Source organism: Candidatus Flexifilum breve, from assembly GCF_016713355.1.
Genome location: NZ_JADJPI010000016.1, coordinates 1 through 115,343, shown reverse-complemented (window position 1 = coordinate 115,343; position 115,343 = coordinate 1). Strand labels below are relative to the sequence as shown.

Annotated in this window: 99 protein-coding genes, 2 tRNA genes, 1 other RNA gene and 3 pseudogenes (1 of these 105 running past the window's edge); 68 read left to right on the top strand and 37 right to left on the bottom strand. The window is 58.9% G+C overall.

Annotated elements, in window-relative coordinates:
• Positions 1–940 carry the 5' portion of a glycosyltransferase family 4 protein gene (locus IPK17_RS15935; protein ID WP_343418676.1) on the bottom strand. 251 nt of this gene lie to the left of the window's left edge, so 940 of the gene's 1,191 nt are visible here — the first part of the coding sequence; its start codon is at positions 938–940; the stop codon falls past the left edge of the window.
• Positions 941–1,037: 97 nt separating this feature from the next.
• Between IPK17_RS15935 and IPK17_RS15930 the strand changes: the two genes are divergently transcribed.
• From IPK17_RS15930 to IPK17_RS15895, 6 genes and pseudogenes are all read left to right on the top strand, one after another.
• Positions 1,038–1,110, top strand: a tRNA-Ala gene (locus IPK17_RS15930).
• Positions 1,111–1,348: 238 nt separating this feature from the next.
• Complete coding sequence (locus IPK17_RS15925) at positions 1,349–1,789, top strand: hypothetical protein (RefSeq protein WP_343418675.1); 441 nt, start codon at positions 1,349–1,351, stop codon at positions 1,787–1,789.
• A 205-nt stretch (positions 1,790–1,994) separates the two neighbouring features.
• Positions 1,995–2,768, top strand: a complete 774-nt coding sequence (locus IPK17_RS15920) for a hypothetical protein (protein ID WP_343418674.1) — start codon at positions 1,995–1,997, stop codon at positions 2,766–2,768.
• Between the two features lie 115 nt (positions 2,769–2,883).
• A pseudogene (locus IPK17_RS15915) lies at positions 2,884–3,048 on the top strand (Tex-like N-terminal domain-containing protein); the annotation flags it as partial.
• A 139-nt stretch (positions 3,049–3,187) separates the two neighbouring features.
• Positions 3,188–5,896: a helix-hairpin-helix domain-containing protein gene (locus IPK17_RS41065; RefSeq protein ID WP_502748831.1), complete on the top strand. Its 2,709-nt coding sequence runs from the start codon at positions 3,188–3,190 to the stop codon at positions 5,894–5,896.
• A gap of 213 nt (positions 5,897–6,109) precedes the next feature.
• Complete coding sequence (locus IPK17_RS15895) at positions 6,110–7,915, top strand: polysaccharide biosynthesis protein (protein ID WP_343418673.1); 1,806 nt, start codon at positions 6,110–6,112, stop codon at positions 7,913–7,915.
• Between the two features lie 503 nt (positions 7,916–8,418).
• Here IPK17_RS15895 and IPK17_RS15890 read toward each other — a convergent pair.
• On the bottom strand, positions 8,419–9,372 hold the full coding sequence (locus IPK17_RS15890; RefSeq protein ID WP_343418672.1) for an NAD-dependent epimerase/dehydratase family protein: 954 nt from the start codon (positions 9,370–9,372) through the stop codon (positions 8,419–8,421).
• A 282-nt stretch (positions 9,373–9,654) separates the two neighbouring features.
• Between IPK17_RS15890 and IPK17_RS15885 the strand changes: the two genes are divergently transcribed.
• From IPK17_RS15885 to IPK17_RS15865, 5 genes are all read left to right on the top strand, one after another.
• Positions 9,655–10,497 (top strand): NAD-dependent epimerase/dehydratase family protein, encoded by an 843-nt coding sequence (locus IPK17_RS15885; RefSeq protein WP_502748828.1) that lies wholly within the window; start codon positions 9,655–9,657, stop codon positions 10,495–10,497.
• Positions 10,472–11,581, top strand: coding sequence for a competence protein CoiA (locus tag IPK17_RS15880; protein ID WP_343418671.1), 1,110 nt, complete (start codon positions 10,472–10,474; stop codon positions 11,579–11,581). Before IPK17_RS15885 ends, IPK17_RS15880 begins: the two co-directional genes overlap by 26 nt.
• 78 nt (positions 11,582–11,659) lie before the next feature.
• Positions 11,660–13,318, top strand: a complete 1,659-nt coding sequence (locus IPK17_RS15875) for a sensor histidine kinase (RefSeq protein WP_343418670.1) — start codon at positions 11,660–11,662, stop codon at positions 13,316–13,318.
• Positions 13,319–13,440: 122 nt separating this feature from the next.
• Positions 13,441–15,093, top strand: coding sequence for a sensor histidine kinase (locus IPK17_RS15870; protein ID WP_343418669.1), 1,653 nt, complete (start codon positions 13,441–13,443; stop codon positions 15,091–15,093).
• Between the two features lie 80 nt (positions 15,094–15,173).
• Complete coding sequence (locus tag IPK17_RS15865) at positions 15,174–16,649, top strand: sensor histidine kinase (protein WP_343418668.1); 1,476 nt, start codon at positions 15,174–15,176, stop codon at positions 16,647–16,649.
• Positions 16,650–16,692: 43 nt separating this feature from the next.
• On the opposite strand, the gene IPK17_RS15860 is transcribed toward IPK17_RS15865, so the two are convergent.
• Positions 16,693–17,787, bottom strand: a complete 1,095-nt coding sequence (locus IPK17_RS15860) for a hypothetical protein (protein ID WP_343418667.1) — start codon at positions 17,785–17,787, stop codon at positions 16,693–16,695.
• 139 nt (positions 17,788–17,926) lie between these two features.
• On the opposite strand from IPK17_RS15860, the gene IPK17_RS15855 reads away from it, so the two are divergent.
• From IPK17_RS15855 to IPK17_RS15845, 3 genes are all read left to right on the top strand, one after another.
• Positions 17,927–18,898: an aldo/keto reductase gene (locus IPK17_RS15855; protein WP_343418666.1), complete on the top strand. Its 972-nt coding sequence runs from the start codon at positions 17,927–17,929 to the stop codon at positions 18,896–18,898.
• Positions 18,899–19,431: 533 nt separating this feature from the next.
• Positions 19,432–21,582 (top strand): cytochrome c3 family protein, encoded by a 2,151-nt coding sequence (locus IPK17_RS15850; protein ID WP_343418665.1) that lies wholly within the window; start codon positions 19,432–19,434, stop codon positions 21,580–21,582.
• Positions 21,583–21,742: 160 nt separating this feature from the next.
• The gene (locus tag IPK17_RS15845) at positions 21,743–22,255 is read left to right on the top strand and encodes a ClbS/DfsB family four-helix bundle protein (protein WP_343418664.1); all 513 of its coding nucleotides are present in this window, start codon (positions 21,743–21,745) and stop codon (positions 22,253–22,255) included.
• 152 nt (positions 22,256–22,407) lie between these two features.
• On the opposite strand, the gene IPK17_RS15840 is transcribed toward IPK17_RS15845, so the two are convergent.
• From IPK17_RS15840 to IPK17_RS15830, 3 genes are read right to left on the bottom strand one after another with little or no spacing between them, the layout of a single operon-like run.
• Positions 22,408–23,406: a c-type cytochrome gene (locus IPK17_RS15840; protein ID WP_343418663.1), complete on the bottom strand. Its 999-nt coding sequence runs from the start codon at positions 23,404–23,406 to the stop codon at positions 22,408–22,410.
• 3 nt (positions 23,407–23,409) lie between these two features.
• Positions 23,410–24,600 (bottom strand): cytochrome c3 family protein, encoded by a 1,191-nt coding sequence (locus IPK17_RS15835; protein WP_343418662.1) that lies wholly within the window; start codon positions 24,598–24,600, stop codon positions 23,410–23,412.
• Positions 24,597–26,426: a cytochrome c3 family protein gene (locus IPK17_RS15830; protein ID WP_343418661.1), complete on the bottom strand. Its 1,830-nt coding sequence runs from the start codon at positions 26,424–26,426 to the stop codon at positions 24,597–24,599. Before IPK17_RS15830 ends, IPK17_RS15835 begins: the two co-directional genes overlap by 4 nt.
• Before the next feature lie 196 nt (positions 26,427–26,622).
• On the opposite strand from IPK17_RS15830, the gene IPK17_RS15825 reads away from it, so the two are divergent.
• Together IPK17_RS15825 and IPK17_RS15820 are read left to right on the top strand one after the other, a co-directional pair.
• On the top strand, positions 26,623–28,287 hold the full coding sequence (locus tag IPK17_RS15825) for a NapC/NirT family cytochrome c (RefSeq protein ID WP_343418660.1): 1,665 nt from the start codon (positions 26,623–26,625) through the stop codon (positions 28,285–28,287).
• Positions 28,288–28,518: 231 nt separating this feature from the next.
• Positions 28,519–31,722, top strand: a complete 3,204-nt coding sequence (locus IPK17_RS15820) for a GAF domain-containing protein (RefSeq protein WP_343418659.1) — start codon at positions 28,519–28,521, stop codon at positions 31,720–31,722.
• A gap of 56 nt (positions 31,723–31,778) precedes the next feature.
• Here the strand turns inward: IPK17_RS15820 and IPK17_RS15815 are convergent, their stop codons facing one another.
• The 3 genes from IPK17_RS15815 to IPK17_RS15805 all read right to left on the bottom strand — a co-directional run bounded on the left by IPK17_RS15815 (position 31,779) and on the right by IPK17_RS15805 (position 37,428).
• Positions 31,779–32,918, bottom strand: coding sequence for a hybrid sensor histidine kinase/response regulator (locus IPK17_RS15815; protein WP_343418658.1), 1,140 nt, complete (start codon positions 32,916–32,918; stop codon positions 31,779–31,781).
• A complete protein-coding gene (locus tag IPK17_RS15810) occupies positions 32,896–36,339 on the bottom strand; it encodes a PAS domain S-box protein (RefSeq protein WP_343418657.1) in 3,444 nt (1,147 codons plus the stop codon). The genes IPK17_RS15815 and IPK17_RS15810 overlap by 23 nt, the downstream gene beginning before the upstream one ends.
• Positions 36,340–36,462: 123 nt before the next feature.
• Complete coding sequence (locus tag IPK17_RS15805; RefSeq protein WP_343418656.1) at positions 36,463–37,428, bottom strand: helix-turn-helix transcriptional regulator; 966 nt, start codon at positions 37,426–37,428, stop codon at positions 36,463–36,465.
• An 88-nt stretch (positions 37,429–37,516) separates the two neighbouring features.
• Between IPK17_RS15805 and IPK17_RS15800 the strand changes: the two genes are divergently transcribed.
• Entirely contained in the window at positions 37,517–38,347 is an 831-nt protein-coding gene (locus IPK17_RS15800) for an alpha/beta fold hydrolase (protein ID WP_343418655.1), read from the top strand.
• A gap of 61 nt (positions 38,348–38,408) precedes the next feature.
• On the opposite strand, the gene ald is transcribed toward IPK17_RS15800, so the two are convergent.
• On the bottom strand, positions 38,409–39,533 hold the full coding sequence (gene ald / locus IPK17_RS15795) for an alanine dehydrogenase (RefSeq protein WP_343418654.1): 1,125 nt from the start codon (positions 39,531–39,533) through the stop codon (positions 38,409–38,411).
• Between the two features lie 244 nt (positions 39,534–39,777).
• On the opposite strand from ald, the gene IPK17_RS15790 reads away from it, so the two are divergent.
• The 5 genes from IPK17_RS15790 (at position 39,778) to IPK17_RS15770 (ending at position 43,813) form a co-directional block, all read left to right on the top strand.
• Positions 39,778–40,434 carry a TMEM175 family protein gene (locus tag IPK17_RS15790; RefSeq protein ID WP_343418653.1) on the top strand — a complete coding sequence of 219 codons (657 nt, stop codon included), beginning with the start codon at positions 39,778–39,780 and terminating at the stop codon, positions 40,432–40,434.
• A gap of 54 nt (positions 40,435–40,488) precedes the next feature.
• On the top strand, positions 40,489–41,094 hold the full coding sequence (locus IPK17_RS15785; RefSeq protein WP_343418652.1) for a GNAT family N-acetyltransferase: 606 nt from the start codon (positions 40,489–40,491) through the stop codon (positions 41,092–41,094).
• Positions 41,095–41,562: 468 nt separating this feature from the next.
• Positions 41,563–42,321, top strand: a complete 759-nt coding sequence (locus IPK17_RS15780) for a DUF8738 domain-containing protein (protein WP_343418651.1) — start codon at positions 41,563–41,565, stop codon at positions 42,319–42,321.
• Positions 42,219–42,908 carry a WD40 repeat domain-containing protein gene (locus IPK17_RS15775; RefSeq protein WP_343418650.1) on the top strand — a complete coding sequence of 230 codons (690 nt, stop codon included), beginning with the start codon at positions 42,219–42,221 and terminating at the stop codon, positions 42,906–42,908. The genes IPK17_RS15780 and IPK17_RS15775 overlap by 103 nt, the downstream gene beginning before the upstream one ends.
• Positions 42,909–43,009: 101 nt before the next feature.
• Positions 43,010–43,813: a hypothetical protein gene (locus tag IPK17_RS15770; protein WP_343418649.1), complete on the top strand. Its 804-nt coding sequence runs from the start codon at positions 43,010–43,012 to the stop codon at positions 43,811–43,813.
• A 363-nt stretch (positions 43,814–44,176) separates the two neighbouring features.
• Here IPK17_RS15770 and IPK17_RS15765 read toward each other — a convergent pair whose 3' ends face one another.
• Positions 44,177–44,863 (bottom strand): response regulator transcription factor, encoded by a 687-nt coding sequence (locus IPK17_RS15765; protein ID WP_343418648.1) that lies wholly within the window; start codon positions 44,861–44,863, stop codon positions 44,177–44,179.
• Between the two features lie 128 nt (positions 44,864–44,991).
• Between IPK17_RS15765 and IPK17_RS15760 the strand changes: the two genes are divergently transcribed.
• The 12 genes and pseudogenes from IPK17_RS15760 (at position 44,992) to IPK17_RS15705 (ending at position 57,701) form a co-directional block, all read left to right on the top strand.
• Positions 44,992–45,231: an acyl carrier protein gene (locus tag IPK17_RS15760; protein WP_343418647.1), complete on the top strand. Its 240-nt coding sequence runs from the start codon at positions 44,992–44,994 to the stop codon at positions 45,229–45,231.
• Positions 45,228–46,910, top strand: a complete 1,683-nt coding sequence (locus IPK17_RS15755; protein ID WP_343418646.1) for an AMP-binding protein — start codon at positions 45,228–45,230, stop codon at positions 46,908–46,910. Before IPK17_RS15760 ends, IPK17_RS15755 begins: the two co-directional genes overlap by 4 nt.
• A gap of 457 nt (positions 46,911–47,367) precedes the next feature.
• An RNA gene (gene ffs / locus IPK17_RS15750) (signal recognition particle sRNA small type) lies at positions 47,368–47,466 on the top strand.
• Positions 47,467–47,507: 41 nt separating this feature from the next.
• Entirely contained in the window at positions 47,508–48,971 is a 1,464-nt protein-coding gene (locus IPK17_RS15745) for a ubiquitin-like domain-containing protein (RefSeq protein ID WP_343418645.1), read from the top strand.
• Positions 48,972–49,147: 176 nt separating this feature from the next.
• Positions 49,148–49,981, top strand: coding sequence for a 16S rRNA (adenine(1518)-N(6)/adenine(1519)-N(6))-dimethyltransferase RsmA (gene rsmA, locus IPK17_RS15740; RefSeq protein WP_343418644.1), 834 nt, complete (start codon positions 49,148–49,150; stop codon positions 49,979–49,981).
• A gap of 277 nt (positions 49,982–50,258) precedes the next feature.
• Complete coding sequence (locus tag IPK17_RS15735) at positions 50,259–51,029, top strand: hypothetical protein (protein ID WP_343418643.1); 771 nt, start codon at positions 50,259–50,261, stop codon at positions 51,027–51,029.
• Positions 51,030–51,039: 10 nt separating this feature from the next.
• Positions 51,040–51,876, top strand: a complete 837-nt coding sequence (locus tag IPK17_RS15730) for a hypothetical protein (protein WP_343418642.1) — start codon at positions 51,040–51,042, stop codon at positions 51,874–51,876.
• Positions 51,877–51,947: 71 nt separating this feature from the next.
• On the top strand, positions 51,948–52,280 hold the full coding sequence (locus tag IPK17_RS15725) for a GNAT family N-acetyltransferase (RefSeq protein ID WP_343418641.1): 333 nt from the start codon (positions 51,948–51,950) through the stop codon (positions 52,278–52,280).
• A 263-nt stretch (positions 52,281–52,543) separates the two neighbouring features.
• Positions 52,544–52,888 (top strand): annotated as a pseudogene (locus tag IPK17_RS15720) (GNAT family N-acetyltransferase); the annotation flags it as partial.
• A 33-nt stretch (positions 52,889–52,921) separates the two neighbouring features.
• On the top strand, positions 52,922–54,001 hold the full coding sequence (locus IPK17_RS15715) for a pectin acetylesterase-family hydrolase (RefSeq protein ID WP_343418640.1): 1,080 nt from the start codon (positions 52,922–52,924) through the stop codon (positions 53,999–54,001).
• 202 nt (positions 54,002–54,203) lie between these two features.
• Positions 54,204–55,187, top strand: a complete 984-nt coding sequence (locus IPK17_RS15710; RefSeq protein WP_343418639.1) for a Leg1-related protein — start codon at positions 54,204–54,206, stop codon at positions 55,185–55,187.
• A 573-nt stretch (positions 55,188–55,760) separates the two neighbouring features.
• Positions 55,761–57,701, top strand: coding sequence for a S9 family peptidase (locus IPK17_RS15705; protein WP_343418638.1), 1,941 nt, complete (start codon positions 55,761–55,763; stop codon positions 57,699–57,701).
• Positions 57,702–57,819: 118 nt separating this feature from the next.
• On the opposite strand, the gene IPK17_RS15700 is transcribed toward IPK17_RS15705, so the two are convergent.
• Together IPK17_RS15700 and IPK17_RS15695 are read right to left on the bottom strand one after the other, a co-directional pair.
• Entirely contained in the window at positions 57,820–58,287 is a 468-nt protein-coding gene (locus tag IPK17_RS15700) for a pyridoxamine 5'-phosphate oxidase family protein (RefSeq protein ID WP_343418637.1), read from the bottom strand.
• A gap of 3 nt (positions 58,288–58,290) precedes the next feature.
• On the bottom strand, positions 58,291–58,914 hold the full coding sequence (locus IPK17_RS15695) for a metalloregulator ArsR/SmtB family transcription factor (RefSeq protein ID WP_343418636.1): 624 nt from the start codon (positions 58,912–58,914) through the stop codon (positions 58,291–58,293).
• A gap of 173 nt (positions 58,915–59,087) precedes the next feature.
• Between IPK17_RS15695 and IPK17_RS15690 the strand changes: the two genes are divergently transcribed.
• A complete protein-coding gene (locus IPK17_RS15690; protein ID WP_343418635.1) occupies positions 59,088–59,555 on the top strand; it encodes a hypothetical protein in 468 nt (155 codons plus the stop codon).
• Between the two features lie 83 nt (positions 59,556–59,638).
• Here the strand turns inward: IPK17_RS15690 and IPK17_RS15685 are convergent, their stop codons facing one another.
• The 6 genes from IPK17_RS15685 to IPK17_RS15660 form a co-directional block, all read right to left on the bottom strand.
• Positions 59,639–60,133, bottom strand: coding sequence for an SWIM zinc finger family protein (locus IPK17_RS15685; RefSeq protein WP_343418634.1), 495 nt, complete (start codon positions 60,131–60,133; stop codon positions 59,639–59,641).
• 324 nt (positions 60,134–60,457) lie between these two features.
• On the bottom strand, positions 60,458–61,381 hold the full coding sequence (locus IPK17_RS15680; protein WP_343418633.1) for a DMT family transporter: 924 nt from the start codon (positions 61,379–61,381) through the stop codon (positions 60,458–60,460).
• A 3-nt stretch (positions 61,382–61,384) separates the two neighbouring features.
• Positions 61,385–62,263, bottom strand: coding sequence for a response regulator (locus IPK17_RS15675; protein ID WP_343418632.1), 879 nt, complete (start codon positions 62,261–62,263; stop codon positions 61,385–61,387).
• 11 nt (positions 62,264–62,274) lie between these two features.
• Positions 62,275–62,829, bottom strand: coding sequence for a V4R domain-containing protein (locus IPK17_RS15670; RefSeq protein ID WP_343418631.1), 555 nt, complete (start codon positions 62,827–62,829; stop codon positions 62,275–62,277).
• Between the two features lie 88 nt (positions 62,830–62,917).
• Positions 62,918–63,289, bottom strand: a complete 372-nt coding sequence (locus IPK17_RS15665) for a roadblock/LC7 domain-containing protein (RefSeq protein WP_343418630.1) — start codon at positions 63,287–63,289, stop codon at positions 62,918–62,920.
• Between the two features lie 382 nt (positions 63,290–63,671).
• Positions 63,672–64,049, bottom strand: a complete 378-nt coding sequence (locus IPK17_RS15660; protein ID WP_343418629.1) for a DUF4342 domain-containing protein — start codon at positions 64,047–64,049, stop codon at positions 63,672–63,674.
• Between the two features lie 184 nt (positions 64,050–64,233).
• Between IPK17_RS15660 and IPK17_RS15655 the strand changes: the two genes are divergently transcribed.
• The 5 genes from IPK17_RS15655 to IPK17_RS15635 are packed head-to-tail and all read left to right on the top strand — an operon-like array spanning position 64,234 to position 68,425.
• Positions 64,234–65,274 carry an SH3 domain-containing protein gene (locus IPK17_RS15655; RefSeq protein ID WP_343418628.1) on the top strand — a complete coding sequence of 347 codons (1,041 nt, stop codon included), beginning with the start codon at positions 64,234–64,236 and terminating at the stop codon, positions 65,272–65,274.
• Positions 65,274–65,894 carry a LysE family translocator gene (locus tag IPK17_RS15650; RefSeq protein WP_343418627.1) on the top strand — a complete coding sequence of 207 codons (621 nt, stop codon included), beginning with the start codon at positions 65,274–65,276 and terminating at the stop codon, positions 65,892–65,894. Before IPK17_RS15655 ends, IPK17_RS15650 begins: the two co-directional genes overlap by 1 nt.
• The gene (locus IPK17_RS15645) at positions 65,891–66,754 is read left to right on the top strand and encodes a hypothetical protein (RefSeq protein ID WP_343418626.1); all 864 of its coding nucleotides are present in this window, start codon (positions 65,891–65,893) and stop codon (positions 66,752–66,754) included. The genes IPK17_RS15650 and IPK17_RS15645 overlap by 4 nt, the downstream gene beginning before the upstream one ends.
• Before the next feature lie 5 nt (positions 66,755–66,759).
• A complete protein-coding gene (locus tag IPK17_RS15640) occupies positions 66,760–67,371 on the top strand; it encodes a Uma2 family endonuclease (RefSeq protein WP_343418625.1) in 612 nt (203 codons plus the stop codon).
• A gap of 19 nt (positions 67,372–67,390) precedes the next feature.
• On the top strand, positions 67,391–68,425 hold the full coding sequence (locus tag IPK17_RS15635) for a hypothetical protein (RefSeq protein WP_343418624.1): 1,035 nt from the start codon (positions 67,391–67,393) through the stop codon (positions 68,423–68,425).
• A gap of 82 nt (positions 68,426–68,507) precedes the next feature.
• On the opposite strand, the gene IPK17_RS15630 is transcribed toward IPK17_RS15635, so the two are convergent.
• Positions 68,508–68,840, bottom strand: coding sequence for a hypothetical protein (locus IPK17_RS15630; RefSeq protein WP_343418623.1), 333 nt, complete (start codon positions 68,838–68,840; stop codon positions 68,508–68,510).
• 156 nt (positions 68,841–68,996) lie between these two features.
• Between IPK17_RS15630 and IPK17_RS15625 the strand changes: the two genes are divergently transcribed.
• Positions 68,997–69,200 carry a LexA family protein gene (locus tag IPK17_RS15625; RefSeq protein WP_343418622.1) on the top strand — a complete coding sequence of 68 codons (204 nt, stop codon included), beginning with the start codon at positions 68,997–68,999 and terminating at the stop codon, positions 69,198–69,200.
• A 325-nt stretch (positions 69,201–69,525) separates the two neighbouring features.
• Here the strand turns inward: IPK17_RS15625 and IPK17_RS15620 are convergent, their stop codons facing one another.
• From IPK17_RS15620 to IPK17_RS15605, 4 genes are all read right to left on the bottom strand, one after another.
• On the bottom strand, positions 69,526–69,765 hold the full coding sequence (locus tag IPK17_RS15620; protein ID WP_343418621.1) for a hypothetical protein: 240 nt from the start codon (positions 69,763–69,765) through the stop codon (positions 69,526–69,528).
• Positions 69,766–69,913: 148 nt separating this feature from the next.
• Positions 69,914–70,294: a thioredoxin gene (trxA, locus tag IPK17_RS15615; RefSeq protein WP_343418700.1), complete on the bottom strand. Its 381-nt coding sequence runs from the start codon at positions 70,292–70,294 to the stop codon at positions 69,914–69,916.
• 955 nt (positions 70,295–71,249) lie between these two features.
• Positions 71,250–71,714, bottom strand: coding sequence for a hypothetical protein (locus IPK17_RS15610; protein ID WP_343418620.1), 465 nt, complete (start codon positions 71,712–71,714; stop codon positions 71,250–71,252).
• Positions 71,711–73,228 (bottom strand): alpha-amylase family glycosyl hydrolase, encoded by a 1,518-nt coding sequence (locus IPK17_RS15605; RefSeq protein WP_343418619.1) that lies wholly within the window; start codon positions 73,226–73,228, stop codon positions 71,711–71,713. The genes IPK17_RS15610 and IPK17_RS15605 overlap by 4 nt, the downstream gene beginning before the upstream one ends.
• 168 nt (positions 73,229–73,396) lie before the next feature.
• Here IPK17_RS15605 and IPK17_RS15600 point away from each other — a divergent pair, with 168 nt between their 5' ends.
• From IPK17_RS15600 to IPK17_RS15590, 3 genes are all read left to right on the top strand, one after another.
• A complete protein-coding gene (locus tag IPK17_RS15600) occupies positions 73,397–73,741 on the top strand; it encodes a cupin domain-containing protein (protein ID WP_343418618.1) in 345 nt (114 codons plus the stop codon).
• Between the two features lie 104 nt (positions 73,742–73,845).
• Positions 73,846–75,588 carry a L,D-transpeptidase family protein gene (locus tag IPK17_RS15595; RefSeq protein WP_343418617.1) on the top strand — a complete coding sequence of 581 codons (1,743 nt, stop codon included), beginning with the start codon at positions 73,846–73,848 and terminating at the stop codon, positions 75,586–75,588.
• 93 nt (positions 75,589–75,681) lie between these two features.
• A complete protein-coding gene (locus IPK17_RS15590) occupies positions 75,682–76,536 on the top strand; it encodes an alpha/beta hydrolase (protein ID WP_343418616.1) in 855 nt (284 codons plus the stop codon).
• A gap of 410 nt (positions 76,537–76,946) precedes the next feature.
• On the opposite strand, the gene IPK17_RS15585 is transcribed toward IPK17_RS15590, so the two are convergent.
• Entirely contained in the window at positions 76,947–77,696 is a 750-nt protein-coding gene (locus IPK17_RS15585; protein ID WP_343418615.1) for an FHA domain-containing protein, read from the bottom strand.
• A 269-nt stretch (positions 77,697–77,965) separates the two neighbouring features.
• On the opposite strand from IPK17_RS15585, the gene IPK17_RS15580 reads away from it, so the two are divergent.
• The 7 genes from IPK17_RS15580 (at position 77,966) to IPK17_RS15550 (ending at position 84,839) form a co-directional block, all read left to right on the top strand.
• Positions 77,966–78,415: a hypothetical protein gene (locus tag IPK17_RS15580; RefSeq protein WP_343418614.1), complete on the top strand. Its 450-nt coding sequence runs from the start codon at positions 77,966–77,968 to the stop codon at positions 78,413–78,415.
• Between the two features lie 219 nt (positions 78,416–78,634).
• On the top strand, positions 78,635–80,443 hold the full coding sequence (gene thrS, locus IPK17_RS15575; protein WP_343418613.1) for a threonine--tRNA ligase: 1,809 nt from the start codon (positions 78,635–78,637) through the stop codon (positions 80,441–80,443).
• A 139-nt stretch (positions 80,444–80,582) separates the two neighbouring features.
• Complete coding sequence (locus tag IPK17_RS15570) at positions 80,583–81,308, top strand: hypothetical protein (protein ID WP_343418612.1); 726 nt, start codon at positions 80,583–80,585, stop codon at positions 81,306–81,308.
• Positions 81,309–81,617: 309 nt separating this feature from the next.
• Positions 81,618–83,312, top strand: a complete 1,695-nt coding sequence (gene ilvD, locus IPK17_RS15565; RefSeq protein WP_343418699.1) for a dihydroxy-acid dehydratase — start codon at positions 81,618–81,620, stop codon at positions 83,310–83,312.
• 94 nt (positions 83,313–83,406) lie between these two features.
• Positions 83,407–83,823 carry a hypothetical protein gene (locus IPK17_RS15560; protein WP_343418611.1) on the top strand — a complete coding sequence of 139 codons (417 nt, stop codon included), beginning with the start codon at positions 83,407–83,409 and terminating at the stop codon, positions 83,821–83,823.
• A 118-nt stretch (positions 83,824–83,941) separates the two neighbouring features.
• The gene (locus IPK17_RS15555) at positions 83,942–84,733 is read left to right on the top strand and encodes a group I intron-associated PD-(D/E)XK endonuclease (RefSeq protein ID WP_343418610.1); all 792 of its coding nucleotides are present in this window, start codon (positions 83,942–83,944) and stop codon (positions 84,731–84,733) included.
• Positions 84,734–84,767: 34 nt separating this feature from the next.
• Positions 84,768–84,839, top strand: a tRNA-Lys gene (locus IPK17_RS15550).
• Positions 84,840–84,913: 74 nt separating this feature from the next.
• On the opposite strand, the gene IPK17_RS15545 is transcribed toward IPK17_RS15550, so the two are convergent.
• The 10 genes from IPK17_RS15545 to IPK17_RS15500 all read right to left on the bottom strand — a co-directional run bounded on the left by IPK17_RS15545 (position 84,914) and on the right by IPK17_RS15500 (position 97,004).
• Complete coding sequence (locus tag IPK17_RS15545) at positions 84,914–85,360, bottom strand: lasso peptide biosynthesis B2 protein (RefSeq protein ID WP_343418609.1); 447 nt, start codon at positions 85,358–85,360, stop codon at positions 84,914–84,916.
• A 4-nt stretch (positions 85,361–85,364) separates the two neighbouring features.
• On the bottom strand, positions 85,365–87,182 hold the full coding sequence (locus IPK17_RS15540; RefSeq protein ID WP_343418608.1) for an ABC transporter ATP-binding protein: 1,818 nt from the start codon (positions 87,180–87,182) through the stop codon (positions 85,365–85,367).
• Between the two features lie 11 nt (positions 87,183–87,193).
• Positions 87,194–88,369: a nucleotidyltransferase domain-containing protein gene (locus IPK17_RS15535; RefSeq protein WP_343418607.1), complete on the bottom strand. Its 1,176-nt coding sequence runs from the start codon at positions 88,367–88,369 to the stop codon at positions 87,194–87,196.
• Positions 88,317–89,312, bottom strand: coding sequence for a hypothetical protein (locus tag IPK17_RS15530; RefSeq protein WP_343418606.1), 996 nt, complete (start codon positions 89,310–89,312; stop codon positions 88,317–88,319). Before IPK17_RS15530 ends, IPK17_RS15535 begins: the two co-directional genes overlap by 53 nt.
• Positions 89,313–89,345: 33 nt before the next feature.
• Positions 89,346–89,507, bottom strand: coding sequence for a hypothetical protein (locus IPK17_RS15525; RefSeq protein ID WP_343418605.1), 162 nt, complete (start codon positions 89,505–89,507; stop codon positions 89,346–89,348).
• Positions 89,508–89,892: 385 nt separating this feature from the next.
• Complete coding sequence (locus IPK17_RS15520; RefSeq protein WP_343418604.1) at positions 89,893–91,791, bottom strand: asparagine synthase-related protein; 1,899 nt, start codon at positions 91,789–91,791, stop codon at positions 89,893–89,895.
• Positions 91,792–91,798: 7 nt separating this feature from the next.
• A complete protein-coding gene (locus tag IPK17_RS15515; RefSeq protein WP_343418603.1) occupies positions 91,799–92,089 on the bottom strand; it encodes a PqqD family protein in 291 nt (96 codons plus the stop codon).
• Entirely contained in the window at positions 92,079–93,257 is a 1,179-nt protein-coding gene (locus IPK17_RS15510) for a 50S ribosomal protein L11 methyltransferase (protein ID WP_343418602.1), read from the bottom strand. The genes IPK17_RS15515 and IPK17_RS15510 overlap by 11 nt, the downstream gene beginning before the upstream one ends.
• Before the next feature lie 15 nt (positions 93,258–93,272).
• Complete coding sequence (locus IPK17_RS15505; RefSeq protein ID WP_343418601.1) at positions 93,273–95,294, bottom strand: DUF4012 domain-containing protein; 2,022 nt, start codon at positions 95,292–95,294, stop codon at positions 93,273–93,275.
• Between the two features lie 9 nt (positions 95,295–95,303).
• Positions 95,304–97,004, bottom strand: a complete 1,701-nt coding sequence (locus IPK17_RS15500; protein WP_343418600.1) for a polysaccharide biosynthesis tyrosine autokinase — start codon at positions 97,002–97,004, stop codon at positions 95,304–95,306.
• A 239-nt stretch (positions 97,005–97,243) separates the two neighbouring features.
• Between IPK17_RS15500 and asnB the strand changes: the two are divergent.
• The 17 genes and pseudogenes from asnB (at position 97,244) to IPK17_RS15410 (ending at position 112,915) form a co-directional block, all read left to right on the top strand.
• Positions 97,244–99,123: pseudogene (gene asnB / locus IPK17_RS15495) on the top strand (asparagine synthase (glutamine-hydrolyzing)).
• Positions 99,124–99,133: 10 nt separating this feature from the next.
• Positions 99,134–100,264 (top strand): glycosyltransferase family 4 protein, encoded by a 1,131-nt coding sequence (locus IPK17_RS15485; RefSeq protein WP_343418597.1) that lies wholly within the window; start codon positions 99,134–99,136, stop codon positions 100,262–100,264.
• Positions 100,265–100,269: 5 nt separating this feature from the next.
• Positions 100,270–101,124, top strand: coding sequence for an ABC transporter permease (locus tag IPK17_RS15480; protein ID WP_343418596.1), 855 nt, complete (start codon positions 100,270–100,272; stop codon positions 101,122–101,124).
• On the top strand, positions 101,124–101,384 hold the full coding sequence (locus IPK17_RS15475; RefSeq protein WP_343418595.1) for an ATP-binding cassette domain-containing protein: 261 nt from the start codon (positions 101,124–101,126) through the stop codon (positions 101,382–101,384). The genes IPK17_RS15480 and IPK17_RS15475 overlap by 1 nt, the downstream gene beginning before the upstream one ends.
• Before the next feature lie 2 nt (positions 101,385–101,386).
• Complete coding sequence (locus tag IPK17_RS15470; RefSeq protein WP_343418594.1) at positions 101,387–102,283, top strand: ABC transporter ATP-binding protein; 897 nt, start codon at positions 101,387–101,389, stop codon at positions 102,281–102,283.
• An 82-nt stretch (positions 102,284–102,365) separates the two neighbouring features.
• On the top strand, positions 102,366–103,046 hold the full coding sequence (locus IPK17_RS15465; protein ID WP_343418593.1) for an acetyltransferase: 681 nt from the start codon (positions 102,366–102,368) through the stop codon (positions 103,044–103,046).
• The gene (locus IPK17_RS15460; RefSeq protein ID WP_343418592.1) at positions 103,030–104,235 is read left to right on the top strand and encodes a DegT/DnrJ/EryC1/StrS family aminotransferase; all 1,206 of its coding nucleotides are present in this window, start codon (positions 103,030–103,032) and stop codon (positions 104,233–104,235) included. Before IPK17_RS15465 ends, IPK17_RS15460 begins: the two co-directional genes overlap by 17 nt.
• A complete protein-coding gene (locus IPK17_RS15455) occupies positions 104,225–104,698 on the top strand; it encodes a glycosyltransferase family 2 protein (RefSeq protein WP_343418591.1) in 474 nt (157 codons plus the stop codon). The genes IPK17_RS15460 and IPK17_RS15455 overlap by 11 nt, the downstream gene beginning before the upstream one ends.
• On the top strand, positions 104,692–105,090 hold the full coding sequence (locus IPK17_RS15450; RefSeq protein WP_343418590.1) for a hypothetical protein: 399 nt from the start codon (positions 104,692–104,694) through the stop codon (positions 105,088–105,090). The genes IPK17_RS15455 and IPK17_RS15450 overlap by 7 nt, the downstream gene beginning before the upstream one ends.
• 109 nt (positions 105,091–105,199) lie before the next feature.
• Entirely contained in the window at positions 105,200–106,189 is a 990-nt protein-coding gene (locus tag IPK17_RS15445) for a glycosyltransferase family 2 protein (protein WP_343418589.1), read from the top strand.
• A gap of 33 nt (positions 106,190–106,222) precedes the next feature.
• Positions 106,223–107,188 carry a glycosyltransferase family 2 protein gene (locus tag IPK17_RS15440; protein ID WP_343418588.1) on the top strand — a complete coding sequence of 322 codons (966 nt, stop codon included), beginning with the start codon at positions 106,223–106,225 and terminating at the stop codon, positions 107,186–107,188.
• Between the two features lie 129 nt (positions 107,189–107,317).
• Positions 107,318–107,704 (top strand): hypothetical protein, encoded by a 387-nt coding sequence (locus tag IPK17_RS15435; RefSeq protein WP_343418587.1) that lies wholly within the window; start codon positions 107,318–107,320, stop codon positions 107,702–107,704.
• Entirely contained in the window at positions 107,686–108,345 is a 660-nt protein-coding gene (locus IPK17_RS15430) for a CgeB family protein (protein WP_343418586.1), read from the top strand. Before IPK17_RS15435 ends, IPK17_RS15430 begins: the two co-directional genes overlap by 19 nt.
• Complete coding sequence (locus IPK17_RS15425) at positions 108,332–109,468, top strand: glycosyltransferase family 2 protein (protein WP_343418585.1); 1,137 nt, start codon at positions 108,332–108,334, stop codon at positions 109,466–109,468. The genes IPK17_RS15430 and IPK17_RS15425 overlap by 14 nt, the downstream gene beginning before the upstream one ends.
• 59 nt (positions 109,469–109,527) lie before the next feature.
• Entirely contained in the window at positions 109,528–110,400 is an 873-nt protein-coding gene (locus IPK17_RS15420) for an FkbM family methyltransferase (protein WP_343418584.1), read from the top strand.
• Positions 110,401–110,438: 38 nt separating this feature from the next.
• A complete protein-coding gene (locus tag IPK17_RS15415; RefSeq protein ID WP_343418583.1) occupies positions 110,439–111,758 on the top strand; it encodes a DUF8712 domain-containing protein in 1,320 nt (439 codons plus the stop codon).
• 14 nt (positions 111,759–111,772) lie between these two features.
• Positions 111,773–112,915 (top strand): glycosyltransferase, encoded by a 1,143-nt coding sequence (locus IPK17_RS15410; RefSeq protein WP_343418582.1) that lies wholly within the window; start codon positions 111,773–111,775, stop codon positions 112,913–112,915.
• A gap of 14 nt (positions 112,916–112,929) precedes the next feature.
• Here IPK17_RS15410 and IPK17_RS15405 read toward each other — a convergent pair whose 3' ends face one another.
• Together IPK17_RS15405 and IPK17_RS15400 are read right to left on the bottom strand one after the other, a co-directional pair.
• Entirely contained in the window at positions 112,930–114,096 is a 1,167-nt protein-coding gene (locus IPK17_RS15405; RefSeq protein ID WP_343418581.1) for a glycosyltransferase, read from the bottom strand.
• Positions 114,097–114,099: 3 nt separating this feature from the next.
• On the bottom strand, positions 114,100–115,242 hold the full coding sequence (locus IPK17_RS15400; RefSeq protein WP_343418580.1) for a glycosyltransferase family 4 protein: 1,143 nt from the start codon (positions 115,240–115,242) through the stop codon (positions 114,100–114,102).
• Positions 115,243–115,343: the final 101 nt, after the last annotated feature.

The window sequence follows — 115,343 nt, the reverse complement described above, 5'->3', positions numbered from 1 at the left end:
CCAACGCCACGAGCGGCAGCCCCGCCGCCGACGCTTCGAACAGCACGCGCGGCACCCCTTCATATGAGGAAGTGTGCGCGTACACGCTGCCGAGCGCGTAATACAGCGGCAGTTGATCGTGCTGCACCGGTCCATCGAAAATCACGCTGTCCGCCAGCCCTTCGCTCTGCGCCAACGTAACAAGTTCAACCGGGGAGCGCTTCATATCGCCGATGAGCACGAGCTTGGCGTCGGGCACGCGGCTGAGCACTTTCTTGAACACTTTGAACAGGATCGGCACGCGCTTGAACCCAACCGGATAGCCAACCCACAGCACGACGGGCGTCGCCGCCGTCAAACCGAGTCGTGCACGCAGTGCCGCCAGTTGATCAGGATCGGGCGCGGCGGCAAAGGCTCCAGCCGCCGTCCCCAGTGGCAGCGCGACCACCCGGCGCGGTGATCCCCCTGCCGCGAGATAGTTCTGCTTCTCTTTATCATTGACCGTGCGATAGAAATCGGCGCGCACGACCACCACCCGCCCAATCGCCGTGAGCAGACGATTGCGCAGCGGGCGCTCATCCAGCCACGCCTGATTGCCGAAGAAGTAGCTGTGATTTTGCACGAGGAGCGGCACACGATAGCGCAAGCGCAGCCACAAGCCGACCAGCCCGGTCGCAAACGGCTCCTGCGTCGTGATCAGGTTCACGCCGCCGCCGCGCAGCACACCGCGCGCCAACCGGATCGCATCGAGCGGGAACAGCACCGGGTGGCGGCTGTTGGTCGGGATGATGGTCAGATGGTCGGAAGGTTGAAACGCCGTGCCGACGTGCGGCGGCGTATAGACGATGATCGTCAAGCGCCCCGTCCGCGCCGCGTAGGTGAGGTGCCGCGCTCGGGAGTCACCTTGCGGTTGGGTGGCGAGCGCGGTATCCAGACTGAGCATCAAGACATGGTTCATCATAGGGCGTCATTGTAGCGAATTTTCCGCATTAGCGTGAGACTCCGCCTTGACACCCATGCCCGCCGCCATTACAATTCCTCTCGTTCGTGCAACTCACGGGCCTGTAGCTCATTTGGGAGAGCGCTACAATCGCACTGTAGAGGTAAGGGGTTCGAATCCCCTCAGGTCCACACCCAAACGCTGATCAGCTTGATCAGCGTTTTTTGTTACCTAAGGAAGTAGATTGAACAGTAAACATTACTGTAACGTAGAGATGTTTGTCTCATGCAGCCCACAACCGCTTAGTTCTGATGTATGTCAGGGCGAAAATGTCTCTTCGGTTCACGTCACTCGATTCCCACCTAGTTCGACACTATAGACTTATGATTGAGTGACAGATTTGATCAATAGGCCGCAAGTGAGTATTAAATGATATTTCGACTCGAAACTCAGAAGCAATTCGGTGAATGGCTAAATGATAAAGACTTAAGGCTAACGCGCTTTTTTGCCTCGATACCACCAGAACTTCTCATCTACTTAGACTTTTCTCTTGACTCGTTGAAGCATCTAGAAACATGGTTACTTCAGAAGTACCCAGAGGTGCAGGCGGATCTCTCCGGTAAGGAGTTAGCCGTCATTGATGCTATCGGAACTTATGTAGGGGAGGTTTTTCGAAAACATCTGGGAGGCCAGTGGGTAATCGATCTAGAGAATGAAGAAAATGCCTATTTTGGTATACCCGGTATTGCGGATTTCGATAGAAACCTCCCTATAAAGCTGGTATATCCATCTACATGGGTTACAACGTCAATCCATCGTCGCACTGGGACGTTTATTTACGATCTTGCAGAGAAATTTTCACGTCGATGAAGAAAACTATACCTGAAGAACTGAATTCGAACCTATGATGACAATTGATACACCATAGTTGCTGATCAGAGTCTCAGACTTGTGTTAGCTCACCCCCTAAATCAAACGCCAGTCACTGCGACTGGCGTTTTTGTTTACTTAACAGCTCTGAGCATAATTACGCTGAAGGCAATATAGAGTTTCAAGTGCATTGGGTGAATGTGCAATGGAAGTGTCGACACCTTCAGACGACGAGATAATCGCTTTCTGGTTTCCCTTCTTTAAGGCGCTGAGTATTGACGAATATGATCGCTTTTCTTGGCGCTGGGGATTGGATCTTGAAAGCACTCCCGAGTTACGAAGCGTCGCGAAACACTTTGCTTTGCCTGCCTCTGCGCTCCTCGGATATTCAGTCCCCGAACCAGTTCCCGAGCTTGAGATTGCGGCGGAAGTGAACACAAAGGAGAAGCTGCGCCGGTTATGGCGAATTGCTTTTACGGAGCTTGAAATCCTTGGTCAAAGCGCAGCCATTCTGGATTGGTATCAGTACTATGATGATCTTTATAAACGTCTTGAACCTTTTGTCAGAGTCTCAGGATGGGATGGTTTGTTACTCGACTGGGCCAAGGGGTCAAAACTAGTCAAGTCTCAACCACCACTAGCGCAAGCGGTACGAGTTCAACTTCAGCTCATTATTCTCCGCCGTTGGCTCGAATATTATAGATCAATTGACCAGATCCATGACTTAGAACGACAAGCCAGATCAAGCACGCCGCTCGATCAATGGACGCAGTTTGTTCTTCTCTATGGTATTGGTACGTGGATTATCAATCTTGGAATATTTTTCGCGCAGATTGCTTATTGGAAAGAGATATTTGGACTTTTGACCCCTCGGCAAGTGGTCAAACTTGATACTTGGGGGAGGTCAGAATTTAGCTATGGCGCACCCAGTTCGCTGGTGAAACTTTCCGAACTTTTGGCAGAAGTTAAGCTGCGCTAGTTGCCTCGCTTTGGACTAGTCAGTGAACGTCAGGGATAGATGCCCTTATGGTCTCAGCTTGCGTTTTGGCAGCGGGTTAGCGACACTAGCGCAAAACTTCAGGAACAGTGACCCCATGAACTACACCACGACCATTGCTCAAGCGCTTAATGTCAGCCCCGCGCAGGTCAAAACCACGATTGAACTGTTAGATGCGGGTAACACGCTCCCGTTCATTGCGCGCTATCGCAAAGAGATGACGGGCGGCCTCGACGAAGACCAGATTCGCCGCCTGCAAGAACTGCTCGCCCATCTGCGCGCGCTCGATGATCGGCGGCAAACGATTCTCGCGTCGATTGAGGAGCAAGGGAAACTCACGCCGGAACTCAGCGCGCAGTTGACCGCCGCGCAGTCGTCGAACGAACTCCGAAGATTTGTATTTGCCCTACCGCCCCAAGCGGCGCACCCGCGCGGAGATCGCCCGCGAAAAAGGACTGGCGGGTCTCGCCGATCTGATCCTCCAGCAGGCGCGCCTGCGCCAGACAGAAACGCAGATCGCCGCGCCGTACATCACCGCCGACGTGCCGACCGTCGACGCGGCGTTCGCCGGAGCGCGCGATATTGTCGCGGAAGCGATCAGCGACCATGCGCGCATTCGCGGCGGTGTGCGCGAAAAAGCCCTGAAGTGGGGCTTGCTGCGCAGCGAAAAGATCGCCGAGGCTGCGGACGAAAAGAACGTGTACGCGACCTACTACACCTATGAGGCGCGCATTGATCGGGTGCAGCCCTACCAAGTGCTGGCGATCAATCGCGGCGAAAGCGAAAAAATCCTGCGCGTGAAAGTCGAAGTTGCCGAGCGCGATTGGCTCATGCCCATTCACGCCGTCTACCGTCCAGATTCGCGTTCACCGCTGGCGGGACAGCTCGAATTGGCGATCACCGATGCGGCGAAACGCCTGCTGCTCCCGGCCATCGAACGCGATGTGCGCGCCACCCTCACCGAACAGGCGGAGACGCACGCGATTCAGGTATTTGCGCTCAATCTGCGCGGCCTGCTCAACCAACCGCCGCTGACGGGACACGTCGTCATGGGCCTCGACCCGGCCTACCGCACCGGCTGCAAAGTCGCCGTGATCGACGCCACGGGCAAAGTCCTCGCCACCGACACGGTCTACCCGCATGAACCGCAGCGCCGCTGGGGGGAAGCCAAGCAGAGTTTACAGCGGCTGATCAGCACGCACCACGTCACGCTGATCGCGATTGGCAACGGCACGGCCTCGCGCGAAACCGAGCAGTTAGCCGCCGAACTCACCGACGCCGACCGCCACTACCTGATGGTCAATGAAGCGGGCGCGAGCGTTTACAGCGCCAGCCCGCTGGCCCGTGCCGAACTCCCCGATCTCGATGTCACACTGCGCGGCGCGGTCTCGATTGCGCGGCGGGCGCTCGATCCATTGGCGGAACTGGTCAAAATCGAGCCGAAAGCCATCGGCGTTGGACTGTATCAACATGATGTCAACCAGAAGCAGTTGGCCGATAAGCTCGACGCGGTCGTCGAAGCGACCGTCAACCGGGTCGGCGTCGATGTGAATACCGCCTCGGTCGCGCTGCTCACGCACGTCGCTGGCATCGGGCCGAAACTGGCCGAACGCATCATCGAGTACCGTGACCGCGAAGGCGTCTTTAACAGCCGCGTCGAGTTGAAGCAGATCGCCGGGTTGGGGCCGAAAGCCTTTGAGCAGGCGGCGGGCTTTCTGCGCGTGCGGGCGGGCAAAAATCCGCTGGATGCCAGCGCCATTCACCCAGAAAGCTACGCGATTGCGACCGCCGTCCTCGAACGCGCGGGACTCGACCTCAAGACGCCGCCCGCCGAGCGCGCCGAACCGCTCAACGCCCTGCTTCAGCGCTACACTGTCGCGCAGTTAGCCGCCGAGTTGGGCACGGGTATGCCGACGCTCACCGACATCCTCGAACAGCTCGTCCGCCCCGGTCGCGATCCGCGCGAAGACTTGCCCGCGCCGATCCTGCGCAGTGACGTGCTCTCGGTAGAGGCGCTGCAAACTGGCATGCGGCTTAACGGCACGGTGCGCAATGTGGTCGATTTTGGCGTGTTCATCGACATCGGCGTGAAGCAGGACGGGGCTGCTGCATCGCAGCCAAATTCCGCGCGGCCACTCCTTGAGTGTCAGGGACGTGCTCGAAGTGGAAATTCTCAACGTCGAACGGGAACGCGGGCGCATCAGTTTGGGTTGGGTGAAGTAAGTCAGCGCGCCCGCGTGACGCACGTCACCGTGGCGGGCGTTTTTGTTTTCCAGCGATGCGGGTATGATCGCCGCAGTTACACAGGTGCGCAGCGGACAAGCGTCCGCAGTGGGCGCGATTTTGGGAGAACCATCAAAATGAAGCGGATTTTATTGATCGGGCTGGGGCTGCTGCTGCTCGCCTCAGTCGTGGTGGCGCAGGATGAACCAGAAGCAACCGCCACTCCCGCCACCGATATTGTCATGCCTGCCGATGTCGACGATGTCCCCGAGGGTTGGACGCTCGTGTGGAACGACGAGTTCACCGATCCGGCGATCAACCGCCGCCACTGGGGTTTCGCGACGGGGGGGAATGGCTTTGGCAATAACGAACGCCAGCATTACACCGACCGCCCGGAAAACGCCTATATCGAAGACGGCAGCCTCGTCATCGAAGCCCGGGCAGAACGCTATCGGGGCAACGATTACACCTCCGCCAAGCTGCAAACGCTCGTGCTGGCGGATTGGCTGTACGGGCGCATCGATATCCGCGCGCGCCTGCCCTATGGTCAGGGCATCTGGCCCGCCTTCTGGATGCTGCCCGCGCAAGGCACGTATGGCAGTTGGCCGAACAGCGGCGAAATCGACATCATGGAGCAGCTCGGGCACGAACCGGAAACGGTCTACGGGACGATTCACTATGCCGGGGAGTCCGGTCATCAGCAGTCCGGCACGCATTTCACACTGACCGAGGGCACTTTCGCCGATGATTTCCACACCTTCACCCTGATTTGGGAAGCGGAGCGCCCTGCGTTTGGTACGTCGACGGCGTGCTGTATCAGGAACTCACCGAGTGGTCGACGCCAATTGGGGAGTATCCCGCGCCGTTCAACCATGCGTTCTATCTGATTCTGAACTTGGCGGTCGGGGGCAACTGGCCGGGTTATCCGATGCAACCAGCGAATTCCCGCAGCGCATGTGGATCGACTACGTGCGCGTGTATCAGGCCAATCAATAGTGCAACGTAGCTGTTAATGCCGATTCCGAACCAATGCTATACTGAAGCGTGTGGTGGTTACCCCTGTAAACCATACGTCGTTAGGGATCTTTAGGGAGTGCTGTGTGAGTTACAGGACCCGTTCTATTCTTTTCAATGCACCGCTCGACTTTATCGTTGCTTCAGGTGCCTATCTCCTTGCCTTCTCCATCCGCCTCATCGGTGTGCCCAGCACCAACTTCCAAATCCAGTTTATCCTGCTCTCCGCGTTCATTCTCACGGTGAGTCTCTGGTTTTTTGGTGTGTATAAACAGTTGTGGGAGCATACGAGTGGCAACAGCACCACCGTTATTGTGCGGGCGGTTTTTTTGGTCGCCACAGCGCTTGGTATTGTCATCCTGGGTCTCGCGCCAGTTGCTCGCCCACTGCCCTTTAGTGTGATCGTAGTTGGAAATTTGCTGTCCTTGGGCGGGTTTATCGCCTTGCGCTATCGGGCGCGAATCGTCAACTTTACGAGTTTCGCCGCTCTCCTCCGCGGCAAACCGACGGCCGCGCCGACCAAAATACTAATCGTTGGCGCGGGAAAACTGGGTCAAAATACCGCCTACCAGTTATGCCAGAAGTCGGTGTTAAACACGTACACCATTGTCGGCTTTATTGACGATGATCGCGCCAAGCTCGGCATGTACGTTGAAGGCGCGCCTGTGCTGGGTGACCGCACCAAAATCACCACCATCGCCAAAACGCGGCAGATTGATCTGATCATCGTCGCTTTGGAAAATGTTCCGCAGAGTGAATTCCGCAGTATCCTGCGCGATTGTGAAAGCACTTCCGCCCGGTTGAAAATCATGCCTGATGTTGAGTCGGTGATCGACTCGAATGTGACCAAACCACTGCTGCGGGATGTAACGATTGAGGATCTCCTAGGACGGAGCCTTGCCACCCAGTCAGATGTCGTCGACCTCACCGCCATCCGTGAGAAAGTTGTACTGGTGACGGGCGCTGCCGGTTCCATTGGCTCGGAACTCTCACTGCAGATGGCCAGCTATCGGCCTACGCACCTGATTTTGCTGGATTCCAACGAGAGTGACCTCCACGATGTGCAGCTCGACCTGCGGTTACAGTATCGTGACATGCAAATCACACCCATTCTCGGGGACATCACCCAACCTGCCGAACTCAAGGCAGTTTTTGAGCAGTATCACCCCGAGATCGTCTTCCACTGTGCCGCGTACAAGCATGTGCCAATGCTCGAACGGTATCCGCACAAGGCTATTCAAGCGAACGTGTTCGGCACGAAAAACCTCGCCGAACTGGCCCATCAATTTCAAGTTGAACGCTTTGTGCTGATCTCGACCGACAAAGCGATCGACCCCTCCAGTGTGATGGGGGCAAGCAAGCGCGTGTGCGAACTCATCATTCACCATCTGCAAAGTGCATCCGGCACGCGCTTTGGTGCCGTGCGCTTCGGAAATGTGTTGGGCAGCCGCGGCAGCGTCGTGCCGATCTTTGAGCGGCAGATCGAGGCTGGTGGCCCCGTCACTATCACCCACCCCGAAATGACGCGCTACTTTCTCACCATACCGGAAGCGGTCAATCTGGTACTCCACGCTGCCTGTATGACGCAGGGCGGCGAACTGTTCGTCTTGGATATGGGAGAGGAAGTGCGGATTCTCAAGCTCGCCGAGCGGATGATCCGACTACGCGGACTGCGCCCCTATATTGATATTCCGATCGAATTCGTCGGCATACGACCGGGAGAAAAACTGCACGAGACCCTGTATATGGAGCACGAAGAAGCCACTCCAACGATCCACCCTCAGATTCTGCGTGTCGACTACTGGAAAGGTGAAGTCAAAAGCGATTTCTGGGAGCAGGTGCAGAACCTAATTGACCCGACCGGAAGTGATTCGCAAACGGCCGGGATCTAGTTCAATTACAAACCCCGGTCGCCTAAATCTCGTTCTACGCCACGGCCAATTTGGATGAGCTGGGATGTCAACTCATCCAAGTTGGCTTAGGTATATTTTTAATCATGGACCACGGTGTTCTGGCTTCATCCCCGACCCTATAACAGAGTAGATTTTTTTCAATTTCGCAGTTGACCGTGGATTTCTTTTGTAGAGAGCCTGTAGGGAAGAGTCAGAAGTTATTTTAGAATCAGCGTTTTGCTGACCTCACCCCGTTTCGCTCCGCTCAACTGCCCCTCTCCACAAGGAGCGGGGCAAGGTCACGGTGGGTTATGTCCCTCTGCCAACGGAGAGGGCCGGCTTACCCAGCAAACAGTGTGTGGTTGAGCATTTCAACAATTCTGAAATAGCCTCATGCCTCGTCCCTACAATTAAATATCTCCACTGATAGATCTTCCCTCCCGGAATTCAGGACAGAGCGCGCCAATGAGGCTCATCCCTCACTGGCGTTAGGTCTATCGTCTTCAGATCGTAATCACGCCGCGGTCGATCAGGTCAAAGACCGATTCATAGATGGCTTGCAGCGATGTATACCGCGGACGGTAGCCGATCAAACGCTGCGCTTTCGCGATGCTCGCATTTGGGCTGTGCGCGATATGATCCCAGGTAGCAAGGGCTTCCTCTTCGGGGACGGTCGTGCGCCACTGTTCCCACCCGAGATACGTCAGCCGCGCGGGCTGACCGAACCAGGACGCCACCGCTTCGGCATAACCACGCAGGCTGATCGCCGCCGGGGAGACGACGTGGAAATTCTCACCGCATGCAGTGCTCCAATTCGCCATCGCCTGCATGAACGACTGCGCGACATCATCGGCGTGCACGTGATGGACAGTCTCCAAACCGAGATTCGGCAGGCACAACGCTTCGCCGCGCGCCAGCACCCCAAAGACTTCCGGGTTGAAGTGCCCCGCCGGATTCAGCGGCGCCCACCCCGGCCCGACGATGTGCCCCGGCATGAGCACCGCCGCCGGAAACCCATTGCGCCGCGCTTCGTTGAGCAGATACGCTTCGATGGCCGCTTTCTGGATGCCATACTCGCCGAAGGGTTGGCGCGGCTGTTCCTCGACGGCGGGAACGACCGTGCTGTGACCATGCGCCCAGATCGTGCCGCAGTGCAGGAACTGCTGCACCTGCCCACGCAGCGCTTCGACCAGATGCTGCGCGCTCGCCAGTGTGAAGCAGATCATGTCGATCACCACATCCGCCTGCAAATCGCGGATGCGCGCCCCGAACGTGCCCGCCGCTTCTTCCGCCTCGCGATCAATGCTGATCTGCTGGACGCGCTGCCACGCGGCGTGCGGTTGATACGGTGCGCGCTGCCCGCGGCTCAAGGCGATCACTTCATGGCCAGCCTCGACCAGCCGGGGAATCAAATAAGTGCCTACATGCCCGGTGGCTCCAATGACGACGACGCGCATGCTTTCCCTCCGTGATAAATGTCAGCTCTCATTACTACCCATGATACCTTAGCCGCGCGGAATACGGATAGCGGACATTTTGTCAGCGCACGGCGCCGACCTGCGAACGGCCAGCAGTCCGGTGACCGGCTCAGGCGATTTGAAGGAGGCTGGAGAGCAAGGGTGGCGTGGAGGGCAGTGTGGGAATCGTAATTTCGACCAAAGCGGCATACCATAGTAGGCCAAAGACGAGCTTTTTACCGACCTACCGACCTTCTTCGAACGTTCACACAGGGCAGAATTATGAGCGCTTCTTCGACTATTCGCAAAATCGTGGTGACGGGTGGCAGTGGCAAAGCCGGGCGCGCCGTCGTCGCGGATTTACTGGATCACGGCTACGACGTCGTGAACGTGGATATCAATCCGCCCGCAACGCGGATCGTGCCGTTCCTGCGCGTTGACCTGACCGATTATGGGCAGGCCGTCGAGGCGCTGCGCGGCGCGGATGCCGTTGTGCATCTGGCGGCGATCCCCGCGCCCGACCTCATCAGCGACCAGCAGACCTTCTCCATCAACACCTTGAGCACCTACAACGTCTTTTCGGCGGCGGCGCTGCATCAGCATCAGCGCATTGTGTGGGCGTCCAGTGAGACCACGCTCGGCCTCCCGTTTGATGATCCTGTGCCGCACTATGCGCCAATCGACGAAGAGCACCCGCTCTACCCGCAGTCGTCCTACTCGCTCTCCAAAGTTGTCGGAGAAGAGATGGCGCGGCACTTCAACCGCTGGAGCAGCATTCCGATCATTGGCCTGCGCTTCTCCAACATCATGGAACCGCACGACTACGACCGCTTCCAGACGTGGCAGCATGACGCGCGTGTGCGCAAATGGAATCTGTGGAGCTATGTTGATGCCCGCGACGTGGCGCAGAGCAGCCGCCTCGGTCTCGAAAGCGATCTATCGGGGAGTCACGCGTTCATCATCGCCTCGGCGGATACGTGTATGCTGCGCACCAATGCCGACCTCATGGCGGAAGTCTTCCCCGGCGTACCGCTCAAACCGGGCACGGGCGACCACGATACGCTGCTCGGTGTGGACAAAGCACGGCAGATGCTCGGCTATGCGCCGGGACGCTGGTGGCGCTAACGTCATGCCGCTGACCGCGCGCCGCGCCACCACACAGGCGCTTGTGCTGGCGCCGTTTCTCGCCGATGCTGACTGGGCAGCGCTGCAAGCCGCCGTTCAGTCGGGTGCGGAGCAGCTCACGCTGCCCTGCTGCGAGGGCGGCGCGTATCTCCGCACGAGTCCGCGCGGGCTGCGGCATTTCGCGCACCTGCCCAACGCGACCGTGTGCGAAACGGCCAAGCGCGAAACCATCGAACATTTACGGGCGAAAGCCGAGATCGCGTGGGCGTGTCAGGCGCGCGGCTACGCGGTCACGCTGGAATATCCTTATGGCGACTGGCGCGCCGATGTCTACGCGGAGAAAGAGGGCGACCGCCGCGCCTTCGAGGTGCAGTGGAGCGCGCAAACACTCGCCGAGACGGAACGGCGCCACGCCCGCTATCAGCGCGACGGCGTGCGTGACTGCTGGTTTTTCCGCACGCTGCCGCCCGACTACCAACCAAACGGGGCGCTCCCGGCCTTAGCGCTCAGCGTGGACGCCGACGAGAGCACGGGAATACAGTTCCGCCGCCAGCTTGGGGCTGATCTGCGCGCGACTGAGATTTACGCGCTCGGCGCGTTCGTCGGCGACCTGCTCACTGGACAGGTGCGCTGGTGCGACCATGCACACGCTCACACCGTGCCGGACTGCGAGATCGTCGTCTTCTACACCCACTGCTACCGCTGCAGGAAAGCGGTCTACGTCTACAGCGTCGGCAATCCGCTCTCCGCGTGTGGTCTGGAAATCCGCCTCTCCGCCGACCAGCGCTTCAAACTCGGCTTAGACTCCGCGGTGCGCGCCGTCGTCCACGACTTTCTGGCCACGCCTGCCGGGCAGCGCCTGTCGATCAGCGTGGATGGGCGGCACTTTCAGTGTGGGCACTGCGGCGCCGACCAAAAAGACGCGCGCATCATCGAACTGAGCGAGCACGTACGGCAGGGGCTCGGCGACGTCGTCGCCCGCACGCGCCAGCCCGTCACCTTCACCCGCCAGTTGACAGTTGCATTGCCCCACTGGTGTTATCCCCGCGAAAATAACTTTTGCTGTAATCCATATAATTCGTGAAAATGCCAGCAGGCGAAGAATTTCCGTGATACTATTGCAGCGTTAGAATGAACTTGCTGATAGGCCAAACGCCGCACCATGACTCAGGCATCCGAGCCCCTGTCCCCTTCCAGTTCGTTGGCGGCCGAATACAAGCGGCTGGAACAACTCATCGACTATGCTGCCCAGGGACACGATATTTCCCGCTTCGGCGGACATGCCGTCCTGTATGTTAATCCTGACACCCACCGGATCATCGACAGCAACCTGTATGCGCTCAGCATGACCGGGTACACCCGCGATCAACTGGTGGGACTGCCCCTGGAAGATCTGGAAGTGCCAATCGGCACGGACGATACGCCGCGCACCTATGTCGAAAACTCTGTTGTCGAACACGTCTATATGTGCAACTACCGGCAGCGCAGCGGTCACTTGATTCCAGTCGAAGTGCACCGCCGTCTGCTCTACAAGAACGAAGACCGCGTACTGTACTACCGCATTGAGGATCGCTCGATGGTCAGCCGCCTGTGGCGGGAACTCCAGCGGCGCGAAGACGCGGGGTTTCAGTTTCAGCAGCGGCTTAAGGCACTCAACGAACTGACCATGGAACTCAGCCGCATCGACGCGCAGGACGCGCTGTGCTATCAAACCATCAAGCTGGGCGTCGAACGGCTGGGGTTTGACCGCATGGGCATGTGGTTCTGTAATGTCGAAAACGGGGAGATGGTCGGCTCCTACGGGATTGACGAAACTGGCACAATTCGCCCGGAGCATAATCAGCGCTGGCCGTTTACTGACACTTTCGTCACTGACTTTCTGGCGGGTCGCACCGAAGTGGTCGCGCGCTATGAGGAAGTCCCGCTCTTCAATGACCGCTCGGAAGTTGTGGAGTACGGCTGGCATCTGGCCGCACCCATGCAGCACGGGGCAGAACTCATCGGCATTCTGACCGTCGACAACCTGCTGCGCAAACAACCCATGAAGAATTACGAGCCGGAACTACTGCGCATGTACGGCATCACCGTCGGGCATCTGATGCAGCTCCGCCGCGTGCGCGATCAAGCGTTTGCCGTGCGTCTGGAACAGGCGCGTACGGGCATGCTGCGCGAATTCATTGCCAAAGTCGGGCATGACTTCAAAACGCCGCTCGCCGTCATCAACACCAGCAGTTTCCTGCTCCAGCGGCTCGACGATGGCGAGAAACGGGCGGCTCAATCCAGCCGCATTCAGCAGCAGGTGCGCCTCATCAGCCAGATGCTGGACGACATCCTCGAATTTGTCGCGCTGGAACGCGAACTGGTGCTGAACTACAGCCTGGTCGACCTGCGCCCGCTGATTCAGGATGTGATCGACGAACACGCGAGCGCCGCCGCTGACAAGACGCTCCAGCTCGAGGTGCAGCTCGACCAGACAACCATCATCCGCGTGGACAGCCAGCAGATCCGCCGCGCACTCAGCGAGCTGCTCAAGAACGCGATTCAGTACACACCGCCGGGTGGGCGCATCTGCGTGAGCGCGATCCGCTATCCGGAAGAAATCGGCATCCGCGTGCAGGACAGCGGCATGGGCATCAGCAGTCTGGCTATCGATAAAGTGTTCAAACCGCTCTACCGGGCGGATGAGGCGCGCACGGATCGCCGCACAGGTCTGGGGCTGCCGATCGCCAAAACCATCGTCGAAGCGCATCATGGACGCATCATTCTGGAAAGCATGCAGGGACAGGGCAGCACGTTCGAGATCATCCTGCCGCAAATATAGCACCGCCCTTGATCTGAGGAACCTATCGCTGTGCCCATGCCGACCCGCTCGCTCACCTACTCCCTCTCCGGTGCCGCGTCCACCGGGTGGGCAGCGCGGCCAATCGACCGCGAGGAGGCTCCATGACGCCCCAACTCACCCAACGACAAGCCTCCCTCGCGATGATGGTCGCCAGCAGCGCCCTCCTCGCGTTGATGCTGGCCTACACGCTGTTTCGCAGTGATTTCCCCCTCCCTGCCGACCTGCTCAAGCTGTCGACGGTCTCTGTCACCGGGCTGACGGTGCTCTACTGGCGGCGGCTGGAGTTCATCCGCCCGGTGTTCATTGTGGCTTCCACCCTGTTCATCGGCGTCGCCCTCCCCCCCGAGATGGTCGTGCGCCCGATTGCGCAGGCGGTCTTGTTTCCGCCGATCATCGCCCTGGTGCTGGGCGGCATCCGCTCGATCATCGGTTCGACCATCATGGTCTGGGTCATCCTGTTACTGCGCGTAGATGTGCAAGGCATGCTCGCGCCCTGTGGCATCTTGGTGAATGCCTTATGCGTGACCGGACTCGTGGTCGGACGCCTCATCATGGATACGGCGCGACGCAGCGCTGAACAGCAGCTCGCCGAAATCCGCCTCAGTGAGGAGCGCTACCGGGCTATCTCGCAGCTCATCTCCGACTACGCTTTTGGCTACACCGTCGACAAACAGGGGAAGATTCAGCGAGAATGGGCGACCGGGGCGTCACTGCAAACGCTGACGGGCTATGATCGCGATGATTTGGCGCAGATTACTAATCCGTATTCGCTCTACCAGCCCGCCGATCAAGTGCGCGCCCAAAGTGAAATTCAGGCGGTGCTGCGCGGGCAAACCATCTCCAGCGAATATGAGATCATCTCGAAAAACGGCGAAAAACGCTGGCTGTACATTCGTCGACTGCCGATCTGGAATCAAGACCGGACGCGTGTCGTCCGGTTCTACGGGGCGGCGCAGGATATCACCGAGCGCAAACGCGCGGCCACCGAATTGCAGCAGTTGAACGAAGATCTCGAAACTCGGGTGAGCCAGCGCACCGCCCAGTTGGAAACGCTCAACGCCGATCTCGAAGCCTTCACCTATTCGGTGTCGCACGATCTGCGCGCGCCGCTGCGGGCGGTTGAAACGTTCACGCGCGCGATTGAGGACCAGCACGCCGCTGACCTCCCCGACAAAGCCCGGCACTACTTTGAGCGTATTCAAGCCAACGTGCAGCGGATGAATGTGCTCGTCGAAGACCTGCTGCAGCTTTCACGCACGAGCCGCCAGCCTATGCGGCGCACCACCATCGACATGAACGTGCTGGTTGAGTTCGTGCTCAATGATCTGCGGGCGCACAGCGACGTGACACACGTACAGTTCACGGTGCAGCCCCTGCCGCTCGGCTGTGCCGATGAGTCACTGCTGCAGCAGGTGTGGATCAACCTGATCACCAATGCGATCAAATATTCTTCCAAAGTGACAAACCCAACTCTGGAAATCGGCTATATAATCAAAGGCGACCAGACGGCCTACTATGTCAAAGATAACGGCGCGGGGTTTGACCCGGACTACGCGCATAAACTCTTTGTGATCTTTCAACGCCTGCACAGTGACGCGGAGTTTGACGGTACAGGCATTGGCCTTGCCATCGTTAAACGCATCATCACGCGGCATGGCGGGCAGGTATGGGCGGAGGGTCAAATCGGTGCAGGCGCGACCTTTTATTTCACCATCGGGTCGGCGGCCACGCTGAACGGCTGTGCGGAACCCTAAAGCGGCGGCACCCCGCCTCAGGCTTTGGCTGGCAAAGACTCACCATCGTACTCGATTATGGCGCTCATTGAGGTTGATTCATGCCAGAACCCATACACGTGCTCATCCTTGAAGATCGGCGGGACGATGCCGAAATCATGGTCCTTGAGCTAGAAGCGGACGGTTACGAGGTCCGCTGGGTGCGCGTCGAAACCCCGGAAGCGTTTCTCGACCAGCTTGAATTCAACCCAGACATCATTCTCGCGGACTACACCCTCCCGCGTTTCACCGCGCCGGATGCGCTCGCCCTGCTGCAAAAGACCGGGCGCGATATTCCTTTCATCGTCGTGACGGGCAGCATCAGCGAAGAAGCAGCGGTCTTCTGCATGAAGCAGGGTGCCGCCGATTATCTGCTCAAAGATCGCCTCAGTCGCCTGGGCGAAGCCGTGCGCCATGCGCTGCGCACGCAAAATCTCCGCTTGGCGCAGCGCGCCGCCGAACGGCAGTTGATCGTGCTGGGGCACGCCGTCGACACGTCAATCAACGCGGTGGTGATGACCGATATCGGCGGCGTGATCACCTTCATCAATCGGGCAGTGCTGGATCTCTGGTCGCTTGACCCGGATCTGAGTGTCATTGGTACGCGCCTGCGCGACTTGCTGCGCGCGCCGGCTGAAACCGAGCGTTTGCTCGCGCATCTCACCCTGCAGCGCAGCATTAAAGGTGAGCTCCATTCCACGGCGCGCGCGGGACGGAAAATGGTGCTGCAGTATGCCGCAAATCAGGTGATCGACCCGACGGGCAAGCTGCTCAACCTGATGTTCACGTTCATCGACGTGACCGAGCAGAAGAAGGCTGAGGAGCTGCGCGCCGAATTGCAGCATGAGCGCGAACTACGCGAACTCAAATCGCGCTTTGTGTCGATGCTCGTGCACGATTTCCGCAATCCGCTCACCTCACTGCAAATGAGCCTCTCGCTCATCGAGAAGTACACGGAGACCTTCAGCCTAGACCAAATTCGCGAAAAACTGAGCGCAGCACAGCGCCAATCGGCGAACATCAACCAACTGGTCGATGATGTGCTGATGATTGGCAAAATCGAACACCTGTCGAGCATTTTCAGCCCGGAACAGGTCGAACTCGTCGGCTTCTGCCGCACGCTGTTCGAAGACGTTGCAGCGTCGGTCAGCGAACAGCACAACCTGCGCTTTGAGACACGCATTGAGGAGTTTCGCTACCCGGTCGACCCGGCGCTGCTGCGGCGCGCGCTGACCAATCTGCTGGCCAACGCAGTCAAGTATTCTCCGGCGGGCGGCAGCATCACCATGACGCTCAGCACTGAGAAGAACGCCTTTGTACTGCGCGTGAGCGACAGCGGCATTGGCATCCCCGAGGCAGATCAGAAACGCATCTTCGACGGCTTCCACCGCGCCAGCAACGTTGGCAGCATCGGCGGTACGGGTCTGGGCTTGGCCATCGTCAAGCAGGTGATCGTGACGCACGGCGGCTACATCACGTGTGAAAGTAAGCTCAACCGTGGGACGACCTTCACGATCACGCTGCCACTGGATAGCTAGCACCGGGCAAGGGGTCAGCCTGCCCGGCGCAGTGCTCCGAGAGTTAACCAGCCGCGGGCAGCGGCGCGCCACCCATATCATAATTCGGACCTAAAGCTTCCGCGGGAACCCAGAGCGCATTTGCATTACAGGCAATCCACAGGCGATAGTAACCATCCTGAGCGCCGATCACCCACCACGCTTTACCGACTTCCAGCACAATGTTCGTCGTTGTGGCGGGATCGGGACTGTACAGCGCGGTCGTGGTCGTTAAGACGCGCCCCTGCACTGCATTGGCCGGGAGGGTAATCAAACAGGTGGGCGCGGATGCCGAGCTGGACCCCGGCCCACCGGGCGGCCCGCTGACCGGTGTGATGGGCGTACTCGCCGTATCGCCCGTACAACTGATGGTCAAGCTGCTCGTATAAACCACCACACCGCTGATCAACGTATCGATCCGGAACTCAAACGTGAAGGGATAGCTGGGGAAAGGCTGTGCAAATGCCCCATAGACTTTTGTCCCGTTGGCCTGCTCCACGGGAAACGGTCCATTGGTCGTGACCACACCATTATCGATGTAGTTGAGCGTGAATTCGGCTCCAACCGGCAGGTTATTGAACTCCACATCCTGATTACTGAGATTTGCGTAGACGACGCCCGCCCCGGTCGTACAACTGTATGTCTTGTTGTTCAACCAGCGGCGGTACGCAAAACCGGTATCCACGTTGACGGGCGTCACGGGCGTACTCGCCGTATCGCCAGAACAGCTAATCGTTATGCTGCTTGAATAGACCACTAGCCCATCTATGATGGTATCGAGACGGAACTCGAACGTGAACGGGTAGGCCGGGAAAGATTCGGCAAACGCCCCGTAGGCTTTTGTCCCGCTGGTCTGCTCGACCGGATACGGGCCATCGGGCGTATTCACCCCATTGTCGATGTAGTTGATCGTAAACTGCGCACCGGCTGGCAGGTTGTTGAATTCGACGTTCTGATTATTCAGGTTCGCATAAACCACACCCGCGCCCGTCGTGCAGCTATAGGTTTTGTCATCAACCCAGCGCCGATATTGATTCCCCTCGGCGCTGACCATTATAAATGATTGCATGAGCACAAGAGTCAATGCCAGCACGGCGAACCGTGTCCAGAAACGACGCATAGCAGCTTCTCCTAATTTATATCTAGCAAGAATCATTGTAGTCCAAATCGTGTTCCGCGATATCCCACCAGTGAAGCATCGCTTTGTTCCCCTGTCCGCGCTATAGTCGAAGTGCATCAACCGCACAGGAGTTATCAGCATGAACTATCGTCTGTTAGGGCGCACCGGCGTGCGCGTGTCGCCGCTGTGTATGGGCACCATGACCTTCGGCGACAGCGCGGACGAGGCCGAATCCGCCAAGATGTTCGCCCGCTGCCGTGAAGTCGGCATCAACTTCTTTGACTGCGCGAACGGCTACGCGGGCGGGCGCTCCGAGATTATTCTCGGGAAACTGATCGCCGACTGCCGCGACGAAGTGGTAATCACCTCCAAGTCTGGCTTCCCGCAGAGCGACGGCGTCAACGACAAAGGCTCATCGCGGCGGCATCTCCAACTGCAGGTCGAAAAGAGCCTCAAACGGTTGAACACCGACCGCATCGACGTGTACTTCATCCACCGCTTCGACCCCGACACGCCCATTGAAGCCGTCGTCCGCACACTCGACGATCTCGTGCAGCAGGGCAAAATTCTGTATCCGGCGATCAGTAACTGGGCGGCGTGGCAGATCATGAAGGCACTCGGCGTCGCGGCGTATCAGGGGCTGGCGCGCGCCGAGGTCTTGCAGCCGATGTACAGCCTCGTCAAACGACAGGCGGAAGTCGAGATTCTCCCACTGGCTCAGGCCGAAGGCTTGGGCGTCATCCCCTACAGCCCACTCGGCGGAGGCCTGCTCACGGGCAAGTACACGACCACACAGAAGGCCGAAGACGGTCGCCTTGTGCAGAACAAGATGTACTCCATCCGCTATGGCGATGCCTATAACTATCAAGTTGCCGAGGCGTTCACGCAGTACGCGGCGGACAAGGGGTATACCCCGGCGACGCTGGCCGTCGCGTGGGTGATGTCGAACCCGGCGGTGACCGCAGCCATCGTCGGCGCGCGCAGCGTCGCCCAGTTGGAATCGTCGCTGGCGGCGCTCGATGTGCCGATGACGCCGGAGTGGCGCGCGGAAATCTCGGCGCTCTCCGCCACGCCGCCGCCCGCCACCGACCGTTCGGAAGAAGCGAAGTAAGCCAGTCAATGCATAGAACAGCGTGAAGTCGGTCTACAGGTCGGTGTTTGAGTTTTCCGGATGCGATAAATCGCGTCCCTACGTGAAGCGGTGTTTGTGTAGGGACGCAATGATGCAGTTTAAGAAAACGATACGGATTACCCCTCACCCCCAACCCCTCTCCCACGCAAGCGGGGGAGAGGGGAGAAAAGACGCTTTTGCTGGCTCCCCTCCCCGAATTCGGGGAGGGGCCGGGGGTGGGGTCGGTACTCCGCCTTCATAAGTTAAACTGCATCATTGCGTCCGCTGCTTCTAAAACGACTTCACGCTCTTCTAGATAGCTGCCGCCCTATTCAGTCCCCAAAATCTCCATCAATTTCCCCTCAAACTGACCGAACCTTGAGGCGCTTCGCAAAGTTCATCCCAGAGGATGAGTCAAATTCATATCGTGGGATGAATACGGGAAAACGCTTGTCTGTTACTCTCAAAAGCAGAGCTCGTCTGCTTATTTGCGATGCATGAACACCGCAGCAGCTTTAAAGAGGGAGTTTTTTATGAAGGCGTCACGTTTTCTCGCCGTGATCGGCACACTGCTTCTGGCAGTAGGCTTTATGGTTCTCAACCAGTCACGTGCACTCGCCCAAGATGCGCCGGAAGATCCGCCGTTCCTCGCGGAATTCTACGACGCGTGGGCATCGTCCGCACATGCGGACGCGACGGCCGAAGCGTTTGTTCACTGGGATAGTGAAGGGGCCATTCCGGAGAGCTGCGCTAAGTGCCATTCGACTCCAGGCTATCAGGATTTCCTCGGCGCGGATGGGTCGGAATTCGGCGTGGTCAACGCGCCGGCCGCCCTCGGCACGACGGTCACCTGCGATGCCTGCCATAACAGTGTCACCATGACGCTCGACTCGGTTGTTTTCCCGTCGGGCGCGGAAGTGACTGGCGCGGGCGATGCCGCTCGCTGCATGCAGTGCCATCAGGGCCGCGCGTCGACCGTTTCGGTCAACGCCAAGCTGACGGAACTCGGTCTCGTGGAAGACATGAACGCGGTCAACCCGGAACTGGGCTTCATCAACATTCACTACTACGCGGCTGCCGCCACGCTGTACGGCTCGGTCGCGCAGGGCGGCTATCAGTACGAGGGTCAGGTCTACATGATGCAGAATCATCATGTCGAAGAAGCCGACACTTGCATTGAATGCCACAACCCGCACACGCTTGAAGTCAATGTCTCGCTGTGCCAGGATTGCCACGAAGACGTCAAAAGTGTTGAAGACCTGCAGTTCATTCGTATGAACGGCTCGCTCAACGACTATGACGGCGACGGCGACATCAACGAAGGTATCGCGGAAGAAATTCAGGGCTTGCAGGAACTGCTGTACGAAGCCATTCAGGCGTACGCGACTGAAATCGCGGGCGCGGGCATCGTCTATGAACCCCACAGCCACCCGTACTTCTTCACCGACACCAACGGTAACGGCGAAGCCGACGAAGACGAAGTCAATGGCGACAACAAGTATGTCTCGTACACGGGCAACCTGCTGACGGCCGCCTACAACTATCAGGTTTCGATGAAGGACCCGGGCGCATTTGCGCACAACCCGCTGTACACGATCCAGATCCTGTTCGACTCGATCACGACGCTCAACGCGCAGATCAGCGAACCGGTCGATATGGAATTCGCGCACCGCTCTGACCCCGGCCACTTCGACGTGACGGCGATGGCGTTCCGCGATTGGGATGCTGACGGTGAAGTCCCGGCCACCTGCGCGCGCTGCCACAGCGCCACCGGCCTGCCGGAATGGATCCACAATAATGGTATCGTCGTCGCTCAGCCGATCTCCAATTCGCTGACCTGCACGACCTGCCACGACTCGCTCAGCGAATTCACGCTCCTCTCGCTCGATGCAGTCACCTTCCCGAGCGGCGCGAGCCTGACCTTCGGCGAAGGCGAAGAAGCCAACCTGTGCCTGGCCTGCCATCAGGGACGTGAGTCCACGGTGAGCGTCAACCGCGCCATTGGCAACCTCGGCGACGACGAAGTCTCCGAAAACCTGCGCTTCCGTAACGTCCACTACTTCGCGGCTGGTGCCTCGCTGTTTGGCGGCGAAGCGATGGGCGCGTACCAGTACGACGGCAAGGAATACAATGGTCGCAACCTGCACGGTGGCGACGAAGATGCCCCGCAGGTCTGCACCGACTGCCATGACCCGCACGAATTCTCGATCCAGACGAACGTGTGCGAAGACTGCCACGACGTTGAAGAACAAGAAGATGTGCTCCTGATCCGTATGGACGAAGATGTCGAACTGGTTGACTGGGATGGCGACGGCGCGGCAGATGAACCCATCCGTGACGAAATCGGGACGATGGAAGAAGCCTTGTACGCGGCCATCGTGAGCTATGCGACTGAAACCGCTGGCGCAGCGCTCGCTTATGACGCGCACTCGTATCCGTACTTCTTCAACGACCTGAACGGCAACGGCGTGGTCGATCCTGAAGAAGCGAATCGCGACAATGGTTTTGCCTCGTGGACGCCAAGCCTGCTGCGCGCTGCGTACAACTACCAGTACACGCAGAAGGATCCGGGCGACTTTGCGCACAATCCTCACTATATCCTCCAGGTTCTGTACGATAGCATCGAAGCGGTCGGCGGCGACGTGTCCACTTACACCCGTCCGCCCGTCGAAGCTGGCGAATAGGTCGTAGAGGACTAGCAACACCCTCGTTTAGAGAGAGGCTGGGCAGCACTGCCCGGCCTCTTCTCCTTTGTCCCGCCAAGCTAGGTTTTCACACTCCACCCCCTGATCGCACATTTGTACTAAACTTAAGAGCTGGACTTAGGCTCGGAAGGAGCGTGTGATGACTGATTCCGCCAATTCCCTGACTCGTGACGGATTTCTGCGTCAGCTAGAACTTAGCTGGAACGAACTTGACAGCTACCTTGGATCGCTAACTGAGCAGCAGCTCACCCAACCGACGGATGCGGTCGGCTGGACGGCAAAAGACCATGTTAGTCACATTGCCGAATGGGAAAAAGCTGCCCTCGCGCTCGTTCAGGCCAAATCAAAGCGTGAGGCGATGAGCATTCCCCCGGAGGTTTGGGAACAGGATGATGATCCGATCAATGCGGTAATTCAACAGCGCTACCACGACACGGAACTCGCTGAGGTCATCCGTATGCTGCGCAGCAATCACGAGCGACTGGTCAAGCAGCTTGAGACCATGACCGAAGCCGATCTCCTGTTACCGTACCGTCATTACCAACCCGCGGCAACCGACGAACGTCCCCTGCTGCAGTGGCTTCCGTGGGAAACCTTCCGCCATTACCACGACCACCTGACCTGGATTAAGGCGATTGTCGAGCCGGCGTAAAAACCGCTTGCACATTTGGAGCATTTGGGTAGGGGCGCACGGCCGTGCGCCCCTACCGAAGGGCTTCTCCGAACCGCTTCTATTGCTACCCCAATGGAATCAAAAAGGGACGAGGCCAAGCCTCGTCCCGTCAATAGCTGTGTAAATTTCGGCTATTCGCCGGGCTGCGTTAGCCACGTATAGAGATGCAGCACATAGGCGTCCGGCAGGTCTTCCGCGCTGAAGGCGGGCATTTCGCCGCGACCGCTGCGCACCTGCTCGTAGAAATCGATCAGCGTGATGTCCGTGCCGCGCAGCATCGGCTGACCGTCCGCCCCACCCTGCGCTTCGGCACCGTGACAGAACGCGCAGCGCAGCGTGCTCCACAGCGCCGCTCCAACATCAGGATCGCCGCTTTCGGGCATGGCCTGGGGCGCGTAGATCACCGCTTCACGTGGGATCGTCGTGCTGATCGCCGTCTGCGCCGAGGTGAGGAAACTGTACAGCGCCACGACTAGCACGCCGATCAGCATCAGCGCGACCGGGAGAAACACCCGGCGGCGGCTGGCAATCTGGTCAGCGCTGGCAGTCGGTGTCGGCGCGGGGATACGACCGGGACGCCACAGCAGCACAATGCCGATGCGCCACAACACCAGAAACACGACCAGCAGCAGCGCGTGATCGCTGTGCAGGCTGCGAAACAGCGGAATGGTCTCAGCAGGCAGCACGCCCGTCACGGCGACCGGCTTCCACAACACCAAACCGGTCACAATCATCAGCGCGGCACTGATGAGGAGCACCCAGTATTCGAGGCGCAGAGCGAAGCGATAATCCGCCGCGCCGCCGCCAAAGTTGCGCCCCATTTGCCGGACTGCCGCACTCAGCGCATTGCCGCCGACATCGGCGCGCTGGGCGCTCAACACGAAGCGGCGGTACAGAAACGCGGCGATGTGATAGAGCGCCGCGGCGATGAGCAGCAGCGCGAAGAAGCGGTGCAGAATGCGCGTACTTTCAATGCCACCCATCAGGACGAACGCATAGTGTGACCACAGTTCGCCCGCGAATTTCTGCGGCAAGCCAGTCACGATCAGCCCAATCAGCCCAACGACGAACACCAGCGTTTCCAGCCGGGGCAGTACCGGGGATGATGACAGTTTAGTCTCGACGGACATCGTCTACTTCCCCCTTGAGCGCAGGCGGCGGAAAACTTCGGTGACGAGCAGCAGCAGCGGGATGATCGCGGCGATGGGCAGTGCGACATCGTAGGCGATGCCCGCCGTATACAGCGCGGGCTGATGCTCCGGCGTCGCCGGATAGTGGCCGAGCCACGCATTCGAGAAGTCGGCGCTGGCATCCGGGTGACAGGTGCGGCAGGTCGTGACCAGCGTTTCGCGGATCGCCGTGCCATCGCCGATCGGCTGGATGCTGTGGACACCGTGGCAGTCGTAGCACACCGCTTTGTTGGTGACCGCCCCTTCGGTCTCCTGCTCGAACAGCGCGACCGTCGAGCCGTGGAAATCGGTCAGGTAGCTGTCGAAGACTTCCGTGCTGATGTCATACTGATCCATGATCGACGCGTCGGCGTGACACTGCGCGCACAGTTCCGGCGAGCGCGTGCGGAACAACGCCGTCGTCGGGTTGGCGATATCGTGCACGCCGTGACAGTCGATGCAGGTGGGCACATCCGGGTTATCTTCGCCCAGCAGCGCCTGACCATGCACGCTCTGGCTGTACTCTTCAAAGATCACACCGTGGCAGCGCCCACAGGTCAGCGAAATGCGCTGGCGCGGCTCGTTGGGCGGCTGCACATCGTGACCGCCGTGGCAGTCGACGCACACCGCCGCTTCGACGCGGTTCGCGCGGATATATTCGCCGTGCACGCTGTCCTGCGCGCGGGTGTACTGGTCTTCGTGACAGTTGCGGCACACTGCGTAGCGCTCTAACTGGAAATCACGCACCGTGCGGATGGTACTCGGCTCGTGCGGATAGCGGAAACTCGGGTGACAGTCATTGCAACCTAACGCCCCTTCCGCACTGGAGGCGCCGTGCACCGACGCATGCAGCACCGCCGGGTCGATGGTCACCGAGAGCGTTTCGCCGCTCGGCAGCGTCCACACCTGATCCGGTTTGCTGTGGCACAACAGACAGTAAGCATCCGACGCTTCGTCGACGGGCGCTTCCGCCGTCGCTTCCGCGCTGATTTCCGTCGCGGCTTCGGCAGTTGCCTCAATCAGGACGGGCACTTCGGTCACTTCGGGCGTCGCCTCTTGTGCGACCGCGATCTGCGCGCCGAAGCGCAGCAGTCCCAGCCCACCGGCGATCAACCAGAAGCCGAGGATGAGCAAAACTTTGATCTTGATCGTCATCGCAGCGTCTCCTGTGATTGACGCCGGGCTTGACGGACGAAAACGAACGTTCCGGCGAGTAAGATGAAAGCGACCAAGCCGATGAGAATGACCGTCATCGGGCGGAAACCGCTCGTTACACTGCGTTCGACGGCCACCGCGGCGGCGCGGTCAATGGAGGGCGTCGCGGTGGGCGCGGGCGCTTCGGTCGGTTCGAGGGTGGCGCCGGGGACGCTCAGTTCCGTCAGCATGACCGACACCTGATCGAGCAGCGCATCGGCGTAGGCGTAGTTATGCACGCCCATACTGCCATCGCCCTGCACGAAGGTCAGCGCGGCGACCGCCCGCTGATACAATGCTTCGGCGTCGCTGCCCGCGGCGGGCGCGGCGATGCTGGCCACGCGCGCAAACGCAATCGACAGACGACTGCGCACATCGGCCTGCGTATCGTCAACCAGCGACTGCAAGTCGGCGCTGTTGAGATCGGTATGGCAGCCGGAGCAGCTATCCGGCGGCGCGTCGTCCTCACCGGGAATGATCGGCTTCCACGTGTGGTTCGCCAGCGCAAAGCCGCCTGCCTCGACCGAGGTCATGTGGCAGGTGACGCAGCGCGGGCCGTCTTCCTCGCTGAAGTGCGCGGAGGGGACACCTACCACGCCATCAATGATCGCCTGCCCTTCGAACATCTCAACCACCGGATGATGCAGCGGGTTCACCAATTCCGTATTGCGGTGACAGCTCGTGCACATCTCGTAGGGCGCGCTCGTCAGGTTGAATTCTTCGTCTTCGGCGGTATGCGGGCTGTGACACACCGTGCAGGTGATGCCCATGCTCGCCGTCTCCAGCGTGAGCGAGTCGGGCACGGGACCGGAGAGGTCGCCGTCGTCGTAAATGCCGCGAATGCGCTCGGTAAACAGGTAGTCGCCGCTGTGACAGGTCAGGCACTCGGCCTGCGCGTTCGGGCTGGCGCTCATCGTCTCGAAAGCGGTCGCGTGACCAGAAGCGATCCACTCGTTGTACTGCATGTTGCTCAGGCGAGCATGCCCCGTCCCATAGAACGCGGAGGTATCCTCTTCGCTGACCAGCGCGTAACCGTCCTCATGCACGAGCACGCCGCCGGGGCGATAATCGACTGGAAACGGCTGATTGCCGAGAGCGTGACACTGTCCGCACACCTGCGCATCGGGGCTGACGACAATCGCGTTATGAATTTCCACGAGTTCTTCATCGTTGGGACGGCCGCCCGCGTCGTCGGCGACTTCGGCATGCACGCTGCCGGGGCCGTGACACGCTTCGCACATGACGCCGTCATCTTCCCAACGTCCGCGCTCGACATCTAAGCCCGTGACGTGACAGCCCGCGCAGTTCGTCGTGAAGTCGTAAGCCGGGTCGGGCCACGTTTCCGCCAGCAGATACGGCCGCCACACGCCCGCGGCCACATCCCATTCGGCGGGCAGCACGGCATACACGCGGCGATCCACTTCGTAGAGGTAGCGCTGCACATACTTGCCCGCGCCGATGACGTACACAATGTCGTCTTCGTCAAAGGGGCGCGGCGCATCTTCACCGGGGAACTGAACCATGCGCAGGTCTGCGCCTTGATCGAAGTCCGCGAGGATCAAATCTTTATCGCGTTCAGAGTCTTGTAAAGCGAGCCCGTGCGGCTGCTCGGAGAGCGAGCGCACGAGATTGCGGTGACAATCGCTGCAGGTGTCCGAACTGACGTATTCAGCGTCGTCCAGTTCGCCTTCCTGTGCGGCAACCGGCGTGGCCGTCGTCAGCCACAGCCCGAGGCCAATACAGCTAGTCCCTAGGATGATCAGTACCAGAATAATCGCACGACGCATGGTGTGCTGCCTTTGGAGTCACGTGTCCACCTTCACTCTAAAATAAGCACCGCCGAGCGCAATCATCCCCAAGATGGATTATTAATCATTCGTGGGGATGATCTTTCGCGCGCGTGAATCGGTTAATGTAGTGGATAGAGTCTACAGTCGGCTACGCAATCTGATTTTCGCGCACCAAATCGAAGGGGATTCGTCCATGTCATGGTTCAAGCGAATACTGTATCGGGACGGCAGTCGAATCTCCATGCATGTCTTCCTGCCCATTCTCCTGATCCTCGGGGGGGTGGTGGGCTTGCTGGCCGCGCCGCCCGCGTGGGAATACAGTAATTCGACCGAATTCTGCGGGACCGTCTGTCACACGATGCCGCCCGAATATCAAACCTACCTGGAATCGCCACACTCGCGTATTCTATGCGTCGACTGTCATATCGGGCGCGACCTCATCCTCATTCAGCTCACGCGCAAGGTCGGCCACATGCGGCTGATCGTCGACACGGTGCTCGAAAACTACGAATACCCGATCCGCTCGGCAGAAATGCGCCCGGCCAACGAAACCTGCGAAGTCTGCCATACGCCCGAAAAGTTCTCGGATGACAGCCTGCGCGTGATCCACAACTACGAAGAGAACCGCACGAACGATTCCTATGACACCTACCTGCTGATGCACACGGGCGGCGGCAGTGAACGTCAGGGTTTGGGGCGCGGCATTCACTGGCACGTCGAAAACCCGATCAGCTACATCGCGCTCGACCCGGAACAGCAGGAAATCCCCTACGTGCGCGTCGAAACGGCGGACGGCGAGGTCATCGAATATCAGGACATCAACTCGCCCGTGGATACCAGCAACCTCGACCAGTACGAAATGCACGAGATCGAGTGCACGACCTGCCATAACCGCGTCGCGCATCTGCTGCAAACGCCCTCCCGCGCGATCAATGCGGCGCTGCAAGCCGGGGACATCTCGACCGACATCCCGTTCATTCGCACGCTGGCCGAAGACCTGCTCTCCGATGAATACTTCTCGACGGAAGACGCGCAGTTCGCCTTCTCCACGCTCGACCAGTACTACCGCGACAACTACCCGGAGTTCTATGAGACGGGCGCGCCCCTCGTGCAGGATGCGATTGCTGCACTTAACGTGATGTACAGCGAGAGCAACTACCCGGAACAGGAACTCTCGTACGACACGCACCCGAACAATGTCGGCCACCTCGACTCGGCAGGCTGCTTCCGCTGCCACGACGGTCAGCACATCAGCGAACAGGGCGAAGTCATTCGGCTCGAATGCAACCTGTGCCACTCGATCCCCGAAGTTGTGCGCCCCGGCGACATCGAACCGATGATCCCGCTCACGACCGGAATCGAACCGGAATCGCACCTCACGTCGACGTGGCTGGCCCAGCACCGCACCGAATTCGACGCGACCTGCGCCAACTGCCATACGACCTCGAACCCCGGCGGCGTGGACGACTCCAGCTTCTGCTCGAACAGCGCGTGCCACGGCGGGCAGTGGGAATACGCAGGCTTGAACGCGCCCGGCCTCTCGATGATCCTCGGCATTTATCAGGTCGAAGCGCCGCCGCTCCTCGAAGACTTCACAGGTGAGCCGACTTACGCCGTACTGCAGCCGCTGTTCACGCAGTTGTGCAGCGCGTGTCACGGGGCCGTGCCCACCAAAGAACTACGCCTGACCGACTATGAGAGCGCCCTCGCCGGCAGCAGCAGCGGCCCGGTGATCATCCCCGGCGCGCCAGACGACAGCCTGATCCTGCAGGTGCTGGCGGATGGGCACTTCGCGCAGGTCACCGACCACCAATTGGAACTGCTCACGCAGTGGATCGCCAACGGCGCGCCACAGTAACCCGCCCGACCCCGAGTCTCAAACGGACGAGGTAACCCCTCGTCCGTTTTGTTTTTGACACAATGTCTACGGCAAGGAACAGCTGAATGACAAGGCATTTCTGCCTCTGACACACCCCGCCTATTAATAACAACCGAGCTTAATGATTTTGCCAGCATTATCATGTAAGATATAAACACATTGAACCTCGCAGGCACTTAAAATTCCTGCATTTAGTAAAGTTTAATCCCGATGGTAGACGATATTCCCCAGCTCCAAGCCCAGCTTGACGCTGCCCGTCATGAACTTCAGGCCGCCCTAGACCGTGTAACCCAGCTCGAAACACAGTTTGCAGCTGCCCAACCTTCTGCTCTCTCGACCGCTGGGGTCGCACACGCCTACCGGGCCTTTGATCACCTGCTCGAAAGCTGCATGATCATCGGGTTCGACTGGCGCTGTCTCTACATCAACGAGATCGGCCTGCGCTACAGTCGGCTCACGCGCGAGCAAATGGTCGGGCGCTCCCTATTAGAATCGTTTCCCGGTTTCGAGCAGACCGAAGCCTATTCGTATTTACGCCAGGGCTTGGTTGAACGCAAAGCAAACGACTACGAAACCGAATTTTCCTACCCGGATGGCCCGTCGACGTGGTATGCCTTTCGCGTCCAACCGGTTCCCGAAGGCGTGTTCATCCTCTCGCAGGACATCACCGAACGCAAAAATGCTGAAGCGCAGAGGCGCAAGCTGTACCGCACGTTGTCAGTCTTGAGCGACACCAATCAGGCGATTGTCCGCCTGCGCCATGATTTACCGACCCTGCTGCGCACGATATGCAAAATAGCCGTGGAGGCAGGCGGATTTTATACCGCGTGGATCGCCGAAATTTCGGCAGATCAAACGCGCATGCTCCCCATCGCGTGGGCTGGTTTGTCCGATACGGAATTTGATAAATTCGACATGAGCATCAGCGCTGAAGAACCCCAGCGCCGCCGCCCAGCGCTGCAGGCGTTGTTCACGGGCCAGCGGGTGATCATCAACAACACACGCACAAGCGAGGATCTGGCAGTGGCTGCCAGCGCCCAAAATGTCCTGCTGGCGCATAACATCGGCTCACTGGTGTTCTATCCGCTCAAAGTGAATGGCACGGTGCGCGCGCTTTTCAGTCTGTCAGCGTCTGAAACGAACTTCTTTGACACGGAGGAACTCCGCCTCCTCGACGAGATGGCGGGCGATCTCGAATATGCAATGGAGTTTGCGGAACAGGAGTCCAAGCGTGAGCAGGCCGAAAGTTCGCTCCGGCGCTATGCGCAGCGGCTCGAAGTGCTGCACACGATTGATCATGCGTTGCTTCGTGCTCAGGATATTTATGATGTGATCGCCAACGGCATAGAGAATCTAAACCGCCTCGTTCCATGCGAACGCATTGGCGTAGTTTTGTATGATGAGCAGACCGGCGACGCGCGCGTATACCAAACTAGCAACTCAACCGCCTCAGAAGTGTATGAAGGAGTTCGCACCGCACAACCCTCACCAGCATGGTTGGCGCAATTCGATGATCGCGGCGTCAAGAATGTTGGCGATATGCGCTTGGTTCCCGCTCCTTATCCGTTATATGAAATCGGCATCAAAGAGGGTCTCCGCTCGATTTTGCACATCTTGCTCAAGGTGCAGGGACAAACCATCGGGCTTCTCAACCTAATCGCTTCCACGCCCGACTTCTTTACACTCGAACACGAGCAGATCGCCGCCGAAGTTGGTGGGCAGATTGCCATCGCCATCCGGCAGATGCGGCTTGACCAAGCCCTCAAGCGCCATACACAACGCCTCGAAGTGCTGCACGCTATCGACCGGGCGCTGCTCCGGGCTGATTCGCTCCCGTCGATTGTCAACGGCACGCTCAGCGAAATGCGACGGTTGATTCCCTGCGAACGCGCTGGCGTGGTTCTCTTTGACAAACAGACCAACGAAGCCGTACTCTATATGCTCAATACCGCGACCGAATCCGAACTGCAATCGGGCCAACGCACCCCCATGCCCGCCCCTGACTGGATCGCCAGTTTCAGCCCGACCGGCGTCAAGAACGTTGGTGATCTCCGGCAAATCGCCGCGCCCTATGGCTTCTATGCACACGCCGTTAAAGAAGGCATGGTTTCAATTCTGCATGTGTTGTTGGTCGCGCAGGGGGAACCGCTCGGACTGCTCAATCTGCTGGCCAGTTCCGCAAACTTCTTCACGCCCGAATATACGGAGATCGCAGGAGAAGTCGGCAGCCAACTCGCCATCGCCCTCCAGCAGATGCAGTTGGCCGAGGTGATTGCCCAGCACACCGCCGATCTGGAAAACAAAGTCGCAGAACGTACCGCACAGCTGCGCGCGGAAAACGAGCGCATCCAGGCCATCCTCCACTATAGTCTGGAAGGGATCGCCTTCCTCGACGCGGATTTCCGGCTGGTAGAGACGAATGCGGCCTTCCGCAAGCTGGTCAATCTTGCCGCTTATGAGACCAAACCGATCTCCATGTTCGATATCCTGCACGTGGACGACCACCGCCGCTTCAGCGAGTTCGTCAAGCACGCGATCGCCGAAAGCAGCGGCCACCGCTTCGAAATTCGGTTGATTAAAGCGGAACACAGCGTGGTCAATGCCGAAATCGGCCTGCAAAACATCACCGACGACGGCTTCGTATGCAGCTTCCACGACATCAGCGACCGGCAGCGCGCCGAACAAGCTTTGCGTCTCGCGCTGGAAGCCGAGAAGCAGGCGAACATTCTGAAATCACGCTTTGTCGCAATGGCCTCCCACGAGTTCCGCACGCCCCTCGCCGCCATCCTCGCGTCGACGGAAACGCTCACACTTTACCGTGACCGCATGAAGGATGACGATATTTCTAACCGTCTGGACAACATTCGGCGGCAAGTCAGTCACATGGCGGGGATCATGGAGAAGGGGCTTCAGCTCGGGCACATGCAGTCGGGCCGGCTGGCCTTCCAGCCGACCCAAGCCAACTTACCAGCGCTGTGTGCCGAACTCGTCGAGGAATTTAACAACCGGCCAGCGACGAACAATCGGGTGATCTATGCTGCGCCGGACGCGCCTATCCTGCTGCGTCTGGATGTCAGTCTCATGCGCCAATCGATCACCAATCTGATCGGGAACGCGCTCAAATACTCAGAGAATCCGCTGCCGGTCCATGTGCAATTATCCAAGGACGGCACAGGGGTCACGCTGCTCATCCGCGACCAAGGGATCGGCATTCCGGCGAAAGACTTCCCCTACCTGTTTGAGCCCTTTCACCGCGCGTCGAATGTCGGCAGCATTTCGGGGACAGGGCTGGGGTTGAGCATCACCAAACAGGCCATCGAACTCCACGGGGGGTCGATCACCGTCGACTCGCAGGAAGGGCACGGCACGACGTTCACCATCACGCTGCCCGTGACGACCCTGAATTTGACATAAAAAACGGATGCCGGGTCAGGGCATCCGTTGGGCGTCATTCCGGATTAGGGAGGGCGCTAGAAGCCGATTTCCAGCGTAGAACCATGCTGTTTGGGCAGCAGCACGACGAAGCGCGTCCCATAGCCAACCTGACTCTCGACGGAGACCGTGCCGCCGTGCAAATCCACCGACTGCTTGACAATCGTCAGCCCCAAGCCCATCCCCTTGAAACCCTTGGCGTTATCCGCCCGGTGGAATGGCTCAAACAGATTGGGCAGGTCTTCCGGCGGAATGCCAATGCCCTGATCTTCGACCAGCAGCTCAATGTACGTCGGTTGCTCGGCGAGGCAAATGCGAATCGTCGTGTCGGTCGGCGCATACTTAATCGCGTTGGAGATCAGATTGACGATGAGCTGGCGCAGCAGTTTGCTATCGGCCTCAATCGTCACGTCAACCTGCTCTTCGAAGACGATCTCATGCCCACCCTGATCGATCAACCGGAATTCGTCGACGATCCCGTCGATAAAGCGTAAAACGTCGACCTGCTCCGGGTTGAATTCCAGATGCCCGCTTTCCATGCCGGCGACCATCATCAGGTCGTCCAGCATTTGCAGCAGCAGATGCACCGAGCCGTTGATGCGGTCCAGATACTGATGCCGCCGCGCGGGCGTCATACGATCTTCATAGTTCTTGATGAGGTCGGCGGAGGAGAGAATCGCCGCCAGTGGATTGCGGAAATCGTGCGAGATCATGGCGATCAGCCGGGACTTGAGCAACCGTCGTTCGCGCTCCTCGCTGAGAGCGTTGCTCAACATGGTGAGCTGCTCCATCTGCTGTTCCTGCTGCACGCCGCGCTTGATCAATTGCGTGCGCACCGAATTGAGCAGTTCGAGATTGGTGAATGGCTTGGTGATGTAATCATCCGCGCCGAGGTTCATCCCTTTGCGGACGGCTTCGCGGTCGACCGCCGCCGTCAGGAAGATGAACGGCGTCTGCGCCAGCGACGTTTCGAGCCGCACCGTGAGCAGCAGGTCATAGCCATTCATTTCGGGCATGGCGATGTCAGAGACGATCAAATCCGGCGGGTCACGACGAATCGCTTCCAGCGCCAACCGCCCATTGGGCGCGCTGTGCACGTCGTATCCTTCAAAGCCCAGCCAATCCGTAACCTCGTCGCGGATCGCGTCCTCATCTTCAACAACCAGTATCTTTGCCATCTGCGCTGTCCTCAAATGGGTCGATGGGCATGGTGACGATGAAGGTTGTGCCAGCGTCAACCTCTGATGCAACATTGATGGTTCCACCATGCAGCTCGACAAATTGCTTCGTGATGCTCAAGCCCAAACCAGTTCCCGGAATCGTCCCGACATTGCGCCCCCGATGGAAGGGTTCAAACAAGTACTTCTGATCGTCGGGGGGAATGCCGATGCCCTCATCGATCACCTGTAAGTAAATATTAACATTGTCCTGAGACAGTTTAAGCTTAACGATTTTATCCGCCGGAGAGTATTTGAGCGCGTTGGCGAGCAGATTGTGAATCACCTGCCGCATCAGGCGCACATCGAAACTCAGCGCCGGCGCCAGCTCAGGCGCGGTGTAGACGATGCGCCCGCGATTCGACGATTGGATATCCAGTTCTTCAATCACGTCGCGGCACAGCGCATCCAGATCACCCGGCGCCGGTACGAACTCCATGCGCCCAGTCTGCAGCCGCGCCAATTGGAGCACATCATCCATGATGGCGATCATGTGGTCGACCTGCTGGCGAATCTTCTCCAACCGCCGTTCGATCTGCGCGTCGTCCATCTTGTGGCGATAGATCGACAGCGATTCGGCCAGCGCCATGATCGCAGCCAGCGGCGTGCGGAATTCGTGTGACGCCATCGACACAAAGCGTGATTTCAGTTCGCCCAGTTCCTGCTCCGCGGCCAGTGCCTGCCGCAGCGCCTCTTCACTGTGTTTGTGCTCGGTGATGTCCCACGCCGCGCCGATGATTTTGGTCGGCAGGCCATTGTCGCCAAACAGCGTAACGCTGTGCAGATTCAAATGCCGAATTTCGCCGTCGGGACGCACAATGCGGAATGCATCACTATGGGGGTTTTCCTGCCAGGCGCGTTTCGCCCGTTCTTCGGCACCTGCGCGGTCATCCGGGTGAATGAAGTTATTGATCCACTCTTCAGGAAAGGGTTCGTCAGCTTTGGGGATGCCGTGAATGATACACATCCGCTCGTCCCACATGGTTACGCGCTTCTGCAAATCCCATTCCATAATGCCAATCTCACCCGCCTGTGTCGCCATGTCCAAGCGCTGCGACAGGGAGATCGCTTTCTCTTCAGCTATTTTGCGTGCCAGCAGCGAACCAATGGTCATGGCGTACAGCGAGAGCGCTTCCAACTGCGCCTTGCTGAACGGTCGGTGCTGAATCGCGTTATCAACCGATACCCAACCCAGCAAGTCGTCATCCCACAGGGCCGCGACTGCCTGACTGCCGACCGCGACAAACTTCGGTCGGTCGTAGAGCGGAGCGCTCTCATTCACGGCGAAGCGTACGCCGCGTTCCATCGTCGTTTGATAGATTTCAGGCAATGAATCGAAGGGCAGTCGCACATCATACTCATTGATGAGTTTGCCATCCATATCACAGCCATAGGTACCGACGATCTGCTGATGTTCAGGATCGGACAAGACCATCCCCATCCGATCGAAACCAAATGAGTCACGCCCAAGCTGGACTGCCGTCTGGTAGAACGCATCCAGCGACTCGGTGCGCGCCAGCACGATACTCGCCTCATGGAGCGCGCGCAGATAGGTCTGCATCACACGCGCTTCTTCGTACTGCTGCTCAATTTGATTCTTGGCGCTTTCCAGTTCGGCCGTGCGTTCGCCAACCCGCAGTTCGAGCAGGTCATACGAGCCTTGCAGGGCGGCCTGCACCCGCTGCTTTTCCGCTTCGATCTGCACGCGGCGCATGGCGATGCCCGCGATATGCGCCGCCAAATCGATGAGTTCGAGTTCGGCCTCTCCCGGTAAACGCGGCTGCCCATAGTAGAGCGCAAACGTGCCGAGGACGGTGTGTTCATCCGCCATGATCGGCTGTGACCAGCAGGCGCGCAGCCCGTGCGCCAAGGCAAGCACTTTGTAGTCTGTCCACAGCGGATCGGTCTCGATATCTTCGACCAGCACGAGGCGTTTCTCGTACGCCGCTGTCCCGCACGACCCCACCTGCGGACCGATACGAATACCTTGAATCGCCGTATTGTAGGCCTCGGGGAGGCTCGGAGCCGCGCCGAGCAAGAGGCGCTCGCCCGTTGGGTCGAGCAGCAGCACCGACGCGCGCACCTCCGGCTCATATTCTTCAATGGCGCGCGCCAATTGGTCGAGCGTATCGGACAGCGGCAGTGAGATGGCGACTCTTTCGAGAATCTGCGTCATGCGTTTCTGCAAAATCTCACGCCGTTTGCGCTCGGTGATATCGCGGTTCACGATCACGGCGCCCGCCGATTGATCTCCATCATAGAGGTTCGTGACCGAGGAGAGAATCCAGCGAATCTGACCGTCTTTGGTACGTTCGACGATTTCCCCGCGCCAGATCGCGCCGGATTGAATGAGCGCCCACACTTCGGGCAGGGTTTGCTTTTGGAAGTCCGCCTGCAGCAGTTCGGGCAGAATCTGACCGAGCGCTTCGGCTTCGCTCCAGCCGTATACATAGGCCGCGGCTTTGTTCCATGACGTGACCCGCTTATCCGCATCGACCGTGATGATCGCATCGGAGACGCGCTGCAGCAGGCTGGCCTGATACTTCAGTGTCGCTTCGGCCTGCTGGCGGCTGGTCACATCGACCACAAAACACATGATGACCAGTTCATCAGCGTATTGGGAATACCCCAAGCCGATTTCCACGGGAAAATACGTCCCATCCCGGCGGCGCGCTTTCGTTTGAAAACCCGAGTTCAGGTGCCGATTCCGGGGTTGACGCACATAATCAGCCACGAGTTCGACGTGGACAGGACGGGATTCTTCGGGCACGAGCAGATCAATATTCTGCCCCATCAGTTCCGCCGCGCTGTAGCCGAAGATCGCCTGCGCCTTGGCATTGCTCAAGCGAATATTGCCGCTGATATCACAGATAATCACTGCTTCCGGCGCGGTTTCCAGCAGGCCGCGGAACTGCGCTTCGCTGGCGCGCAGCGCGTGTTCGGTGAGTTTCGACTGGGTGATGTCGAGCGCGTTGATCAACGCCCCGGTGACGGCGTTCTGCGCATCGCGCACGGGCTGCACACTCGTGCGATACCAGCGGGTTTCACTGCCGACTGTGGTCGGGCCTTCGAAGACCTGCCCCTGTCCGGTCTGCATCACCTGCTGGAGGGCGGCCAACTGCCACTCGGCGGTTTCCGGCGAAAACAATTCGGTCATATGGCGACCGACCATCGTCTCGGGCGTGCGCCGCAGGGCGTGCGCTGCGTAGTCGTTGGCGAACAGCGCATAACCGCGCGCATCGAACAGCGCGACGGCGGAGTCGAGACTGTTGACGAGGCTTCGATAGCGTTCTTCACTGGCGCGGAGGGCACCTTCAACCGACTGCTGATCGATCGCAGGCGAATTGAGCGGATCGGCGCCAGAATTGGACGGTTGCATCATAGTCGTTTTCTTTACAGGGGCAAGCGCCTATGCCAGCAGACAACATAAAGATGTGACGGGCAGCTTGCGCCTATCTTCATTATATATTCCAATTCTGTAACCTAAGCCATAACGAATCCCGGCCTACTCGCGTGGCGGCGTCCAGCGCGCGATCAGCGCGTGCGCCTGCTGCACGACTGCATCCCGCAGTTCGGCTGGCTCCAGCACGCGCACGTCCGCGCCCAGCCCGAAGACCAGCATCTGCGCCAGCAGCGGCGACTCCATCGAGAGCTGGAGCGTGATCCAATCCTCTGCGTCCGGCTCACCAGCGCTCTCCCAGCGTCCCGCCAGCAGCCATTTGACGAACGGCGCGCGTTCCGGCGCGACGCGGAGCATGCAGCGGTAGGAGCTGAAGCTCTCCACAAACGACTGTAGTTTATCGCGCCAGTACGTCGGCAAATCGAAGTCGGGCAGCCGCTCAAAGTGCTCGGGCAACCGCCGCACCGTGTGAAACCGGGCGACGCGATACGTGCGCAGTTCGCCTTCCCGCCGCGCGACCAGATACCATAGGCTCGACTTGTTCACGAGGCTGTAGGGTTCGAGCGTCCGCTCGGAGATCGTTCCGTCATAGTGCTCGTACACGGTCGCCACCCGTTGATCGTCGTAGACCGCCTGCTGCAAGTCATCCCAGAACGGCGGCGTCTGCGCATCCTGCCACCACCAGCCCGGATCAATCAGGATGCGCTGGCGTATGTGATCGACGGTGGGGCGCTGCGCCGCGGGCAGCGCCGCCAGCAGCTTAAGCAGCAGTCGATCCCCGGCCTCGCCCAAGCCGATGTCGCGCAAAATCGACGTGCTCCCGGCGATAATCAGCGAGCGGATCTCCGGCTCATGCAGCCCAGTCAGCGTGGTGCGATACGCTTCATCCAGCGCAATTCCGCCGCCATGCCCGCCCCCGGCGTAAATGGGCACGCCCGCCAGCGAGAGCGCCTCCACGTCGCGCAAAATCGTGCGCCGCGACACGCCGAGTTCACTCGCCAGCGCTTGCGCGGTCAACTGGCCGCGCGTTTGCAGCAGCAGGAGCAGTGATAACAAGCGATCTGCCCGCACTCGAAATCTCCTTCAACTTGGATGACATGAGCTGTCACCCAAGCAGTTTACCATAAAGCTATCAGGTGGAGACACGAGGAGTGACGTGATGCTGCAGACGATGAGTGGTCAATTGGATCTCGGCGATGGCGTGTTGGCCTATGAAGTGGCGGGCGCGGGTGTGCCCGTTGTGCTGGTGCATGCGGCGTTTCTCGACCGGCGCATGTTCGATCCGCAGTGGGAAACACTGGCGCGTGAGTTTCAGGTGATCCGCTTCGATATGATCGGCTTCGGGGCGTCCAGCCCGGCGACCGGGCCGCGTTCTCGCCGCGCCGATGTGCGCCGACTGCTGGATCATCTGGGAATCGACCGCGCGCATTGGGTCGGCTGCTCAATGGGCGGCGAACTGCTGCTCGATCTCGCGCTGGAACAGCCCGAACGCGCCGCGTCGCTGACGGTGGTCGGCTCCACGCCGAGCGGCTTCGAGATGCACGGCGTGATGCCGCGCTACATGGGCGAGATGATCGGCGCGCTGCAAACGGGCGACGTAGCCACCGCCAACGAACTGCAAATCCGCATCTGGTTTGACGGGCAGTTCCGTGAACCGGACCAGGTCAACGCGGAACAGCGCGCGCAGGCGCTGGCGATGAACCGCCTTCCGGTCGAGCGCAGCACCTTCGGCATCGCCGATATGCAGCCCATCAACCCGCTCGATCCGCCTGCGGTCGGACGTTTGGACGCGGTGCGCTGCCCGGCCTTGATCGTCGCGGGGGCGCTCGATCATCCCGAGGTCGTGCGCGCCGCCGAGGTTATGGCGCAGGGCATCCCCCACGCGCGCCAAGCGATCATCGACGGGGCGGCGCACGTCCCCAGCTTCGAACGACCGGAAGTCTTCAACCCGCTTCTGTTGGAGTTCTTGCGGGAACACAGCGGGGTATAGATGCTAACAGGGATCTAGATGGCGTAGGGGCGCACGGCCGTGCGCCCCTACCAAGAACTGCCTACTGCACCTTCGTCAGCAGTTGATCGAAGCTGCCGAGCTGCAGGCCGAATGTCTCGGCGACGGCGGGGTGCAATACCTGACCCGCGTACAGGTTCAGCCCCTTGGCGAGGTCGGGATCACTGTCCAGCACATCGCGCAGATTTCCGCCCGCAAGCTTGAGGATATAGCGCAGCGTCGCATTGGACAGCGCGAAGCTCGACGTGCGCGGCACGGCGCCCGGCATGTTGGCGACGCCGTAGTGCAGCACGCCATCGACCACGTAGGTCGGGTCGCTGTGGGTCGTCGGGCGCGTGGTTTCCACGCAGCCACCCTGATCGACCGCCACGTCCACAATTACGCTGCTGCGCGGCATAATCGAGAGCATTTCCCGCGTGATCAGGCGCGGGGCGCGCGCCCCGGCGACCAGCACGGCGCCGATCACCGCATCCGCCGTGGCAAGCGCTTCACGAATGTTGATCTCGTTCGAGTAAATGGTCGTCAGCCGCCCATGTAGAATCTGATCGAGATAAATCAGGCGTTCCGTGTTCAGGTCGAGCAGCGTGACATTTGCGCCCATGCCCAAGGCCACCTGCGCCGCGTTCGTGCCGACCGAACCGCCGCCGAGGATCACGACATGCGCGGGACGCACACCGGGGACGCCGCCCATCAGGATACCGCGTCCACCTTCCGGCTTTTGCAGATAGAACGCCGCGATCTGCGTCGCCATGCGCCCGGCGACTTCGCTCATCGGCGCGAGCAGCGGCAGTTGCCCGTGTTCGTTTTCGACGGTCTCATAGGCGATGCCCGTCACGCCGCTGTTCATCATGGCGCGGGTGAGGTCTTCGTTGGCCGCCAGATGCAGGTACGCGAACAGGATCAAGTCGTCGCGCAAATACCCATATTCCGAAGGCAGCGGCTCTTTCACCTTGAGCACCAGATGCGCGCGATTCCACGCTTCCGCCGCCGTGTGCGCCACCTGCGCGCCCGCCTGTACGTATTCGTTGTCGGTGAAACCACTGCCTGCGCCCGCGTTCGTCTCCACAATGACCTTGTGACCACGCCGCGTCAGCTCGCGGACGCCGCCCGGCGGCAGCGCGACGCGAAACTCGTTGTCCTTAATTTCCTTGGGGATTCCGATGATCATGCTATTTTCTCTTTTCGCTAACGACTTATAGCTCTATTGTACACAATGTCGTAAAGTTTCAAGTTTTTTCGTACACTTTGATCGAATGGCTCAGCCTTTCCCTGACTGGTGCCGCGATTTATTGCTAGCGTACACCCATCCCCCCATCGTCACCATAAGCCTTTGGACGCACGGGCGGCGATATTTCTCGGCGGAAAAATCCGCTACAATAGCCGCAGTAGATCAGCATCCTCAGGACACACGTATGACTGACCAACCCAATACGCCCGCGCCGCTCAAACTGCCAACGCTGAGTACAGCCCGCATCGAAACACTGGCGGATGGCGTCTTCGCCATCGTCATGACGCTGCTCGTGTTTGACATGCGCGTGCCGACGCAGGAGCAGGTGGACGCGGTCGGTTTGGGGCAGGCGCTGCTGGCGCTCACCCCGAACATCATCTCGTATGTGATCAGCTTCATCATCCTCGGCGTGTACTGGGTGGGGCATCACAACCAGTTCTTCTACATCCGCCGCTCTGACCGCACGCTGCTCTGGATCAACATCCTGTACATGATGTTCGTGGCGCTCGTGCCCTTCTCCACGGGGCTGCTCAGCCGCTACGGCAGTGACCGCCTCAGCTTGATTGTGTACAACATCAACTTGATCGCCGTGGGCGTGGTGCTGTACCTGCATTGGGCGTATGCCACGCGCGACGGCCATTTGCTGGGGCATACGCTCGACGCCAAAGTGGATCGTCTGGTGCGGCGGCGCATTTTGCTCGCCCCATCGCTGTATTTTCTGGCGATTCTGGTCTCATTCGTCAGCATTGCCGCCGCCGACCTCCTGGACGTGCTGATTCCGATCTTGTATGTGCTGCCCGCCAACTTCGACTCCATCTTCCGGGGGCGGCAAGATCGCTGAAGGTGGCACAACTGCGTGCATTTGATCGTCTGCTAAGTGGGTGAAAGTTAAGCCATGGTGTATCTAGCGCATATCCCCGAACAACTTGAGTCGGCGCGCCTGCGGCTGCGCGTCCCGCGCCACAACGACGGCGCGTTGATCAATGGAGCTGTGAACGAATCGCTGGAAGAACTGCGTCCGTGGATGCCGTGGGCGCGCGAAGGGCAAACCATCGCCGAATCGGAGACTTTCGCGCGCGAATCCGCTATGCGCTTTCGCACCCGCGAAGAACTCAACTATTTGATCTTCCGCAAAGACGATGAGCACTATCTCGGCAATATCGGGCTGCACACCATCGCGTGGGATGTGCCGCGCTTTGAGATCGGCTACTGGCTGCGTACGAGCATGGCGGGTCACGGCTATATGACCGAAGCCGTCACCACACTGAGCGCGCTGACCTTTGGCGTGCTCGGGGCAAAACGCGTGGAAATTCGCTGCGACGCCCATAACATGCGCAGCGCTAAAGTCGCAGAGCGTGTCGGCTTTCAGCTGGAAGTGCGCATGCGCTGGCAGTCGCGCGATCCTGCGGGGGACCTGCGGGACACGCTGGTCTATGTGCTGTTTAGTGACACACAAACCGACGAGATCAAAAAAGCGGCATCCCGGTTAAGTGCGCTTTAGGGATGCCGCCATTAGGTTCGATTGTGACTTGGAGATTGTTAAGACAGATGCACGCGCCGCGGACTCATCGGTCGAGCAGTTTGGGGCTGGAGCCGGCGGGTATTCAGGGCCAGATTCACCCGGCTGACAAGCCAGGAAATTGCCTCAGCGCTGAGGAGAACGACGAAATAGCCGACGGTTAGCACGAGTACGATACACACCAACGCTGCAAATGACATACTGTCCTCCCCTTTCTGAAAAGCGAACGTCCGCGCTTAGTTTTAAGCTTGGTTGAAGTATATGTTAAATCAAGTTTAAAGTACATGGGTAATTTGTCTAATTTTCTGTGAACTTTTCTCAGCAGTTTGTAAGCGTGGGTGAGGCGTTGGTTGAGCGCATAGCGCGCATATTGCGCTGGTCATTGTAAAATTGGTTGTAATGCAAGTAAAATTTTAATGTAGCATCCAACCGGATAAAGGGAGTACTGGTATGTATCGACGTCTATTCCTGCTCATTCTGGCGCTGCTCGTCCCCGTGGCAGTGAGCGCCCAGTCCGCCCCGCCCCCTGAAATCGAAGTGGCGCTGGCGGATGTGAACACGCGCCTCGGCACCAGTTATACGCTTAACGATCTGGACAACTGGTCATGGGCCGAGCAAATCTTTAACGATGCCAGCCTCGGCTGTCCGCAGCCCGATATGGCTTATGCGCAAGTCGTCACCCGCGGCTATGTGATCACGCTGACCATTGACGACCAGATTTTCGACTACCGCGCGCCCACAGGCAGCGGCACGGTGGCCTTCTGCGCGGTGACATCCACGGCTGAAAGCACGCCTGAACCTGCTGTCGGCGGCACATGGGAATACACAGCCGTCGCCGGACGCTTTAACCCGTATCTGGCGTGGTCGCCCTCCGGCAATGCACTGGCAGTCTCAGGCGTCGCCGACGAAGCAGGCGCAGCCACTGGCTTGATCCTCGTCTACAACCCGGACGACCTCGAAGCGCTGCCCACACCGATTCCGCTGGAACAGCCCGTAACCGCACTGCACTACGTCAGTTCCAGTGACGGCGTCGCGCTGCTGACGGGCGGCGGCATGGGCAGGTGGCGCTCACCCCGGTCGAACCCGTGCTCGGCGAACCGCTCAACATGCACTTCGAACAGTTTGGCGCGACAGTCACCGCCGTCGCCATCAGCCCGGATGGCAGCACCATCGCTTCAGCGAACGCCTCGTTCAACGATCCGTCGCTGAGCGAACTGTTCGCCATTCACCTGTGGTCAGCGGCCACGGGCGAATTCATCCGCAGCATTGAAGTGACCGCACCGATCACCTCGCTGGCGTTCAGCCCGGTCGGCACGGAACTGGCAGCGGGCACGGTCGAAGGCACGCTGCTGCTCGTCGATTATGAAGCGGGCGAAGCGGCGGCGGAAACCGGCACGAGCACCACGGCGACGGGCGACGTCACCACTGTGGTGAGCTACAGCGACGATGGTTCGCTGCTGGCCGTCGGCACGGAAACCACCGTCACCGTGTGGGATGTGACCGACCCGCAGAACCTGAGCACTGTCCACACGTTCACCACCGACGCGCCGATCCGCGCGCTGGCCTTCACGCCCGATGGTGCAGCGCTGGCCGCTGCCGGTGGCGATCCGTCCGCGCCGGATGCGGCGACGAGCGCGATTCGCGTGTGGGACCTGGTTTCGGGCGATGTGTCGGCGACGCTGCGTGGTCACACCGATGCGGTCAACGGCCTCGCCTTCAGCCCGGATGGTACCCGCTTGGCGTCCATCAGCTTTGACGGTACACTGCGGGTGTGGGAGTTCGGCGCAGTCGGCTAAGTGTGCATTGATAGGGGCGCACGGCTGTGCGCCCCTACGGACAGCATTTTCGTAGGGACGAGGGCTGACCTCGTCCTTTCATTTAGAGGATTGTGGCGGCAATGGCAATTGATTACATCGTCGATCTCGGCTGCGCGCCGAAAACGACGCTCAGTACAGGTGGCATTCTCGACCGGTTGAAGGCGCGTGAACGGGCGCAGCAGGTGATTCGGCTGGTCAGCGAAAATGGCGATCAGCGTCCACCGAGCGAAATGGGCTTTGAGTTCACGCGCACGGCAGCTAACGGCGAAGAAGAGACGCGCGTGATCGTCGTGCAGGAGCTGCTCGACGAGGCGAACGCCCTCGCCCCGCTGGAACACCACTGCATCGGCTGCCCGGCGAACGTCGCCAGCGCACCGTTCGGCTGTATGAACTATATTCAGTACCCGATCTCGCTGGCGGCGGAACGCTGGCTGCTCGATCAACTGCCCGGTATCGACGAGCCGATCATCTGGCTGCTGCTCAAGCAGGGCGTGATCGAACTCGGCTACGATGGCGCATTGGTCGCGCCGCTGCGCACCAACCCGGCGATCTTCGAGGAGTCCAAGCTGCCGGGGCGCGACATGGTCGAGTTTCTGCTCACAGCCAATCAGGTCTTTCAGATGCTGTTCCTGACCGGTCACGTTCAGCCCTCCCACGGGGGCATGCTGCTGCTGCTCTTCGGCGCGATTCGCCGCAACCTCGAAGCGCATCAGGTTGTGCTGATCATGAACCGTTCGCTCACGCCGGAGCAATTCGAACGCGATTTCCCGTTCCTGCTGCAGCCAACTGACGCCGACGATCACACGATCCGCGAGTTGAAGCAGTTCTTCGCGGCGTTATATCGCGCCTATGTGCTCAATGTGACCGTGCTGTTGGACGTGTAGCCTTCACCTCACCCCAAGAACCTAGCGGTTCTTTGCCCCTCTCCCAAGGGAGAGGGGCGGTTGAGCGCAGCGAAACAGGGTGAGGCGAAGAACTAGTGACGTCAGTTCCCCCCCCCCCCCCCCCCCCCCCCCCCCCCCCCCCCCCCGGGGGGGGGGGGGGGGGGGCGGCCCCCCCCCCCCCCCCCCCCCCCCCGGGCGGGGGGGGGGGGCGGGGGGGGATTTTTCCCCCAGCGGCGGCCCCCCCCCCCCCCCCCCCCCCCCCCCCCCCCCCCGGGGGGGGGGGGGGGGGGGGGGGGGGCGCCCCCCCCCCCCCCCGCCCGGGGGGGGGGGGGGGGGGGGGGGGGGGGGGGGTCCTAACTCACGTTAGTGGTTAGCGAAGCGGTAACCCACGCCGCGAGAGGTGAGAATGTAATCGGGATTTTCGGGGTCTCGTTCGACTTTCTGGCGCAGATAGTGAATGTACAGCTTGAGGCTGTCAATCGCGTCGCCATATTCTTCGCCCCAGGCCTCGGTGACCAGCTCATTGCGCGGCACGACGCGCCCCGCGTTGCGCACCAGCACACCGAGCAAACTGAACTCTTTGGGCGTCAGATGCTTAACCTCATTGCGCACGCGTACTTCGCGGTTCATGAAGTTAACGCGGAACTCGCCGTTGTTGAAGATCAGCTCTTCGCTCATGACGGCTTTGGGTGCGCGGCGCAGATGCGCCCGAATGCGCGCAACCAGCTCATCATTTTCAAACGGCTTGGAAATATAGTCGTCCGCGCCAATCTCCAGTCCATAGACCATGTCGCGCAGTTCGCCGCGCGCGGTGAGGAAAATGATCGGCACGTCGGACATGTCGCGCAGGCGGCGGCACACTTCCCAGCCATCCATGTCGGGCATCATGATGTCGAGCAGCACCAGATCGGGCTGGTTGCGGTAGGCTTTCTTCAAGCCTTCCTCGGCGCTGTACGCCGTAATGACATCAAAGCCGCGACGCTGGAGCAGAATCTCGATCAGTTTTACCGTCGTCTGTTCATCATCGATGATCAGAATCTTTTCGCTCATGAGACGCCCCGAAGTCGGAATCCTCAAACTCGTGTTGCAAAATTCAAACTCACTGTAGCACAGGGTTAAAATACGTGCAAGTAAAGGTTAGAGTAGTATCATTCTTGTTAGAAAAAAGGACAAAAACCATGCGCGAAGCCATCCGAGAATTCATCAAAACCGACCTGATTCACGACAAGAAATACCCGCTCAAAGATGACGAGGATCTCTTCAAAGGCGGGCTGGTCGATTCGTTCAGCCTGACCGAACTGGCCGTCTTCATCGAAGACAAGTTTGGCATCCACTTCGCCGATCCGGAACTCACGGTCGCCAACATGCGCACGCTCGACCACATCATCCGCAACATCGAAGCGAAACAGGCGAAATGAATCGCCGCACGCTGATCGAATATGCGCGCTACCACTTCGAGGAGCATCCCTACCACCCGGCGGTAACCTTCGTCGCGGCAGATGGGAGCGAAACCCCGCACAACTACCTGACCTTCTTCAACGAGGCGGCAGATTACGCGGCGGCGCTGGAAACGGTGGGCATCGCCGCCGGCGATCTGGTCGTGCTGGTGATGGAGCAGAGCGTCAGTGTGATGGCGGCGTTCTGGGGTGCGCTGCTGATCGGCGCGATCCCGTCGATCTTCCCGTTTATCAACGACAAGCTGGATGCTGAGCACTACTACAGCAGCATCCGCCAGTTGATCGGCTTCGAAGGCGTGCGCGCGGTGATCACCTTTGCCAAGTTTGAACCTGAGCTGCGGGCGACGCTGGATGGCTTAGACGTGGAAATCATCACGACCGAGGCACTGCAAGCCACAGGCGACCCGGCGATCTACTTCGCGCGTCCCCTGCCCGACCCGGAAGCGACCGCCTTTTTGCAGCATTCATCGGGCAGTACGGGACTGCAAAAAGGCGTCATGCTCTCGCACCGCGCCGTGATCAATCAGATTCAGGAGTACGAAGAAGCGGTCGACGTGATGGGCAACTGGAGCGTGATTGCCTCGTGGCTCCCGCTGTATCACGACATGGGCTTGATCGCCGCCTTCATCATGCCGTTCAAAGTCGGCGTGCATCTGGTGATCATGTCGCCATTCGAGTGGGTACGCCAGCCCGTCATGCTGCTGCAGGCGATCACCCGCCACCACGCGACCCACATGTGGCTGCCAAATTTCGCCTACAACTTCATGGCGACGCGCATCCGCGACGCGGCGCTCGCTGGCGTCAAGCTGGAGGCGCTGCGCTGGGTGGTCAACTGCTCGGAACCTGTTTACGCTGACAGTCACCGCGTGTTTCTGAAGAAATACGCAGCTTACGGCCTGAGTGAGTCAGCGCTCAAAGTGTGTTATGCGATGGCGGAGAACACCTTCGCCGTCACGCAAACGCCGCGTAAAGCGCAGCCGCGCCTCGACCTGATCGACCGCAAGCGCTTCGCCGAAGAGAAGATCGCCGCTCCCGCCGACGCGGACGCGCCCAGTATGGAAATCGTCTCGTGCGGCGTGCCGCTCCCCAATACGCAGGTGCGCGTGGTCAGCGCAGAAGGCGGCGTGCTGCCGGATCGCCACATCGGCGAGATTGAGATCCTCAGCGACTGTATGCTCTCCGGCTACTACCAGCGCGACGACCTCAACCCGTTCCACGACGGCTGGTTCATGACCGGGGATATGGGGTATCTGGCGGATGGAGAGCTCTACGTCACTGGGCGTAAGAAAGACCTGATCATTGTGGCCGGCAAGAACGTCTATCCGCAGGACATCGAAAACCTGCTTAACGATGTGCCGAACGTACATCCCGGACGCGTGGTAGCGTTCGGCGTCCCCAACGCGCAGCTCGGCACGGAAGATATCGCCGTGCTGGTGGAAGCGGAGACCGACGCGCAGGCCGAAGATGACGAGCAGCGCGGGGATATCGTACGCGAAGTGCGCGCGCGCATCGCCGCCAACACCGAAGTCACCGCGCGTTATGTCGAAGTCTTGCCGCCGCGCCAACTGATCAAGACGAGCAGCGGCAAGATCGCCCGCAGCGCCAATCGGGAACGGTTCTTAGGGCAGTTGGAAGAGTAAGGCGACCCGACCCTGCTTGCTGCGCAGATCGTCCCTCTTCACTCGGCTGAGGGGGACACTTGATTTTCGGGTTGCATCTGTTGAGGCGAGGCTTGCCGGGTAAGTGCGTAAAATACCGTGAAAGCGGGTTACAGGTCGGCTCTGAGATTTTGCGGACGCGATAAATCGCGTCCCTACACAAGTACCGCTTTCTCGTAGGGACGCACTTTATTGCGTCCGCTGCTTCAAAAATTCTACGTAGGACCGGCAAGCCTCGCCCCCACAGCCCAATTGGTAATGGGATAAACCCAATTGGCTTTTGCCCCTCGCCCAATGGAGAGCGGCGGTTGAGCGCAGCGCAACGGGGTGAGGTTAAGGCCACGTAAGCATTGTATATGCGCCCGCCGTTGCGGATTGACGAGGGGAGTCACGACCGTTATACTAAGATTATGTCGGTAGGTTGTTGGCGGTTGGCTCGAACTGGGCCCTACGCGGCGGGACGGTTCGAACCGTGTCAGGGTCGAGAGGCAGCAGCACTAAGGGCTGAAACCCGGGTGCCGTAGGTTTCCCGGTTTGAGCCCAGCGCCAACAACCTGTTTTTATTTATGGGTGACTGCGGTGGATCGATCGACCCCTCCCACGCTGCCCAAAGCGCCCGGCAGCCTCCCAACCGAACCCCGGCGCCCCGCCGGATTGCGCTCACGCGCCCTGCTCCCTCTTTTCATCGCTCTCAGTGTCGCCGCGATCACCTCACTCGGTCTGTTGATCGGCTTAGTCATCTTGTTGATGTCAACCGTGCCCGTGACGGTCATTGTCGACGGCGAAGCGACGCAGGTCACCACCCGCGCCGTCGATGTCGCGGGCGTGCTGACTGAGCGCGGTATCCTCATCAACGAAGGCGATCTCATCACGCCGCCGCTCGACAGCCCATTAGCGCCCGATCTTGTCATCTCAATAGCCCGCGCGCGCACCGTCTTCCTGATCGTCGATGGCAGCACGACGCCGCTGTGGACGCCGCTCACCAATCCCGCCGAAATTCTGCAGACTGCGCGTGTGACCGTCAGCGCGGACGACCGCATCGACATCGACGGCACGCAGGCGCAGCTCGCCGATCTCGCGCGCTGGCCTGTGCCTGTGAGCGCGTTGGCTGTGCGCCACGCGGTCGATCTCACCATCAACGATGGCACTGACTCGCAAACACTGCGCACGACCGCCCTCACCGTCGGCGACGCGCTGTTCGAAGCGGATATCACCCTGTATCTCTCCGACCGTGTCTACCCGGATTTGAACGCCCCCGCGACGAACGATCTCAGCATCACCATTGAGCGCGCCCGTCCAATCAATATTGTGGCGGATGGCGAGACGATCCAGACGCGCACGCAGGGCGCGACTGTCGGCGATGCGCTCAGCGACGCGGGCGTGACGCTCGTCGGACTGGATTACACCATCCCCGACGAAGACACGGCGCTGCTGCCGGGCATGTCCGTGCGCGTCATCCGCGTGACTGAGGAGATCACCAGCACCGACGCCCCGATCCCGTACGAAACGATCTATCAGGCGGACTCGACGCTCGAACTCGATCAGCGGCGGGTGCTGCAAACGGGCGCGAACGGCGTTCAATCGACGCGGGTGCGCGTGCGCTACGAGAACGGCATCGAAGTGGAACGCGTCGACGAAGAGACGGTCGTCACGCAGCCACCCGCCAACCACGTGATCGCCTACGGGACGAACGTCGTCATTCGCACCGTCGATACGCCCGAGGGTCCGCGCGAATATTGGCGCAAGCTGCGCATGTATGCGACCAGCTACCACCCGATCAATGGCGATAACATCACCGCGACCGGCGCGGTTTTGCAGCAGGGCATCATCGGTGCAGATCCCGATATTTTGCCCTATCACACGCAGATCTACGTGCCGCGCTACGGCGTCGGCTCGATTGAAGACACGGGCGCGGAACGCCATGACCCGCTGTGGGTCGACCTTGGCTACACCGAGGCCGATTGGCGCTCGTGGTCGGGCTATGTCGACGTCTATGTGCTCACACCCGTGCCCGCCACCATCGACTATTTCTTGACGGATTAGGCGCGCTTCTGCGCGTCCGCAATCGCAGTCAGTCAAGCCTCACCCCTCAATCCCCTCTCCCAAGGGCGAGGGAACTAAAAGAGTCTTCCTGTCTCCCCTCTCCTCTTTTCGGAGAGGGGTCGGGGGTGAGATCGCTTTTATCTTTTACCCTCAGCTCAATCTTCGGAGGATGCACCATGACTAACCCCAAAGCCTTACTTGACCATTTCGGCGTGATCCCGAAGAAAAGTCTCGGTCAGAATTTTCTGCATGATCCGCAGGCGCTGGAAAAGATTGCCGATGCCGCCGAACTCATGCCCGAAGACACCGTGCTGGAAATCGGCCCCGGCACCGGCGCGCTGACCGCCGTGCTGGCGCAGCGCGTGCGCCGCGTGGTCGCCGTCGAGCTGGATCGCCGTCTGGAGCCAATCATGCGGCTGACGCTCGCGCCTTACGGCAACGTCGAGGTGATTTTCGACGACATCCTCAATGTGAACCTGCCGGAACTGCTCGGCGATCAGCCGTATGTCGTCGTGGCGAATGTGCCCTACTACATCACCAGCGCGATCATCCGCCTGCTGCTGGAACTACCGCACGCGCCGCGCCGTCTGGTGTTGACGATGCAGCTCGAAGTCGCAGAACGGCTGATCGCCAAACCCGGCGATATGACCCTGCTCAGCGTGAGCGCGCAGTTCTACGCCAAACCGAAGATCGTCACGCGCTTCAACAAAGCGGTCTTTTATCCGCGCCCTGATGTCGACAGCGCCGTCGCCCGCCTTGAGGTGTACGACCGCCCGCCTGTCGATGTGCCGAATGCTGATGCTTTTTTCCGCGTCGTCAAAGCCGGGTTCGGGCAGAAGCGCAAGCAGTTGAAGAACTCAATCGCCGAAGGCCTACACATCGAAGCGGAAGCGGCAGTTGCGCTGCTCGAAGCGGCGAGCATCGACCCCAAGCGCCGCGCGGAGACGCTCTCCCTGCCGGAATGGGCGGCGCTCACGCGGGGGTATCATGCCTCCGTGCAGTCGCCGTAGATCAACAGCCTCACCCCTCAATCCCCTCTCCCAAGGGCGAGGGGACTTCAAAACCCAGCCTGTCTCCCCTCTCCTCTAGGAGAGGGGTTGGGGGTGAGGTTAAATATTTACACCAACTATGAAATGACTCCGCCTCCCAGGTGGCAAGTCCCGCCCCTCCACTCAGAATAGTGGTGTTAGGCGTCCGGAAACCAGAGGCCAATCGCGCGCAACCCCACCCCCGGTTTTCGCGTATAATCATGCGTAAACACAATCCCTACAGGATAAGGCTTGGGCAATGCGCATTAGACGACAAAATACAGCGTGGTTGGCGGTTCTCGGCGCGATGGTCATGGTCGCTGCGCTCTCCGGCGTGGCGAGCGCCCCGGTGACGCTGGCGCTGCTGACGCTCTACGCTTTCGCAGCAGCGGCCTCGCTGTTAGATTTCCAGCCCAACCAGTTCATCGACCGCTCGCGCTCCTCGCTCACGCAGATGCGCATGAGCGCCGAAGCCCGCGAAGCCGTCGAACGCGCGCGCCGCCGCGCCGGGGTGACCGACAACGGCCTGAGTGTGCTCGACATTGGCCTAATCTCGTCGCAGTCCAGCTCCGAAGGGATGGTCATGCGCAAATCGCGCGCCATCTCGCTGGATGACGACGGCGTGCGCCCCTTCATCACGCTGCATGTCCAACCGGAACGCGCCGATCAGCAGGTGCTCATCCGCTACGAAATCCTCGACGGCAGCGGTAACGCCCGCTACGTCCACGAGATGAAAACCTACCTGCGCGAAGGCGAAATGAACATCCTCGCGGATCATCACCTCCCGCTGGCCAGCAACACGGTCAGGCTGGATGCGGGCGACTGGGATTTGCGCGTGTACGTCGATGGCGCGCTGCACGCCGCCCACACCTTTACCATGACGCCGTCGCTGCGTGAACGCTACCGCCGCTTCGAGCAGGCGCGTGACAACCTGAGCGAACCCAAAGCCGCGCCGCCGCCGAAAGAAGACGAACCGCTGAGTCTGGAAGAACTGCTGCGCAGCCGCAACCAGCAAGATCGCGGTCAGTAGAGGGATCGGAATGAACGACTCGCAAAACCGCCGCTTCATCGAAATCATGATCGGCGTTTTCCTGCTGTTGGCGGGCTTATCTTCGATTGGCAGCGCTGGGGTGGCCGCGCTCGTCTTCGCCGCCATTGGCTTCTGGCTGATCTCCCGCAACTTTGAGGGCGCGCGCGACCTGTTCCAATCCTCAGCGTCCACGCCGAGCCGCCGCTACGAATTTCCTGAGGAAGAGGTTGGTGAGGACGATGAGACCTTCGTCGCCGTGCAACCGCGCGCCGATCAGGTCTACCCGCACGCGCTTGACTCGGTGCGCCGCGCCGGGCTGGACCCGTCCACGCTGCACGTGCTGCCCGTCGACATCGGCGTGATGGCTTTCAGCGCCGACCGCGAACCCGTCATTCACCGCAACATCCCCATCGTGGACGATGTCGATTATATTCAGCCGTTCGTGCAGCTCCGCCTGCCAACGAAGGCGATTGGCCGCATTCGCTTTGAGATGATCGACGCGGACGGCGATACGGTGTTCGCGCACGAAAACAACCAGCAGTTGCAGAAAGGGTTGAACCTGATCAGCCCGAACGCCCGCCTGCCTATCCACGATCAGCGCGCGACCGGCAATGACTGGCTGCTGCGCGTGACCGCCGACGGCGTGGTGATTGCCGAACACCGCTTTAGCTGGCAGGAGAGCGCCAGTAAAGCGATGCGCCGCCACATCAACGCGGACGGCGAACTGAGCAATGAGATTCGCGTGATGATGGCGGAAAACCGCCTCGGAAAAATGAGCCTCGACGATCTGCTCTCCGAGCAGGAAGAGGAAGAACCGCCCCAGCCGCGTCGTTCCGCACGGCAGTAATAACCGGAGACCTCAACCCGGCTCCTCTCCGATTGGAGCGCAGTGAGTCCACATGCTTGAGTGAGAAGCCGATGACCTACACCCTGCGCCCATTTGATTTCGACGAGCTGGCCGCCGTCGTCGAGATGATGAATAGCTCCTACGCTGACTTTGGTACTGATTCCAGCGTGCGCCCCGAGCATCTCAAGTTGTGGCTGGCCGACCCGAACTACGAACTGCACATCCTGACAACCGCCGATGGTGCGTTGGTCGGCAGTGTGTCGTTCAGCTACGACTCTGAAATCGGTATTTTCTGGGGTGAAATGACGTTCGCGCCCGGTCACCGCCGCGCTGAGGTGATGCACACGCTGCTGGACTTTGCCGAAGCGCAAGCCCGACTGCGCGTAAGCGAAACCGCACCGTAGCCCCGTGGATCTCCGCTTTGGCGTGAACCGCACCGCTGACGATCTCATCGGCGTGTTTCACGGGCAAGGGCTACGAGTATGTGCGCTCGGCCTACCGCATGTCGATGACGCTGGATCAGCCGATCCCCGATCCGGTCATTCCGGCGGGCATTGAGCTGCGTTCCTTACGACCGTGAACGAGACCTGCGCGCTGCGCGCATGCCGCCTTCGTAGCCGCCTTCAGCGAACATTATGGCTTTCAAGCGGAATCGTTCGAAAGCTGGCAGCAGGGCGTCTTGAGCTTCCCCGGCGACGATCAATCGTTGTGGCTGATGGCGTGGGAAGGCGAGCAGGCGGTCGGCTTCAGTTTTAACCGGGCGCTCGTCAGCCGACCAAATGCCGTGTGGGTGAGCGACATCGGCGTGCTCAAGAGTCACCGCCAGCGTGGGCTCGGCGAAGCGCTGCTCAAGAGCTCGTTCAAGCTGTTTCAGGCACGCGGTTATACGTGGGTCGGGTTGGGCGTCGATGCCGCGAATCACACGGGCGCGCTGCGCTTGTACGAGCGCGCGGGCATGAGCGTGTATCTCGAATTTTTGAGCTATCGTAAGCTGCTGCTGCCCGCTGATTAGCGTATTTTCGCCTCATCTGCAAAGGACATTCGTATGCGGCGACTTCTGGTGCTCTTTGGTCTGTTTCTGCTCATGGGCGGCGCTGTCTCCGCGCAGGACGTGCCCACCCGCGCCGATCTCGTGGATGGCTGGAATCGGATTGAGCCGGGCGGCGACACGATCTGCGCGCGCGGCACGCCCTATATGTTCTATGTCCGCGAAGGCCGCAGCGATAACCTGCTCATCGACTTTCAGGGTGGCGGCGCGTGCTGGAACGATCTGACGTGCAGCGAACGCTACGGCACGTTTGACGACTCGATCAGCCTAACCGAAAACTACGACAACCCGGCCATCAACGGCGCGGGCATCTTCAACCTGAACAACCCGGACAACCCGTTCGCCGACTATGACATCGTCTTCGTCCCCTACTGCACGGGCGATGTGCATCTGGGCAACAGCGTCGTCACCTATACCGACGCGAATGGCGACTTCGACCTCCACTACAACGGCTACGTCAACGCGGCGACGGCGCTTGATTGGGCGTATGCCAACTTCGATGCGCCCGAGAGTGTGTTCATCAGCGGGTGCAGCGCCGGGTCGATCGGCGCGAGCTTCCACGCGCCGAACATCCTCGCCCACTATGACGGCGTGCGCGCCGCCGTGCTCGGCGATTCAGCGGGCGGCTATCGGGGTTATCAGACCACCCAGTTCGAGCAGTGGAACACGCTGAGCGTGCTGCCCGATCTGGAACAGTACGCCGACATGACGCTGGAGTCGCTTTCGTTCCAGCAGTTCTGGATCAACGCGGCGCTCCAGTTCCCCGGCACGCTGTTCACGCAGTACAACACGGCCTTTGATGAGACGCAGACCTATTTCGCGCGGATTTCCGGCACGGGGGTACAGTATGCCGACGCCCTGCCCGCCAACCTGAGCGAGATCGCGGCGCAGGTCGCCAACTTCGCCACGTATACCGCGGGCGGTGAACTGCACTGCGTGCTGCCGCGTCCGGAGTTCTACACCTACAGCGTCGGCGCCACGTCCGTGCGCGACTGGGTCGCGGATCTGGCGGCGGGTGAAACGGTCGATACAGTCACCTGCACCGACTGTGCGGTCGCCGAAACCGTCGCGCAGTAAGTCAACCTGATCCAATCGAGTCAGGTTGGAATTTAGCCTCGTTATGTGAATTTCGCATAGCCTCCAAAACGGGTCTGAGGGAAGGCGCACGCGACCGTGTCTTCCCCCTATGAAAAACGTCTGAAAACGTTCCCTCTTACGTCTTCCCGCCTCAAACTGATGCTTTAATGGCAGCAGTTACTCGCTGAGTTTGGGGCAGGAGATGAGACGGTTTTTCACCGCCGATCTAGCGCGTTTGGATTTTTATGCACACTGGCAAACGCTGCCGCCCTACTACAGCGCCATTGACCCGTTTGACTACTGCGACCGTTTGGGCATCCTCAAACTGTTGATCGAAGCGGTGAACGTCAACGGGGCGTTCGGCGCGGATAACGAACTGAATCCCTTGTGGGGCTATGTGTTCCAGTTGGCGTGGCAGTGGCGTTCCGGGCGCTTGCAGTTCGCCGATACCCCGCCCAGCAGCATCGACCCACGCAGCCTGTGGAGCGCCGCCAATTATAGCTTCAGCGTCATTCCGCTCATCGCCGCGATCAAGCTGGGCGTGGTCAAGCCCGTCACCATCCGCGCGCCGCACAGCGTGAGTGTGTTCGACTACCCGGGAGGTGATAGCAGTGGCTATGCTATCTCGCCGACCTATGGCCCAGCAATCGCGGCGTGGAGCGACTTCTTCACGCAGGCGCTGCAGCTCCCCGCGGGCGCTGACCTCGAACCACTGCGTTTCACTTTCTGGCACGCCCACATTCAAAGCTTACGCGCGGTGCTGCCCAGCATCCGCCAATATGGCCCACTGACCGCCTCGGCCACCGAAGTCCAGTTCGCGCTCGGATGGATGCGCATGCCGTGGTTTTTTGCGCCCGCCGCGTGGCGCACGGATCTCGAATTCATGCTCCAGCAGGGTTTTGGCATCCTGCCCGAACGTGTACTCACCGTCGACGACGTACCGGGACGCATTCCCGACATGAGTCCGCTGGTCAACCACAACATCGTCAACCTCATCGCGCTGGCGCGGCAACGACCGCTCGCCTTCGCCATCCGCGTTTACCTGTGGCGGCGGGCGATGCGTTCTGCGCTTATACGCGCCGATGTGTTCACCTACCTCGACGCGCTGCTCAACCCTAAACAGCGCAATCGACGCCTGCGTTTGCGCCTCATCAAGCAGATCGCGACCCTGCGACCCGCCGATTAACATCGGCTAGCGCTCACTTGTGCAACCTGCCCCGGCGGATCCATTTTTCATAATTGAACTCACATGCAATTCCGTCAAAAGTCGGATGATCACCGCTTTTGTCTATGGTTTAATGGAATAAGTGGCCGAAAGGTTACTCTCCGCTGCTCACATCCGCCCATGATCTGCGATTCCATTTGTGCAATGTATACGAAATTAATCACAGATGAGTTGGCTGTAAAGTCAATTTAAGAATAGATAGTTCCTTGTGGTCACATTGATTCTTTTGAAAAATCTAATGGATTTTCTCAATGGTAACGTTTTCACTTAAAATTCACGAGTTTTTAATAATTGTTGACTCCTATTGTGATTTAACGGACTAACGATAATTCTAATTTACACGAGCATTTCCTCCAAAAATGAGGCGAATCTGGTGTTTGACTTCTGAGAAGTTTTCTCATATTCTATGGGTGTAAACAAAAACAGATGTGGGGCAGCGAAAATTCTTCTTAAATAAACTTTTTTCGCCCCACATAAGACCACCAACGCCCCCCAACGGGGCGTTTTTTTTGCGTTCTCACCCAAGGACACCTGATGACCAACAAACTCAAACGCATGTACGGCACATGGAGCAGCCCGATCAGCCCCAAGCTGATGACGGCGGTGCGGCGCTTCAATAATATTCAATGGGACGGCGACACGCTCGTCTGGTCGGAGACGCGCGGCACGCAGTCGCTGCTCGTCGCGCAGACCGGGCTGGAGGCGCCCCGTGAGCTGACCGAACCGACCATCTCGGTGCGCGGGCACGTCGGCTATGGCGGCGGTGAATTCACCGTGCGCGGAGGCGTCGTCGTCTTCAGCGCGGATGGCCGCTTATACCGCCAGCCCTTGAGCGGGGGTCGCCCCCGACCGATCACCCCGGCCTTTGGCGCTGCTGCCGCTCCGGCGATCTCCCCGGACGGCCAGTGGATCGTCTTCGTCATGTCCTACGAAGGCGTCGACGGGCTGGCACTGGTCGACGCGGCGGGCGAGCACTTCCCGCGCAAGCTGGCCTATGGCACGGACTTTGTCATGCAGCCGACGTGGAGCCCGGACGGGCAGCACCTCGCCTACGTGACGTGGAATCACCCGGCGATGCCGTTCACAGGCGCGCAGCTCCAGCTCGCGCATCTGGAACGCGATCATGCGGGCGTGCCGTACATCACGCGCGTCGAAACCATCGCGGGCAGCGCGACGGTCAGCGTCTTCCAACCGGAATTCGCGCCGGATGGCCAGCACCTCGCCTACATCAGCGACGCCACCGGTTGGAATCAGCTCTATCTGTACGAATTTGCGACCGGGGAGCACACGCCCATCACCGACGCGCCCGCCGATCACGGGCAGGCAGCGTGGGGACAGGGGCTGCGCACCTACGGTTGGTCGCCTGACGGACGCGCCATCATCTACCGCCGGGTGGAGCAGGCTTCGGCGAGCCTGTGGCGCGTCGATCTGCGCACCGCGCGCCGCGAACGGGTGCGCGGTACGGAGCACTACACCCACTTTGACCAGATCAGCGTGTCATCAGATGACGCGATTGCGACGATTGCCAGTTCCAGCACCATCCCGGCGCGCGTGGTCAGCTTTGGCGCTGCTGACGAGCCGCCCAGCGGGCTTAACTACGATGGGCCGGGGCTCAACGTGCTGGTCGCCGCACCGCGCGGCGATCAAATTCACGCCCGCAGTTCGACGGAAACGCTGAGCGGCCTCGCCGTCGCGCAGGCGCTGACCTTCACCGCGCCCGATGGCGAAGCGATCTATGGCCTGTACTACGCGCCGACCAGTGACCGCTTTGAAGATCCCACTGCCCCGCCGCCGCTAATCGTCAACGTGCACGGTGGGCCGACCGGGCACACGCCCAACAGTTTCAATCTCAAGGCGCAGTTCTTCGCCACGCGCGGCATCGCCTTTCTCGACCTCAATCACCGCGGCTCGACGGGCTACGGGCGCGCCTACATGGACAAATTGGCGGGGGCGTGGGGCGTCTACGATGTGGACGATAGCGTGATCGCCGCCGAACAGCTCGTCGCGCAGGGACTGGCCGATCCGCGCCGGCTGGTGATCACCGGCGGGAGCGCGGGCGGCTTCACGACGCTGTATGCGCTGGTACAAAAACCGGGCTTCTTCCGCGCGGGGATCGCGGCCTACCCGGTCGCCGACCAGTTCACGACGGCGCTGGAAACGCATAAATTCGAAGCCCACTACACCGACTATCTGATCGGCCCCCTGCCGGACGCCGCCGAACTGTACCGCGAACGTTCGCCGCTCTACCACGCCGACCAGATTCGCGACCCGCTGGCGATCTTCCATGGCAGCGATGATCCGGTCGTGCCCATCAGCCAGAGCGAGAGCATCGTCAAGGCGCTGCGCGACCGCGACGTGCCGCACGAATTCCATGTGTACGCGGGCGAAGGTCACGGCTGGCGCAAACCGGAGACGGTCGAGGACTACTACACGAAGATTCTCGAGTTCCTCAAACGCTACGTATTGTTCGCGTAAGCATTAACCTCATCCGGCTTGCTCCCCCCCCCCGGACGCCCGCGCAAGGCTGCCCCTCGCCCTCTGAGGAAGGGGCCCAGTCTGCCTGCCGGAACCAGCGAAGCCGGGGGTGAGGTCATCACTCCCCGCGATCCGCCCGCCACACGACATGCGGACCGGGGAACGTCGAGACTTCGAGCTGATACGGCTTCAGCTTGAGGATGCCGAAGCGCGGGTTATCGACGGCGCCGAAGATCTGCGTCGTATCGTAGCCCATCGGCGCGGGCGCATTTTTGAACAGCTCATGCACGCGCTGCTTCGTCTCCAGCGAGTCATCCCATTCGGCGATGCATTCCGCGTAGCACGGCTTGAACACCTCGGCGATGTACGCCACCGACACATACGGATTGCCCGCCAGATGCTTGGCCTTCGGCGAATCGCGCCAGGTGCCGATCCACCCCGTCAAATCCGGTTCCCAGTAGGGATGTAGAATACGGGCGCGCGGTCGACCTTTGGTATCCACGGTCGACACGCTGCACCACACCACGCGAAACGCGCGGTCGAGAAATTCCTGCCGTACCTCTTCTAGCTTGGCGTACTCTGGCATGCGTTAGTCCTGCTTTCCGGTTGCCCAATACTTCGTACCGTTCGCTTCGCGGCGCAGATACTTGAAGTCGACCAGATCGCGCCGCAGACTGACGAAATCGTGTGCATAGGCGTCTTTGAGGATGGCGTTGATTTCCCGCTCAGTATATAGCCGATCCACCTCAAATTTGCTCGCCAGCCAGCGCAGAATCGGCATTAGGCGCTTTTGCTGACGCGGCAGGTTCGTCAAGCGACCGCTGTGCGTGAATTCGCGCAGCGTTTCGCGATCTTCCGGCGTCGCCCAGTCCAGTGTGTCGATCCAGGTGTCATCCGACGGCGTGCTTTCGACGGGCGGCGGCAGCTTTTCCACCTCGGCGACCAACCGCTTAAAGTGACCGAGACCGACGGCATTCACCGTGTAGTAGCGAGAATTCCCTGCCATGCGCAGCGTGACCAAACCGACCTCACGCAGCCGCGCCAGATGATGCGAGACGGTCGGCTCGGTCAGCGCGACGGCGGCAGCCAGCTCGCCGACGGCATACTCACGCTCGTTGAGCAAACGGAACAGGTGCAGGCGCGTATCGTCCGCGAAAATTTTCAGGATGTCGCGCAGGCGCTTATCATCCCACACGATAACTTTTGGCTGCATGAGGGTGCCCTTTCACTTTCATACCCATCTAATTAGATATGCATCTAATTAGATTATCGTCAAAGTCAGAAATGTGTCAAGGATCGACTTTTCTAGTCTTTTAATAATGCAAATTGTAATTATAATACGCTATGCTAAAGGCTGTTGATTTCGACAGGACGTTAAAAACCTCTATGAAGCGCACACTCTGTTTGCTCGTGATCGCCGCGATCGCGTCCATCGGGTGCAATTTAGCGACCAATCGCGCGGCAACACTCGCCGCTAACCCGACCATCACGCCCGCCCCGTTTGCCACTGCTACCCCACAATTTCAGCTCCCGCCGACGGTTACGCCGATCCTCGGCACCGTGCTGGCCACCGCCTTACCCGGTGTCGCCGTCCCGACGCCGCTCCCCGGCAGCTTTCCAGCCGAGACCATCCCCGCCGAAACGCAGAACGCTATCGAATGGGTGATTTCGCAGATGGTCATCCCCGCATGGAACTTCGTGTATACGCTCATCATTAACGGCGCCGTCGCGCTGTGGATTTACGCTGGCGACCGCGGCGGCTTGACCGCCCAATTGTGCGGCTGCGTGCTGCCGACGCTCGTCGCGGGTGTGCTGGTCGCACGCGCCGCGCTCCGCCGCATTCGCATGTTGTAACCACCGCCGGAATGCGGTTCGCGCCAGAATCAAAAAGGACGAGGTCAGGCCTCGTCCTTTTGTTTATCCCCGGCGCCGGGCGGTTATTCCGCCTCCGGCGTGGCCGAAGTGATCATCCCTTTGAGCAGCTTTTCCAGCGCCATCGTATGGCAGCACACGCCGCGGCTCGCGAAGAACGAGCAGTTGCAGTGCATCGCGTGATCGGTATAGCTGGTATGGTGTTCGTCATTGTCGCCCGCAAACACCACATCAAAGGCGGTGAAGTGCAGACGATCGGTTTCCTCGGCATAGCGGTGCGCCTTGTCGACATCGCTCACGACATTCTGACCGGGCGCGTAAGGCAGCGGGTTGCGCTTGAGCATCGGCTTGAACAGCTTTTCGAGGCTCATCACATGCGGACAAATCGCATGGGCGCGAAAACCGGGGCAAGTGCAATCCCAACCATCAGGACCCAGTGTGACCGTATAGCTGTTGTTATCACCCTTGAAATCGATGCTGAAGCTGCGGAAGGTCACACGCTCCGGCTGGGCGGCGTACCGCTTGGCCTTCTCGATTTTGCCGATCATACCGTAATCCATAGCGTTTAGTCCTCTCTTGCTTTGGGTAATTTAACGAAAAAGCACGCGGTTGTTTGACACAACCCGCGTGCTTAGGAAGTCCGAACCTGAATATAGCGCTTTAAGAGTTTTTTCGGCGTCATACGACTCCACCGTGTGCTTTCTACTACTTTATCCCAACATTAAAACCGTGTCAATGAAGGCAAAACCCTCTTAACATGGGGTTATTGTCCCTCAAATGCGGCTTTGTGGAATAGTGACAAATGGAAGAAATTGAGGGTGATATGCGGCTTAAGGGCATTGGCACAGACCAGGGTGTTTTCGCCGCAAACAGGCAGAGATGGGTCACTCTGCGGCGAGGATTGCCTGACGTTTGCGTCCCCGCGTGGAGAGCAAGAAGATGCTCAGAATGAGTAAGCCCGCGCCGATCACGCCCGTGCCGGGCAGCATCTCTCCGAACAGCGCCCACGCCAGCAGCGCCGCGACCGTCGGTTCGAGCAGCGTGGACACGCTGGCGGTCGTCGGCGTGACTGAGCGCAGCCCCTTCTGGAACATCCAGTAGGCGAGCGCGGTCGGCACCAAGCCGAGATATAGCGCGTACAGCCAGCCTTCGCCCGTGTGAATGGCGATTGCGCCGCTCAGCAAGTTGATCGGGATGAGCGCCAGCGCCCCCGACCCGAACGTGAACGTCATGACCTGCAGCGGGTGGTAGCTCCCGGCGAGAAAGCGCCCCCAGAAGATGGTCGCCGCATAGGTGAGCGCCGCCACAATCGACAAGACCGCGCCGAGGAGCAGATTGTCCTGCGCCCCCGCGGGCGTATTCAGGCCGACGAGCAGCACACTGCCGACCAGCGCGCAGGCCACGGCGATCAGCGCGCGCACGGAGGGGCGTTCCAGCTTGAGCAGGACGGAAATGCCCGTCACCAGCAGCGGGGATACGCACACCGACAGCAGGGTCGCGATGGTCACGCCCGTGTAGCGAATCGCGACGAAGTAGCAGGCCTGCGAGGCCGCCATGAAGATGCCATTCAGCAGCATGATGAGTAGATCGCGGCGCGGCAGCTTGAACATGTCCCGCCCGACCACACGCCAGCAGGCAAACGTGAGCGCTGGCGCCGCGATCACCATGCGCGCAAAGTTGATGAACAGCGGTGAGGTCGCGCTGTCCGCGTTGTAGATCGCCTGCGTCGCGATGCCAATCGTACCCCAGATGCTCGCCGCGGCGATCACCAGCCAGAAGCCTGACTGGTCGTTGGATTGTTTGAGCATAGCCTAGTCTTTTTTGTCGGGTTCGTCTTTTTTGACGGCGTCGGCGAGCGCTTTGCGCACGGTTTCGAAGTCGTCGTACTTGCCGGACGCGTAATTGACGATGCCTGTTTCGAGGCTCAGGTAATCGGCGTCTTCCGGCTGATCTTCGGTGTGCGGGCGGCGGTAGAAGTTGTTCAGCGACAAGCGAATGCGCGTTTCGATGCGGCTGCGAATATTGGCGATCTTGTCATCGGTGGTGACGATCACCAGTTCTTCGGCGGCCAGATGGCAGATCACGTCTTCTTCGTTGCCGTATTCGCGCAGCGCGTTCTTGACCATCAGTGTGACGGCGCGCAGCATTTCGTCGGCGGCGACGAAGCCGTACATCTCACGCAGCGTGCCCAACCCATTGATCGACAGGATCATCAGCGACCACTGCGCGTCCGAATAGAGCAGGCCGTTGACGCGTTCTTCGAGCACCTGCACTTCCGGCAGTTCGGTGATCGGGTTGAGCTTCCCGGTCTGGCGCGCGCGGTTGATCGCGTTGCGCACGCGCAGGCGCAGTTCCTGAATATCGAAGGGCTTGGTGATGTAATCGACTACACCCAATTCCAGACCTTGCAGCTTGTCGACGCGGTCGCGCTTTTCGGTCAGGAAAATGATCGGCACGTCCTGCGTTTTGCGCTGCAGGCGCACCTGACGGCAGACTTCGTAACCGTTGATGTCGGGCAGGCGAATGTCGAGCATGATGAGATTCAGGTCGGTTTCGCGGCTGATCTTCAGAGCATCACGTCCCCAGGCGGCAGTCACCACGTCGTAATTTTGAACGCGGAAATAAGCATCGAGCATTTCCGACAGATCAAGATCATCTTCGACGATCAGAATACGTGGTTTGTCGCTCATAGCTTCCCTTTCTAGGAGATAGCGTGTTTGTTGATCAGAAACACACAGTGATCATCACCGCTGGCGGCGCACTGAGTCTCGCGCACCACGTATTCGCGTCCGTTCGAAGCCCAGCGTTGGTGTTCTTGCAGGAGGCCGACGAGCGGGTGGCAGACCGGACGATCGGTTGTGCGCCCGTAGGCGAAGGGACTGGGGTGGACGATGAAGCGGAAGGCGTTGGCGTCTTCTTCGACGCGGGAGGTTTGATCGGTGAAGTTGGAGAAAATGTCGGCGAGCGCCTTCAAAGACACTCGCGACCGATCTTCGAGTGGGAGCGCCCGAAAGGCCGGGTCAGCGATGCCGCGCAGCGCGCCAAACTGGATGAGCCCCAAGGCGAACCACGCGCGTCCCGTCCGCAGCGCCATGCCGCGACCGCCGCGCGCGCCGTAGAGATCATCCAGCGCAGCATTGATCTTGCTCAGTTGCGCGAAGTCGAAGGCGCGATCTAGGGTGTTGGGCGGCGGATTGCTGCTCAACGCAGTCAGGCCGGCGCTGGCTAGAATCGCATCTAAGCCATGCCTGCCCATCACTTCCTCCATCGCGAGGAGGAGGTCGCCTGCAAAGCGGTTTGGATAATAGAGAGACACGGCGTGCGGCTCGATTCTAATTCATGCCTTAGAGCAGTTGGGCCAGGTCCTGCACCGTACGGGCGACATCAAGGAAGATCAAGCCGAGCCGGGCATCCTTGCGGGTGAGAACGGTCAGCACCGCTTCTTCTCCAACGGCGAACAAAACGACGTAACCATCCGCGCCTTTGACGTATACTTGCTGCAAACTGCCGCGACCGAGTTCCGTCGCAATGCGCTCGCCGAGTGACAGCATTGCCGCCGACATCGCACTGACTCGATCCTCTTCGTATCCAGCCGGCAGCGACGACGCAATGCTTAACCCATCCACGCTTACAATCGCGGCGGCTTCAACATCACCTGAACTGGCTTGCAAATCGCGCAAGCGAGCATTCAAAAGTTCAGTCCGTGATTTAGCCAACGATGAAACTCCTATCGCAGAGAAATGATCCGAAATGACAAACGGGATGTCTCAAAAATAAGACGGGACGTGCGCGTCCCGGCGGATAATCTCGACGCCATTATAATGATAGCGCAATCTCTGTGCAAGCAAGCGAAATGTTTCGCAATGATCGGGGGACATTTGGGGGATGCCGCGATCATTGCTAGGCAGGGTGTGGCATAGGGTGATCCTCAGCCTCACCCCTACATGTGACCGGGGGTGCTGAGCCTATTTCATAATTAGTGAAAATGCTCAACCTCACTCCTAACCCCTCTCCTCTTTTCGGAGAAGAGTCGGGGGCGCCGAATCAAAAGGACGAGGCGATTGCCTCGTCCGTTCAAGCGCCCGATACCGGGACGACTTACTGGTTCAGCTTATCACTGAGGTTCTGCGCCGCGTCTTCGACTTTGTTCTTGACGTCGTTGACGGTCGCCGACGGTTCTTCGCGCACCACTTCGATCTTCACGCGGGCAATCAACGCGCCGATCACGGCCACACTGGCGATCACCGGGCCGAGCCACAGCAGCAGCGCCGCGCCCACGCCCGCGCCGACGGTCAGGGGGATTTCGATCAGCGTGCGACCTTCCGGATTCCGGATGATCAAACGGCGGACGTTCCCTTCTTCGATGAGTTCCTTGACGCGGTCAACCAACTGGCTGCCAGCAACTTCGAGTTCTTCCGAGAAGTTGCGGTTGTTCGGATCCTGATTGTTCTGCTGCATGTTATTCATATCGGACATGACGACGACACTCCTTCTGATAGGACACTTTCGATTGTTCTATACCCCTATACGGACAGTGGGCGTCAAAGGTTGCACATTTCAAAAAACATTATACACACATTCCCCCGAAAATGCTATTTCGCTGACATTTCAAAGTCCGACTATAATCAAAAGAAAACCCTTCACCTTATAGGGGGAATGAATGACGAAGAAGGTGATCGCGCTGGCTGTCCTGTTTATTCTGCTGTTTGCCGCCTTTTCGACGTTAGTCGTACAGGCGGAATTCGGCACAGGCTGGACGGCCCAATACTTCAATAACGCTAATCTGCAAGGCACGCCCGTCTACACCGAATCGCTGCCAACGGGGATCAATGTCAACTGGGGCGCCGGGAGTCCAAATTCCGCCGTTCCGGTCGACAACTTCTCGGCGCGCTTTACCTCCGTCCAGTTGTTCAATCAGGGCACCTATGAGTTTGTCGTCTCCTCTGACGACGGCGTCCGGGTGCTGATCGACAACGCGCTCGTGTGGGATCGTTTCATCGGGCGCGTTCTCACGACGGATCGTTTCCAGCTCAATATCACGGCGGGGACGCATGCCATCACCGTCGAGTACATGGAACTGGTCGATCAGGCGGCGGTGCAGTTCCAGTACTTCCAGCTCAGCGGCGGGACGACGCTCACACCGGGTGTGGTAACCACGCCGGGGGTCGTCACGACGCCAGCCGCCGGCACCGCGGTCTACACCGGGCCAGCGGCCACGGTGACGGGCGCGCGCGGTCTGGCGCTGCGTACCGGCCCCTACATGGGCGCGTCGTACATCACGGCGATTGTGCCGGGGACGGCCTACCCGATCATCGCGCGCAACCGCGACGAGGGCATTTACAACTGGTATCTGCTGCGCGTGGGCGAACGCACGGGCTGGGCTTCCGGTCGTTTCCTGACGATCTCGGTCGCCATCGACCAGATTCCGGTGCAGGGCAGCGTGTTCGACCAGATCGACGGCGTCTCCGACATTGGCGCGCGGGCGTATCCGCGGGCGGCCATGCGTATTCGCACCCGTCCCAGCACACGTATGCCGGTCATCGGGGAAATCCCGTGGGGCGGCGAAGCGGAGCTGATCGGGCGCACGGTGCAAGCCGGGACGGATCGCTGGTATCAGATTCGCTACAATGGCATCGTCGGCTGGATTGATGCGCGGTGGGTGACGGCGCGCGGTGAAATGTACCAAGTGCCGATTCGCTAATGATCGAACTGCTCGTCCGCGGTCTGACGCTCGGCCTGAACGCTGGTTTATCGCCGGGACCGCTGCAAACCTATGTGATCCAAACATCGCTGCTGCTCGGCTGGCGGCGCAGTTTGATTGTGGCGCTGTCGCCGCTCATCACCGACATCCCGATCATTGTGTTGATCGTGTTTGTGCTGGCGCAGTTTCCGCCCGCGTTCATCCAGATCATTCGGATCGCGGGCGGGGTGTTCCTGCTCTATCTGGCGTGGAACACGTGGAAAGACATCCAGCGGGGTGTGCGCATCGGCGCAGTGCAGGCCGGCAGCGCCCCGACATCACAGCGCACAGTGCTGCTGCGCGCTGTGCAAATGAATTATCTGAGTCCCGGCCCGTACATCTTCTGGGGCACGATCAACGGCCCGCTGTTGATCCAAGGGCTGAACCAATCGCTGCTGCACGGCCTCGGCTTTCTGCTGGGGTTCTACGGCATGTTCCTCAGCCTGATGTGCGGCCTGATACTGCTCACAGATCGGCTGCGGACTCTGAGTGACCGCGCCAACCGGGTGATTCTGGTCGGGCTGGCGCTGGTGTTGGCGGTGTTCGGGTTATCGCTGATCGTTCAAGGGATCACGGCATGACCACTTATGCACAACGGTTGGAATTCGGTCTCGTCAAGTGCGCGCGGCGGTACGCGCCGCGGTTGGCGCCGCCGGAATGGCGGCAGCCCGGGGATTATCGCGCGCCCCTGCCAGAACTGGCGCATCAACTGGCGGGCTACGGCGTGCTGGTGATGGTGGGCAATGTCGCGCCCGGCCTGCAAACGCAGGCCGCTATCCATTTCCGCGACTGGGTCGAGAACTACAAATCCTTGTACTCGCTGCTGGCGTCGGCGCTCTTTCCGACCTTCAAGAATGTGCAGGCGTTCTACGTTGACGAGTTCGGGGTGCCGCCGATTGTCGGTCTGCAAGGCGACGCCATCCCCGTGATCGAGATGTTGGCGGGGTATATCGCCCCGTACAGCGCCGCCAAGCAGGGAAACGCCAGCGAAGTCGAGCTGATCGGACTGCTGGATATTGTCATGGAAGAACTGGAAGCAGGCGATCTGCCGCGCGACACCTACCGCACCATCCGCGATAACTGCGCGGCGCTCGTTCGCACTCTGCTGACGGGCTACATCAAGCAGGTGCCGCTCACGCCGATGCTGCGTCCCCTCTTTTCCGACACCTCGCAGCCCATGCCGCCCGAAGTGCCGGAGCGCCTCGACGTTACCCAAGTGTCGCCGTCGGCCAACACGCAGACCATCTCACCGCCACCGCCCGTCATCCAGCCGCCGACCATGCTGCCCGAAGAGGATCGCATCGATCTCGCGCCGCCGCCCACCCAGGTTCCGGAAGCGCCGCTCTTCAAGCCAGACAGCGTTCCGGTGTTTTTCGACCCCGGTCGACGCGATAAACGCCAACCGCCGCCCCCACCCGTGCCGCGTTTGCCGGAGGAGTAGCGGGTATGGTCGAGCAAGCGAGCGTCCGCGTAACCGAAGCGGAATATCTGGATAAATACGCTGCGGATTTCTATGAGTGGGTCGATGGAGAGCTCATCCCAATGTCGCCTGTGCAGCTTGATCATGATGCGCTCCAGGATTATGTGCGCGACTGGCTCAAACAATATCTCCGCTTACATCCAATCGGTCGGGTGGTCGGCGCCCCTTTCCCGATGCGCTTAGGCCGCAGTTTCCGGGAACCGGATTTGCAGGTCATTCTGCACAGTAATCCGGGGGAGTTGACCAACACGGCTATGTTAGGCGCAGCCGATATCTGCATTGAAATCGTGTCACCCGAAAGTGTCGAACGCGACTATGCCGATAAGCTGAGTGAATATCAGCAGGGCGGCGTGCGCGAATACTGGATCTTTGATCTCAAGCGCAAAGACACGCGGTTTCATCGGCTGAATGAAACAGGCACCTACACCATCATTGAAACGAGCGCGGATGGGGATTACAGCACGCCCCTGCTGCCGCGGTTTAAACTGCCGGTTGCCACTCTGTGGCTGGACGAAAAACCGGATACGTTGGCGATTATCACCGCGCTGCGGTCGCTGTTAGCGGACGAATCAACCTAGTGAACTTAGGAGTCTTCTTGTGAAACGACTGATCCCCCTGATCGGCGCGGTGTGCGCGCTGCTGTTCGGCATCGTGACGGTCACGGCGCAGCAGCAGACGCCCGTACCCACGCTGCCGCTGGCTCCCTCACCGACGCTGGACCCGACGTTCGCGGTGTCGCCCACCCCAACGCTTGATCCCGCGCTGGTGCCTGAGGTAACACAGGAAATGGTTACGCCGACGCTGGTGCCTGCACCCAGTATCAGCGATGCGGAAACGGAGGCGCTGCCCGTACTCCTGCGCGACCGCGTCGACCTCGACTTACTGGCGGAACAAATCTACGGGTTTGCGGAGCGTCCCGCCGGATGGACAGGTGAGATTGACCCGAACAATTCGCAGTTGGCGCTGCTCATCCGCTACGACCTCGAACTGCTGGCGGCGGCGCGTCTCGGCCCGGATGCTCGCCCGGAAGGCTGGTTCGGCGGCGTGGTGAGTGTGCCGCTGGCCTTCGCGCGCGATATTCGGCACGACCTCGAACTGTTGGCAGATCTCGTCATGGGCACGGCGACTATTCGCCCGGCCGGCTGGCAAGGCGACGACCCCCTGATGCGCTGCGACCGCACCACCCAGGCGCTGATTACGGTGCTGAACGCTGAGAACTACGGCTTCAACATCGACTTCGGCCAGTCCGGGCTGTGCGACGCACTGCCGATCCAGATCGCGCAGTTCGTCGAAAGTCAAATCCTGCAGCCGCCACCGCTGCTCACCACCGCCGATGAGCTCAATGACTTCAACTCGCGCCAACCGTTCCGCGCCGAAAACTACTACGTGGTCGCCTTCTACGACCGCAAAGCGCGCAACCGCGCCGGGGTGCTGCCCGAAGGCACGGGCTTCGCGCCTATCTCGCGCAGCGGCGTCGAGTTCTCGAACATGATGCTGATCGAAGGCAACAACTTCCGCATCTTCGTCGACTACCTGACGACCTCTATCACGACCGAACAGTTCTACGCGCTGCCGGAGATGAGTGAAGGCACACAGGTCACACTGTGCAATGCCGACTGGTGTGAGGACTAACCTGCGTCGACTCCCTGCCCTGCCGTGTAGGGCGGGGAGTACTCCCGGTTATCCGCCATCGCCAACACGCGACCAGCGGTTGTCATGCTTGCTGCGACTTCTCAATCCATGCCTGATACTCGGCTTCTGTCACGAGCGCGCCGCCCTGCACTTCGCTGTTGGCGAGCTGCCGATTCTGGTTGAAGTACAAATCCAGCTCTACCTGCTGAAAACACGTCGTGCCGCGCACGTACTTGTGCACCCACAGTTGATCGCCAGAATCGTTCATGCTCAGGTCGTTGTTGCGGTCGATGCGGACGCGCACGACTTCTTCACAGCCGCGCGGGCGCACGTAGAAGTACAGCCCGTTCGGGTCACCACTCGCCTTGGCTCCCCCACTTCCACCACCGCCAAAAATGCGCTTTAGAAACTCCATAACGTCATCCTTTCGTCAAATCGCCCCCTATTGTACTCATCTAAACGAAATTTCAACCGCTTTCACACATAACTCGTACCGCTTGTTCTAGAACATATTTTCGCAACTTTGCTATCATGGATGGTTAGTTTGTTGTTACACATCGGGAGTTCCGGTATGAACCTTACAGCATGGGCGGTTTACGACTACATCAAGGCGTATATCGAGGAGCACACGTTTCCGCCGACGCAGCAGGAAATCGCGGAAGCGTGCATCCTCGCCAAATCGACGGTCAAATACAACCTCGGCAAATTAGAAGATGCGCGGCTGATCCGCTTGGAACCGGGACGCGCGCGCGGCATCACCCTGTTGGAGCAGTGATGCCGCGACCGAGAAAGGGAGACACAGAGCGGACGCGATAAACCGCGTCCCTACGCAAACGAACTCGGTTTGGTGAGCAAGGTGGTCTCCCGTCCCTGAATTTCGCGGCAGGACAGTTTTAATGTTTCGAGACAGATTTCCCCTAAGCGACCACTTGTAGGGACGGTCTTCTGGCCGTCCGCTGACTACGGACGCGCAGAAACGCGTCCCTACAATGGCTCGATTGTGAGAAATGTCCTGTCCTCAATCCCTGAATTTGGGGAGGGACTGGGGATAAGCTCGGAATTTGACCTTCTTCAACACGCTCACACCTCGCCGCGGTCAGCTACTGCGGCGGCAGAATGGTGGGCGGCGCTGGTGGGTCGATGCTCGGTGGCGGGTTCGGGGCAATCGTCGGCGGCGGTGGTGGATCAATGGTCGGCGGGCCGGGTGGGTCGATTGTGGGGGGCGGCGGCGGGTCAATGGTCGGCGGGCCGGGCGGGTTGATTGTAGGGGGCTGTGGTGGGTCGATGCTTGGCGGTGGCGTCGGGTTACGCGGATCGTTCAAGTCGGGGCTGAAAAACATAGACTTGTCTCCAATAAACCAGTCCGCTGATTATCCTGTAATTTGAAACGAAATACAATTACAACCTTACAGTGGGGGAAACAGCGCGCAGGCAAACAAAAACGGGAGATCCAACGATCTCCCGTTTTGAATGTCCGTGAAGGACAGCTTACTGCTGCTGTTCCGGTTCAGCCTGCTGCGGCGGAATTTCGATGGCAATCGCCTGCGTGATGAGCTGGCGCAGCGCCGCTTCCGGCAGCGCGCCGGGCTGGTTGAAGATCATCGTGCGGCTCTTGACGATCATCAGGTTGGGGATGCTCTGAATGCGGAACGCTTGCGACAGACCGGGGTTCGCGTCGACATCAACCTTGGCGATCTTGATCTGACCGGCGAATTCCTTCGCCAGCTTGTCGAGGATCGGGGCGACCATGCGGCACGGGCCGCACCACGCTGCCCAGAAATCCACAATCACGGGGAGATCGCTGTTCAAAACTTCGTCTTCAAAGGTCGTATCGGTCACGTTGACAGGTGCGTCGTACACAACTTTCATTTGATCCGTCACTGGAGTATCCTTTGCCTCTTGGGGCAGTTCGTCTTGCACATCATCCACTACATCAGCGGGCATGGGATTTTCGCCCACCGCTTTTTCGAGCAATTCAATGGCGAGGGGCAAATCTGTCCCCCACGGACGCGGGCGGCGCGCCAGTTCTGCGCCACAGTACCACGCGACCAGCAGCGGTTTCTCGCCCGCGCCGAAGACTTCGGCAGCGCGCGGGTTGCTGCGCGGGTCAAGCTTGGCAAACACGATGTCTTTCTTCTCCGTCGAGGTCTTGTCATAGGCGACACGGAAGTCGCCGCGCAGACCGTCCCCGGTGGTGATCAATACCAGCACGGGCTTCGTGCCATTGAGAATCGTGTCTAAGTTCGCATCCGTCAAAATAATGGGTTCGGGCATTGATAATCCCCCAAAACAGGCTGTGTTCCCCTCTACATACATACAGACGCACCGCCTAACGGTATCTTACGGAAAAGCATATGAGTTCACAGTTGACAGTTTTCAGTGAACAGTTGAAGACATGGGCGTAAGTAGGTTGCCAAAACGGTCTGAGTAGGGGCAGACACAGAGGTCGGCCCGGTTTTGGGCGCACACACAGGTGCGCCCCTACATCCCTTCGTGGATTTGTTTCAAGAACCTATATTAACGTCAGTTAGGGATAAGCTGCTTATCGATTAATCCGCACCTGCGCCCATATTGTGATCACCCGCCAAACCGCTCAGGACGAGGCATGCCTCGTCCCTACACAGACGCACTTATCTGTCTCCCCTCCCCGAATTCGGGGAGGGGCCGGGGGTGGGGTCGGATACACAGGGCAGTCACGCAAAATCATCGCCACTCGGCTGTTTTATCCCTAACTGACGTTATATTAGTCTCTTCGTCAAGAGATGTTAGGGACGCCTCCCTCAATTCATCTCTTGACTGTCAACTGTGAACTGTAGACTGAAAACTACACCTCGAAGTCCTGTGGAGTCGCTGACTGTTTATGCTTGAGCAGCGCCAGTGCGAGGAAAGCAAGCGCCCCGGCCAGCGACCAGATGGGCGCGCGGCGCAGCATGTCGAGGATGAGTCCCGTGGGGTAATCGGGGAACGGATGCGCGTGCATGCCCGTCTTCCAGATCATGAGCAGCGCGGCGATCAACGCCGTGCCCGCGCCCACCCCCGCGCCCACCAGCGCCGCGCCGATCAGCAAGGTGAAACGGGTAACTGTACGACCACCGAAGCGCCCCGTGACGCTCATATAAGCGCTCAACAGCGCTAGGCCAGCGGCGATCAGCACGACGGGCAGCACGTTCGTATCTTCGAGGCTCAACCAGAAGAACACGCCCGCCGCCGCGAGGATCACAATCCAGCGGACGCGCCGATCCCGGGTGGGCAGCGCGTAGACGGGCGTGTCAGGGGTGTGATCGATCACGACAGTGCGGATTGTTTCCGTTTTTCCGGCGCGGGTTCGAAGCGGAAGATGTGCGACTCGTAGGGCTCAAGGTCGATGTACAGGCCTTGTTTCGTCATTTCGCCGCCGTGCCGGTCATATTCCGCGCCGTCGGTCACGTCGAACAGCCGCCACGTCTTGCCGTCCAGCCACTTCCAGTGACCGAGATGCACCCGCCCTTGCGAGCGGTACTGCGTCAGGTTGACGACGATCAGGCGGTAAGCGCCGCTCTCCGGGTTGCGCCAGCCATAACCCAGCATGTTGAAATGCGTGATATTGCCCGCCCACGCTGGATGGATCTCGAACAGATACCACTCCCCCTCTTGGTAGATCGGGTCGCGCGTCTCTTCGAGCAGGCGGCGGTAGTAGGCTTCCAGCTCTTTGACGTGGGCTTCTTCCGGTTGGCGCGTGATCTGTACGGGCAGCTTAACCGTGCGCCCGGTAAACTGACCGTCGTGCAGCAGCGTCGCCCCCGGCAGCGTGCAGATCAGCGTGGCGGCGGGGAAACTGCGCTGCGGTCCCAACCGGGCAAAGGCGCGCGGCTCATCGTGATTCTCGATGAAGCGCATCATGTGCCGCTGATAGTCCAGCCCGGCGACCAGATGCTGGCGCAGTTTCTGCACATCGTTCTCGACGATGCGGTCATACAGGACTTTGTCGTAGGCGAAATCAAAGCCCTGCTGGATCACGTCGTATTCTTTGTTCCAGTAGACTTCTGCCGTGAAAATGAAGTTCGGGTGCAGTTCTTTGACCGCGGGGATGATCTCGCGCCAGAATTCGGTCGGCAGCGCCGCGCCGACATAGCCGCGCCACGTGTTCGCGAAAATGTCGCTGATGAGCAGCATCGCCATGTCGCAGCGCACACCGTCGCACTGGCTGGCGATATCCAGCAAGGTCGAAATCACTTCGCGGCGCAGCGCCGGGTTGAAGATGTTCAACTGCGCGGTATCCGACCAACCGGGGAACAGCGGATCGCGCCCGTGCGCTAACACCTTCTCTTTGCCATCGGGCAGTTTCACCGCGAAGAAGTCGGAGGAGCGATTGCGCAGGTCTTCCGGTTTGCCTTCGACAATATAGCCCGGTTCGTACACCCAACGGTGATCTTTGCCGACGTGATTCGGCACGAAGTCGAGCATCAGCTTGACGCCGCGTTCCTTCAAGCGCTTGCGCAGCGAGGCGAGGCCGCTGCGTCCGCCGATACGCTCATCGACGCGGTAATCCCCAATCGAGTAGGCCGAGCCGATGACATCGTCGTCGGTAATGTCCGGCAGCGCGCCAACGTATTCATGTTTATATTGCAGAGCGTTCTTGCGCCCCCACGGGCTGCGTTTCCACACGCCCATCAACCAGACCATGTCAATGCCGGTGCGCGTCAGTTCGTCTAGGGCAGAATTGGGGACATTACTGAGGGTGATGGGTTTCTTGTACTTGCGACTGAGTGTGTTCAGCCACACCCAGGTGTTGATCTGATAGACGAACAGCTTATCAGCCGCCATGTTCTCGGGAGTCCTCTGAAAAACCGGGAGCGAGTTACCTATGTGTGTAATGATCGTAATTTTAACACCGGAGCGTTTACATGCACCATTAAACAATCTTGATACCATGTTTATTTACAAAGGGGGGCTTGGTCGCCATAATACACATGCAAAATGCTAGGGGTTGCTATGCCTGACGGATATTTTATCACACCAGAAGCCGCGTCACAGGTAGAAATGCTGCCGGGCGTGCATCGGCGCACCATGGGCATCACTGATGAAGTCATGCTTTGCGAATTCTTTCTTGTTCGGGGCGCGGTCGTCCCCGACCACAACCACATGAACGATCAGGTTGGTTACGTGATCTACGGGCGGATGGAACTCACCATCAACGGGGAGACGAGCATCTGTGAAGCGGGCAGCAGTTACGCTGTCCCCGGCGGCGTCCGGCACAGCGCGCGCGCGCTCGTCGACAGTTTGGTGATCGACACATTCTCGCCGCCGCGCAATGATTATCGAACCGAAGCAAAATAACTTACGCTGTGAGCAAATTTCCCATAGAATAGAGGGTATCCTCCACACGGTGGACTCCGTCTCTGCGGAACGAAGGCGTCATTGTAAGTTGTGAGGCTTGTGCTATGGATATCTATCAACCCGAGGAACGGCGGCGTAAAGGCCGGGCACGCGAACGGCACGCGGCGCGGCAGCAGCGCCATGTCACCGCGCCGACGACCACGCCCACTTTCGCCGGCGAGCGCCCGGTCATGTCGCGGTCGCCGCAGGAACCGAGCCGCTCAGCGGAGTGGGTTGGGCGAGCGAATATTTTCGTCCGTGACCTGCTATGGCACACCCGGAACAAGCCGGTCGTGCTGGCGGGGATCTTCGCCGTCATCGCGCTCGCGGGTTTGCTGTGGGTCGGCTCGTTCGTGTTCGGGGGGCGCATTTTCCCGAACGTGTGGGCGCTCGGCCTGAACATCGGCGGTTTGACCGTCGACGAAGCGACCGCCGCGCTGCAGGATTACTGGGCGAACAGCGCAACCATCCGCCTGTACGATCAGGAGCGCATGTGGGAAGCAACGCCCGCCGAGATGGGGCTCTCGCTGGATGCCCGCGCCACCGCGGAAACCGCGCGCAGTATCGGGCTCTCGGGCGTGCCTTTTGGTTACGGCGTGCAGCCCGTCGTCGCGCTCGACGAACTTGCCTCGCAGGATTATTTCCTCGACCTGACCGAATGGTCGAAGATTCTGCCGTATAACGCGGGGTATCGCTGGGAAGGTGAACAGCTCGTCGGCGTGCCGGGCTCCGATGGCCGCTTCCTCAACATCGCCGCGACCATGTCGGCTCTGCGCGAGAATCTGGCCTATGTAGCGGATCAAGCCCGCTTCAGCCTGATCATGGACCCGATGCCGCCAGATGAAATCGATCCGACGCCGTATTTGGAACAAGCGCGCGCCTTCACGCTGCAGCAGTTCATCATGCACGGTTACGACCCGATCCGCGATGAGCAAATCTCGTGGACGACCGACCGCAACACGCTCACCTCGTGGCTGGAAGCGGGCGAAGACGGGTTAACCCTGCGCGAAGGCGAGTTCGCCACCTTTGTCGAGGCGCAGTCCAATACGCTGCGGCAAACCGATGCGCTGCGCTACCTCGAACCCGTCGACACGATGGAGAAAATGCAGGCAGCGATCAGCGAACTTGCCAGCGAAGTGTATCTGCGAATTCGCTATCAATCCGCCGTGTACACGGTCGTTTCCGGCGATACCGGCTATCGCATCGCGGCCAAGAACGGCATCCCCTTCTACCAGCTCCAACTGGCGAATCCGGGACGTGACTGGGAACAGGGTCTGGTCGTCGGCGAAACGATGAACCTACCCTCGCGCGACATCACCATCCCGCTTGACCCGGTGCCGAACAAGCGCATCATCGTCAACATCGACACGCAGTACATGGTCGCCTACGAGAACGGCGAGATTGTCTTCAACTGGGACATCTCGACGGGCATGGATCAAGCGCCGACCGCGCCGGGCATCTTCCAGATTTTGAACCATGATCCCATCGCGGCGGGCGGCAGCTACGAGCTGTGCGGCGCGTACGGCTGCAGTCAGTGGCAGATGTACTGGTTTATGGGCATCTACGAGGTCTTCCCCGGTCTGGTCAACGGCTTCCACGGCGGCGTGCTGCTGCCTAACGGTTCATACCTCGGCGGCGGCAACGTCGGTCGCCCGTATACCTACGGCTGCGTCATGGCGCTCAACGAAAACGCGGAACTGCTCTACAACTGGGCGGAAGACGGCGTGATCGTGGAAATCGTCAGCAGTCAGTTCGACCCGGTCAGCGCGGTCGCGCAGGAAATGGTCGCCGACGGCTGGGGCGTCTGACCCAATTCTCGCTCCCGCTTAATCAACGATGTTTATCAGGACGCCCTCCGGGGCGTCCCTTTGTTTCTCTCCCACAAAACGAGGTAATCCATTATGACCTTCCCCCCTGTGCGCGTGCTGGGCAGCGCCGCGCGTGTACTTGAATCCCAAGAAACCGGGCGCACCTATCAGATCAACGTTGGCCTGCCGCTCGGCTATGACCGCGCGCCGGATGAAGCGTGGCCGTTCGACGCGACGCCCGAGCGCTGGCCGGTCATCTACGTGCTGGATGGCAACTGGTACTTCGGGCTGGTGACGGACACCATTCGGCGGATGGCGTGGTGCGGCGGCACGACCGACGCCATTGTCGTCGGCATCGGCTACCCCGAACCAGACGATCCCATCGACGCCTTCCGCGTCACGTTTACGCGGCGCAACCATGATCTCACTCCCGTGCCCGATCTCGCCATCGATCAGCAGATGGAAGCGCGGCACGGTCTGCCCTGTCCCAGCGGCGACGCCCCGAACTTCCACCGCTTCATCCAGCACGAGCTGATCCCGCTGATTGAGCGCGAGTACCGCGTCGATCCGGCGCGCCGCATCCTGATGGGGCATTCGTATGGCGGCTTGTTCACCACCTACAGCCTCTTCACCGCGCCGACGCTGTTCCAGACTTACATCATCGGCAGCCCGTCGCTCGGCTACGGGGAGCGGTTCGCGTTTCAATACGAAGCGTCCTACGCGCAGGCGCATCAAGAGCTTCGGGCGACGGTTTACTGGTCAGTCGGCGAAGACGAAGAGGACTTGCACTACCGCACGCTGAGTACAACGCTGCAATTCGCCGCCATCGTCGAGAGTCGCCGCTACGCGGGCTTGACGTTCAAGAAGCACATCTTCATGGAGCAGGATCACTGCGCGGTCGCCGGACCGGGGTTTCAGTGGGGATTGAAGCAGGCGCTCAAACGCTGAAAACACTCCATGACGCTTTGCAACACATCGGCGGATGAGATCAAGAGGGTGTCTAAAAAAAGCGCACAGTTATCTTGAGGAAAGCGGTCTTTGTAGGGACAAGGCAGGCCTTGTCCTCTGTATTCTTCTCCAAAGATTAGGACGAGGCATGAGAATGTTTATAAAGCATCCCTGAAAGCCTTTCCCGTCGTCAGCGGACGCAATAAATTGCGTCCCTACGAAAACCCATTGGGCTTGGCGAATGATGTTGGCTCCCCTCCCCGAATTCGGGGAGGGGCCGGGGGTGGGGTCGGCAACGGCGGACGCCCCGTTGGGCGTCCCTACCTAAAACTGCGAGTCGTACAGCATCTGGAGACAACAAAACGCCCGGCATTGAGCCGGGCGTTATTGCATCGTAACTGTGTCTGGAACTACGAGCACACCATCGTGTAGCCAAATGCGCGGATCACATCGTAGACAATCGGAATGCGATTCCACAAGCACGCCTGATCGACCAGCACCAAACCGACCACGCTGGAACAGCAGCAGAAGAGCGACAGCCCCGCGCAGCCGATCAAAATCCAGCGCGTGTTGCTGCGCGGTTCGTCTTCGCGCGCGGCATAGGGATCGTAGTCGCCCTGCTGCGGATACCCCGGCTGCTGCGGCACAGCCGCAGGCTGCTGGGGAGCGCTGTAGGCGGGTGGTGAATAGCTGTAGCTTGGCTGCTGCGGCGCGGCTTGCTGCATGGGGGGCTGCTGCATCATCGGCTGCTGCTGCGGCGCGGGCGATGAATAGACCTGCGCTGCGCCGCGCTGTGCCTGATTCGGCATCGTTCCCTGCACGCCTTCGTCCGGGGCGGCTCCCGCCGCGCCAAACGCTTCGTAGGCCAGCGTCACCGTCTCGCCCAGGCCAATCATATCGCCGGGGCGGAGTGGACGCGCGCCTGTCAGCCGCTGACCATTGACGAACGTGCCATTGGTCGAACCAAGGTCTTCGATCGTGAACCCACCAGCGCCGCGAGTCATCCGCATGTGATGGCGGCTTACTTCCGGGTCGTTGATCACGATGTCATTCGTAATATCGCGTCCAAGCGTCACAATATCCTTGTTCAGGTCGTAACTCTGATTTGGTTGTGGACCCCGCCGGACGACCAGACGGAAGTTTTCGCCGCCTTGGATCATACGATGTCCTCCTCGTGAGGAAGCCTAAATATAAGCTCGATTATAACATAGTGGAAGTATAGGGAGGGAACTTTCCCCTGTCAAATCGCCGCGGGGGAGGCGTAGGGTAACCGCGTGATCTCGCCATTTTGCTGGGTGATCCCAGACCAATCCATGACTTGACATTGGAATCGATTCTGGCATATCCTGTGAACGATTAAAGTTATTTAAATGACGGTTTAGCGTTATGGCTGATGTAGAAATTTAGCCCTAAAAAAGGTTGAAATATCATGGTGGCAAGTCTGCAGATTCCCGTGCGCATTTGGATTGAAAAGCACGATATTGAGAGTAAAAACCCCGACGCCTGTGATGTGATCGTCAAGATGGAAGACGACACGCTGCACACGGCGGTGTTCGTCACGCTGCCCTATCTGGCGCGCCAGATGGACCTGAGCTACGAAGTCGGCAAGGGCATTCCCTATAACCCGCCCGTGCATTACGCCGCGCTCGAAACGCCGCATATCATTGTGCCCAACCTCGACCGCGACACGATTGAAGATACGATTGACAACCTCCTCGCGCTGGACATCTTCGAGAACCTGTTCACGCGCGTTACAGAAGACGACGGCGCGGAAGTTGCTCCGAGCCGGACGGGCAAACTCGCCACGAAGGAAGTTGCCGCGGTCGTCCTCAACGAAGTCCTCATGGTTATGGAAGACACTCCCACTACCGTCGCCTGACGGCGGCGAATAGATTCCTCACCCAACCAACAACTGCACATTTTCCCGGCAGTCGTGCCGGGCTGTTTGACGTCAGCGCGTCGAACCCAAACTCGTAGGGGCAGACCTGTGTGTCTGCCCGACGGGCGAACACCTAGGTTCGCCCCTACGAAACCCGCTTCTGTCGGTTCGGCGTGCTATAATTCCGACCTGCTAAGACTCACATGGAGAGCGTAGATCATGCCTGACTATGTAGGCAGCCAGCTATACAAAATCCGCCACTCGACGGCGCACATCATGGCGCAGGCCGTCCTCGACCGCCTGCCCAACACGAAGATCGCCATCGGCCCGCCCATCGAAGATGGCTTCTATTACGATTTCGAACTGCCCCGTCCGCTGACGGACGAAGACATGCAGTGGATCGAAAACCGCATGAAAGAGATCATGCGCAAGAATGTCGACTTCTCAGTGCGCGAAGTCACGCCGGAAGAAGCGCTCGCGCAGTTCAAGGATCAGCCGTACAAGGTCGAGTTGATCAATGATCTGGTCGCGGGGCGCGTGGACGACAACGGTAACGAAATCGCCGCGCCCGCCGAGAAGATCACGTTCTATACGCAGGATACGTTCACGGATCTGTGCCGCGGCCCGCACGTCGTCAACACGCGCGAAATCAACCCGGAAGCAATCAGTGTGACGTACAAGAAGCCCGCGGGCGCGTATTGGCGCGGCGACGAAAACCGCCAGCAGCTCACGCGCATCTATGGGACGGCGTGGGAATCGCCGGAACAGCTTCAGGACTACCTGTTCCGTTTGGAAGAAGCCAAGCGCCGCGATCACCGCGTCGTCGGCGAAAAGCTCAACCTGTTCACGTTCACGCCGCTGGTCGGCAAGGGGCTGCCGCTGTGGAAGCCGCTCGGCGCGACGCTGCGCGACACGCTCGAACGCTGGCTGCGCGAGACGCAGATCGAAAACGGCTATCTACCCGTGGTGACGCCGCACATCGGTAACCTCAACCTGTACCGCACGTCCGGGCATTATCCCTATTACAAGGACAGCCAGTACGCGCCGATCTCGGTGGATGAGGAAGAATTCCTGCTCAAGCCGATGAACTGCCCGCACCACATCATGATCTACAAGAGCGATATGCACTCGTATCGTGATCTGCCCGTGCGCCTCGCGGAATTCGGCACGGTCTACCGCTACGAGCAGTCGGGCGAGCTGCACGGTTTGACGCGCGTCCGCGGCTTCACGGTCGACGACGCGCACCTGTTCGTCACGCCGGAACAGCTCCTCGCCGAATTCAAGAATGTGGTCAAGCTCATCCAGCACATCTTCAATACGCTCGGCCTGACGGACTTCCGCGCCCGCGTCGGCATTCGCGACCCGAAGAGCGAGAAGTATGTCGGCAGCGACGCGCTGTGGGAGAAAGCCTCCGCCGCCATCATTCAGGCGTGCGATGAACTCGGCCTGCCGTACCATGTCGAAGAGGGCGAAGCGGCGTTCTACGGGCCCAAGCTTGACTTCATCTTCCGCGATGTGCTCAAGCGTGAATGGCAGCTCGGCACGGTGCAGGTCGACTACAACCTGCCGGAACGCTTTGAGCTGGAATACGTGGCGGAAGACGGCACGCGTCAGCGCCCGGTCATGATTCACCGCGCGCCGTTTGGCAGCATGGAACGCTTCATCGGCATCATCATCGAACACTTCGCCGGAGCGTTCCCGACGTGGCTCGCCCCCGTGCAAACGGTGCTGATCCCGATCACGGATCGCAACATCGAATACGCGGAAACGGTCGCCGCCAAGTTGAAGGCCGCCGGCATCCGCTTCGAAATCGACAAAGGCAAGGCGCGCATGGGTGGCAAGATCGCCGCTGCCCGCGAACGCCTGATCCCGTACATGCTCATCATGGGCGACCGCGACGCAGCCGCCGGCACGGTCAGCGTGCGCCTGCGCGACGACCGCGATCTCGGCGCGATGCCACTCGACCAGTTCATCGAACTGATCACGGGGCAGGTCAACTCGATGAGCCTCGACCTCGTCTCCAACTAAAGGCGGAGACGATCTCCAACTTCGGGGCGATCTTTCCCGGATCGCCCCGCTTTCCCCCACTGCTACACGCTGAATACACGATCTCTAGACGCTGCTTCCCTATGCTGTGTATATCCATCAAGCAGCTAAGGAGTGAAGCATGCCGAAGAAACTGTTCTCAATTCCGCTCATCCTCGTCCTCGTGTTCGTGTTAGGACTCGCCGCGGTCAACGCCAGCGTCTACAACGGCACGGTCGTGCTCACCTGCACCGATTGGACGGCTATGAATACCGGGTCGCACATCCTTGACCGCAATAACCTGAGCAGCAATCTGGAAAACTTTCTCATCAACATCTGGGATGGCGCGGGCACGCTCCTCTACTCCCGCGGCTTTACCAATGTACTCGGCACCTATGCAGTTGGTATCGGCTCGGATCCTTATGATGTCGCGCCGCAGTACAACCCGATCCGCTGGCAGTTGAGCAGCGCGGCAGGCAATGGTCTGCCCCTGCAAATCGATTTTGAGGCAACCGGGACCTGTGACGGCCTGCCGACTTACGGCTCGGTCGGAGGGGGTGGTAGTGAACCGCCGACCAGCAGCCCGCAGCCGCCGGCCGTCAGCAGCACGCCCGGCACGGTGATCCCTTCCGGTTCGGTTGTCGGCCTGCTGACTGCGGACACGCTCGCCAGCTACGCCCCCGGCCTCAGCACCGACATCACGCTGCATGCGGGGCAGACCTTCTGGGTCGTCGGCCTCGACACGACGGAGGCGTACTACAAAATCGTGCTGGCGAATGGCTACCTGTGGGTCCCGGCTGCGCTGATGGTCCCGACCCCCGGCGCGCCATGGTATAGCACGCCGCTGCCCACCCGCATCGTCGACTAGACGAGCACTGACCAGCTTGGTCGGCGATCCGCGCGGATCGCCGACCTTTTGCATGGTGGCAACATAGTGAACTAGCGGTCCGTTGGCGCTATCACCGACCGCGAAATACTCGCCGCCAAATCCGGCGCAGTACCCACCAGCGAATGACCTTCAAAATCAACCCGAGCATCGCTATCCTCCTCACGTCTGGCGTTCATTTTATTTGTAATACATGAGCAGCGCGTGAACGTGACAAACCCCGACGGCGGCGTTACAATCCTTACGAACATTGAAAGCAAGGAGCTTATTTCTGTGGCAGACTCTCCCGAAGTGCTGGCGGCTTTGAATCGCCGCAGCCGTACACTCGTTGAAGGCGTTGACCGTTCCGCCGCCCGCGCCATGTTGAAGGCGATCGGCTTGTCGGACGAAGACCTCAAAAAACCCATGATCGGGATTGCGAACACGTGGACGGAAATTGGACCGTGCAATTTCCACCTGCGCCGCCTTTCCGCCAAGATGAAAGAGGGGATTCGCCGCGCCGGGGGAACGCCGCTGGAATTTAATACGGTCAGCATCAGCGACGGCATCACGATGGGCACGGAAGGCATGAAAGCCTCGCTCATCAGCCGCGAAATCATCGCCGACTCCATCGAACTGGTGGCGCGCGGCAATTTCTTCGACGGCATCATCGCGTTGGCCGCCTGCGACAAGACCATGCCCGGCACGATCATGTCGCTCATCCGGCTCGACGTGCCCTCCCTCATGCTGTACGGCGGCTCAATTGCCCCCGGCAATTACCGCGGCAAGGATATCACCGTGCAGGAAGTCTTCGAGGCCATGGGCGCGTATGCCGCTGGTCGCATCACGTTGGACGAGCTGCATGAAATTGAAGGCGTAGCCTGCCCCGGTCCCGGCGCCTGCGGTGGCCAGTTCACGGCGAACACGATGGGCATGGTCGGCGAAATTCTGGGCATCTCCCCGATGGGCATGGCGGATATCCCGGCAATGGCGACGGAAAAAGACGATGTCTCGCTGCTGGCCGGGCAGTTGATGATTCAATTGATTGAACAGGACCTGCGCCCGAGCAAGATCGTCACGCGCCAAGCGCTCGAAAATGCGATTGCGGCGGTCGCGGCGAGCGGCGGCAGCACCAATGGCGTGCTGCATACGCTGGCCTTCGCCCGCGAAGCGGGCATCGAATTCACGATTGACGACATCGAAGCGATCAGCAAGCGCACCCCGCTGATCTGCGACCTCAAGCCCACGGGCAAGTATGTCGCCACCGATATGTACCGCGCGGGCGGCGTGCGTCTACTGGCGCAGCGTCTGGTCGAAGGCGGCTACGTCGACGGCAGCGCGCTAACGGTGACGGGCAAGACACTCGCTCAGGAAGCGGCAACCGCGGTCGAAACGCCCGGTCAGGACGTGATTCGTACGTGGGATAATGCGATCTACGAAAACGGTGGGCTGCACATCCTCAAGGGCAATCTCGCGCCGAACGGCAGCGTGATCAAGCTCAAGGGGACGGAACCGCGCACTTTCCGCGGCGTCGCCCGGGTCTTCAACACCGAAGAAGAGGCGTTCCAGGCCGTGCAGAACCGCCAGATCAACGCGGGTGACGTGGTCGTGATCCGCTATGAAGGCCCGGTCGGCGGCCCCGGCATGCGCGAAATGCTGCAAGTAACCGCGGCGATTGTCGGTCAGGGGTTAGGCGCGGATGTGGTACTGATCACGGATGGTCGTTTCTCCGGTGCTACGCGTGGGCTGTGCATCGGGCACATCGCGCCCGAAGCCGCGGTCGGCGGACCGATTGGCCTGCTGCACGAAGGCGATATCATCACCGTGGATATCGACGCCCGGTCGATCAATATGGAAGTGAGCGCTGAAGAGCTGACCGCCCGGCGTGCTGCCTGGGTCGCGCCGAAGCCGCATTACATCAGCGGCGTCATGGCGAAGTATGCGCGCCTCACCGCGCAGGCCGATGACGGCGCAGTGACCAATTCGGCCTCCGGTCTGGTGCGTTAAGCGTCGACAAAACCACTCGATGCTACGATAATAGACAATAGATTGGGAGCGTTCCCAGTCTATTGTCTATTTTTGTCTCATCGAGGATTTCGTCATGCCCTTCTCCGTCGAACGTCTCACCGATGCCCCGATCATTCTGGTCACCCTCACCGGATCCGTTGATGCTGATACGATTGCCCAAGCCGATCTGCAGGTCATTCGCTTGCTCGGCGAATACCCGGTCAACACCGCGCTGATCTTCGACACCACGCAGGCCACGAGCAGCTTCAAACAAATCCTGGAAATTCTGCAATCGACAAGCCGCCGGAACGCGCGCAATACCGCCAAAATGCCCTTTGTGGTGCTGCCCGCGTTTGTCGGCACGGACCTGATGGTGAAGCTGTACGTCGATGCGGCGCGGCAGCAGCAGTTCGGTGGGCAGCAGCTGCCGCTGTTTACTTCGCGCGCAGACGGAATCGCGGCCATGACAGTCGCCGTCGCCAATCTCAGCGAACACCAGCCCAACACTTAACCGTTTGGCGCTACAAACCAAAACTACATATGCCCGGCGTTGACCTGGCGGATCACCCAAGGTGCACTTGTGCTATGCTGCTCAGGTAAGCGATCTGCCCGCGCAAAAGGGAGTCGAGATGGCGCACCTCACCAAGGACAAAGGCGATCTGGCGGTCGCCAAAGCGATTGCGCATTTGTTGGCGCATGGCATCCATGTGTGTCTGCCCCTTTCAGAACATCTCCCGTTCGACCTGATCGCGGTCATGCCCGACATGGTCACGCTCAAACGCGTGCAGGTGAAATACCGGACGTTAGAGAACGGCTTTGTACCGTTCAGTTTCCGTTCCAATTACTACAACTCCAAACGCATCTATACGGTCAAAGTTGACCTAAGCCAATTGGATGCCTATGCAACTTTCTGTCCCGAAACTGACACGGTTTACTACTTGCGCGTCGACGAAATCCCCACCGATGCCGTGGCACTGCGCATGCGCGTCACACCGCCAAAGAATGGGCAAAAGAAAGGGATCTGGCTAGCCCAGAATTACCTTGATCCATATCGCATAGCGAACAGCGCATACAAAATAGAATGCTCGCCTCGCAGCCTTACCGAACCAATCCAATTGGCCATCGCCCATGTTGAGATTGATCTGCTCCAGCAAGGTTGGTACACGTGCAGTCCGCAGCGCTGGGCGGCCCCATTTGACCTGATCGCGGTCTCAGCCGATATGCAGCGTCTGCTGCGCGTGCGCGTAGGATTTAGGCAGGCAAACGCCACGATCTTTACGGATGTTTATGCGCTCTACCAGCCTGACGACCATTCGGTGCGCTACCTCAGCGCCGAGCATGTGCCAACGGCCAATCAGTACGTGGGAGGAGAGGCGCACCCAGCCATGAGCCCCCTATTAGAAGTGGCACTTGCGGGTTGAAAAAGTGCTAGGCTCTGCTACAATGATCTGTGTTGGCCCTGTAGCTCAATGGCAGAGCAGCGCCCTTTTAAGGCGAGTGTTGAGGGTTCGAGTCCCCCCAGGGTCACAGCAAATCGGCGGCATACCAGCCCGCCGATTTTTGTTTTCTCCGTCAGCAACCTCACAAATTGTCAACCTCAGTCAGGGGCTGGTGAACTTCACGATCACGGTGTACTGTTCTGCGCCAACCTCTCCGGCGACGAACTGCGTCCCGGCGCACAACCACGCATGCGCGAAGAGATCTTTCCCGGCGCTCTCTGCCGTGCGGACGCCTAGGTACAGCGTGTTAGGAATGCCGCGCCGATTCAGCATCCACTTGGCGGCGAGCGCGTCCATCAGGCAGGTTGACGTCCACGGAAGCTGACTAGCGACGGCGGCGATGCTCCCGGCGATCAGCGTAAGCGTTTGTGTCTGTTCGCTCGCGGACGACTCCGCTCTACGATCACCTAAGCGGCGCGACCACCATGTGAACGGCACACCGCGCACCAGCACCCACGCCGCCACCAGATTGAGGGCGGTCTCAGCCAGCAAGCGCCGTTCAGCGGGTGAGCGGGCTTGAACAGCGAGGACGATGTGGCGGAAATCCATCGATCTACACCGGGGTGTCCGCGCGGTAGTACTGCGACTGCGTGTTGAACAACGTCGCGTACAGCCCGCCCTGCGCCATGAGTTCGTCGTGCGTGCCACTTTCGACAATGTGCTGCTGATCGAGCACATAGATGCGCTGCGCCAACCGAATAGTCGAGAGGCGGTGGCTGATGAGGATCGCGCAGCGGTCAGCGACGACCTGCCGGAAGCGTTCGAACACCTCGTGTTCAGAAAGCACATCGAGCGAACTAGTCGGCTCATCGAGCACCACGATTTGCGCCCGGCGTAAAAACGCCCGCGCGAGCGCGATCTTCTGCCACTGCCCGATGCTCAATTCCTGCCCGCCGAACCAGTTACCTAAGCGCGAGTCATAACCGTCCGGCAGCGCCGTGATCACCTCGTGCGCGCCGGATGCTTGCGCCGCCCGCTCAATGGCTGCGCGCTCCTGTGTCACATCACCCAAGCCGATGTTCTCCCACGCGCTGAGCTGATACTCGTTATAGTCCTGAAACAGCACGCTGATCTGTGCGCGCAGATCAGCCACGTTGAAATCACGCAGATCGATGCCGTCGATGGTGATGCGTCCCGCGGTCGGATCATACAGGCGGCACAGCAGCTTGATCAGCGTGGACTTGCCCGCGCCATTCGCGCCGACCAGCGCGATGACCTCGCCGGGCTGGATCATCAGGTTGACGCCAGTGAGGACGGGCGTCGTCCCACGCGCATACTGAAAGCTGACGTCTTCAAAGCGAATGCCCGTCCGCAAAGGTTGGGGTATAGGTTGCGGTTGCAGCGGCGGCTTGACCAACGGCTCCAGCCCGAGGAATTCGTAGAAGTCGCGTAAGAACACGCTGCTTTCGTACAACCCGGCGAGACTGCTCAACAGCGATTGCAGCGTCCCCTGTGCCCGCTGAAAGCCCTGAAACATGATCACCAGACCGCCGAGCGTGATCGCCCCGGTCAGCGCGTAGCCGACCGTGAGCAGAAACGCGCCGAACAGCGCGATCACGCCCAGCCCCTGCGTCCCCAATTCAAAGATGGTGCGCCGCCACATGATCGCCATACGTCCCGAACGCAGCCGCGCGTAGAGCGTATCGAAGCGCTGGGCGAACAACGCGCCGAGATTGAACAGGCGAATTTCTTTGGCATGATATTCTGCCGTGAGCAGATAGTTGTAGTAGCCTTGCTCGCGTTCAATCGCCGAGGTCTGCATGTACCAGTCCATGAGCACCTGCGTGAAGCGCAAACGCACCAGCACGACCGGGAACGCGCTGGCGAACAGAATGAGCGGCGTCAGTGCGTTGAGCGACACCAGTACGCCGATCACGCCGACGAGCGTGAACGTATCGCGGAGGATGGCCGTCAAATCACTGATGATCGCGGTCGGGCGATAGCTCGCTTCACCCTGCGCGCGGTGCAAGCGGTCGTAGTAAGCCGACTGCTCGTAGTATTCGAGATCGACGGCAATCGACTTGGAATGGATCAGGCGGGCGACATGTTCGTTGACCGCGAGCGTTTGACCTTCATGTACCACGCCGCTGATCACGCTCAGTGCCATATCGATGAAAGCCACGATCCCGGCGAGGACGACGATCCCGATGATATCATTGACCGTGCGCCCCTGCAGGATAACCGCCGTGACCTGATCGAGCATTGCGCCAATCAAATACAGCAGCGCGACCGGGGTCAGCCCTTGCAGCAGCGTGAGCACGATCGCCGCGCTCGTCCAGCCACGGCTGCTCGTCCAGGTCAGGCCGAGCGCACGCCACAGGCTCGTCACGCTGCGGGCAGCGCGCTGCCACAACAACGCAAAAACCGACACCTTACCTCCGATCAGCGTGCCCGCAGCCGCTGCCACACGGCTGTCAGGATGACGCGGCTTTGATCCAACCAGCGATACGGATAGTAAAGCATAATTCCGGTTTTGACGTGATAGCGTTCACGCAAATAGTCCCGACTGGGGAACAACGCCCGGCGCATCATCTCCAGACGCTGACGCGGCGGCAGCGTGACCAGGTACGCACGCCAGGCCTCCCAACGACCGCCGCTTCCCTGCAGCGCGCGAAAGAGGCCGATGTCCTCATACGCTGGCCGCCGTTCGACCAACGCGGGCAGCACGTGATCGGGCAGCGGCGTGGCGAAAAACTCGACTGTGCGCCGCAGCGCCAGTTCCACCGGGAACGTCCAGCCCAGGACCACGGCCTGATCGATGACGGTCGGCCAATCAAGCGCCGACCGGGTGATTAGGCGGTGCAGGTCGAGGTAGCGGATCAGGAACAGATCGTCGCCGGCGTGCTGCAAGACAATATGCGCGCATAAATGCAGAAGCTGTGCCTCGGTGGAGAAGTGATCGAGGCTCTTACCGTCGGTCAGCGTGAGCGTTTGCCGCGTCTGCCAAAACCACTGCAAATCCTCCAGCGCCATTAAGCGATCATCATCCGCACCGAGCAACCGGTAATGGATTTCCAGCGCCACGCCCGACTGCGTGCCGCTGTACAGGCGGTAATGATGCTTGGACGCGCTGAACCCATGAAGTTCATCGTCCGCTTCCGGGAAGAAATCGCCGGTGCCTTCTTCCCATTCATAGCCCAGCGTCTGCGCGATCTGCAGCGCGGCTGCGCGCTGATCATACGGGACGAGCACGTCGATATCGGTCATGGGCCGCAGCCCCATCTCGGGATAAATCGTGCGGGCGAGCACCGCGCCTTTCAGCCAGATACACGGAATGCCCGCCTGCTCGAAAGCCGACTGCACCTGCTGCCGCGCGCGTTCGAGGATCGCCTGGTTAATGGCACTGTTATGGGCAGCGAGCGCTAAAGTCGCCATCGGCGCTGGCGGCAGGGTCAGCGGCTGTTGCTTGAGCAGCCAGTACAGCAGCGGCGCAACGCTGTGCTGCACCGCCAGGTCAGTGACGGCTGGCCACTGGTCAGCGGGCACACTGCCGAACGCCAGCTGATCAGTGATCAGTTGGCAGAGGATGCGTAGACGGGGATTGGCGGCTAGGGTCAAGATGGTCGTGGTCGTGAGTCTCTAAATGATCCAGAATGGCTTGACGAACGTGCGGCAGAAAATCATAGCGGCGCGGATAACGCAGGCGGTAAATAGGGAGGCGGGCGGCTAACTGCGTGAGCGTTTCAAATTCCCGCTGCGTGCGCTGGCGGTCCGTGATGTCAAACCGGAAGGAATGTCGGAGCAGATAGATAAAGCGTTCGTTGGCGGTCAGGGGTTCAATCTGCACGGAGCCAACAGTATCCGCGTCCAGTACATACAGCCGCTTGATGGGCGCGGGATCGCTGTAGAAGCTCACACCACCCGGCGCAGCAGAGAGACGTCGCTTTTCCGTATAATGCGCCACGGGCGTCCACGGCTGCTCGGGCGCCACGCTATCCGCTGAATCTTCCCACAGCCGCACCCCCGGATAACTGCCAATCCCCCAAACTGCGTCAGCGCCCACGCGCAGCCGCAGCGAGTCGTCCGCTAACAGGGGATACCCCACTGCCCCAAAGCTGGCGGTGAGCGTCGATTTACCCTGCCCGCCTTCGCCCAAAAACACCACCGCCTGACCGTCACTGACGAATCCACCCGCATGCAGCACCCGTTCACCGCGCAGCGTCGCCGCATAGGGCAGCACTTGATCCAGCAGGATGTGCTGAAAGGTGTTCGCGGGCGTTTCGGGATACAGAAAACCGCGAATGTGGCGGCCATCCGGTGAAATCCAGAAGATGCCGTGATCAAAATACTGGAGCCGGTAGCCGTGCTCACTTTTTGACCACGACTGCCAGTAGCTTCCATCAGTTTGTTTTAGGGTATGGAATGGAAAAAGGACGACTGCTTCGCGAAGTTCAGCCGTGAGTTGCTGGAACGTTACATCCGGTAAGACGGGTTCAAGCACTTGATCGAGATCAAGTACCACATCGGTTTCAACGACGAAACCTAGAATTCGGTAGCGCACCTGTCGAAATCAGCCTGAGACGCAGAACGGCGACTACGGGCGCTCCTTCATCAGGCTGGTGCCCATCATCCCTTCTACCGGCCCGGCTGTGCCACCGAGCGTCATATTCTGAATCGTGCCATGCTGTGTGAAGCGAGGAACGCGATAGGCTTTCTTTTCCGCAGGGGTCAGGTCATTCGTATCTTGGGTGGACATCGGTCTTATTCCTAGACTCGGGTAGCTGCTCACAGCCGGACGACTGGTATTCCTCAATCATACTACGATCCGCCTAACTGCACTTGCTCTGGTTGGGGCCTTCACCCGACGCACCAAGGCCGTTAGGTTTCCCCGGGGGGGGGGGGGGGCGCCCCCGCCCAACCACACCCAGAATGCGTTCGGCGACTCCCTGCCGGCGGTCGCTGTCCGCTCCATGCCTGGGCCCAGTGCCGGACCGCGCCGGTCCCGGCTAACGTCAGATTTTGAATCGTCCCGTGCTGCGCAAAACGCGGAGACTGATAGGGCTTCTTCTCAGGCTGCGGCGACGGCAACGGCGGATCCTGAGTGGGCACAGTGCTAGCTCCTTGAGTTGTTTCGGCTCTGGTCAGCCGCTGCGATACTGTTCTAACCATATCATCATACTACGCAACATCAGTATATGGAAAATCTGAGGGGAAGTAAAGGCGGGCGGCTGCGCCAATAACGTCTGCATTTTCCCCTTGTCCACATAGCTGTACAGGCGCTCTGCGCTTCGAGAACGAAGAGTGTAAAAAATTTCCTCAGCCTGCAAGCGGTAGCGTTCTTGCGCAAACGCGAAGTCCAGCGAATCCTTCTGGGAGCGCCAGACCACCTCGGCGGGCAGCAGCGGCGCGAGGGCGCGGCGGTTGATGACTTTCGCCCACGCCAAGTGATTCTTCTGCGCGGCAGGGAGCGCCAGACAAAACTCGATCACCCGGCGATCAGCATACGGGTGGCGCGGCTCAATCGAATGGCGCGCCGCCACGCGATCATACCGTTCATAGGCCACGGGCAGCATGCCGTGATCCAGCCAGCGGCGATGCTGTTCGCGCGTCGTGCAGCGCACATCGACATGGGCATAGTAGGCTGCAAACCGCTCCAGCAGATTGGTGCGCCGGGCGAACTCAGGATCAATCAACGTCTCCGCGATCAGCGCATCATATTGATGCGGGTCATGGCCTGTCAGCCGCCACTTGATCGCCCGCAGCCACTGGGGGAAATACGCCGCCTTGGCGTGCAGACTAAAGACGCTCCAGAATTTTTCGCCCCACATCTGTTCCCACGCGCGGCACTCGCGGATCGCGCTCATCAGCTTGAACTCGCGCAGCATCCATGTGATGTAATTGCTGCCCACCGCCGTGATATTGTCGCCGGGCATGCCATCCAGCAGCGCCTTCACCTGCTGATGATGGGCGGCGATATCCATGAGCTGAACAATATGCATCGCATAGTCGAACAATTCATCGCCGCGCTCGTCAAAGGAGTGGAATTCGGGCAGAAGCTGTTCAAATTCCTCAACTTTGACGAAGTGCGGCTGCACATCGCCCTGCGCGACCACCTGCCGAATCATGCGGGTTTCGAGATTATCCTCCGTGTGAATGCCGGAGAAGGTGCGCAGCGGGGCTTGCCCGGTCGCCTTCAACCACTGGCGCGCGACCGCCACCACCGAAGACGAATCGAGTCCTCCGCTCAACATTGACCCAACCCGGTCGGGGGTGCGCAGGCGGCAGATCACGGCTTTCCGGAACACGTCCAGAAAGGCCTCTGCATACTCCTGATCCGATTTCAGCCGGATTTCGCGCGTTGAATCGAGCGACCAGTAACGCCGCTGCTGCATGCTCGTCCGGTCGATGACCATGATGTGGGCGCGGGGCAGTCGCTGAATGTCGAGATAAAACGTGCTGGTGTGATCCGCGCCTTCGGTTTCGTCGACGATGGCGTCGGCGAGGCGCACTTCGTTGAGGCGCTGCGGCACGGCAGGCATGGCCAGCAGCGCGCGCATCTCTGACCCGAAGACAAACAGCCGATCTGACAGATGATAGTAAAACGGCTTCACGCCGCTGTGATCGCGGGCGCAGAACAGGCGCTGCTCCCGACTGTCCCAGATCACAAAGGCGAAATCGCCGAGCAGGTGATCGACGCAGGCCGTCCCCCACACGCGGTACGCCCGCACAATCAATTCAATGTCGGTGACGGCGGCGGAGAGCATTTCGCCTTTGACTTCGAGCTTACGGCGCAGCTCATCCCATTCGTCGATGCGCGCATCCCCGGTGATCCAGATTTCACCATCCAGCGCTGTGGGCTGCTGTTCGCGTTCGGCTTCCAACGTGGAGAACAGCGCGGCGTGACCGAAACCGATGGCGCCATCCGTCCAAATCTGGCGGCGATCCGGGCCACGGCGAGCCATCGCCTCGGTCATCGTGTGCAGCACCGCGCGGTCGACGGGTTGGCCGTCACGCTGAAAGATGCCGGTGATACCGCTCATGCGGAACTTATTGCAGCTCGATCAACCCGGCGGCGAGGAGGTTCTGCAGCAGTGTGGTGAAGTCGCCGCGCAGCATCTCCGGTTCGACGTCGTATTCGGCGAGGAAGGCTTCATAGGCCGCCTGCAAACTCGCCGAAGTCGTGGCCAACTGCCACATGCGTGATCCGATTTCGTCGAGGCCAAAATAGCTGGCGGTGTTCAGGTTGAGCAGCACCGTCTCCTGCGCCACCTGACTCGCCATCACGTCCAGGGTGATGACCGCGCGCTTGCTGTAGTCAATCTCCGCGCTAGCTCCCATGATATTCTCCATATTTGACTGACATGTCGCCCGCTTTGGTCATGGCTTCAATTTCGTTGGGAAACTCGGCGGCATACTGCTGCATCAAGTGCTGGGCAATGTCGCGCAGCGTTTGCCCTTCAGCCATCCACTGGAGCACCGCCGCGTCGATTTGTCCCGCGCGGCTGAGGCGGGGCTGATACGCTTGCGAGCGCATGTGCAAGGCGCGCGTCGACTCAATGTCGCCAAAAAAGGTCGACTGCTGCAGCTGCTGGCGCACGGCCTGCGTCGCGCCATCCAGCACCTGCGTGTGCCACGAAAAGGTATACGCCCCGCTGAAGTTATCGGCGCGCACCCGGGCGCGCAGCGTGTCCCCGGCCGCCAGCGTGACAACCTCAGCACAGGGGAAAAACGTCGTTCCGTAAGCCATCGGCGGTTGATCCGGCGCGGTGCTGTAGCCGATCTCGTCGTACAGCACGGCGTCAAACCACACCTGATACCCGTGCACCGTGACCGGTGCTTCGGCGGTCCAGTTGAACGTCGCGGCGTAATTCAGCTCGGTGAGGTTCACATAATCGAGCACCGCCCACACCTGCGGCGGAAACGCGATCTGCTCCGCCTGGACGCGCCGCCGATAGCGCTGATTGATGGTCCACTGGCGCCCCGCGTCCATGTTCAGACCAAACGGGTTTTTCGTCCACGGCTCGACCACATCCTGATACACATCCGGCGCGCTCACCGGCGCAACATAGAGCGTATCACGCTGGGGAATCTGCACGCCGCCCGGTTTGAGGAAGCGGCGGCGCGCATCGATGATCGTTTCCAGATGCGCATTGTGCAGCGGCAGAATGCCGCGCAAATCCGAGAAGAGCACATCGGCGGGTTCGGGCAGCGTGACGTTGGTGGACACATCGTGGATGAAGACGATCCGGTCGGCAAACCCGTTCTGTGCCGCGCTGACGCTGGCGGTTTCGATGGCGTCTTCCGCTTCAATCGCATACACACGCCGCGCGCCCAACTGGCAGGCGTGCATCGCCATCACCCCCGACCCCGTGCCGATTTCGACAACCACGCTCTCCGGCGTGATCACGCGGCGCAGCGCCTCAGAGTACGCCTGAATGCGCGGCAGGTCTGCCGCCATCCCGCCAAAACTAGAAACACTGTAGCCATCTTTGTGAAAACCGGACATCAACGACGACTCCTGTTACGGCGTGTAGGTGACGGTGATCCATTGATCGGTGCGCAGGGTGAGATCGTACTCGATGATCGTCTGGTCGATGGTGTAGCTGGCCGTCGGTTCGGGTGACGAGTCCAGCAGCGTCGCCCCCGGCGGCAAGAACACCTGCACGTTGACCAGATCGCCGCGCGTACCGGGCTGCTTCTGGATCAGCAGACTGTAGCTGCGGTAGCTGCCGACGGGTTCGACCACCAGCGGCGTCGTGTAGCGGAACTCGTACTGCTGCGACGAGTCGTACTCCAGCACGATATCCGCGATGAAGTTGGTGTAGGTGTCCGTCTGATCGACGACCGGGTCGAAGTCGAAGTTTTCCCAGCCCGTCAATATGGAGGCACGCGGCACAAACACCTGCAGCAGGTTCTGATAATCCAGCGGACCGTGAAACGCTTCGTCCACCGCCGGATCGTTCTCGGCTGTCTGCCGGGAATAGTCATATGCGACGGTGACCGAGTTCTGCGCCGTGCCATCCGGTTGAATGTACACGTTCGCCGCCAACTGCCGGATGATCGAGCGGTTCGACTTATTGCCGAGGTTGGCATCCGCGGTCATCAGGTAATCATGCTGCGGCGTCACCGCCTGATTGCCCGCCCAACCGAGGATTTGCACGCTCTCATTCAGGCTCGGGTCGTTGAAGTAGAGCATAATGTGCTTCTCTTGCAGCGCTTGCAGCAGCACACCGAGCATCCGTTGATTCGTCTCGGCGTTCGAGATCGAGTCCTGCCAGTCGGAGAAAATCTGCGTGTAGAGCGCGGCGAGGAAGGCTTTGTGTTCGCCATCTTCCGCGCGGATGGTGTAGATCATCTCGCGGAAGTTGTCGGCGTTCACCGCTTCGACGTAGCCGGGAATGCGCACATCGCCGAGCGCCGCTAGAATCGCCTCGAAGCCGAAAATGTCAATCGCGATCACGCCGTCGACCGGCGCGTGCAGGTTGAACCCCGTGTCATAGAACCACATCGCCATCTGCGCCGTGGCCGGGTAATCAGCATACCAACTGCCGTCCCACGCCGCGTAAACCGGCGAGTTATAGCCGATCCACCAGTTCGGCACAGTCACTTCCGTGACGGCATCTTCCGGCGGCGGGTTCGGGCTGGTCGCCGTCGGCGGGCTGTACCCGTATTCGACCACGCGCCCATTGCGCACGCTCAGCCAGCCGTAGGTGCTGATATAGCCGCCGGACGGGCGCAGTTCGTCGCTGTTCTGCGACAAGATCAGATAGTCCTGCTGTTCGCCTAAGCCGAAGGCAGCCGTGAGCAGTTCCGGCGCGCTCAGCAAAACGCTGTTGCTCTGTTCCAACAGCTCATAGTAAGTGTTGAGCTGGTTCAGGTAAAACAGATAATCGACGGGGATGCTGTCTGCCGTCAGTTCGTCGAGCCACCCGCGCACGGTCTGCAGTTGTTCGCTGGCGCGCAAAAAGGCGGTGCGCCCAATGCGCATGCGTTCGACGAGGCGTTCGCCTTGGGAAATGCGCGCCGTCAGCACTTCATCGTCGCCGCGCCCGAACAGCACCGAGAGCGCGGGCTGCATACCGTTGAGCATCGAATCGGCGGCGTTGACCAGCCCGTCTGCCGCATCAATCAACATGAGCGTATCGTCAATTTCCGGGCGCACGGTACGGAACGGGCGCAGAAGCGCCGTCTGGCTTTTGGCGAACCCGAGCGACCCCTGCAGGTCGCGCACGCTGGAGTACAAGCGGTCAAAATCTTCGAGGGTGAAATCGCCATTCGCAGCATTCCCGACATCACGCACCACGCGCTGGAAGCCGCCAAGCGAGGTCTGCACGCGATTCAGCGCGTACGAGAACACCGAGCTCACCACAGCGCCGGTGACGATCACCGCGGCGATGAGGATGATCAGCACACTGAGCCATGGCACAGCCTGCGCAAAGCGGCGGATACGCTTAAGCCACTGCGGGGTGCGCCGCCGCCGATGTTTTCTACGCGCGCTCGTGTCTTCAGTGGGCTGCGACTCGGGTTTCCGGATGACACTCATACGCCTAACCTACTTCTTTTCTGCGGCGCCGCGTCGTAAACGCAGCGATTGGAGGAGTCGACCAAGGCGCGACGGATTTTCGCCGCCGTAGCTGTAGGTATAGTACTGGTGATAGCCGTAGCTGTAGGCTTCTTCCTGCGGGTTGACGCGGTTCGCGATCACGCCGAGAATTTCCTTGTTGACCTGCGTGAAGACCTCTTTGGCGCGAATGGCGGCGCGGCGCTGCGTGCGTCCGCAGCTCACCACCAGCAGTACGTTCGCGTCGACGCCACCGACCAGAATCGTGCTGTCGGTAATCGTCAGGCACGGCGGGCTGTCAAAGATGATCAGATCGACATCCTGCGCGGCGCGGAAAGCATCAATCCAGCTTTTCGTGAGCGGCGAACCGATCAGTTCCGCTGGGTTCGGCGGAATGATGCCGCTGGTGATGATGCGCAGCTTGGGGATCCCGGAGGTCTGGAAGCATTCGCGCAGACGGCGATTCTGTTCTTCCGGCGTCCCATGATTGAAATCGGCGCGCAGCAACGTGCTCAGGCCGACATTGTTGGGCAGGCCGAACATCGTATGCACTTTGGGGCGGCGCAGGTCAGCGTCGATGAGCAGCACGCGCAAATTCGCCTGCGCCATCGCCACCGCGAGGTTCGACGCGGTCAGTGTTTTTCCTTCTTCCGGGCCAGGGCTGGTCACGACGATCACCGGCGCAATTTTCGGATTTTCGCCAAGCGCGTACAGCACGTTCGTGCGCAGACTGCGATATGACTCGGCGATAGTCGAAAATGTCTCGTGGTTGGTGATCAGTAGTTCGCTGTCGCGCTTCTTGCGATTCCCGTAAGTCGTAATCGCGCCGAAGACGGGCAATTGCAGCGTGCGCGTGACCTCTTCGGACGAGCGCAGCGTGTCGTTGAAGTATTCGAAGACGAGCGCCACCCCGTATGCAAGGATCGCGCCGAGGATGCCCGCGCCAATCGCCGAGCCAATCGGCCCGACATTGATCGACTGCTGCGGCACGCGGGCGCGTTCTACAATGTCGATGGCGTTGGTGCGCTGCTGAATGGTCGAAATCGTCGCGGAAAATTCGGCGACCGTAGCCAGCGCTAGGTTGATTTGCTCGACCGTATCATTGCGCTGCTGCGTCAGCTCAGTAACGCGCGCGGGCTCATTCGAAGCGAGGATTTCCTCATCCAGCCGGTTCAACTGTTCGCGTGAGCGCTGCAACAGAATGTTCAGTTCGGCGATCTGCTCATTGGCAAACGCCACCTGTTCTTCCTGTTCCGGCGTCAAGTTGGTTGGGCTTTTCAAAATGAGCTGTTCGGCGAGCGTATTCACAATGTCCGCCGCCAGCACCGGGTCATCATACTGCGCCGACACCACGAGCAGCGCCGTGTTCGGTAAAATCGCGCTGCTGATGTAGCCGCCTAAGTCTTCCGGAGCCATCGGCAAATCCAGCGCTTCGACTGTGCTCTGCAAAATTTCGTAGCTAATGATCAACTGCTGGTAAGTTGGGGCCAGATCCATGCCGAGATAAATGTCTGCCGACGAGGGATTCGCTTGGTCGAGCAGCGACGGGCCGATCGAGATCGTCACCTGCGCTTCGTAGGACGGAGGACGATTCACACCGTTGATGAAGTTGACGCTCCCAACCACGAGGGCGACGAGCGCAATCAGCAGCAGCCATCGGCGAAAAATCTGGATATATGGAGCAAGTTCCATGAATGTCTTTGCCTTACAGCGTTTGCACAGCCAAAATGATGGATTGAGAGCGGAGTTCCGACTAGACGAACACCGAATTCTACCATGCTATCGATTCGATTGTATTCATTTTCCAACTTACGGCGGGCGCGAAAACCGAAAATTCATACGAAATTTGTAAATCTGCCGAGTAACGCCGCGCCGCCCGGTCGCAATTGCGCTACAATGCTCCGCAGAGTGCCCGACTTAGGATGATATGAATGTGTGGCATTGCAGGAATACTTCTACGCCCGCACGCTGACCTGCCCGACCTGCGTGATCGCCTGCAGCAGATGGCAGGCAGCATGCAGCATCGCGGCCCCGACGACGAAGGGCTATACATCTCACCCGATGGTCGTGTCGGTTTTGTCAATCGACGACTGGCGATCCGCGATCTCTCCCCAGCCGGGCACATGCCGATGAGTAACGCCGACCAGACCGTGTGGATCACCTATAACGGCGAGGTCTACAACACGGATGAACTGCGCCCGGAGCTGGAACAGCTCGGCTACACTTTTCGTTCCACCAGCGATACCGAAGTCATCCTCAAAGGCTATGAAGCGTGGGGCAGCGCCGTCGTCGACCGCTTGCGCGGCATGTTCGCCTTTGCCATTCACGACCAGCGCACGCCGCAATTTCTGCTCGCGCGCGATCATCTGGGCATCAAGCCGATTTACACTGCGGAGACGCCGACAGCTTTCGTATTTGCCTCCGAACTCAAAACGCTGTTCGCCTCCGGGCTGATCAGCCGGGATGTGAGTGCCGCGGGGCTGGTCGGGTATTTGCTGACGGGCAGTGTCCCCAATCCGCTGACGCTCTACGCGCAGGTGCACGCGCTGCCGCCATCCACCTACCTGCAGGCGACGCTGCCGCTCACCGCCCCGCTCCAGCCCGTGACCTATTGGTCGCTGCCGACGACGCTCGGCGCAGTCACCGCACTGGACGAAGCGGTCGAGCAGACCCGCGCGCTGCTGGCGGAAGCCGTCCGCATCCGACTGGTGAGCGATGTGCCGCTCGGCGCATTCCTCAGCGGTGGGCTGGATTCGAGCGCGGTCGTGGCCTGTATGCGGCAGGCCACGACCGGAACGATCCGCACCTGCTCCATGATCTTCGCGGAAGCCGAGTATTCGGAAGCGCCCTATGCACGGGCCATGGCTGAACACGTCGGCGCGGAACACTTCGAACGCGTGATCACGGCGGACGATCTGGTCAAAGAATTCGACAACATCCTGTACGCGCTCGACCAGCCCTCGGTCGACGGCGTTAACACCTATTTCGTCTCGCAGACCGCACGGCAAGCCGGGTTGACGGTCGCGCTCTCCGGTTTGGGCGGGGATGAGCTCTTCGGCGGCTACGGCAGCACCTTTGCGGGCGTCCCGCAGACGCTGGGCTGGCTGCAAACCGCGCACCGAGTCCCGGCGGGCGGGTGGCTGGCGCAGCACGCGCTCGATCTGCTGCCGCAGCGCCGCCGCTGGGGGCGTCTGCGGGATGCATTCGGTCGCCCGGCAGCGCCCGCCAGCGCCTACGCCGCGCGCCGCGGTCTGTTCTCCGCGTGGGAAGTGCGGCAGCTCGTCCGCCCGGAAGTGTGGACGCAGGCGGTCGCAGAGTTTGACCTCGTGCGTCACATCGACGCTCAGGCGGGTGTCAACAGCGCCGATCTGTTCGCGTGGACGAGCCGCGCGGAACTGCGCACGTATACGCATCACCAACTGCTGCGCGACACTGACGTCATGAGCATGATTCACTCGCTTGAAGTGCGCGTCCCCTGCTGGACAAACGGCTGGTCGACTATGTGCTGCGGCTGCCCGCGCGCCTCAAAACCTCAGCCGATGGCCGCCCCAAGCCGCTGTTGAATCAGGCGCTGCGCTCCCTGCTCCCGCCGCTGATTCTGGAGCGCCGCGACAAACAGGGATTCACCTTCCCATTTGATGTCTGGCTGCGCCGCGGCCTCACCGATCGCTTGCAGCAGCTCACGGCGGAAACACGCCTCAACGCGCTGCTCACACCGTCAGCCGTGCAGGACACACATCAGCAGTTCACACGCGGACAGGTTCACTGGTCGCGACCGTGGGCGCTGGCCGCGCTGAGTGCCGTCGTGTGAGGACACCCGCATGAAAATCATTGTTTCGAGCCTCGGTCGCTTCCATGCATTTGATTTGGCCCAGCAGCTTCTACGACTGGAGTCGTTGGCGCGTCTCTATACGGGTTATCCTCGTTGGAAAATTGACCCGGGTTTACGAAGTTATACCCATACTTTTCCTTGGCTCCTCGTCCCAGAAATGGCTATCTTACGTTACAGTCCGGCACTCGTAGAGCGGATCCATCCGCTGACGATTACTACTTTTGACCGCTGGGTAAGCAAGAACATCGGCGACGCCGATGTCTTCACCTTTATGTCGCAGTTCGGGCTGTATGGTCAACAGGAGGCACAACGACGTGGTATGAAAACGGTGTGCATTCGCAGTTCTGCACATATTGAAGAACAGGATCGCCTGCTACGCGAAGAATATGCTCTGCACGGCCGCAAGTATCCCGGTATCAGCCGCTGGACGGTTAGACGCGAACTGCAGGAGTATGCTGAAGCGGACTTAATCGATGTGTGTTCAACTTATGCCTATGACACATTCCGTGCCCGCGGTTTTCCAGCCGAGAAGTTGTTTCTATCGCCACTCAGCGCCGATCTATCTCTGTTCCGCCCACAGCCCAAAACTGATGACGTATTCCGGGTGTTGTATGCGGGAACATTGAGTTTGCAGAAAGGCATCGGTTATCTGCTTAGCGCCTGCGCTGACCTTAAGCTGCCGAATTTCGAGCTCATCCTCGCTGGCCCACTGCATAGCGAGGCTAAAGATTTACTCTCGCGCTACAGTGGGCAGTTTCAGTATCTGGGAGTCGTTCCCCGTGTACGTTTAAGTCAGACCTACGCGCAGGCGTCGGTTCTCGTGCTGCCATCCATACAGGATGGTTTTGGCATGGTCATGGCGCAGGCGATGGCCTGCGGTGTCCCCGTGATTGCCACGACAAATACGGGCTCGCGTGACCTGTTCACGGATGGCGTTGAAGGTTTCATTGTGCCGATTCGTGATTCACAGGCCATTCATGAAAAGATTCTGCATCTATACCACAATCCGGAGTTGCGTGATAAGATGGCTCAGGCGGCGCTGCGACGCGTGCAATCCGTTGGTGGATGGGACGAATACGGTGAGCGAGCAATTCAGGCCTATTCGCGTCTTCTAAAGTGAAACGTATGCCCAATCAGCCGAACAACACTTCCCCTGACCCCAGTGAATGGACTACGATCATCCGCCCGTCTAAAGGTTGGGTGTCACTGCGACTCCACGATTTGTGGGAATACCGCGACCTGATCATGCTCCTCGCGTGGCGCGATATCTCGGTACGCTACAAGCAGACCGTGCTCGGCGCGGCCTGGGCGGTGATTCAACCTTTCTTCTCAATGGTCATCTTCAGCGTCTTCTTCGGTGGGCTGGCACAGGTTTCGTCCGATGGACTGCCGTATCCCGTTTTCAGTTATACTGCGCTGCTCCCGTGGACTTTCTTCGCCAACTCCTTGACCCTGTCAGCGAACAGTCTGGTCGGCAACGCAAATCTGCTCAGTAAAGTCTATTTCCCACGTTTGGTCATTCCCTTAGCGAGTACGATCAGCGGGTTGGTCGATTTCGCCATCGCCTTTGTCGTACTGCTGATCATCATGCTGTTCTATGGCATGCTTCCGACAACTGCGGTCATCCTGCTGCCACTGTTCCTGCTGCTGGCACTGATTACTGCGCTCGGTGCGGGTTTGTGGCTAAGCGCGCTCAACGTTGAATACCGCGACATTCGCTACGCGGTGCCTTTTTTGATTCAGGCGCTGATGTTCGCCTCCCCCGTCGTCTATTCGAGCACGCTGCTTGAAGAACCCTGGCGCACGCTTTACGGCCTCAACCCGCTGGTCGGCGTGATCGAAGGCTTCCGCTGGGCCCTGCTGGGCTCGACGCCACCCGGCACGATGATCCTCATCTCGGCAGTCGCCGCGGTGGCGCTGCTCGTGTCAGGTATGCTGTATTTTCGCCGGATGGAAAAGAACTTCGCGGATATGGTGTGATGTCAGATGTCGTGATTCAGGCCGAGGGCGTCGGCAAACAATATCGGATTGGCGGCAAGCAAACCAGTTACAAAACCTTCCGCGAAGCGATTACCGGCACACTGCAGGCGCCACTCCAGCGGCTGACACGACGAGCCACCCCGGATAACACCTTCTGGGCGCTCAAAGACGTGTCTTTTGAAGTCCGGCGTGGTGAGGTACTCGGCGTCATCGGACGCAACGGCGCCGGAAAAAGCACCTTGCTCAAGATTCGATCTTAGGCATGAAGCGCGCCGAGATCAGCCGCAAATTTGACGAAATTGTGGCCTTTGCCGGGGTTGAGCAGTTCATCGACACGCCTGTCAAGCGTTATTCGAGCGGCATGGGGCTGCGGCTCGGTTTTGCCGTCGCCGCGCACCTGGAACCCGAAATCCTCGTCGTCGATGAAGTGCTCGCCGTCGGGGATGCCGAATTCCAGAAGAAGTGCCTCGGCAAAATGAGCCAGGTCGCCGGCCAGGGACGCACCATTCTGTTTGTCAGCCACAATATGGCGGCGGTGAAATCGCTGTGCAACCGGGCGTTATGGTTGCATCAGGGTACGGTGATGGAGTCTGGAAATACGGATACGGTGATCACGAGTTATTTGGGCAGCACCTTATCAACCCTCACCGAACAGAAGTATGAAGATCTGAAACAGGCACCCGGCAATGATCGGATTCGGGTTCATCGTATGCGGGTACTGCCTGCTGAAGGCGATCCGTCAGCCCCAATCACCATGACGACTCCCGTGCGCCTGGAGTTTGAGTATTGGAATCTAAGGCCAAACACCCGCCTGAATCTGAGCCTCCATATCTACAATCAAGACAACATCATGGCTTTCAACACTGCGCCAGTCCACGACACGGAGTGGATGGGACAGCCCTATTCAGCCGGACTTTTTCGTTCCACCTGTATAATCCCCGCCTATTTGCTGAATAGTGGCGCCTACCGCGTTGATGTCCTATTTGTTGAGAATTCGTCATACATCCTGTACGAAGTAAAAAGTGCTCTCGTGTTTGATGTCGAAGAAGCACCAGAAACCCGAGGTTTGTCTACCTGGTATGGACGATGGCCGGGCATATTACATCCGCGTTTGGAATGGGAAACGGCCAACCTTGATATCCTGGAAATCAGAGAATAAACACTTTGCTGTCTTCTATGGCTGAATGCTAGCGCCCTGGTAACGTTTACTGCATCCATGATCCAAAGGCCTGAGGTAAATCATGGCATCTAACCCCCTCATCATCATTGGCGCTGGCGGCTTTGCCCGTGAAAGCCTCGATGTGGTCGATGCCATCAATGCCGTGTCGCCGACATGGGACATGCTTGGTTTTCTGGTCGACCCCCAATATGGTCAGGCAGGCACTATTATTCAAGGCAAGCCAATTCTGGGAGGACTCTCATGGCTTGCGGATCATACAGAGGTGTATGTTGTCTGTGCCGTTGGAGCACCCGAACTTAGGCGCCAGTTGATTGAACGGCTTCGCGAATTTCAGGTGCGATTCGCTACTTTAATCCACCCCAGTGTGATAAAAACTTCCTGGTTGGAGGTGGATCAAGGTACGGTTATTACGGCTGGTTGTGTGCTAAGCAATCACGTCGTGATTGCCGCTCACGTGCACATTAACCCCTCATCAACCATTGGGCATGATGTAATCATTGAAACGTTTGCTTCACTTGCACCGGGCACACTCATCTCCGGCAATGTTCACATCGGCACCGGAACCTACATAGGTACTGGTGCCAAAATTATTGAGAAAAAAAACATCGGAGATTGGTCTATAGTTGGTGCTGGAAGTGTGGTGATCGCAGACGTTCCAGCAAACACCACGGTAGTTGGTGTTCCAGCCCATGTGATTAAGGAGCGTCCTGTCGGATGGCATTTACATGAAAACCACTCTTAAGGACCTGGCTTATTTAGGCGGCACAGCGGCTTTCGAGCAGGCTTTGCATGTAGGGCGGCCGAATATCGGGGATCGCGTCGCGCTTATGGCCCGCATTGAGGACATGTTGGATCGGCGTTGGTTTACCAATAACGGTCCGTATGTTCAGGAGTTTGAGCAGCGGATTGCCGCGTTGTGTCAGGTCAAGCACTGCGTGGCAATGACCAATGGGACAATCGCGCAGGAAATCGCGGTTCGCGCGGCTGGTATTCAGGGTGAAGTCATTCTACCCTCATTCACCTTCATTGCGACCGCCCATGCCCTGCAGTGGCAAGAGATCACGCCGGTCTTTTGCGATGTAGCGCCCGGTTCGCATCATATCGACCCGAACCGCGTCGAAGATATGATCACCCCGCGGACAACGGCGATCATCGGCGTGCATGTGTGGGGCGCACCCTGCCCCATCGACGAACTGACCGAAATTGCTAATCGGCGCGGATTGCGGCTCATTTTCGACGCCGCCCATGCCTTGGGGTGCTCCTATAAGGGGCGGATGATTGGTGGATTTGGCGCTGCCGAATTCCTCAGTTTCCATGCCACCAAATTTCTGAACAGCTTCGAGGGCGGGGCAGTCGTGACAAATGACGACGCGCTGGCTGATCGGATGCGCTACATGCGGAATTTCGGGTTTGCCGGGCTGGATCGGGTCGATTATGTCGGCACGAATGGGAAAATGACCGAAATTGCCGCAGCGATGGGCTTAACATCGCTCGATTGCCTTGCGGAAATTGTCGCCAGCAACCAACGTAACTATCGCGCCTATCAAGCCGGGCTGACGGGCATCCCCGGGATCAAATTGTTTGCCTACGATGAAACTGAACACAACAACTTTCAATATGTGATTCTGGAAATTGACGCGGCTGTAACCGGGATCACCCGTGATCTGATCGTTCAACTGCTGCACGCCGAGAATATCTTGGCGCGGCGTTACTTCTACCCCGGCTGCCACCAGATGGAACCCTACCGCTCGTATTTTCCCCATGCCCGCCTGCTGCTGAGCGAAACCGAGGAGCTGACTCAGAAAGTTCTTTCGCTTCCGAGTGGAACGGCGGTCACTGAAGCGGACATCCACGAGATCTGCCGGTTGATCCATTTCATCCTCGCCAACGGCCAGGCTATTACGGAGAAAGCCAACTCCCATGAAGCTTAGCGTCGCGATGCTGACTTACAACCACGAAAAATATATCGCCCAGGCACTCGATAGCATTCTTATGCAGCAGGTCGATTTCGACTATGAAATCGTCATCGGCGATGATCTTTCGCAGGATCGAACTCGGGAAATTCTGCTGGCGTATCAAGCGAAGCACCCGGATAAGATCCGTCTGCTGCTCTACGAGACAAAGCAGGGTGTGGGTGGAAACTCTTATCAGGTGTTGAGTACTTGCCGAGGGCAATATATCGCTTTTCTGGAAGGCGATGACTATTGGACTTCGCCGGATAAACTGCAAACACAAGTCAAATTCCTGGACTCAAACCTAGACTGTTCAGCCTGTTTTAGCGCCACACTCGTCTATTCCGAAAAACAGGGCACCGTAATCGGACGCACTCCGTCAATAAGCGACGATTCCACAAGATCTCAAGTACTCCCAAGTATTCTTTACAGGATGTGTTAGAAGATAAAGTACTGCCCAAAACCTGTTCGGTTATGTTCCGCGCAAAACTGTATCCGCTGCCAACATGGTTGGTCGACATTACCAATGTTGATACTGTACTTCTCACACTGAATACAGAACATGGGTATCTTGGATACATTGATGAAGTTTTTGCAGCCTATCGCGTTCATGATGGAGGTGTCTGGAGTGGAGCAAACTCACTTTCGAGGAATCTATTCCATCTGCAGACCTTTGAAACGCTCAGTAGCCACTATAATCACGTATATGATCGCTATTTCAGAATTCAGATGCGCTATCTGACAGTTGCGCGCCATATGAGACCCTTGGAGAGAGGCAAAAAGCGAAATATTATTTTCGAAAAGCAATTATGCGCCGTTATGATTCAAGCCTAACTCCCCATATGGTTATGTCGGCATTTTTATGTATCTACACACCGAGCTTATTTTCATTCCTAAGATCTCTGTACCGTTCTCGCGTTACTGCAGGGTGAATACCGAAGACTTGCGCACCATTGTTTCGATCATCATCCCGTGTTATAACAGCGAACAATGGATCGCCGAAGCGATTGGTTCGTGTTTGCACCAGACATACTCCCCGCTCGAAATCATCATCATCGACGATGGTTCAACCGATGATAGCCTACAAATTGTTCGACAGTATGCAGCCCAATATCCAGCGTCCATCTTCTATGAAACAGGTCCTAATCGGGGCGGCTGCGCGGCCAGGAATCGCGGCCTCGCTCTAGCGACTGGCGATTACGTTCTGTTTCTCGATGCCGACGATCTGCTGGAACCAGAGACAATCGCAGGACAAGTCGCCGCTGCTGACGGGCGTAAGAACGTCGTGGTGGCGAGTCCCTGGCGGTTTTTGCAATGGACCGGGAAGAGCTGGTTAGAAATCGCCGCTCCTGCTGGGCATATTGGCGATCCGCTCGTCGCCGAACTGCGCCATGGCGATTACATCCCGGTCCAGGCGCTGCTCTGGCCGCGCGATCTGGTGATCGCGCTGGGGGGATGGGATGAATCGCTGTGGGCAAATCAGGATGGCGACCTGCGCCTGCGCGCCCGTTTGGCTGGGTGCGAATTTGTCACATCCGCGCAGGGTGGTTTTATCTACCGACGCTATTCCAGCAATACCGTGTCGGGAAAGCAAACCTATCGCGCACTGGAGTCAAAAATCCGTGTATTCGAAAAGGTCGAGGAGCAGTTACGGCAAAGCGATCGTCTCGAACAGTACAAAGTCGATCTGGCCTGCGCATTTCATCGACTGGCCACGGCAGCGATGACCCAGAATGAGGAGCTAGGGGATCGGGCGCTGGCTCATGCGCTGCGACTTGGAGGGCGACGTTCAGTTCATGGTACGTTCAAACACCGTCTTTTGTATTATACTATAGGCTTAAAACGCAAAGAGCGTGTTGTGCGTTGGCTCACCACCACCCCCGTCGCGAGAATGCTAGGGCGCTCACAGCTCTCGGTCTTTCGAGACAAGTAAATGCAAAGCGATCGTACCAGGCAGTCAGATCTTGTGTCGATCATCATTCCCTGCCATAACACTGAACCATGGATAGCGGAGTGTATTGAGTCGTGTTTCGCGCAGACTTATTCTGCTTTGGAGATCATCGTGATCGACGATGGCTCAACGGATGGCAGCCTGGCGATCATTGAACAGTACCGGGCACGAATTCGCTACGAAACCGGCAGCAATAAAGGAAGCTGTGCAGCGCGCAATCGCGGCATCGAACTGGCGCGCGGCAGTTACATCCTGTTCCTGGACTCTGACGATGTACTTCTGCCAACCACCATTGAAGTGCTTTTCCGGGCACTCCAGCACCAAGAGAATGCGATTGCCGTTTGTCCTTGGTATCCTTACTGCTGGGAAGCTGGTGAATGGGTCGCCCACCCACCAACTTTTACGTTACAACAAGTGTCGGCAGATGAAATTCGAAACGAGCTGTCAGGTCGGTTCTGGATGCCGCCCGGCGCCATGCTCTGGCCACGGGCTGTCGTCGAGCGCAATGGCGCATGGGATCAAACTACTGCGCCTAATGATGACGGGGATTTCCGCATTCGAGCCTTGCTCAATAACGTTCGCCTACTTCGCATCTCTGATGGTGGACTGCTATACCGAATCCATTCCAATTCACTCAGCCGGGCTCGATCTGAACAAGCTTACGCCGGACGCTTCCGCGCGCTTGAGAAGATCGAACACTCTTTGCGCGAACAAGAGCGATTGTCAGCTTATGTGATTGACTTATCGCGTGCCTATCATCGCTTGGCCAGTGGTGGTTTTCAACAAAATCCACAGATCGCCCGGCGATGCCTTAATCGCGCACGTGTACTAGGCGGTTGGCGATCAGTGAACGGTTCTTGGTTTCATGTAGTGTTATGTCTGTCGATTGGTTTGGAGCGCAAAACCACTTTAGCCACTGCGCTTGCGGCGCATGGAGTTGCGCGTCGTCGACGCACAGCCGCTCAGCAACCTGCTGAATGAGATTGTACAATTTTTGATGTTAGTGACTATTTCGAACCACGCAAGCCAAGAGCCAATGTCGGCTGCGACGCATGCTCAATCAGTTAACAACGTCAATTTGACGATTTTCCCGCTATACGAGGGTCAAACTTGACACCACAAACCGTTAAACGTCTGCTCATTGTTGGTTACTCTGGCGAAACGCATGTCGGCGCACACTTGTATGGGGCGGCCCAAGAGATCGGGTTGCAAACCGAATTACTCAACGCCAGTGCTTCAATCGGCTCATCTTACCTGTTAACAAGACTCAACTGGCATTTACGCGACCATCGCCCACCCTATTTGAATGCGTTCAGTCAGGCAGTCGTACGAAAATGCGAGGAGTTTCGCCCTGACCTGCTGCTTGTCACTGGGATCACGCCGCCCAATGCCGAAGCGCTGCATGCGGCAAAAAGCCTGGGTATCGTATGCGCGAATTTTCTTACCGATGATCCCTGGAATCCTGTACAGTCATCCCAGTGGTTTTCAAAGCGTTGAGAGCATATGATTTTGTGTTTTCTCCCCGAAGCAGCAATCTAGCTCAGCTTGCTCAATTGGGATCGAACACTTCTTACCTGCCATTTGCCTACAACCCCACTATTCATTTCCCGGAAGCCCCGCCACCGGATGCTGCGGAAAAGTTCGCGTGTGACATTTTGTTTTATGGTGGAGCAGATCATGATCGGGTTAGCTACATCGAAGGGTTAATCAAGGCACAATTAAACGTTCATCTTTATGGACAGTATTGGGAGCGTTTTCCATTGACACGGCCCGCGGCCAAAGGGATGGCGAATGCAAGGACTCTACGCTGGGCAATTACAGGCTCGAAAGTCACATTGTGCCTAGTTCGAAAAGCCAATCGTGATGGGCATGTGATGCGTACGTTCGAAGCACCGGCTATGGGTGCATGCATGCTAGCAGAAGATACTCCCGAACATCGGACGATTCTGGGCGAAGATACGGTCTATTTCAACTCGCTGCATGATATGATTGAAAAAACGCAGTGGTTAGTCCATTCCGATACAGAGCGAAACGACCTTGCCCAAAAGACGCGACAGCATATTTTAGGCAATGGCAATACCTATCATCATCGGTTAATGGCAATTGTGGAGCATGTGCAGACGTATGGTTCAAACTAAGCTTCCTCAAGGTCAAACTCTATCGCCGCATCACCTGCTCGCCTCGCAAGGACTGCCGAACAATCAAACGCCCTTTTTTTCTATTGCTATCCCCCACTACAAACACCGCCGCTACCTCGAAGTCGTACTAGCTAGCATTTTCAGCCAGCAATTTGATGACTTTGAAATTGTTATTTCGAATGATTGTTCCCCTGATGATTCGGATGAAACGCTTCCACCGCTGCTAGCCGCATCTGGTCGGGCATTTCTTTATTTCTCGCAGCCGAAAAACTTAGGTTATGATGGCAATGTTCGGTTTTGTCTCAAAGCGTCACGCGGACGCTATGTATTTCTGCTAGGTAACGATGATTGCTTGGGCGCCCCCGATACACTAAAAAAGCTGCACGACTCATTGCAGGAACTTGGTTATCCCAAAGTCAGCGTGACCAATTATGCAGATTGGGAAACTTCCGCTGTTGTACAAAGAGCCAGAGTAACACAGATACTTGGGTCTGGTGTTGAAGCCGCAGTAACCCATTTTCGTACATTTAGCTTTGTCAGCGGGTTGCTTTACGATAGAGAGGCAGCCGCAACTCATGATACTGGTCGCTGGGACCAGTCCATCTATTATCAAATCTATCTTGCTTGTCGCATCATCGCCGCCGGCGGCAACCTTGGCACGCTCGCTGTGATGGCAGTTCGAAAGGACGTTCAGATAGACGGCGAGCGGGTTCCAAATTACGCTTCGAAATGGAGCGATGCCCCATGGTCATTTCAGCAGCGTCATACCGGGCTTGATTCGGTAGCTCGCGTCACAATCGACGCCATTTTGCCTTATGTTCCTTTGTCACAACAATCTGGGATCAAGCGAAAAGTTCTCGCCGAATTACTGTTTACCTTGCATCCATTTTGGGTTTTTGATTATCGACGAGTTGCTAATTGGAGTTTCGCGGTTGGCGTAGCCCGAGGGCACACTCCGAGTGAATTAGGCAAAGGGATCGAGCTAGATTTGCCCGACAAACTCTACTTGTGGGCACTGTTTCTGACACTAACGCCAATTGCGCTGCTTATTCCTGTCAATCTGTTTAGTCGCCTTATGTCGACAATTCGTGTGTTAGTCTGGAGAGCAAAGCAAGGTAGGTGATTGCAGCTTTTGGTACACTATCCTAAATCCTCGGTATCGTATGAACCAGAGAGCCGAATGTGACTGTTGATCCACGTTTTGAATTAGTTCGTTTGATTGCTTGGGGGCGTCGAACATTCGGGCTTCGTATCGGTCAGAGTCTGTTCAACCGGGTGCTCTACCCACCGGCTCTACGCCAACGCCACCCTAAACAAGTGACTATTAACTACGATGGGGAATTCACGCTGCATCTCGCTACCCAATCATGGATTGAGTGGTGTCTCTTCCTAGACGGATATTTCGAATATCCGATCCATCAACTGCTCACGCGTCTAGTATCTCCCGGCGCGGTAGTCTTTGATGTAGGCGCAAATGTCGGAGCACACACTATCACGCTCAGCCGTATCGTGGGAGCGCAAGGCCGTGTCATTGCCATCGAACCCTGTCCACCGGTGCTAAACAAACTCCACAAAAACCTGAACGACAATCAAGTGCGAAATGTGACGGTCCTGCCGATCGCCGCTTCGAATCAGTCCGGAACAGCGCAGTTGTTCTGGCGCGACAACGACACCAATGAAGGACAAGCAACCTTCTGGCCGAATGAAGCGACCAATGTGCAATATGAAGTGGGCACAGCAAGCCTGGACGAACTGGTACGCCAGCAACAGCTCCCAACTGTCAATTTAATCAAGATTGATGTACAAGGGGCAGAGTTTCAAGTACTGCAGGGAGCAGAGCACACGCTGCACACCTTCAAACCGGCGCTGATTTTCGAATACGATTGGAACTGGGAATCCTCAGCCATTACGTTTGCGGATGTTCAGGCTTTTCTAGTGCAATTCGGCTATACACTGCATTCCATCAGTAGAAGCGGGCATCCGCTGCCGCTGAAACCAAATCCTGTAGGTGAGTCTGGCACTCGCCGCACCTTGATTCAGATTTTCCAATCCTGATCGCAATCTGGTTATTCGTCATAGGCGTGGTGAGCTTTGTGAGCTGGAAGCGCCGGGACAAGAATATCGGTGGAATGCTGACGTTTGTCATCTTTCTAGCGATGATTCACTTGCTGCAAGCGATCATTTACACCTTTCCATGGTACCAGCCATACTACGATCCAACGATTGTTTTGAATGGGTTCACGCAAGCGACAATCGCAATGATCGCGTTCTCCATCGGCGCGCTGGGCCTCTTTCCTGCGCTGCGCCATTTCAATAGTCAACTCCAAAGGTCAACACTTCCCATTCGCCAAATCCCTTTCAGCGGTCAGGATAAACTGGCGTATCTCTACATACTGATTGGCATCATCAGTTACTTCGGACTAGGGTTGTTACTGCGCGGCATACCCAGCGCCCAAGCTTTTACGAGCTCCCTGATACGCCTGTGGCACGTGGGTGCGATCATCTGGTTATGGGAAATTATGCAGGGCAAAAAATCGCTCCGGTCGCGGGTGCCACTCGTCATAGTGATCATCGTCTGGCCGGTATTTACTTTGGTCCGTGATGGTTTTCTTGGGTTTGGCGTGGTGCCGACAATTGTCGTCGGCATCTTCGCCGCGCTGCGCGTCCGCAAGGCGCACTTACTCATCATCCCATCGCTGGTCATTGGCTACGTCGCCTTGAGCATCATTGCCGTCTACTTTGACTCACGCAGCACCGTTCGCGCCATTGTCTGGGCGGGCGAATATACCCAGAGTCCGCTGCAGGATGTGTACAACACCCTGGCGTTCAATTTCCGCTGGTTCGACGCGACCGATTCCACCCAATTGGACTGGATTGATGTGCGACTGGGTTACAATTTTCCACTGGGACGGGTCATCAAGCGAATTGGCGAACGAGTGGTGCCGCTCGGTAATGGACAAACAATTGAAAGTGCCGTTCTTATGTTGGTCCCCCGAGCACTGTGGCCTGACAAACCAATTGTGGTGGGCGGTTCAGCACTATATCAATACTACACCGGCATTCCGATTCAACCAGGAACCTCAGTGGGTCTTAGTCCTGTCATCGAACTGTACGCTAATTACCAAACACCAGGTGTTATTCTCGGATTTATTCTCCTCGGCGTAGTCATTGCCTGGTTGGACTACGGAGCAGCTCAAGCCCTCTGGCGCGGAGATAATCTCAGTTTTGCCCTCTGGATAGTGCCCATTTTTGGTTTGATCCTCGTGCAGGACGATCTTCTGACACTGGTTAGTACAGCTGTTTCGGGGGTAATCAGCATTCTCATCGTCAACGTGGCTATTCGGACCGTATTCGCCATCCGAGAGCGGAAAATTACATCGATGGCATCGACCGGCGGGCACGTTAAATCGTAGATCGGGGAACACAAGTGCATCTGCAAGGTATCTTTTATGGAAACCCAGATTATTACCCGCCGATGATCAACGCGGCAAGCGTATTGGAAGATCACAAGATTACACAGCATATCGTGTGTACCAACTTCACCACGCCGCTCTGGCAGCAGGCACCTATCGAGTATCCAGAAGGTACCCGGATTACCCGTATCACTAGACGCTGGCAAAACTCACTGCTGAACTATGCCGACTTTTGCCTACAAGTTCTGCGCCTGACTGATCGCCGCAGCGACTGGATAACGGCCTATGATATGCATGCCTTTTTGCCCGCTCGACTCACTGCTTGGCTGCTAAACAAGCGACTGCTGTATCACAGTCATGACTATGTCGAAAATAGCGCCAAACTCTTGCCGAACGCATTCCTGATCAAGCAGTTTGAACGATCTTTCGCCTGCACCGCCGACATTGTCGTTGTACCGGATCGTGAACGCGCTTCGGTGATGGCACGTGAACTCAAATTGAAGACCGAACCGTTAATTGTTGCCAATTCAGCTCTCACCGCCCCTGATACGCGGAATTCACAATTGCAGGTTATCTTGCGACAACTGGGTAAGAGCTTTGACAAGATTGTCTTTCGTCCCGGCCGCGTCGGGCGAGGGCATGCTATTGATGTTACCATCCGTTCAATGCCAATGTGGGACAATCCCCAGTGGGGTTTTGTGGTGATGGGTCCTGGCGAAGAGTCCGATAAACGCTGGTTGGAACAGGTTGCCGCCGAGGTTGGGGTTAGCGACCGTTTCGTGCTTTTACCTGCGGTCAGCTATACTCAAGTGCTCGACTTCACGAGTGGAGCGACGTTGGGACATGGGCTTTATGAGCCCGTTCATTTCAATCATCGATATCCTACGTTGGCCTCCAACAAAATCATGGAGTATATCGCCGCGGGTCTGCCGTTACTCCTCAGCACCAGCAAAGGCAATCAAGCCTTAGTTGATCGGTATCACAATGGTTTGATCGTCCCGCCCGACTCACCGGGAGCTATCGCCGCTGCTGTCAACCGGATTTTAGGTAGTGATGCGCTGGCCGATCAACTGGCTGCTGGCAGTCGACGCGCCTTCCGGGACGAATTCAACTACGAACACCAGTATCGCCCGGTGATTAAGCAACTGCTGGCTTAGAGCCAAATGGCACGCTAATCCCGCGCGATCAGCTCATCGAAAAGCGTGCGGAACAATGCGCCTGTCTCCGACGCTGCGGGATGCTGCCGCAGGTACTTAGCAACCTGCTCCCGCCGCGCTGCGAAATCAACGTCATTCAGCGCGCACATCTGCTTCAGGACAAGCGAGAAAGCTTGCTGATCGTCGAGCGGAAGCGCCCATCCTGCGCCAAAATCCTCCAGATCATTCCATGGCGTCCTGTTGCTGATCAGCACTGGGCACCCTGCCGCCAGCGCTTCGGCAATGACATGTCCATAGTTTTCATGCAGTGTTGGCAGGTAGAACAGATGATAGCCATTGATCACGGCAATTGTCTGCTCGAATGGGACGAAGCCCCGATACTGAACACGGATGTTCGTGGGCAACGTTGCGACGATCGCCTGACATTCGGCCCAGTAAATGTCATCCTCAAGCGGCCCATAAATATCAAATTCGACGTTCTCTGACATTTCCCGGAGCGTCTCCAAGGCGAAATGTAGATTTTTTTTGCGCGAGATTCGCGATAGAAAAACAATACGCAAGGATCCTGGCTGCTTGGGTAGATGGACAGTGAGTGCGGATGTGATGGGGGTGCTGGGCAGGTTTGGAATGATGCGAATGCGTGCCGCTTCGCCCGGGCCGAACTCCCGCACGATCTCGTCGCGCTCGGCCGCGCTCGTCGCATACCAGTGCAGCCCACTGTACAAACCTAGAGGTCGAACCACTGCAAGAAAGCCCGCCTTTTTGACAAACTTCTGCTCCAGTGCGCCTCGCCCAAGATGCCCACGCGGCGTGATGAGAACTTCCCCATGCTTTAAACCCCCTACGCGGCGCAGCACCAACGCAAAAATCGACATCCGCTCAAAAATCGACTCCAGCAGCAAAAGGTCATGTGGCGTGCGCCGGATAATCTCGCCAAAGGCAAACAACCGCCTTTCCTCATTCTTCAGGTAGCGAACTTGCGCCTTGCCGACGGGATACCATTTGCCTGCTTCTATGTCGGGATACGGTTCTGACTCATCAAGCTCATGGTCAGAAGTTAGAATCCGAAATTCAAAACTATCGCCGAGTGCTTCGACCAGATTAGAGACAGAACGCACAGGACCGCCAGCACGTGTACCCGGTAAGTAGTGCTCAATGAGGATCAGAATCACTGGGCGCATGGATTAGGGCTCCGCCATGGAGAGTGACTGAAGAAATCGTTCGCGAAAGCGGTCGAAACGATAATTCTGTTGTACAAGCTCATAGCCTTTCTGCCCGTAGGCTCGCGCCAACTGTGGATCGTTCAGGATGCGGAGAAGTGCATCAGCGACCTCGCGCGGGCTCTGGGGATCATCCACGAGCAGACCTGTTTGCTCGTGCACAATGAGATATTGAGCGGCATCAAGCCGACTGCCAAGGCATGGCTTAGCCCAGCGCATGGCCTCTAAGAACACAACACCAAACCCCTCACCTCGGCTTGGCATGGCGAACACGATACAGGTTTGGTACAGCACATCTAGCTGTTCGCGGCTCACAAACCCCGGCATAAAAATGCGCGCTGATATCTCACCGGGCTGGGTCTGCGCCAGCGACAGCAACCGTGGAAAATCGTCACCCTGACCGGCCAGCACCAACTGCGCCGCGGGGCAACGTTCAAGGATGAGCGGCATAGCCTGAATCAGCACATCCTGGCCTTTGTACTGCTCGGCGGCAGTCATCCGCCCGACGAGCAGAATCATTCGGCCATCCAAGGCGCGGTTCTGACCATCCACCGACTGAAGTTCGATCGCTGGGTTGGACCAAGTCTCAGTCAGAGCAAAGTTGACATCAGGCGGAAGCGACAAAGCAACAGGATCAATCTGCAGTTTCGGAAACGTCTTGAGCACTTCGCTGCGGGCGAATTCAGACGCCTGAATGCGCGAGGCAAACCTCAGCCCAAGCTTCCCTTGCATATCGAGATAAGGCGCGATCGCCTCAATCAAATGCACTCGCACCACATAGTGAATCATCCCCAACAGTGCAAGCGGCGCAAGAATTGATGCCACATTGATATGATCGCTAAAAGCAAAAGCATAGCGGCGAGTCAGTACTGCTCGCAATACGGCCACGGTAAAGGCCGCTTTGTGGTTATTCGCCCCCCAATAACGAACACTCGGAAGTGCCGCATATCTGGCGGCCGAGTCTGCTGATTCATTGAAGGCGAAGATGTCGATTGCATAGCCAGCAGCACACAGCGCGTAGATCGCCAGACGACTTGAGGCAGCAATGCCTCCGTCCAGATCGAAAGCTCCCGTAATGACGAGGAGACAGCGCTTTTCCGATGCCATTAGAGCCTCTTCCTGAGTACCAACCGAGCATGCCAGAATCGGCCAACGCGGCGCACGGTGCTATAGGTCAAAAATACTACCGAGATGGGCAATGCAACTGC

Bases quoted from the DNA above. Each gene is read 5' to 3' on its own strand.
- rsmA (WP_343418644.1), top strand. From the start codon at position 49,148: ATGACTAACCCCAAAGCCTTACTTGACCATTTCGGCGTGATCCCGAAG.
- thrS (WP_343418613.1), top strand. From the start codon at position 78,635: ATGCCTGACTATGTAGGCAGCCAGCTATACAAAATCCGCCACTCGACG.
- IPK17_RS15780 (WP_343418651.1), top strand. From the start codon at position 41,563: ATGTATCGACGTCTATTCCTGCTCATTCTGGCGCTGCTCGTCCCCGTG.
- IPK17_RS15890 (WP_343418672.1), bottom strand. From the start codon at position 9,372: ATGCGCGTCGTCGTCATTGGAGCCACCGGGCATGTAGGCACTTATTTG.
- IPK17_RS15660 (WP_343418629.1), bottom strand. From the start codon at position 64,049: ATGTCCGATATGAATAACATGCAGCAGAACAATCAGGATCCGAACAAC.
- IPK17_RS15690 (WP_343418635.1), top strand. From the start codon at position 59,088: ATGAAGCGCACACTCTGTTTGCTCGTGATCGCCGCGATCGCGTCCATC.
- IPK17_RS15860 (WP_343418667.1), bottom strand. From the start codon at position 17,787: ATGCGTCGTTTCTGGACACGGTTCGCCGTGCTGGCATTGACTCTTGTG.
- IPK17_RS15855 (WP_343418666.1), top strand. From the start codon at position 17,927: ATGAACTATCGTCTGTTAGGGCGCACCGGCGTGCGCGTGTCGCCGCTG.
- IPK17_RS15620 (WP_343418621.1), bottom strand. From the start codon at position 69,765: ATGTTTTTCAGCCCCGACTTGAACGATCCGCGTAACCCGACGCCACCG.
- IPK17_RS15600 (WP_343418618.1), top strand. From the start codon at position 73,397: ATGCCTGACGGATATTTTATCACACCAGAAGCCGCGTCACAGGTAGAA.
- IPK17_RS15570 (WP_343418612.1), top strand. From the start codon at position 80,583: ATGCCGAAGAAACTGTTCTCAATTCCGCTCATCCTCGTCCTCGTGTTC.
- trxA (WP_343418700.1), bottom strand. From the start codon at position 70,294: ATGAAAGTTGTGTACGACGCACCTGTCAACGTGACCGATACGACCTTT.
- IPK17_RS15585 (WP_343418615.1), bottom strand. From the start codon at position 77,696: ATGATCCAAGGCGGCGAAAACTTCCGTCTGGTCGTCCGGCGGGGTCCA.
- IPK17_RS15455 (WP_343418591.1), top strand. From the start codon at position 104,225: ATGAAGCTTAGCGTCGCGATGCTGACTTACAACCACGAAAAATATATC.
- IPK17_RS15715 (WP_343418640.1), top strand. From the start codon at position 52,922: ATGCGGCGACTTCTGGTGCTCTTTGGTCTGTTTCTGCTCATGGGCGGC.
- IPK17_RS15685 (WP_343418634.1), bottom strand. From the start codon at position 60,133: ATGGATTACGGTATGATCGGCAAAATCGAGAAGGCCAAGCGGTACGCC.
- IPK17_RS15655 (WP_343418628.1), top strand. From the start codon at position 64,234: ATGACGAAGAAGGTGATCGCGCTGGCTGTCCTGTTTATTCTGCTGTTT.
- IPK17_RS15475 (WP_343418595.1), top strand. From the start codon at position 101,124: ATGTCAGATGTCGTGATTCAGGCCGAGGGCGTCGGCAAACAATATCGG.
- IPK17_RS15405 (WP_343418581.1), bottom strand. From the start codon at position 114,096: ATGCGCCCAGTGATTCTGATCCTCATTGAGCACTACTTACCGGGTACA.
- IPK17_RS15925 (WP_343418675.1), top strand. From the start codon at position 1,349: ATGATATTTCGACTCGAAACTCAGAAGCAATTCGGTGAATGGCTAAAT.
- IPK17_RS15515 (WP_343418603.1), bottom strand. From the start codon at position 92,089: ATGGGAGCTAGCGCGGAGATTGACTACAGCAAGCGCGCGGTCATCACC.
- IPK17_RS15425 (WP_343418585.1), top strand. From the start codon at position 108,332: ATGGTTCAAACTAAGCTTCCTCAAGGTCAAACTCTATCGCCGCATCAC.
- IPK17_RS15785 (WP_343418652.1), top strand. From the start codon at position 40,489: ATGGTGTATCTAGCGCATATCCCCGAACAACTTGAGTCGGCGCGCCTG.
- IPK17_RS15710 (WP_343418639.1), top strand. From the start codon at position 54,204: ATGAGACGGTTTTTCACCGCCGATCTAGCGCGTTTGGATTTTTATGCA.
- IPK17_RS15465 (WP_343418593.1), top strand. From the start codon at position 102,366: ATGGCATCTAACCCCCTCATCATCATTGGCGCTGGCGGCTTTGCCCGT.
- IPK17_RS15675 (WP_343418632.1), bottom strand. From the start codon at position 62,263: ATGAGCGACAAACCACGTATTCTGATCGTCGAAGATGATCTTGATCTG.
- IPK17_RS15650 (WP_343418627.1), top strand. From the start codon at position 65,274: ATGATCGAACTGCTCGTCCGCGGTCTGACGCTCGGCCTGAACGCTGGT.
- IPK17_RS15705 (WP_343418638.1), top strand. From the start codon at position 55,761: ATGACCAACAAACTCAAACGCATGTACGGCACATGGAGCAGCCCGATC.
- IPK17_RS15580 (WP_343418614.1), top strand. From the start codon at position 77,966: ATGGTGGCAAGTCTGCAGATTCCCGTGCGCATTTGGATTGAAAAGCAC.
- IPK17_RS15815 (WP_343418658.1), bottom strand. From the start codon at position 32,918: ATGGCAAAGATACTGGTTGTTGAAGATGAGGACGCGATCCGCGACGAG.
- IPK17_RS15470 (WP_343418594.1), top strand. From the start codon at position 101,387: ATGAAGCGCGCCGAGATCAGCCGCAAATTTGACGAAATTGTGGCCTTT.
- IPK17_RS15645 (WP_343418626.1), top strand. From the start codon at position 65,891: ATGACCACTTATGCACAACGGTTGGAATTCGGTCTCGTCAAGTGCGCG.
- IPK17_RS15920 (WP_343418674.1), top strand. From the start codon at position 1,995: ATGGAAGTGTCGACACCTTCAGACGACGAGATAATCGCTTTCTGGTTT.
- IPK17_RS15735 (WP_343418643.1), top strand. From the start codon at position 50,259: ATGCGCATTAGACGACAAAATACAGCGTGGTTGGCGGTTCTCGGCGCG.
- IPK17_RS15545 (WP_343418609.1), bottom strand. From the start codon at position 85,360: ATGGATTTCCGCCACATCGTCCTCGCTGTTCAAGCCCGCTCACCCGCT.
- IPK17_RS15510 (WP_343418602.1), bottom strand. From the start codon at position 93,257: ATGTCCGGTTTTCACAAAGATGGCTACAGTGTTTCTAGTTTTGGCGGG.
- IPK17_RS15700 (WP_343418637.1), bottom strand. From the start codon at position 58,287: ATGCCAGAGTACGCCAAGCTAGAAGAGGTACGGCAGGAATTTCTCGAC.
- IPK17_RS15755 (WP_343418646.1), top strand. From the start codon at position 45,228: ATGAATCGCCGCACGCTGATCGAATATGCGCGCTACCACTTCGAGGAG.
- IPK17_RS15560 (WP_343418611.1), top strand. From the start codon at position 83,407: ATGCCCTTCTCCGTCGAACGTCTCACCGATGCCCCGATCATTCTGGTC.
- IPK17_RS15625 (WP_343418622.1), top strand. From the start codon at position 68,997: ATGAACCTTACAGCATGGGCGGTTTACGACTACATCAAGGCGTATATC.
- IPK17_RS15770 (WP_343418649.1), top strand. From the start codon at position 43,010: ATGGCAATTGATTACATCGTCGATCTCGGCTGCGCGCCGAAAACGACG.
- IPK17_RS15850 (WP_343418665.1), top strand. From the start codon at position 19,432: ATGAAGGCGTCACGTTTTCTCGCCGTGATCGGCACACTGCTTCTGGCA.
- ald (WP_343418654.1), bottom strand. From the start codon at position 39,533: ATGATCATCGGAATCCCCAAGGAAATTAAGGACAACGAGTTTCGCGTC.
- IPK17_RS15480 (WP_343418596.1), top strand. From the start codon at position 100,270: ATGCCCAATCAGCCGAACAACACTTCCCCTGACCCCAGTGAATGGACT.
- IPK17_RS15865 (WP_343418668.1), top strand. From the start codon at position 15,174: ATGCCAGAACCCATACACGTGCTCATCCTTGAAGATCGGCGGGACGAT.
- IPK17_RS15460 (WP_343418592.1), top strand. From the start codon at position 103,030: ATGAAAACCACTCTTAAGGACCTGGCTTATTTAGGCGGCACAGCGGCT.
- IPK17_RS15605 (WP_343418619.1), bottom strand. From the start codon at position 73,228: ATGGCGGCTGATAAGCTGTTCGTCTATCAGATCAACACCTGGGTGTGG.
- IPK17_RS15500 (WP_343418600.1), bottom strand. From the start codon at position 97,004: ATGGAACTTGCTCCATATATCCAGATTTTTCGCCGATGGCTGCTGCTG.
- IPK17_RS15485 (WP_343418597.1), top strand. From the start codon at position 99,134: ATGAAAATCATTGTTTCGAGCCTCGGTCGCTTCCATGCATTTGATTTG.
- IPK17_RS15835 (WP_343418662.1), bottom strand. From the start codon at position 24,600: ATGACGATCAAGATCAAAGTTTTGCTCATCCTCGGCTTCTGGTTGATC.
- IPK17_RS15630 (WP_343418623.1), bottom strand. From the start codon at position 68,840: ATGGAGTTTCTAAAGCGCATTTTTGGCGGTGGTGGAAGTGGGGGAGCC.
- IPK17_RS15590 (WP_343418616.1), top strand. From the start codon at position 75,682: ATGACCTTCCCCCCTGTGCGCGTGCTGGGCAGCGCCGCGCGTGTACTT.
- IPK17_RS15875 (WP_343418670.1), top strand. From the start codon at position 11,660: ATGACTCAGGCATCCGAGCCCCTGTCCCCTTCCAGTTCGTTGGCGGCC.
- IPK17_RS15790 (WP_343418653.1), top strand. From the start codon at position 39,778: ATGACTGACCAACCCAATACGCCCGCGCCGCTCAAACTGCCAACGCTG.
- IPK17_RS15670 (WP_343418631.1), bottom strand. From the start codon at position 62,829: ATGGGCAGGCATGGCTTAGATGCGATTCTAGCCAGCGCCGGCCTGACT.
- IPK17_RS15725 (WP_343418641.1), top strand. From the start codon at position 51,948: ATGACCTACACCCTGCGCCCATTTGATTTCGACGAGCTGGCCGCCGTC.
- IPK17_RS15400 (WP_343418580.1), bottom strand. From the start codon at position 115,242: ATGGCATCGGAAAAGCGCTGTCTCCTCGTCATTACGGGAGCTTTCGAT.
- IPK17_RS15765 (WP_343418648.1), bottom strand. From the start codon at position 44,863: ATGAGCGAAAAGATTCTGATCATCGATGATGAACAGACGACGGTAAAA.
- IPK17_RS15730 (WP_343418642.1), top strand. From the start codon at position 51,040: ATGAACGACTCGCAAAACCGCCGCTTCATCGAAATCATGATCGGCGTT.
- IPK17_RS15695 (WP_343418636.1), bottom strand. From the start codon at position 58,914: ATGCAGCCAAAAGTTATCGTGTGGGATGATAAGCGCCTGCGCGACATC.
- IPK17_RS15840 (WP_343418663.1), bottom strand. From the start codon at position 23,406: ATGTCCGTCGAGACTAAACTGTCATCATCCCCGGTACTGCCCCGGCTG.
- IPK17_RS15760 (WP_343418647.1), top strand. From the start codon at position 44,992: ATGCGCGAAGCCATCCGAGAATTCATCAAAACCGACCTGATTCACGAC.
- IPK17_RS15640 (WP_343418625.1), top strand. From the start codon at position 66,760: ATGGTCGAGCAAGCGAGCGTCCGCGTAACCGAAGCGGAATATCTGGAT.
- IPK17_RS15505 (WP_343418601.1), bottom strand. From the start codon at position 95,294: ATGAGTGTCATCCGGAAACCCGAGTCGCAGCCCACTGAAGACACGAGC.
- IPK17_RS15520 (WP_343418604.1), bottom strand. From the start codon at position 91,791: ATGAGCGGTATCACCGGCATCTTTCAGCGTGACGGCCAACCCGTCGAC.
- IPK17_RS15525 (WP_343418605.1), bottom strand. From the start codon at position 89,507: ATGTCCACCCAAGATACGAATGACCTGACCCCTGCGGAAAAGAAAGCC.
- IPK17_RS15810 (WP_343418657.1), bottom strand. From the start codon at position 36,339: ATGATGCAACCGTCCAATTCTGGCGCCGATCCGCTCAATTCGCCTGCG.
- IPK17_RS15880 (WP_343418671.1), top strand. From the start codon at position 10,472: ATGCGCCGGGACGCTGGTGGCGCTAACGTCATGCCGCTGACCGCGCGC.
- IPK17_RS15680 (WP_343418633.1), bottom strand. From the start codon at position 61,381: ATGCTCAAACAATCCAACGACCAGTCAGGCTTCTGGCTGGTGATCGCC.
- IPK17_RS15595 (WP_343418617.1), top strand. From the start codon at position 73,846: ATGGATATCTATCAACCCGAGGAACGGCGGCGTAAAGGCCGGGCACGC.
- IPK17_RS15870 (WP_343418669.1), top strand. From the start codon at position 13,441: ATGACGCCCCAACTCACCCAACGACAAGCCTCCCTCGCGATGATGGTC.
- IPK17_RS15775 (WP_343418650.1), top strand. From the start codon at position 42,219: ATGCACTTCGAACAGTTTGGCGCGACAGTCACCGCCGTCGCCATCAGC.
- IPK17_RS15555 (WP_343418610.1), top strand. From the start codon at position 83,942: ATGGCGCACCTCACCAAGGACAAAGGCGATCTGGCGGTCGCCAAAGCG.
- IPK17_RS15820 (WP_343418659.1), top strand. From the start codon at position 28,519: ATGGTAGACGATATTCCCCAGCTCCAAGCCCAGCTTGACGCTGCCCGT.
- IPK17_RS15800 (WP_343418655.1), top strand. From the start codon at position 37,517: ATGCTGCAGACGATGAGTGGTCAATTGGATCTCGGCGATGGCGTGTTG.
- IPK17_RS15845 (WP_343418664.1), top strand. From the start codon at position 21,743: ATGACTGATTCCGCCAATTCCCTGACTCGTGACGGATTTCTGCGTCAG.
- IPK17_RS15830 (WP_343418661.1), bottom strand. From the start codon at position 26,426: ATGCGTCGTGCGATTATTCTGGTACTGATCATCCTAGGGACTAGCTGT.
- IPK17_RS15825 (WP_343418660.1), top strand. From the start codon at position 26,623: ATGTCATGGTTCAAGCGAATACTGTATCGGGACGGCAGTCGAATCTCC.
- IPK17_RS15885 (WP_502748828.1), top strand. From the start codon at position 9,655: ATGAGCGCTTCTTCGACTATTCGCAAAATCGTGGTGACGGGTGGCAGT.